This is a genomic window from Kitasatospora sp. NPDC088783, assembly GCF_044750705.1.
In the GTDB taxonomy this organism is placed as follows: Bacteria; Actinomycetota; Actinomycetes; order Streptomycetales; family Streptomycetaceae; genus Kitasatospora; species Kitasatospora fiedleri.
In genome coordinates this window covers 396,504-509,033 of sequence record NZ_JBIVKJ010000001.1, presented here as the reverse complement: position 1 = coordinate 509,033, position 112,530 = coordinate 396,504, and the positions used below count along the sequence as shown (strand labels likewise).

Genomic DNA, 112,530 nt, shown 5'->3' with positions numbered 1-112,530 from the left:
CCGAACGACCCCGCCACCGAGGCGGAGACCGTCCGGGAGGAGCTGCGGAAGATCAACGAGATCCGCATCGACCGCCTGCTTGACGCGCCCCGGTGAACCGACGGACAGTCACTCCCTGCCATCCAGTGAGGTCTTCCCCATCATGACCGGCATCTCCACGCACGTGCTCGACACCAGCCTCGGCCGCCCGGCCGCGGGCGTACCGGTCGAGCTGGCACTGCACACCGAGGGTGGCTGGCAGGTGCTCGGCACCTCCGCCACGGACTCCGACGGCCGGGTCAAGGACCTGCCGGCCGCGGAGGCGGGCTCGGTCGTCCGGCTGCTGTTCGACACCGCCGCGTACTACGCGGGGTCGGCCGGGCGGCCGTTCTTCCCCGAGGTCTCGATCGTCTTCACGGTCGCGCCCGCGCAGCACCACTACCACGTGCCGTTGCTGCTCAACCCGTTCGGCTACTCGGTCTACCGCGGAAGCTAGGTAGGCCGCCCGGAACCCTAGGAGCCACGTCATGGCCCACGTGCTCGGCCAGAACCAGTACGGCAAGGCGGAGAACCGCATCGTCCGGGTCTCCCGCGATTCCACCCGCCACGAGATCAAGGACCTGAACGTCTCGGTCTCGCTGCGCGGCGAGTTCGACGACGTGCACCTCACCGGCTCGAACGCCAACTGCCTGCCCACCGACACCACCAAGAACACCGTGTACGCCTACGCCAAGGAGCACGGCATCGAGTCCGCCGAGGGCTTCGCCGTCCTGCTGGCCCGGCACTTCGTGGACGACACCGAGCGCGGTGTGGTCCACAGCGCCCGGATCCGGGTCGAGGAGTACGCCTGGGAGCGGATCAGGACCCCCGACTCCTCCTCCCGGTTCATCGGCTCCGAGGAGGTCGGCCACTCCTTCGTCCGCAAGGGCCAGGAGGTGCGCACCACCGAGGTGGTGTACGACGGCGACCGGTTCCGGGTGGTCTCCGGACTCAAGGACCTGGTGGTGATGAACACCACCAACTCCGAGTTCTGGGGCTACATCAAGGACAGGTACACCACCCTCCAGGAGGCGTACGACCGCATCCTGGCCACCCAGGTGACGGCCCGTTGGGCGTTCGGCTTCCACGGCCGCGACGGCCAGCCGGAGCCGAACTGGAACCGCTCGTACCAGCAGGTGCGCCGCCACCTGCTGGAGGCGTTCGCCGAGACCTACTCCTACTCGCTGCAGCAGACCCTGCACGCGATGGGCACCCGGGTGCTGAACAACCGCGCCGAGGTGGACGAGGTCCGCCTGGAGCTGCCGAACAAGCACCACTTCCTGGTCGACCTGGAACCGTTCGGACTGAAGAACGAGAACGAGGTCTACTTCGCCGCCGACCGGATGTACGGCCTGATCGAGGGCACCGTGCACCGCGAGGGCGTCACCCCGGTGATCCCGGTCGCGTAACGCGCCCGACGCCCCGACCGCGGCACTCCGCACCGCCGTACGCCGCAGTACCGCGCTTCCGCTCCCTCCCCCACACCGTTCGGAGACCGTGCCCGCCCTCACGGCGGCAGTCCCGGGGGCCGGAGAGCGCCCCGGAGGGACCCTGCACCGTCGTCCCGTCCTCCGGCCGATCCACCCACCCTCTCCAGCGCCCGGGTTGCGCCGAGAGCCAGGGACAGCAAAGGGGCTCTTCCATGGCACTCCGCACCACCCCCACCACCGACGACGGTTCCACCCCCACCCACCCGGTCGACGAGGTGCTCTCCCCGGCGAAGCTGTTCGGCACCGGGCTCCAGCACGTCGCCGCGATGTACGCCGGCGTGGTCGCTCCACCCCTGATCGTGGGCGCGGGCGTCGGGCTGAGCCCCGGCGAACTCGCCCTGCTGATATCGGCCAGCCTGTTCACCGCCGGGCTGGCCACCCTGCTCCAGACCCTGGGCGTCTGGCGGATCGGGGCCCGGCTCCCGTTCGTCAACGGCGTCTCGTTCGCCGGCGTCGCCCCGATGCTGGCGATCGCCAAGGAGCACGGCCCGCAGGACGCCCTCCCGGTGGTCTTCGGGGCGGTGATCGTCGCGGGGGTCCTGTGCTTCCTCGCGGCGCCGTACTTCTGCCGGCTCGTCAGGTTCTTCCCGGCGGTCGTGCAGGGCACCGTGATCACCCTGATCGGGGTGTCGCTGCTGCCGGTGGCGGTCAACTGGGCGCGCGGCGGCTCGCCGGGCGCGCCCGGCTACGGCTCGGCGAAGGCGGTCGGCCTGGCCGCGTTCACGCTGGCCGCGGTGGTGCTGGGCAACCGGCTGCTGCGCGGCTTCTGGCAGCAGATGTCGCTGCTGATCGGCCTGGCGGTCGGCACCGCCGCGGCCTTCCCGCTCGGCCTGGCCGACTTCTCGGCCGTCGGCGACGCCCGGGTGTTCGCGCTGCCCTCGCCGTTCCACTTCGGCGGGCCGCGGTTCGACGCCGCGGCGATCGTGTCGATGTGCATCGTCATGGTGGTCGCGATGACCGAGTCCACCGCCGACATGCTGGCGCTGGGCCGGATCGTCGACCGCGAGGCCGACGAGCCGACCCTGGCGGCCGGGCTGCGCGCCGACGGCCTGGCCACCGCGGTCAGCCCGGTGTTCAACGGCTTCGCGTGCAGCGCGTTCGCCCAGAACATCGGACTGGTGGCGCTCACCAAGGTGCGCAGCCGGTACGTGGTCGCGGCCGGCGGCGGCATCCTGGTGCTGCTCGGACTGTTCCCGGTGCTCGGCTCGCTGGTGTCGCTGGTGCCGCAGCCGGTGCTCGGCGGCGCGGGGATCGTGCTGTTCGGCACGGTCGCGGCGTCCGGCATCCGCACCCTCGCGGAGGCCGGGATGGAGTCGACCTCGCACACCATCCTGGTGTCGGTCTCGCTCGGGGTGGGGATCGTCCCGATCGCCGTGCCGACCTTCTACGACGGGTTCCCGGAGGCCGTCCGCACCCTGATGCACTCGGGCATCTCGGCCGGCTGCCTGGCCGCGGTGCTGCTCAACCTGCTGTTCCACCACGTCGGCTCCGCCGGCCGTTCCCTCCAAGGAGTCCCCCCATGGCAGTCCAGCCCCCCGCCGCCGACCGGCGGATCGTGATCGAGAACGTCGCGATCGCCACCGTCGACGCGCACGACACCGAGTACGCCCGCGGCCACGTGGTCCTGCTCGGCAACACCATCGAGTCGGTCGGGGACGGGCCCGCGCCCGCCTGGCTGGACAACGTGGCGCGGCGGATCGACGGCGAGGGGCACCTGCTCACCCCCGGGCTGGTCAACACGCACCACCACTTCTACCAGTGGATCACCCGCGGGCTGGCGCAGGACAGCATCCTGTTCGACTGGCTGGTGGCGCTGTACCCGACCTGGGCCCGGATCGACGAGGACCTGGTGCACGCCGCCACCCAGGGCTCGGCCGCCGCGCTGCTCAAGTCGGGCTGCACCACCGCCTCCGACCACCACTACGTCTTCCCGCGCGGCGGCGGCGACGTGCTGGGCGCCTCGGTGGCGGGCGTGCAGGAGCTGGGCCTGCGGTTCACCGCGCTGCGCGGCTCGATGGACCGCGGCCAGAAGGACGGCGGGCTGCCGCCGGACCACGCGGTGGAGGACACCGACGAGATCCTCGCCGCCTCCGAGTCCGCCGTCGACAAGTGGCACGACGCCTCGTTCGGCTCGATGCTGCGGGTCGCCATCGCGCCCTGCTCGCCGTTCTCGGTCTCCACCGAACTGATGCGGCAGTCGGCCGAGTTGGCCCGCCGCAAGGGGGTGCGGCTGCACACCCACGGCTCGGAGACCGCCGAGGAGGAGGAGTTCTGCCGGCAGCTGTTCGGGATGGGCCCGACGGACTACTTCGAGTCGACGGGCTGGCTGGGCGAGGACGTGTGGATGGCGCACTGCGTCCACATGAACGACTCCGACATCGCCAAGTTCGCCGAGACCGGCACCGGCGTCGCGCACTGCCCGTCCTCCAACGCCCGGCTGGCCGCCGGGATCGCCCGCGTCCCCGACATGCTGAGGGCGGGCGTGCCGGTCGGCCTGGGCGTGGACGGCACCGCCTCCAACGAGTCCGGCGAGCTGGGCACCGAACTGCGCAACGCGCTGCTGATCAACCGGTTGCACGGCCGCCCCGACGCGCTGACGGTGCGCCAGGCGCTGCGCCTGGGCACCATGGGCGGCGCCCGGGTGCTGGGGCGGCAGGCCGAGATCGGCTCGATCGAGGCCGGCAAGCTCGCCGACCTCGCGCTCTGGAAGGTCGACGGGGTGTTGCACTCCTCGATCGCCGACCCGGTCGCCGCGCTCGTCCTCGGGGCGCTCCCGCCGCTGACCGCGCTGTTCGTGAACGGCAACCCGGTGGTCGAGAACGGCCGCCTGACCACCGCCGACGAGGACCGGATCGCCCTCACCGCCGCCCGCGCCGCCCGCGACCTGGCCGCCCGCGGCTGACGCCCCACCGAGCTCCGGGGGCCGGCCGCCAGGGACGACGGCCGGCTCCCGGACCCGCGGCCCCGGACCCACGGCGAAGGGTCCGGGGCCGCTCCACGCCGCCGTCCGTACCGCTGGCCGTCCGGGCCGCTCGCCGTCAACGCCGCCGTCCGGGCCGCTGCCCGGTAGCCTCCGGGCGGGGCGGCCCGCAGGGACGCGAGCGGCCGGGAGCACCCGGCCACCGGCTGACGGCCCGTCACCTCCCAGCCCTGCCGCCCCTACCGGTCCTACCGGTCCTGCCGCTCCTGCCGCTCCCACGGCCAGGCGGCGTGCTGCCCGGCCTCCAGCAGGGGGATCAGGCGGAACGCGGCGTCGGTCAGGCCGCCGAAGGTGTGGCGGCCGCCGGTGCCGGAGGGGGCGTGGCCGGTGCGGTAGCCGGCCAGGTTCCAGGTGTAACAGGGGACGTGCGCCGGGACGGACTCCAGCGGGTCGCGGACCCGGCCGCCGTACGCCTGCTCGTCGGTGACGATCACCACCCGGTCGTGGCCCCGGTAGTGGGCCCGGACGGCGGCGGCGGTGTCGGTGCCGCCGCGGTTGCCGAAGCGGTCGACCGCCTTGAGCAGCGAGTCGCCCGGCCGGAGGTCGATCTCCCGGCTGGTGGTGCCGAATTCGACCAGGTTCGCCTCGGCGGCCCGCAGGGCGAGCGCGGTGCCGAAGACGGCCGCGGTGTCGGCCCGGTTGAGCTCGGTCTGCGCGCCGGGCCGGTCGAACATCGAGCCGGAGCGGTCGACCAGGACGAGGGTCCGCCCGGGCAGTTCCGGCACGTTCTCCAGCGAGTGCCGCAGCGCCCGCTCCAGGGCGTGGCCCCAGCGCAGCGAGGGCGCGTGCCGGTGCGCGGCGAGGTAGCGGAACGGGAACTGGCGCGAGCGGCGCACTTCGCCCCGGTCGGCGATCCGGCGGGCGACCGCCTCGGCCGCCTCGTCCGAGACGCCGGCCCGGTCGAAGTTGCGCAGGTTGCGCACCAGCGCCATCGCGCCCATGGACGGGATGACGGCCTCCCAGGCGGCGGCGTCCAGCGGGCCCTGGAGCCAGCCGGCCAGCGCCTCCCAGGTCATCCCGGCGGCGGCCAGCCGCTCGGCCCCGCCGGGGCTCTCGACCACCGCGCGGCGCTCGGCCACGGGCAGCGCCATCAGCTCCCGGTGGGCGGTCAGCACGGCGCTCCCGGCGGGCGGGAGGGCCTCGTCGGGGCGGTGGCGCCGGTCCAGCGCGTAGCGGAACAGCTCGCCCTGCCACGGCTTGTCGCGGTGGGGGCCGGGGTGGGTCAGCTCCAGGACGTCGCCGAAGCGGTAGCCCTTGCTCGCGGTGTCGTACTTGAGCAGGGCGCGCGCGTCGTACAGCCGGGCGGCGGCGTCGGCGACGCCGCGCTTGAGCGGCTTGGGCAGGGCGCGGCCGTACCGGGAGGTCCAGTAGGCGAGCAGTTCGCCGGGCTCGTCGGGGCGGCGCAGCACCGCGTCGACCACCTGCCGGGAGTACCCGGGGAGCTTCGCGTCGAGCCGGGCGCGGGTGAACTCGGCGGCGCCGACCAGCGGGGCGGTGCGCATCGCGGCGCCGTAGCGCAGCCAGCGCAGCAGGCCGAGCGTCCACTCGGGGTCGCGGACGGCGAGTTCGCGCACCAGGGCGGTGTAGCGGTCGTCGCGGTCGCCGCCGCGTTCGTAGAAGGTGTCCTGGCCGACCAGGTTGGCGACGGCGAGCAGGAAGAGCTCGGACTTCTCGTCCCGCAGGTGGCCCGTCCCGCCGTTGTGGTTGGGGGCGGTCCGCCCGGTGGTGGCGACGGGCGAGGTCGGGCCGCTCGCGGTGGTGGCGCGGCGGGTGTTGAAGCGGGCCATGGGAACTCCTCCTGCGTCCTGCGGGGAGGCGTGCCGGGCCGGGGCGTCCGAGATCGTGCGGGCCGGGTCGGCCCGCCGCGGTGGAGGTGACAGTTCAGTGCTCTGCCCTTGAGCTACCGCCCGTGCGGGGCACGGGCGACCGGGACTCGAACCCGGAACCGCCGAAGCCGGAAGTAACCCCCGCCTGCGCACCGGACGCCCCGGCGCGGCTGCCTCCCGAGATCGAAAGCGGCGCCGGTGGGTTCTTTACAGGAAGTAACCGGCGCCTGCGCACCGGGAGGTGGCAGTCTGCGTACAGCTGGGTGTCCGGAGGTCGAGGCGGCGGGGGTGACGTGGAACGGTTCCTTCACCTGGGCCGCACCGGCCGGAGCCGACGGACCCATCCAGAGAAGTAACCCCTGCCTGCGCACCCGGACGTGGATCACCCTAGCCAGCGCACTCCCCCGGCCGCACCCGCTTTTCCCCCGGTGCCGGGGCGGCCCGGGCGCCCCGTTCAGGCTTCGCGGCCGAGGGTGGCCAGGTAGGCGCGCCAGCCGCCGTGCGCGGTGATCTCGCGGTGCACGCCGCGTTCCAGCTGGCCGCGGGCCAGCACCATCGACAGCGCGGGGGTGCCGTCGGCCAACTCGATGACGCCGAGCTCCAGTTCGCGCGGTTCGCCGGGCAGGACGGCGTCCCGCAGGCGCTCCAGCGGCAGCTCGTACAGCTCGCCCTCGACGGCGGTGTCGGCGTCCGGGTCGGCGAGCAGGGCGGGGCACTCGTCGCGGACGGAGAAGAAGCGGTAGCCGGGGGCGGTGCGGGCCGGGCCGATCAGGTGGCCGTGGACCTTGGCGTGGAACGGGCCGCCGGTCATCGCCTGGCCGTTGAAGAAGACGCGTGCCATGGTGCTCCTCTCGTGGGACCGCCCCGTACCGCGGCCGACGTGGGGGTGCGGCGGTACGGGGCGGAGTGGGCGGGGCGGGACGCTCAGTCGGTGGGACGCTCAGTCGGTGGGACGCTCAGTCGATGAGGGCGAGCGCGGGGAGGGTGAGGAAGTCCGGGAAGTCCTCGGCGAGGGCGACCTGCTCGAACAGGGCGGCGGCCTCCGTCCAGCGCCCGGCGGCGTAGGCGTCCTCGCCCAACTCGGCGCTCAGCGCGGCGAGTTCGTCGGCGACCAGGCGGCGGACCAGGTCGGCGGTGGTCTTCTCGCCGGTGTCGGCGAGCACCACGCCGTTGTGGATCCACTGCCAGACCTGCGAGCGGGAGATCTCGGCGGTGGCGGCGTCCTCCATCATGTGGAAGATGGCGACGGCGCCGAGCCCGCGCAGCCAGGCCTCGATGTAGCGGATGCCGACCTGGACGGCGTTGTGCAGCCCGGTGCGGGTGCAGCTGCCGCCGGCCGCGGCGACGTCGAGCAGCTGGGCGGGGGTGACCGGCTCGGCCGGGCCCGGGTTCTCCTTCTGGTGCGGACGCTCGCCGAGCACCGCGTCGAAGCACTCCCGGGCGACGGGCACCAGGTCCGGGTGGGCGACCCAGGAGCCGTCGAAGCCGCCGGCGGCCTCCCGCTCCTTGTCGGCCCGGACCTTGACCAGCGCGGCGGCGTTGACCTCCGGGTCCTTGCGGGAGGGGATGAACGCGGCCATCCCGCCGATGGCGTGCGCGCCGCGCCGGTGGCAGGTCCGCACCAGCAGGCGGGTGTAGGCCGCCATGAACGGGGAGGCCATGGTGACGGTGTTGCGGTCGGGCAGGACGAAGCGCTCGCCGGCGTCCCGGAAGTTCTTCACGATCGAGAACAGGTAGTCCCACCGGCCGGCGTTCAATCCGGCGGCGTGGTCGCGCAGTTCGTAGAGGATCTCGTCCATCTCGAAGGCGGCGGTGATGGTCTCGATCAGCACGGTGGCGCGGATCGTGCCGTGCGGGATGCCGAGGGCGGCCTGGGCGTGGGTGAAGACCTCGTTCCAGAGCCGGGCCTCCAGGTGGCTCTCGGTCTTCGGGAGGTAGAAGTACGGGCCGGAGTTCGGGTCCTGCTCGCCCCTGGCGAGCAGCCGGGCGGCGTTGTGGAAGAAGTACAGGCCGAAGTCGACGAAGGCGCCGGCCACCGGGGCGCCGTCGACGGTGAGGTGCCGCTCGTCCAGGTGCCAGCCGCGCGGGCGGACCACGACGGTGGCGAGTTCGGCGGCGGGCCTGAGGACGTACGCCTTGCCCCGCTCGCCGGTGAAGTCGATCCGGCCCTCGAAGGCGTCGATCAGGTTGACCTGGCCGGAGACGACGTTCTCCCAGGTCGGGGCGGTGGCGTCCTCGAAGTCGGCGAGCCAGACCCGGGCGCCGGAGTTGAGCGCGTTGACGACCATCTTGCGGTCGGTGGGGCCGGTGATCTCCACCCGGCGGTCGGTCAGCGCGCGCGGGGCGGGGGCGACCCGCCAGTCGCCGGAGCGGACGTCGGCGGTCTGCGGCAGGAAGTCCAGCGTTCCGGTGCGGGCGATCTCGGCGCGGCGCTCGCGGCGGGCGGCCAGCAGTTCCCGGCGGCGGCCCTCGAAGGCCCGGTGCAGGCCGGCGACGAACTCCAGCGCTTCCGCGGTCAGCACCTCCCCGGCGCGCGGCACCGGCGGACCGGAGACCGTGACACCGGGGACGGAGGGGGACGAACCCTGATCTGCGGCGGCCATGGGCAGGACTCTCCTTGGACTGTTCCGTTCTGTACAGTGGAGACTAGTTTCCGCGATACAGAATTTCAACGGTTTGTTGATGAATCGCGTGGACTCTACTCCTCCCCGGACATCGAAGGGAACGCTCGTGGCCAGCACCTCCACCGAACGCACCACCGGCTCGGTGCAGTCCGTCGAGCGCGCCTTCCAACTCCTGGAGGCGCTCGCCGACTCCGGCGGCGTCGCCACCCTCAGCGAACTGTCCGCCACCTCCGGCCTGCCGATGCCGACCATCCACCGCCTGGTCCGCACCCTGGTCGCCCAGGGCTACGTCCGGCAGGACACCGCCCGCCGCTACACCCTCGGCCCGCGCCTGATCCGCCTCGGCGAGACCGCCGGCCGCCTGCTCGGCTCCTGGGCCCGCCCCTACCTCGCCGAACTCATGGAGGCCACCGGCGAGACCGCGAACCTCGCCGTCCTGGAGGGCGGCGAGGTGGTCTACGTCGGACAGGTCCAGTCCCGGCGCTCCATGCGCATGTTCACCGAGGTCGGCCGCCGCGTCCAGCCCCACTGCACCGGCGTCGGCAAGGCCCTGCTCGCCCAGCTCCCCGAGGACGAGGCCCGCGCCCTGCTCGGCCCCGGCCCGCTCCAGGCCCACACCCCGCACACCGTCACCGCCCCCGCCGCGCTGCTCGCCCAGCTCGCCACCGCCCGCGACCTCGGCTACGTCGTCGACGACCAGGAGCAGGAGATCGGCGTCCGCTGCATCGCCGTCGCCGTCCCCGGCGCCCCCACCCCCACCGCCCTCTCCGTCTCCGGCCCCGAGGCCCGCATCCAGTCCCTCGAAGCCCAGTCCGGCGCCGCCGGCCTCGTCCCCCTCATGCAGTCCATCGCCGCCCGCCTCGGCGAAGTCCTCTGACCCGCCGTCAGCGGTGGTGCGGGTCTGGGCCCGGATCCGCCCGCCGCCGGGCCGCCCGGATCAACACCGACACCAGCAGCGCGAGATCGGCCGCGCCCGCCGGGTCGTCGGGATAGCGGGCGACGGCCAGCGGCCCGACCAGGTCGAGCCGGACACCCGCCAGCTCCAGCACGTAGCAGAGCACCAGCATCGCGCAGCGTCCGTTGCCGTCCGCGAACAGGTGGAAGAACGCGACGTCCAGGTACGCCCGGGCCGCCCGCGCGGGCAGCGGCAGCCCCGGATCGGCGCTCTCCCGCAGGCACGCGGCGAGGTCGTCCCGCAGCGACGGCGCGTACCCGTACCGCTCGCGGCCGCCCTTGGCGAACGCGTCGGTGCGTCGGAAGCCCAGTTCCCCGTCGCCGAGGACGAGCCGCTGCCAGCCGAGCAGCAGCTCGGGCGTGAGCGGCAGCCCCCGGGCGGCGTCCGCCCGCGCCGACTCTGCTGCCGCCAGCAGCCGTTCGGCCCGTGGTGCGCCGCGGGTCACCCGCTGGGCGGCGATCCAGGCGGCCAGCCCGTCGGTCGCGGGGCGCAGCGGACCGTACTCGCCCGCCGGGACGGCCCCGGCCCAGTCGACCTGCCGCCGCACGACGCGCCAGCCGGCGAGCGCGTCGGCGTCAGTGGTCAGCACGGCAGGCGCGGGCGAGGTCCGCGCCGACGGTGTCGACCAGGGCGGCCTCCGGTGTCACCCAGCTCGCGAAGCGCCCGCCGATCGCCTCGTCCACCAGCGCGGCCGCCGCCTCCCCCGCGATCCCGGCCGCGTCCAGGTACCAGGTGAGCGTCCGCTCGCACAGGGCGTACCAGGCGTCCTCGGCCTGCGTCGCGTCCACCACCACGGTCACCAGCCGGACGGCCGCCCGCTGCACGGCCCGGCTCCGCTCCGGCGCCGTCGCGCCCGGCGGCGGCACGAGCTCGGCGAACCGTTCGGCCAGCCGCTCCAGCCACTCCCGCCACTCCAGCAGCGACGCCACCACCGTCCGGGCCGCTGCCCCGGACCCGGCCCGCAGCGAATGGGCGGGGCAGCACCAACTCTGCACGGGCCCGCCGCCACCCCCCTCCCCCACAGCCCAGTCCCATCCGCACGCCCACGCCCCGTACCGCCCGACCAGCAGCTCCGTCACCCGAGGCCCGAACTCGTACCGGTCGGGCGGGCCGGCCGCGGGCGGCTGCAACGCGAGGACGGCGGCGGCGAGTTCGTCCCGCCCGTCCTCGTCGAGCGCGAACGGGTGCCGCGCCGGATCCACCTCGCCCCAGGACAACTGCCACGGGTACACCCGAGCGGACATGACGGCCTCCCTCATCGACCCGGTACGTGCACCGGCCGCCCGATCGTCCCAGCTCCCCGCCGCCCCGTCACCCGCTTTCCGCCCCCGGCCCGTCCGCCTTGGCCAGCGCCGCGACCGCCTTCTCCTCCGCCCCGGCCAGCCGGTACGCGGCGGCCGACTCCTCCCGCAACGCCCGCACCTCGGCCGCGGGGTGGCCCGCCGCGAGCAGCGTGTCGGCCAACTCGTCGGACGCCCAGCCGAGCCGATACTGGTCGCCCAGCTCCCGGAAGATCGTGACGGCCCGCCGACCGGCATCCACGGCCTGCCTCATGTCGCCCGCGCTGCGCAGCGCGGTGCCCAGGTTGTGCCAGACACCGGCTTCGTTCCGGTAGTCACCGAGGGCCTGGTTGTGCGCCAGCGCCGTGCGGTGGGCCTGCTCCGCTTCTTCGAAACGGCCCAACTCCTCTAGCACGAGGCCAAGGTTGTGCGCGGTCCCGCCGTTGTGCCGTCCCAGGGACAGGTTCAGCGACATGGCTGCACGGAAAGCCCGCTCGGCTTCCTCGAAACGCCCCATTTCGCGCAACACGATTCCCAGGCCGCCCCAACCGACGACTTCGTTCCGCCTGTCGCCGACGTCCTGCCATAGTGCCAGCGCGTTGCGATGGGCCTGCTCCGCTTCTTCGAAACGGCCCACCCCCCTGAGCACGACGCCCAGGTTGTCCCAGGCCGACGCCTCGTCCAACCGATCGGAGGAGTCCTGGGCGGAGGCGAGAGCCACCTGGGCCACGGCCAGGCTGTCCTTGAGGTGACGGCGTACGTCGCAGTACGTCTCGAAGGACATCGCCAGCAACACCACGAGGTGGTGGTGCCCGGCCTCGCGCCCCGCGTGGGCGGCGGCCGTGATGTTGGCACGTTCGGCGTCCATGATCGCCAACGCGTTCGTCCAGTCCGCGTACTGCCGCGCGTGGTCCTTCCGGATGCGGGTGGGCTGCAGATCGGCGTCCGCGGCTTCGGCCAGGCGGCAGTAGTACGACAGGAGCCGGTGGAACGCCACCGCGGTGTGGCCGGGATGCTCGCGGGCCAGCTCCCCGGCGTAGGCGCGCACCAGGTCGTGCATCCGCCAGCGGCCGGTCCCGGGGTCCTGGCGGATCAGGCTGGCACGGGAGAGCGCGACGAGTCGACGGCGGACGTCGCTGGTCTTGCTGATGCCGGTGGCCGCCGCGGCGGCGTCCAGGGACAGGTCCGGGCCGGGGTTGACGGCCAGCAGCCGGAACACCTCGGCGTGGGTGGGCGCGAGGCGACGGTAGGAGCGTTCCAGCACGCTGCGGACCGCGCGCGAACCGTCGTCGAGCAGGTCAAGCCGCTCGGTCAGGTCGTCCAGTTCGTCGGCGAGCCGGGCCGGTCGCAGGCTGCGGTCTGCTGCGAGCTGCGCGGCGGCGATCCGCAGCGCCAGCGGCAGGCGGCCGCACAGGTCGGCGAGCCGGGCCGCGCCGTCCGGGTCGGCCGTGATCCGCGCGTCCTGCGGGAGGGTCAGGCGCAGGGCGGTGTCCAGGAGTTCGGCGGCGCGTTCCGGCGTGAGGACGTCGAGGTCGATCAAGTGGGCGTCGAGGACGGCGGCGAAGTCGTCGCGAGAAGTCACCAGCAGGCGATGCGCGCCGGGCGGCGGTACCAGGTGGTGGACCTGGTCGGCGCCGGAGGCGTTGTCGGCGAGGACCAGGACGCGTTCACCGGCCCGGGCGCGGGCGTCGAGCTGGGTGCGGTAGAGGGCGGCCCGCTGGTCGGGGTCGGGCGGGATCTGTTCGGGCGCGGTGCCCAGGGCCCGCAGGGCGGTGTCCAGCACCTGGCCGGGGTCGAGGGCGTTGTCGTCGTAGCCGTGCAGGTCGAGCAGGAGCACGCCGGTGAACAGGCCGCGCCGGACGGCGGCGTGCCCGGCGGCGAGGCCGAGCGTGGTCTTGCCCATGCCGCCCATGCCGTGGACGGACGCCACCAGCACGGCCTGTTCGTCGCCCGCGGCGGGGGTGAGGACGGCCAGCAGCTCTTCCAGGTCGGCGCCGCGCCCGGTGAACCCGGGCGGTACGGCGGGCAGCGGGGCGAACGGGGGCAGCACCGGTCCGTCCCGGTCGAGGCGGTCGAGCGTCTTGACCAGCTCGCCGTGCCGCTTGCGCCAGTGGGCGACATCCCCCAGCGGCTCCGCCAGCGCGATGCCCTTGCTCGCGGCGTGCGCCCGGCATCCGCCGACGAACGCCCGGACGGTCTCCCACTGCGGGATCCCGAACTCGCCGCGTTTGCCTCTCAGCAGCTCGCTGATCCCGCTGGTGCTCAGCCCGGCCCCGGCCGCCCTGCACAGTTGCGGGCCGCTGGGATCCCCGGCGTCGGCCTTCAACTCCGCCAGCTCCCGGGCGAACTCCCCGATCTCCGCCTGCGCCCGGGCGCCCTGCCCGCGTCCCCGCCCCACCCGACCTCCTCCGCCCGTCCGCCGCCGTCCGCCGCCGTCCGCCGCCGTCCGCCGAGCGGCCTCTCACCCTAGCGCCCACCTGCGGCGACGCGGGCCGCTTCCGGGCCGGTCCGGGTCCGTCCGCCGATCCGCCAACTACCGCTCCGCCCAAGGATCGTGGTGTTCACACCGGTCGGCCGACCCGGATCCACCACGACCCGTCAGGGGAGGAAACGATGTCCCGCAAGCAGCGCGTCCGCACCATGAAGAGGCCCGCCCGGACCACCGACCGCACGCTCACCGCCCAGGTGGTGCGCGGCCTCGCCTCGGGGGTGGCCCGCGCGGTCACGGCCTGGGTGATCGATCTGCTCGGCTGATCAGGGTCGGCCCGGACGGCGTCGGCCAGGGCGGTCGTGTGCCGCACCGCAGCGGCGTGGCCGGACCCGGCCGGGCCGGACCCTTCACTACGCTGGGCGTCCAGGTACTCACGCTCCGCAGGAGGACAGCCGTGCCCCGTCTCCTCGCCCTGCTCGCCGCGCCCGTGCTCGCCCTGGGAGCGCTGGGGGCGGCCGCCGCGCCGGCGTCCGACTCGGATCTGCGGGTGGTGCGGCTGGATCCGGAGCCGGTGGCGCCGGGCGGGGTGACGACGGTGCACGGGTTCGTCGGCAACGGCGGTCCGGAGGCGACGGGTTCGCCGTTCACGGTGGTGGTCGACCTGCCGCCGGGGTTCGCCCCGGAGGGGCCGTACTTCCCGTCCTCGTGCACGGCCGCCGGGCGGACCGTCAGCTGCGTCTTCCCGGCGGGGCTGCCGCCGCTGCGGTCGGCGACGGCGCTGGTGCCGGTGCGGGCGGACGCGCGCCTGCCCCACGGCGGGAGGGCCGTGGGGCAGGTGCGGGTGGTGAGCGCGGACGACCACGACCCGGCGAACGACCGGACGCCGTTCACGCTCACCGTCTCGTGAGCGGGCGCCGGCAGGAGCCGGCGACCGTCAGCGGTAGACCCGCAGGTAGTCGGCGCTGAACGAGACCGGCGCGCTGCCACTCGCCGCCGGGTGGTACTGCCCGGCGCTGAGCGACAGGTTGAGGATGGGGTAGGCCGACCAGTTCGCGCCGACGCCGGTGCCGTCGGAGAACACCTTCGTCCCGTTGACGTACCAGTCGACCGAGTCGGCGCCGTAGTAGGTGCCGATGGTGACCCAGCGGTCGGGGGCGACGGCGTTCGCGTCGGTGTGGTAGTTCAGGCCGGAGCGGATCCGGTTGGAGAGCTCCAGCAGGTTCGGGTTGTCGGGGTGGTACTCGAAGCTGTCGATCTCGTTGTTGCCGTCCTTCCAGGTCCACAGCGCGGGCCAGGCGCCGCCGCCGGCGGGCAGCTTCACCCGGGCCTCGATGTAGTCGCCGGTGCGGACCTGGAAGCCGTCCTTGCTGTACTCGGTGGTGAGCAGGCCGGTGTCCCACGCCTGCTTGCCGTTCTCCAGGGTGTGCGCGGAGGGGGTGGCGGTGAAGGTGGCGACGCCGCCGGAGACGGTGACGGCGGACGGGGCGAGCCAGTCCAGCTTGTTGTCGTCGGGGTTGTGGCTGCCGTAGCGGTAGGCGCTGCTGCGGTCGCCGGTCCACTTGCTGCCCCAGGCGATCGGTCCGGAGAACTCCTCCGACCAGGTCAGCGCCTTGCCGGGGACGGGCACCGCGCTGGGCGCGGGCGTCGGGGTCGGCGTGGGGGTCGGCGTCGGCGTGCCGGGGTTCGGCGTCGGGGTCGGCGTCGGGGTGGGCTTGGGCGTCGGGGTGGGCTTGGGCGTCGGCGTGGCCGTGGCGCCCGCCACGGTCAGCGTCCGCGCGGGCAGGTTGTGCCAGCCGCCCGCCGTGTCCTGCCAGAACCCGAACTGGGTGTAGCTGCCGGCCGGGAGCGTGCGGGCGGCGGTGGTGACGGTGGTGCCGCCGGGGCAGACCCGGACGTTGCTCGCGCTGCCCGGGAAGTCCAGGTTCGCGCCGACCGCGTCGCGGATGCCGACGCCGACGGTCTTCGCGGTGAAGCAGCGGTTCGCGTGCAGGGTGAGCGAGGCGGTGCTCGCGGTGCCGGCGGTCATCCCGGTCGGGGCGAGCCGGTCCTGGACGACGGTGGTGGCGGTGGCGGCACCGGCCGGTCCGGCGGCGGCCAGCGGTACGCCGACCAGCGCGGCGGCACCGGCCAGCACGCCGAGGCGGGCGGGGGTGGCAAGGGTGGTGGGTCGCATGGGGTGGGGTCCTCCGCGACGCCTGCGAGGTGAGCTGTCGGGTTCGGGCGCTGAGGCCGCCCGGCCGCGCGCGGGTGCGCGGCTTCACCCCGAGCCGCGCCCGTCCCGCCGCCGAACAGGGCGGGGGCAGGGCAGGGCGTACTGCCGTGGGTCCCCCGCTCCCGCCCGTGTGTGCTGTGGGAAGACGCCGTCGGTCGGGCGGGACTCGGCGTCCCGACGGCGGGTGCGCCCGGTCGGGGGCGCCCCCGCAGGCTAGGCAGATTGTCGCTTTGTCTCCAAGGGCCTCCGCCCGGCTGAGAGCACTCTCACACCACGCTCCGTCACCCCGGCCGGGCGGCGGCCCGGCCGGGGCCCGGATGTCAGGACCGCACGGCGGGGACGCCACTGGCGGCGGTACGGCACAAGTCGGCCGGGTTCCAGGCCAGTTACCCGAAAGTGAAGTGTTCGCGCCAAGGGTTCCGCCGGGGTCCGGCCGGCGTCACACTGCTGGCATGCGAATGACTCTACGCGCGTTGAAGATCCGTGCCGTCTCGGTCGCCGCCCTCGGCCTGCTGACCCTCGCCCCCGCCGCCGTGGCCACCGGCCAGGCCCACGCCGCCGTCAGCGGGAACATCTGCTACTCGGCGCTGCCCAGCCAGGGCCGCGACACCATCCGCCTGATCGACGCGGGCGGGCCGTTCCCGTACTCGCAGGACGGCGTGGTGTTCCAGAACCGCGAGGGCGTGCTGCCCGCGCAGTCCTCCGGCTACTACCACGAGTACACCGTGATCACCCCGGGCAGCTCGACCCGCGGCACCCGGCGGATCATCACCGGCAAGGTCCACCACGAGGACTACTACACGGCCGACCACTACGTGACGTTCCGCCGCGTCGACTTCGGCTGCTGACCCGACCCCCGGTCCGATAGGTTGGGCGGGTGCGGCCGATCCGGCCGCACCCGCCCGCCGCTCCGACCGCCCGAAGGACCTCCATGAACGCCCCCCTGCCGGGCTTCGCCGGCCGCACCTACCTCTTCGAGGTCGACAACGGCGCCTCCTTCCGCAACTCGTACTCCGCGGACGGCACCCGGCTGCGCTGGGAGGGCCTCGGCGAGTCGGCCGGCCAGTACGAGGACGTCCCGCTGCACGTCGCGGCCGTCGCCCCCGGCGTCTGGTTCGTCTCCTGGACGGAGCGCAGCGGCATCACCGTCAGCCACGTCATGGACCTCACCGCCCTGACCGTCAAGGTCTTCTGGACCTGGGAGGGCGAGACCGGCCGGGTCGGCGAGCTGCACACCGGCACCCTCACCCCGGCCTGACCCCCACCGGCCCCGGACCGGCCCTGGCCCCCTCCCGGCCCCGGCTTCAGGCTCTCAGGCTTTCAGGCGCTGCGACAGGAACCGGAAGCCGGCCGGCAGCAGCTTGATCCACGTCGTGTAGTTGTGCCCGCCCTCGGGGACGGAGGCCACCGCGGTGGTCAGCGGCGGCCCGGCGGCGGCGGTGAACGCGTCGGCCTCGGCGCGGAAGTCCCCGTCGCCCTTCTCCGCGCCGCTGAGCATGACTCCGGTGGCGGGCATCGGCAGGTTCCGCAGCCGCCAGAGCAGGTCGGCCTCGTCGCGGCGCCGCCCGCTGCCCTGGAACAGGTCGCCGGTGGTGACGTCCTCGGCGGCCTTCAGGTAGCCGGAGATGGAGACGCCGCCCGCGAACACCTCGGGGTGGCGCATGGCGAGCTTGGCGGCGCAGTAGCCGCCGGTGGAGTTGCCCATCACGCCCCAGCCGCCGGGGCCGTCGGCGGTGCGGTAGGTCGCGCCGATCGCGCGCGGGACGTCCTTGGCGAAGTACGTCTCGGCCTGCGTCCCGCCGGGGACGTTCTCGCACTCGGGGTCGGCGGGCATCGCGGGCGAGGGGCGCATCAGCACCAGGACGGTGGGCTGCATCCGTCCGGCCCGGATCTCGTCGAGCGCGACGCCCGGGTAGTTGAAGCGGGTGATCAGCGCCTTGGCGTCGCCGGGGAAGCCGGTCATCGCGATGACCGCCGGGAACTTCCGCTGCTCGTTGCCGGGCTGGAAGTACTGCGGCGGCAGGTAGACGTACCCGTCGGTGCTCAGGCCGGTGCGGGCGCCGGGAATCCGCACCGCGCGGATCTCGCCGACCCGCCCGGGGTCGAGCGGGCCGCCGGTGTTGACCGGCTCGCGGCCGGTCTCCTGGGCGGGCAGGACGGGGAGGTTCGGCGGGTCCGGCTCGGTCGACGGGGCGGCGGACGGGGCCGGGGCGGCGGGCGCGGCGGCGGCCTGCACGGAGACCGGGGCGTCCTGGCCGGTGCCCAGCAGGTCGTTCCAACTGCTGTAGAACGAGAAGTAGTTGTTCGCCAGCAGGCCGATCACGGCGAGCAGCGCGAGCTGGCTGCCCAGCAGCATCCCGACCCGCCCGAGCACCGCCCGCCAGTGCCGCCGGGCGAGGGCGGGCCACCACCAGACGGTCGCCCCCAGCGCCGCCACCGCGACCTCGATCGTGAACAGCAGCAGCGTCGTGCTGGTCAGCCCCATGCCCCGTGGTCCCCGTGTCTTCCGCTCGCGGTGCCCGCCGCCCGGCGCGGGCGTGGCGGTGCGTGCACGCGCGGATACCCGCGCACGGCGAGCAGTATGCCCGCCGCCGGGGTGACGCCCGGACCCGGTCCCGCGGTTCCGCGCCCCGGGACGGGGGAACGGCCTCGGGGGTGGGGCCGCCGAAGCGCACGGCACGACCGGCTGGCACGTTGCGCCAACTCCGCACCCCGTGCCACCCCCCGGCTAGGCTGGTGACCCGCCCGCGCGACCGCCCGCACCACCGTCCGCCCCGCCGCCCGCGCAGCCGTCCGACCGCACGACCACGCACCGGGGGAGACAGATGTCCGAGTCCCACCATCCCGCCCGACCGACCCGCCCGACCCGTCCGGCCCGTCCGGCCCGCCCGACCCGTCCGGTCCCCGCCCCGCCGCCGCTCTCCCTCACCGAGCGCCGCAAGGCCGCCACCCAGCAGGAGATCGCCCTCACCGCCGCCCGCCTGTTCGCCGAGCACGGCGCCGAGGGCACCACCGCCGAGGACATCGCCCGCGGCTGCGGCGTCTCGCTGCGCACCTTCTACCGCTACTTCCGCGCCCAGGAGGACGCGGTCGCCCCGCTGCTCGCCGAGGCACCCCGCCGGTGGGTCGCCCTGCTCGCCGCCACCGCCCCCGGCACCCCGCCGCTCACCGCCCTGCTGGACTCCGCCCGCGCCGCCCTGGCCCCCGCGCCCGGCCCGGCCGCCGAGTCCCTGGAGCGGACCCGCGGCCTGCTGCGCGCCATGCCCCGGGACCCGGCGCTGCGCGACGTCTGGCACCGGGTCCACCACGACGCCGAGACCGCGCTGCGCCCCGCGCTGGCCCGGCTCACCGGGCTGGACCCGGAGGGCCTGGACGTCCGGCTGCCGGCCGCCGCCGCGAGCACCGCGATGCGCCTGGCCGTCGAGACCTGGGCCGTCGGCGACCCGCCCCCCGCCACGGCCGCCGCGCTCGCCGGCACCGTCGTCCGCCGCCTCGTCGGACCGCTCCTCCCGCCCGCCTGACGCGCCGTCACCCCGCCCGCCCCCTCCCCCTCCCCCGTCCCCGCCTCCCGCCTCCCGCCCGCCGTCACACCGGGACGACCGCCACCGGGCAGTGCGCGTAGTGCAGGACGGCGTGCACGGGGGTCGCCAGCCGCAGGCCGAAGCGCGGCGCGGGCTCGTGCCGGGAGAGCACCACCAGGGCGGCGGTCCGGGACTCCTCGACCACGGTCGCGGCGGCGGAACCCGTCACCTGGTGGCTCTCCACCTCGACGCCCGGGTACTCCTCGCGGACCGGGTCGCAGGTGCGGCGCAGCAGCTGCTCGTGCAGCCGGGCCTCCTCCCCCAACTCGTCGACCATGGGCGCCATCCGCCCGACGTCGGCGACCACCGGCGACCAGGTGTGCACGGCCCGCACCGGCAGGCCCCGGCGGGCGGCGGTCTCGCAGCCGAAGCGCAGCGCGGCGGTGTCGCGCTCGTCGTGGAGGGCGACCAGCACCGGCCCGTCGGGGTGGCCGGCGGCGCGCACCACGGTGACCGGGCAGGCGGCGTGGGCGGCGACCCGCAGGCTGACCGAGCCCAGCAGCAGCGAGGCGAACCCGCCGTGGCCCCTGGTCCCGAGCACCGCGAGCGAGGCGTGCTCGGCGGCGGTCAGCACCGCGTCCCCGGCCTCGCGCGGCACCACGTCTCCGGTGATCCGCAGCCCGGGGTGGGCGGCCGCCAGGGTGGCCCGCACCGCCTCCAGCAGTTCGGCGGCCTCGCGCAGGATCAGGTCGGTGACGGTGGTCCCGGTGCGCGGCGAGAGCGTCACCGTCCCGGTGTTGACGGCGTGCACCAGGTGCAGCCCCACCCCCCGCCGCTCGGCCTCCCGGGCGGCCCACTCCGCCGCTTCGGCGGCGGGCACCGACCCGTCGACCCCCGCCACCACCCCGTTCGCTGCCCTGGTCTCCGTGGTCTCCATGGCGCATCTCCGTGGCGCACTCCTCGGGGCCGGCTCGCCCCGGTCGCCCTTCCAGCATGCGCCGCCCGCCCCGCCCGGGACAAACCCGGGCGGACCCCCGACGGACCCCGGGCGGGGCGGGGACGTCAACGGCCTTCGGCGGCCTGCCACTCCGCGCGGTAGTCGTCGAAGATGGTCTTCAGGTGGTGGCCGATCTTGAGGTAGTCGAGGTCGTCGAGGTTGGCCAGGGAGACCCGGACGGACCACTCGGGGCCGTCGAAGCCGCCGCCGTTGAGCAGGACGACGCCGGTCTGTTCGGCGAGGCGGAAGAGGGGTTCGGTGGGTTCGTAGTTCTGCCGCAGGTAGGTGGCGAACTCGGTCCCGGAGGTGCGTTCGGCCTCGGCGAGCAGGTCGAGTTCGACGTAGTAGCCGGCCCGCTTCGGGTCCTCGGAGATCTTCATCCCGGACCCTTCGAGCAGCAGGTCGAGGCGCTGCTTGACGATGGACTGCACCTTGGCCTTGTACGCCTTGCCCTCGGGGAGCATCGCGAAGAGCGAGAACAGGGTGAGCTGGGCCTGCTGCGGGAGGGAGAGCCCGGCGGTGTGGTTGAGGGCGACCTGCCGGGAGTCGGCGACCAGCCGGTCGATGAAGCGGATGCCCGCCGGGTCGAGGCTGAGGCTGCCGTAGCGCTTGGCGAGCCGGTCCTTCTCGGTCTGCGGGAGGGCGGCGAGCGCGTCGTCGATGACGTTGTCGCGCTGGAGGCCGATGACGCCGAGGCGGTGGCCGGTGCAGCCGTAGTGCTTGGAGTAGGAGTAGACGAGCAGGGTGTTGCGGGGCAGGTCGGCGGCGATGCTGCGGAAGTGGTCGACGAAGGTGCCGTAGACGTCGTCGGTGACGATGATCAGGCCCGGGTTGTCGGTGGCGACGATGGACTTGATCTGGTCGGTGACCCGCTGGGAGAGCGCCAGGGAGGGCGGGTTGCTGGGGTTGACCAGGCAGACCAGTTTGACGGCGGGGTCGGCGAGCTTGGCGACCTCCTCGGTGGGGTAGCGCCATTCGCGCACCCCGGCCTCGGCGAAGGAGGACGCCTGGACCTGGACCACCTCGAACTCGTAGGTGTCGAGTTCGGGGATCTCGATGTAGGGGGTGAAGACCGGCACCATCAGGGCGATCTTGTCGCCCTTGTGCAGGATGCCGTTCTTCGTCAGGGAGTCGAAGATGTAGCACATGGCGGCGGTGCCGCCCTCGGTGGCGAACAGGTCGAGGGCGCCCTCGGGGGGCCGGCGGTCCATCAGCTCGTCCTGCAGGTAGCCGGTGACGATCTGTTCGGCGCAGGTCAGCATCCGGTCGGGGACGGGGTAGTTGTCGCCGATGGCGGCGTCCGCGAGTTCGTGCAGGAGGGCGTCGCGGTCGAGGTCGAAGCGGTCGACGGCGAGGCCGACGGAGGCGGTGAGCAGGTCGATGCCGGGCAGTTCGGGGTGCGAGCGGGCGAAGTGGTCGTAGCGTCCGGCGATGCCGGTCTGCTCGGGCATGCCGCCGAGGTTGTCGGCGGTCCAGACCCGGCGGGACTCGCTGAGCGCGAAGTGGCCGAGGGCGAGCATGGCCTCGCGGGGGCCGGTGCAGACCCAGTTGGGGTTGCCGCGTCCGGCGTTGAGCATGTTGGCGGTGGACTTCTCCTTCTGCCCGGGCTGGTCGGCCTGGTAGTGCTCGGCGAGTTCGATGAACTTGCCCTTGAGTTCGAACGGGCTGAGCTGGGAGAGCCGGTGGATCTCCTCACGGCTGATCGAAGGCTTGCTCATGGGTGCGGGTCCTTCCGGGGAGGCGGCTAGCCGAGCAGGGCGACGATGACGGCGCCCCAGATGGTCAGCAGGACGTTGCCTGCGGCGTACGGGATGGTGTAGCCGAGCGTGGGGATCTGGCTGCGGGAGGCTTCGTTGATGGCGCCGATCGCGGCGGTGGTGGTCTGCGCGCCGGCCACCACGCCCATCAGGATCGGCGGGCGCATCCGGAACACGAAGTGACCGATCAGCAGGCCGACCACCAGCGGGACGACGGTGGCGACGGCGCCCCACACCAGCAGGCCCCAACCGGCCTGCGAGAGGCCGCTGGTGAAGCTCGGTCCGGCGTTGATGCCGACGATGGCGACGAACGCGCACAGGCCGAGGGTGTCCATGAACCACTGGGCGCCGGGCGGGACGTTGCCGAAGGTCGGGTACTTGCCGCGGATCCAGCCGAACACCAGGCCCATGATCAGCGCGCCGCCGGAGGTGGAGAGGCTGATCGGCACCCCGCCGAGGGTGAGCGCGGGGATGCCGATGCAGCCGCCGAGGAAGATGCCCAGGCCGACCCAGGTCATGTCGGTGGCGAAGCTGGTCGGCACGGGCTTGCCGATCGCCTTCCCGGCCGGCCCGACCAGCCGCTGCGGGCCGGACAGCACCAGGGTGTCGCCGCGTTCGAGCTGGGTGGTGAGCCGGTACGGGAACTCGGCGCCGGAGCGGTAGACCTTGTCGACGAAGACGCCGACCATGAAGGGTTCGCGGCGCAGGTCCGCGATGGTCCGGCCGAGTTGGGCCTTCTCGGAGACGACGACGTGCAGCTGCTCGGTCTGGTAGCCGAGCAGTTCGACGTCGTCGGTCTCCGGGCCGATGCCGGAGACCGGGTCGAACTCGACCAGGTCGTGGCGGATCGCGCTGACGGCGAGCACGTCGCCGCGTTCGATGACGGTCTGCTGGTCGTGGTCGAGGATCTTGCCGTCCCGGCGGACCCGGGTGAGGTAGATCCGGCGCCCGGCGGCCTGCTCGCGCTGCTCGAACTGCTCGATGGTGGAGCCGGCCGGGCCGTTGACGACGGTGTAGGCGCGCAGCACGACCTCGTAGTAGCCCTGGGCGAGGTCGGGGTCGTCGGCGGGGGCGTCGAGTTCGGCAGCCAGTTCGCGGGAGTCGGCGGCGAGGTCGCTGTGCAGGAAGCGCGGGGCGATGTTGGCCAGCAGGATCGCGCACAGGATGGTGCCGAGCGGGTAGGTGACGGCGTACCCGATCGGGACGAGGTTCTGCTGGGCGGTGATCTGGTCCTGGCTGAGGCCGGGCAGTCCGCCGATGGCGTCCTGGGCGACGCCGATCACGGCGGACTGGGTGAGCGCGCCGCCGAGCAGTCCGGCGCCCAGGCCGGGCCCGTAGCCGAGCATCTCGGCGAAGCCCCAGCAGATCGCCAGGCCGCTGAGGCAGACCGCCAGGGTCACCGCGACCTGCGGCAGACCGTCCTTCTTCAGGCCGCGGAAGAACTGCGGGCCGACCTTGTAGCCGAGGGCGAACAGGAACATGATGAAGAACACCGACTTGACGGTGCCGTTGACCTGCACGTCGGTCAGCCAGCCGGTGAACAGACCGGCGACCAGGCAGCCGGTGACCGCGCCCAGGCCGATGGCCTTCCAGTGCAGCCGGCCGACGAGGAAGCCGATCGCGATGGTCAGGAAGATCAGCAGTTCCGGGTACGGCTTGAAGACGTGGTCGGTGATCCAGTCCACCGTTACCCTCCGTTCAGGCCGACCAGGCCGACCAACAGCGGGCCGGTCAGCGGAAGTAGGAAGTTGGAGATGGTGTACGTGATGGTGTAGCCGAGCATCGGGACGCTGCTCTGCGCGGCGTTGCCGACGGCGGTGATCGCGGGGGTGGAGCACTGCTGTCCGGCGATCGCGCCGACCAGGATCGGCGGTTCGATCTTGAGGAGGCGGCGGCCGATGAACAGGCCGAGGAAGGCCGGGACGACCACCATCAGGATGCCGGAGACCGGCAGCAGCACCGGGTACTGCTTGAGCAGCGGTCCGGCGTCGGGGCCGGCGGCCATGCCGGTGACGGCGATGAACACGGCCAGGCCGAGGTCCTTGATGGTCTGCGCGGCGGCCGGCGGGTAGGCGCCGAAGGTGGGGCGCAGCGAGCGCAGCCAGCCGAAGACCAGGCCGGAGATCAGGCAGCCGCCGCCGGTGCCGAGGGTCAGGCTGATGTCCCCGAAGCGGACGACGATCTTGCCGAGCAGGACGCCCAGGCAGATGCCGAGCGAGATGTAGATGTAGTCGGCGGTGTCGGAGCGGACGGTGGCGCCGACCTTCTCGGCGAACTTCTCGACCCGGGAGCGGGCGCCGATCACGGTGAGGGTGTCGCCGCGGTGCACCTCGGTGTCGCCGACGGCGGGCAGGTGGTGGTCGACGCGCTGGATGTCGGTGAGGAACACGCCGCCGGTGGCGTCGTGGTCCCGGTCGCGGACGGCGTTGAGGGTGCGCCCGGCGACCTCCTTGTTGGTGACCACGACCTGGCGGACCGCCATCGGGCTGTCCAGGCCGGGGACGCCGCTGGTCTCGGGGCCGAGCTCGTGCCCGGCGTCCAGCACGGCGGCCCGGCGGCCGACCACCAGCACCTGGTCGCCGCGGCGCAGCACCGGGTCGTCGTCGACGCCGAGCTTCTTGCCGCCCCGGTTGACCGCCTCGACGGTGACCAGCTGGCCGGAGCGCTCCTGGATCTGGCTGACCCGGGTGCCCTCGCCCTGCGAGACCAGGTAGGTGCGGCCGACCAGGGCGGGCAGCGCGGGGGCTTCGCCGGGTTCGAGTTCGTTGCCGCCGCCGCGCATCTTCTCCCAGACCTGGCGGGAGGCTTCGGGCAGCTTGATCCGCATCAGCATCGGGAACAGCTGGCTGGTCAGCAGGACGATGCTGATCAGGCCGAACAGGTAGCAGACCGAGTAGGCGGTGGCGACGTGCGCCTGGAGCTGGGTGGTCTGGTCCGCGGTGATGCCGGGGAGCTTGGCGATCGCGTCCTGCCCGGTGCCGACGGCGGCGGACTCGGTGGCGGCGCCGGCCAGGATGCCGGCGGCGGTGCCGACGTCCAGGTCGAACGTCTCGGCGATGCCCAGGGCCATCAGGACGACGACGACCGCCTCCATCACGGACAGCACGCCGAAGCGCAGGCCCTTGGCGTTCAGGTTGGCGAAGAACTGCGGGCCGGCGATGTAGCCGAGCGAGAAGATGAACAGCGCGAACGCCACGTTCTTGACGTCCGCGTTCACCGAGACGTGCTGGGCGCCGACCAGCATCGAGACGATCAGGACTCCGCAGATGCCGCCGAGCTGGATCGGTCCGACGCGCAGTTTTCCGACCAGGTAGCCGAGGCCCAGGCAGAAGAAGAGGGCGAGAACGGCGTTCTCACGCAGGAGACTCATGAGCGTATTAGATGGGATTTGTACCCTGATGTCCGTTTCAACACGCCGTCATGATCACTTGGCTTCGACCGGCCGCCCGCCCGCGCGGCCGTACGGGGGCGCGGGCGGGCGGGGGCGCGGGCGGGCGGGACGGGCTCCCGGGGGTCAGGCGGTGACCGGCTGCCGGGCGGGGGCCGGGGCCTCGCCGGGCTCGATCCGCAGCTCGGGGAGCAGGCGGTCCAGCCAGCGGGGCAGCCACCAGTTGTGGCGGCCGAGCAGGGTCATGGTGGCGGGCACCAGGACCATCCGGACCACGGTGGCGTCCACCAGGACGGCGACGGCCATGCCCACGCCGATCATCTTGACGGTGATGTCGGGGTCGATCGCGAAGCCGGTGAAGACCGCCACCATGATCGCGGCGGCGCTGCTGATCACCCGCCCGGTGGCGGACAGCCCGCGCACCACGCTGCCGCGGGCGTCGCCGGTGGCCAGCCAGTCCTCGCGGACCCGGGAGAGCAGGAACACCTCGTAGTCCATCGACAGGCCGAACAGCACGGTGAACATCAGGATCGGCACCCAGCTGGAGACCGACACCGCGTGCGGCAGCCCGAGCAGCTTCGCGCCCGCGTCGTGCTGGAAGACCGCCGTCATCACCCCGTACGCGGCGGCCACCGACAGCAGGTTCATCGCGGCGGCCTTGAGCGCGATCACCGGCGCCCGGAACAGCACGGTCAGCAGGACCAGCGAGAGCGCGACCACGAACGGGATCACCACCCACAGCCGCTGCGCGAGCCGGTCGGAGATGTCGGAGAACGCGGCGACCTGGCCGGTGACCTCGACCCCGGCCGGCAGTTCCCCGCCGCGCAGCCGCTTCAGCAGCTTCTCGGTGGCCCGGTCCTGCGGGCCGGTCGTCGGCTGGACGCTGACCACGGCCGCGTCCCGGGCCGCGCTGAGCCGGGCCGGCTGGACCGCGGCGACCGCCGGGTCGGACGCCAGCTTCCGTTCCAGGGCGGGCAGTTCGGACTCCGGCAGCTGCTCCAGGTCGACCGCGAGCAGCAGCGGCCCGTTCGCCCCGGGGCCGTACGCCCCGGCGATCAGGTCGTACGCCTTGCGGGTGGTGTTGCCGGCCGCCTGGCTGCCCGCGTCCTGCGGCCAGGTGCGCATGCCGAGCACCGGCGCGGCCAGGCCGAGCAGCACCACCAGCGAGAGGACGACGGCGGTGACCGGGCGGCGGCCGATCAGCCGGGCCCAGCGCTCGGTGCGGGTCGGGCCGGCGCTCTCGGCCTCCGTGCTTCCGGCTTCGGCGGGCGCGGCGGCGGCGCGGCGTTCGGTCCGGCGTTCGGCGCGGCGCAGCATCCGGGGTCCGGCGAGGGCGGCCAGGGCGGGGACCAGGGTGAGCGCGGCGGCCATCACGGCGCCGACGGTGGCGAAGGTCGCGTAGCCGAACGAGGCGTAGGTGGCCAGCCCGGCCAGCTTGAGGCCGAACAGCGAGACCAGCACGGTCGCCCCGGCGACCACCACGGAGGAGCCGGCGGTGGCGTTCGCCTCGGCGGCGGCGGCCCGGGCGTCCAGGCCCCGGCGCAGCCCCTCGACGTGCCGGGAGACCAGCAGCAGCGCGTAGTCGATGCCGACGCCGAGGCCGACCATGGACGCCACGGTGGGCGCGATGTCGCTGATGTCGGTGACGGCCGCCATCAGGGTGATCAGCCCGGTGCCCGCGCCGAGCCCGGCCAGCGCGACCAGCAGCGGCAGGCCCGCCGCGGTCACCGTCCCGAGCGCGACCACCAGGATCACCAGCGCCGCGGCCATGCCGATCGCCTCGGCCGCGCCGTCGGGGGCGGTGAAGTTCTCCGGCAGCTCCCCGCCGAACTCCACCTGGTACCCGGCGTCGGTGGTCGGCCGGGCGGCGGCGCGCAGCGCGTCCAGGCCCTCCGCGCCCTTGAACGCGGTCGTCTTGACGTCGTAACCGACCGTCAGCAGCGCGGTGTCACCGGCCGCCGACGGTATCGGCTCGCTGACCGACAGCGCGTGCGGCAGCCCGGCGAGCCGCTCCCGCAGGCCCACCAGCGCCGCCGCGGGCAGCGCCTTCCCGCCCCGGTCGTGCACCACCACCCGGGCGCTGGTCCCCGAGCTCTCCGGGAAGCGCGCGTTCAGCAGGTCCATGCCCGCCGTGGAACGCGTCCCCGGGACCCGGTAGTCGTCCCGCGGCTCGCCGCCGAACGCCTGCGCCAGGCCGAAGATCGCACCGATCAGCAGCACCCAGGCCGCGACGGTGCGCCAGGGTCGGGCCGCCGCGGCCCCGCCGAGGCGGCCGAGGAGTGTGGACATGGCAGAAGCCTTCCGTTCAGGGGTCGACGCGGTGTCGGACCCCAGTGTGGAAGGCGGCGCTTGGAGCCCGCTTGGCACCGCCGCTCCAAGTCCCGCCCCGGGCGCGGGCGGCTCGGGGCGGCCCCGCGGGTCACTCCCCCGGCTCCCCCGGTGCCGGCAGTTGCTCCAGTGCCGCCCGCGCCTCGGCCTCCCAGCCCGGCGCCTCCCAGCGGCGGGCGACCTCGGCGGCCCGGCGGAAGTGCTCGGCGGCCTCGGCGGTGCGGCCCAGGTGGCGGGCGAGTTCCCCGAGTGTGAGGGCGACCGGGCGGACCGCGATCGAGGTGGACGCCGCACCGGCCACCAGGTGGCCCAACGGGCGCATCTCGTCCAGGAGTTCGGCGGCCTCGGCGCGTTCGTCCAGGGCGATGACCAGGTCGGCGCGCAGTTGCAGGAACAGCGAGCGGAAGTAGTCGGCCTGGACTCCCCGGCGCTCGCCCCGGGCCCGCCGGGCCGCCTCCGGGCCGTGCCCGGCCGCGAGCAGGGCGAGTGCGGTGACGTCGGCGACCAGCGGGCCGTACTGCGCGCGGTGCTCCTCGATCAGCGGGAGCATCTCGGCCAGCCGGCCCTGCCGGTGGGCGATCACCACCCGGATCAGCGCGGCCAGGCCGCCGGCGTGCAGCGAGTCGCGGGCGCGCAGACCGGCCAGGGCCTGCTCGTAGCGGGCGACCGCCTCGTCGACGCGGCCGGCGGCGAGTTCCAGCATGCCGCGCTGGAACAGCACCACGTCGGCGAGTTCGGGCAGCCCGTAGCGGTGCGCGATCTCCTCGCCGGCCGCCAGGTGGCGGCGCAGCGCGGGGAGGTCGCCGTGCACGGCGGCGGCGGTGGCGGCCAGGTGCTCGGCGTGCCAGCGGTAGGCGGGCAGGTCGTGCTCGGTGGCCAGCTCGGCGAGTTCGGCGGCCAGCCTGGCCCGGTCGATGGGCGCCAACTCGTGGTCGCAGGAGCGGGCCTGGGCGGCGATCGCCAGGCAGAGCAGCAGCGGGTCTCCCTCGGCGCGGGCGATCGCGACGGCCTCGCTCCCGGCGGTGAACGCCTCCGGCGAGCCGGTGCAGTCGAGTTCCTGGGTGAGCGCGTCGAGCAGGCGGCAGCGGGTGGCGGGCGGCAGGTCGGTGCGGCGCAGCAGCCGGGTCAGCTGGTCGACGGCCTCCTGGTCGAAGGTGCCGTACGGGTGGGTGACCCACGGGGTGGGCTCGGTCCAGGCGGTCCAGGCGGCGATCAGCAGTTCCTCCCGGCCGCTCTCCCGGGCGAGCCGGAGCGCGCGCGCCTTGGTCCCGGTGGCGGCGGTGACCTGCCCGGCCCGGACCTGGGCGCGCAGCAGCGCGCCGAGCAGGTCGATCCGGCGGGCGGCGCGGTCCTCGCCGGGCTGTTCGGCGGCGCGGTCCAGGTTGTCGACGGCCTGCCGGAGCAGGCTGACGGCGCTGGGGTGGGCGTAGCGCCGCTCGGCGGCCTCGGCGGCCCGGACGCAGTGGTCGACCGCGAGGGCGGCCGTGGCGGTGGTCGCGGCCTGGGTGAAGTGGTGGGCCAGTGCGGTGAGTTCGCCGGGCCGCAGGTCGTGCAGGGCGTGTCCGATCCGGCCGTGCAGGCGGGCCCGGCGCAGGCCGCCGAGATCGGCGTACAGGGTGTCGCGCACCAGCACGTGGGCGAACCGGACGGTGCCGGGCCGGGGTTCGAGCAGCAGGCCGCCCGCGACGGCCGCCTCGACGGCCTCGGTCGCGGTGTCCTCGTCCTGCTCACCGGCCCGCAGCAGCAGGTCGACGTCGCTCTCCCGACCGGCCACGGCGGCCAGCCGCAGCAGGTCGACGGCGGGGGCGGGCAGCCGCTCGAACCGGCGGCGCAGCACGTCCCGGACACCCTGCGGGACCTGCCGCAGCGCGGTCGACTCCCCCTCCAGGGCGAGGAGTTGGGCGCTCTCGGCGAGGTAGAACGGGTTGCCGCCGGTGCGCTCGGCCAGCGCCCGGACGGTCTCGGGGCGGACCGGAGCGGCACACACCGCCTCGATCAGCCGCCCGGCGTCGGACTCGGCGAGCCCGCCGAGCGGCACCCGGACCGGAGAACGACGGGCCAACCGGGCCAGCACCTCGGCGAGTTCACCCTCGCCCGGACGCAGGGCGGCCACCAGCAGCAGACCGCCCCCGGCCCCGAAGGACGCCTGGTCGGCGGCCAACTCGCCCAGCAGCTCCCGGGTCTCCGGGTCGGCCGCGTGCAGGTCGTCGAGCAGCACGGCGAGCGGCGCCGTCCGGGCGGCGGCGTGCAGCCGGGCGACGACCGCGCGGTGCAGTCGGAAACGCCCCGACAGCGGGTCCTGACGGTCCGTCGACTCCGGCCCGGCCAGCAGCGGGGCGAGCAGCGGATCGGCGGCGGTGTCCGGTTCGTGCCAGGCGAGTTCACGCAACACCTCGGTCCACGCCCAGGCCGCCGGGGCCCCCGCGCTCTCCGGGCAGCGCCCGGTCAGCACCCGCCAGCCGTCCGCCGCCAGCCGCTCCCGCAACCGCCCCAGCACCGTGGACTTCCCGACCCCGGCCTCCCCGCTCACCAACGCGAACCCCACCCCGCCCCGCGCCCGCCCGGCCGCCTCCAGCAACGCCGCCAACTCGCCCCGCCGCCCGACGAACACCTGCGGCCGACCGCTGGCGGGCCGATCGGGCCCGGCGCCCGGGAACGCGGGGAGGGAGACGGACGCGGGACCGGACGCGGGCACGGGGAGGGAGGTGAAGGTGGAGAGGGACGCGGAGGCGGAGGAGGAGGCGGGCACGGGGAGGGGACCGGGACCGGAGGCGGACGCGGGACCGGAGGCAGAGGCGGAAGCCCGCGTCGGCCCGAGGACGGAACCGGCCACCGCACCCGCGCCACCTCCGCCGGGCAGGCCAGCTCCGCCGGGCAGGCCGACCTCGCCATCGCCGCCGACCCCAACGACCCCGCCGGACAGACCGACCCCGCCGACCCCTCCGGGCAAGCCGGACAGGCCGGGGAGGCCGGGGAGGCCGGGGAGGCCGGGCAAGCCGGGGAGGCCGGGCAAGCCGGGGAGGCCGGGCAAGCCGGGGAGGCCAACTCCGTCGGCCCCACCGGCTCTGGCAGGCAAGCCAACCTCGCTTACCCCACCGACCCCAACGCCCGCGCCAGGCAGGCCATCGCTGCCGACCCCAACGACCCCGCCGGACAGACCGACCTCACCGACCCCGCCGGGCAAGCCGGACAGGCCGGACAGGCCAACTCCGTCGGCCCCACCGGCTCTGGCAGGCAAGCCAACCTCGCTTACCCCACCGACCCCAACGCCCGCGCCAGGCAGGCCGACTCCGCCGATCAAGCCACTCCCACCGGCTCCGCCCGGCAGGCCGCCCCCGCTCGGCAGGCCGGTGGTCTGCGTCGTCGTCTCGGCCGCGAAAGGGCCCTGGCCGGGGGCGAGTTGGTCGGTGCGCTGGTGCAGGATCGCGGATTCGAGGGTGGTGAGCAGTGGTCCCGGGTCGAGGCCGAGCTCGGTGGCGAAGTAGGTGCGGGCGCGGCGGATCGCGGCGAGGGCGTCGGCCTGGCGGCCGCTGTGCCAGAGGGCGAGGGCGAGCAGGCGCCAGGTCTGTTCGCGCAGTGGGTGGTCCTCGACGAGGGCGGCGGCCTCCTGCGCGGCGGGGCGGGCCCGGCCGGCGGCGAGGTCGGCCTCGATCGCGGATTCGCGGGCGGTGGTGCGCAGTTCCTCGAGTCGGGCGATCTCGGGGGCGGCCCAGGCCCGGTCGGCGAACTCGTGGTAGGCCGGTCCCTGCCACAGCCCGAGCGCCGCCCGGAACCGCTCGGCCCCGGCGGCCCCGTCCACCGTCCCCGCCCCCGCTCCTGCCGCTGCCCCCGTCGCCGCGTCGAGCAGATCCTCGAAGTCCTGGGCGTCGGTGCGGACGCCGCGCAGCGCGTAGCCGCCGGCCTCGCTGACCAGCAGGCGGGCCGCCTGCCGGGGGCCGCGTTCGGGTTCCAGCAGGCGGCGCAGGTTGGAGACGTACGCCTGGAGGGAGGTCGCGGCCTTGGCGGGCGGGCGGCCGTCCCAGAGGCCGTCGATCAGCCGGTCGGCGGGGACGGCCGTCCCGCGGGCGACCAGGAGTCGGGCGAGCACGCCGCGCTGGCGCGGGCCCCCCAACCGGGTGGCGGCCCCCGCCACTTGCGCCGTCAGCGTCCCGAGCACAGTGATCCGCACCATCGTGGGGTCGAGCCTATGCGATGCCGTCGCGCCACCCCCGCCCACCTGCGCTCCAAGCCGGTTCCAAGCGGGTTCCCGCCGGTCGGCGGGGCGGCCCCGTCCGGGTACCGGTGGGGCGCGGGAGGGCCGCCGCGCACCAGTGGGACAGGAGTGACGGGTGGGACGAGTGGACGACTTGTGCCAGGGCAACATCCGTCCATCCCACCGGCCTTCCGCGCTCCCGCCGGGCACGCCAAAGTAGAGGTGTCGGCAGGGGAGAAAGAGCGAAGAAAGCGAATGCCGACAGCACCGGACCGCACTCCGCAAAAGCCGGAGAATGCCGGAGAATGCCGCAGCAGAATCGATTTCCCGAGGGAGAGAAAATTCCGTGAACGCCACCCGTACGGCCCGAACCGCGCTCGCCGGACTGCTCGTCGCCGGGCTCTCGACACTGGTCGGTCTGGCCGGCCCGGCGCTCTCCTCCCCGCACGGCACCGCCACCCGGGCCGACGGCCCGGGGGTGTCCGCCACCTCCGTCCCGTCGCCCACCGCCACGCCGTCCGCACACCCCGACGACGTGACCTGGGGTCAGTGACCCACCGATCTCGCCAAGGAGTCCGCCATGCACGCCACCTCGAACTTCCTCGCCGACTCGCCGGAGTCCGCGGAGCGCACCGACCGCGTCCTCGGTGACACCCGCCGCAACCTGAACCAGGGCTGGATCGTCGCCTGAACCGGCGCCCGAACCGCCGGGAAAACTCCGGAGCGGAAATTCCGGAACGGAAATCCGCACCACCAAGGGAAACCGAGATCCACGACCACGGAAAGGGGTGGACGACGTGAAACGCAATCACCACATGTTCGCCGGGGATGATCCGCACTTCTACGACCACCCCGTGGACCGCGCCGAGAGGCGCCGGTTCGCCGCCGCCGACCGTCCCGCCCCGGCGGGCTGGCGGAGCCACGAGGACGGGTCCTGGTTCTTCCTCACCCCCGAGCAGGCCGAACTGCCGGACCAGGGCTGGAAGATCCACGTCTCCGCGGTGCCGGCCGAGGCCGCCGAGGTGATCGACCTGGTCTCGGCGTACTGTCTGGAGACCGGGCTGCCGCACAAGTTCCTGGTCAACCCCCGAATACACCACCTGAACAACAGCAAGTACGCCCGCCGGGGCAGCAGCGGCAAGCTGATGACGCTGTACCCGGCCGACGACACCCGGCTGCGCACCGTGCTGGACGCGCTCGGCCCGCTGCTGGCCGGCCGCCGCGCCCCGTACGTGCTCGGTGACCTGCGCTGGCAGGACGGGCCGCTCTACCTGCGGTACGGCGGCTTCCTGGAGCGCTGGTGCACGCTGGACGGCGGCGAGCGGGTGCTGGCCATCTCGGCGCCGGACGGCACCCTCGTCCCGGACCGCCGCGACCCGTACTTCGCGCTGCCGCCGTGGCTGGAGCCGCCGGAGTGCGTCGCCGAGCAGCTGCGGGCCGACGAGGCCGCCGCGGCCGGACAGCCGGGGCTGCCGTACGAGATCGAGCGGGCGCTGCACTTCTCCAACGGCGGCGGCGTCTACCTGGCCCGGGAACGGGACGGCGACGGCGCGCCGGTGGTGCTGCGCGAGGCCCGGCCGCTGGCGGGGCTGGACGGCTCCGGGGCCGACGCCGTGGCCCGGCTGCGCACCGAGGCGCGGGCCCTGCGGGCCCTGGCGGGGCTGGAGTTCGTGCCCCGGCTGATCGACGAGTTCACCGTCTGGGAGCACCACTACCTGGCGGAGGAGTACGTCGAGGGCGAGACGCTGCGCCAGTTCCTGGCGCGCTCCAACCCGCTGACCCGGCCCGAGCCCTCCCCCGGCGACCTCGCCCGCTACACCGCGCAGGCCCTCGACGTCCTCGACCAGTTGCAGCGGGCGGTCGACGCGATGCACGCCCGCGGGTACGCCTTCGGCGACCTGCACCCGGCGAACGTGCTGCTGCGCCCGGACGGCCGGATCTGTCTGGTCGACTTCGAGGTCGCGCACCGCCCCGGCCTGGACCCCGAACCGTCCGTGGCCTGTCCGGGCTTCGTCGCCCCGCACGCCATGGCCGGCTTCGAACGGGACAGGTACGCGCTGGACTGCATCCGGCTCGCCCTGTTCCTGCCGTACACCATGCTGCTCGACCTGCGCCCCGCGAAGGTCGACCAACTCGCGGACGCCATGGCCGAGTTCTTCCCCGTGCCGACCGCCCACACCGCACGCGTCCGGCGCGGCCTGCGCCGCCCGGGCATCCCCGACCGCCCCGCGGACCGCTCCGGCGACGAGCTCTTCGACCGTCCGGACGCCACGGGACTGCCCGAGGCGCTCGCCCGGGCGATCCTCGCCTCCGCCACCCCGCAGCGCGCCGACCGCCTCTTCCCGGGCGACCCGGCCGGTCTCAACGACGGCGGCTACACCCTGGCCCACGGCGCGGCCGGCGTCCTGCACGCCCTGCACGCCACCGGGCAGCCGGTCGACGAGGAGCACACCGACTGGCTGTGGCGGGCCGCCCGCCGCTCCCGCGACCTGCGCCCCGGCCTGTACGACGGCCTGCACGGCGCGGCCCTGGTCCTGCACGAACTCGGCCGCGAACAGGAGGCGTTGGACGTCCTCCAGCGCGCCGGGCGCAGCCCCGACCCGTCCCCGCCCGGCGACCTGTCGCTGCGCAGCGGCCTGGCCGGCATCGGACTGGCCCTGCACCGGCTGCACCGCGCCACCGGCGACGGCGGCCTGCGCGACGCCCTGGACCGCACCGCCGAACGGCTGGCCGCCGCCCTCGACCCGGCGGCCCCGACCCCGGCCGGAGCGGGCCTGCTGACCGGACCGAGCGGGATCGCCGCGTTCTTCCTGCACCTGCACCAGGACAGCGGCGACCCGGCCCACCTCGACCTGGCCGCCCGGGCGCTGCGCGCCGACCTGGCGCAGTGCCGCACCAGCGAGGAGGGCGCGGTCAACCTGCTGGACGGCACCCGGCTGCTGCCCTACCTGGGCAACGGCAGCGCGGGAGTCGGCCTGGCCCTGGGCCACTACCTGCGGCACCGGCCCGACGAGGAGGAGTTCGCCCTCGCCCTGGACGGCGTCCTGCTGGCCGCCCGCGCCCGGCTGGTGATCTTCGGCGGCCTGTTCCACGGCCGGGCCGGACTGCTGGCCCTGCTCGCCGCCCACCCCGACCGGCCCGGCGCCGCCGAGCGGATCGCCCGCCAGCGCCGCCTGCTGGCCTGGCACGCCGTCCCGTACCGGGGCGGTACCGCGATCGCCGGCGACCAGCTGCACCGCCTGTCGATGGACCTGGCCACCGGCACCGCCGGCGTCCTGCTGGCCGTCCACGCCGCCGCCGGCGCACCGCTGGACCTGCCCGGCGCCACCCTGCCGGCCCTCGCGGTCGGCCGCCCCTGAGCCCGTGCCGACACCGGGCCCCACCTGCCCTCCCGGGCGACCGTCCGGGAGTCGACGCACCACCGAGAACAGAGGAGTTCACCATGTCCGAGGTCCTGAAGCTGCAGAACCTGTCCGTCGCCGACACCGACGAGGGCGAGCTCAACGAGTGGAGCACCGTCTCCAACTACTGCGGCAGCAAGATCGAAGAGGACGCGCTCTAAGCCTTCCCGTTCGATCCGGCTCCACCCCACTGCGCCACAACCACCGACAACCACCCACAACCACAGAGGAGTTCACCATGTCCGAGATCCTGAAGCTGCAGAACCTGTCCGTCGCCGACACCGACGAGGGCGAGCTCAACGACTGGAGCACCGTCAGCAACCACTGCGGCAGCAAGATCGAAGAGGACGCGCTCTAAGCCCCTCCGCTCGATCCGCCCGGTACCGCTCCACCCCACTGCGCCACAACCACCCACAACCAAAGAGGAGTTCACCATGTCCGAGATCCTGAAGCTGCAGAACCTGTCCGTCGCCGACACCGACGAGGGCGAGCTCAACGACTGGAGCACCGTCAGCAACCACTGCGGCAGCAAGATCGAAGAGGACGCGCTCTAAGCCCCTCCGCTCGATCCGCCCGGCACCGCTCCACCCCGATCCATCCCGATCCACCCCACCGCACCACAAAAACCCACGATCACAGAGGAGTTCACCATGTCCGAGATCCTGAAGCTGCAGAACCTGTCCGTCGCCGACACCGACGAGGGCGAGCTCAACGAGTGGAGCACCGTCAGCAACTACTGCCACAGCAAGATCGAAGAGGACGCCGTCTGATCCTCGCCGGACACCGCCCCCCGGCCCGCCCTTCACCCCCGTAGGGCGCGGCCGGGTCCGGCCGGGGCGGCCGGCACCTTCCGGGTGCCGGCCGCCCCGGCCGTTCCGTTCCCCGCTCGATTTCCAGCCCGATTTCCAGCCCGATTCCCAGTCCCGATTCCCAGTCCCGATTCCCCGCCCGCTCCGGATCCGGGAGGACCGCCGTGGCAGACGCCCCGCCCACCCCGCTGTACCGCAACCCCGACTACCAGCGCCTGTGGCTGGCCCACGCCCTGTCCGCGTTCGGCTCGCAGGCGACGTACATCGCGCTTCCCCTGGTCCTGCTGGCGGCCACCCACTCGATCACCGACTTCGGCCTGGTCACCTTCGCCGAGATCGTCTCCTCGCTGTTCGCCAGCTTCCCGGCCGGCGTGCTGGTCGACCGGCTGAGCCGCCGCACCGTGATGCTCTTCTGCGACCTGGCCCGGGCCGCGGCCTTCGCGCTGTTCGCGCTGGCGGTGCTCGCCGACCGGGTGAACCTGCCGCTCGCGGTGGGCCTGGCCGTGCTGAACAGCCTGCTCAGCGCCCCGTTCGGGCCGGCCGCCTCGGCCGCGCTGCGGCACGTGGTGCCGCGCAGCCAGCTGACCACCGCCGTGTCGATGGCGCAGGCCCGCTCGGCGGTCGCCACCCTGGGCGGGCCGATGCTCGGTGCCGCGCTGTACGCCGTCACGCCGGTGCTGCCGTTCGTGGTCGACGCCGCCTCGTTCGCCGCGTCCGCGCTGTGCGTGCTGTTCGTGCGGCTGCCGAAGGAGACGCCGGGCGCGGGGCGTCCGAAGGCCGAACGCCCGCCGTTCCTGCGCGACTTGACCACGGGGCTGGTGGAGGTGCGGCGCAGCGCGTTCCTGCGGTACACGCTGGTGAACGCGGCGCTGGTGAACTTCGTGTTCAGCGGCATCGTGGTGGTGCTGGTCGCGCAGGGCGCGCAGGCCGGGCCCGGCGGCAGCTACCACAACGGGCTGATCATCGCGATGTCCGGCGCGGGCAACCTGGTCGGCGCGGTGTTCTCCGCCAAGGCCGGACGGACCCTCGCCCCGCGCACCCTGGTGCTGGCGGTCTGCTGGAGCACCGCGCTGCTGACCCCGCTGCTCGCGCTCGGCTACGGGGTGGCGTTCACGGCGCTGGTGATCGGCCTGTGCGGCCTGACCTCGCCCGCCGCGAACGCGGTGATCTCCGCGGCCCGGCTGCACTCCGTCCCGGACCACCTGCTGGGCCGGGTGCAGACCGCCTGCGGCATCGCGCCCGCGCTGTTCGTCCCGTTCGGCCCGCTGGTCAGCGGCGCCCTGCTGGACCACTTCTCGGCGTCCACCGTGCTGCTGCTGAACGCGGGCGTGCTGCTGGCGCTGGCCCTCTACAGCACCGTCAGCGGCGGCCTGCGCCGCATCCCCGACCTGCGCGAGCCCCGGGCGGCGGAGCCCGCCGCGCCGAAGGCCCGGACGGTGGAGCCGCGCCCGGTCGAGCCGCGCCCGGTGGCGAACACCTGACCGGGCCGTCGGAACCCGGCGCCCGGCCGTCGGAACCGGGCACCCGGCCGTCGGAACGCGTCGCCCGGCCGTCAGGGCGCGGCGCCGCCGGAGGCCAGGCGGACGGCCGCGAGCGGGACGAAGCCGCCGCTGCCGCCGTCGGTGCCGCCCCCGTCCAGGCGGCGCAGCATGGCGACGGCGATCCGCTGGGCCTGGGCCTTGGCGCGTTCGGTGACGGGGCCGGTGTGGCGGCCGTCGAGGGTGGCGCGCCAGAGCTGGACCCAGCGGCCGAAGTGCGCGGCGGTGAGCGGGGCGACGGCGTGCAGGGCGGCGTGCGGGGCGAGCGCGTTGCCGCGGTAGGCGGCGGTGCGCAGCAGGGCGCTCTCCCAGAAGTCGGTGATCCCGGGGAGGTGGGCCTCCAGGTCGAGGCGGGCGACCTCGGTGAAGTGCGGGCCGATCAGCGGGTCGGCGAAGGCGGCGCGGTAGAAGAGCCGGAGGGCCCGTTCCAGGTCGGCCCGGCTGGTGATGTCCGGCAGTGCCACGGCGGTGTCCTCCTGGTGCTGTCACGCGGGCCGTCACGCGCGCCGCCACCCGCCCTCACGCGCTGTCACGGGCGGTGGCGCGCCGCGGTGCCCGCCCGGCCAGGCTACGCCGGGGCGGTGTCCGGGGGCAGGGCCGTTGGTCCCGTCGGGGGTCGCCACCTGGCAGGATGCTGGTCATGAGCTTCCTCCCTGCGGACGACCGCTATGCCTCGATGACCTACCGCCGCGCCGGGCGCAGCGGCGTGCAGCTGCCCGCCGTGTCGCTCGGCCTGTGGCACAACTTCGGTGACACCCAGCCGCTGGACGTGCAGCGCGCGGTGCTGCGCCGGGCCTTCGACCGGGGGGTGACCCACTTCGACCTGGCGAACAACTACGGCCCGCCGTACGGCAGCGCGGAGCGCAACTTCGGCTACCTGTTCGCGCAGGACTTCCGCCCGTTCCGGGACGAGCTGTTCATCGCCTCGAAGGCGGGCTGGGACATGTGGCCGGGCCCGTACGGGGACGGCGGCAGCCGCAAGTACCTGCTGGCCAGCCTGGACCAGTCGCTGGGCCGGATGGGCCTGGACTACGTCGACGTCTTCTACTCGCACCGGTGGGACCCGACCGTCCCGCTGGAGGAGACCATGGGGGCGCTGGACACGGCGGTGCGCTCGGGCCGGGCGCTGTACGCGGCGATCTCCAACTACCCGGCGGAGCAGCACCGGGAGGCGGTGGCGATCCTGCGCGAGCTGGGCACGCCGTGCCTGCTGAACCAGGCCAGCTACTCGATCCTGAACCGGGAGCCGGAGCAGGGCCTGCTGGACGCGGTGGGCGAGACGCAGACCGCGCTGATCGCCTACTCGCCGCTGGCGCAGGGCCTGTTGACGGACCGCTACCTGTCGGGTGACGTGCCGGCCGGGTCGCGGATGTCGGTGGGCCACTTCCTGAAGGAGGAGGCGCTGACGGACGCCAAGCTGGAGCAGCTGCGGGCGCTGGCGAAGGTCGCGGAGGGCCGCGGACAGAGCCTGGCGCAGCTGGCGCTGTCCTGGGTGCTGCGGGACGAGCGGGTGGTGTCGGTGATCATCGGCGCCTCCAGCGTGAAGCAGCTGGACCAGAACCTGGACGCGCTGGCGGCCGGTCCGCTGACCGCCGAGGAGCTGGCCGAGATCGACCGGCTGAGCAGGTAGCCGACCGGGTAGGCGGCCGGCCGGGCGAGGAGCCGGGTGGACGGGCGGGCGGCCGGGGGAAGTTCGGCCGCCCGCCGGTCCGGGCTCGGGCGGTCCGGGCTCAGGGGCGCACTCAGGGGTGCAGCTTCGGCAGGACGGTCTCGGCGACCCGGTACGCCTCCTCCAGCAGCGGGTTGCCGGACAGGATGAAGGTGTCCACGCCCAACTCCTGGAACTCCCGCAGCCGTTCGACGACCTGCTCGGTGGAGCCGACCACGGCGGTGCCGGGGCCGGGGCGGAACAGGCTCATGCCGGGCCACAGGTTGGGGTGGGTCTCCAGCTCGCGGGCGCGGGCCGGGACCCGGCCGCCGTGCTGGCGGAACTGGCGCTGCCAGCCGACGCCGTCCTCGCCCGCCCGGCCGCCGAGCTGGCGGGCGTAGGTGGCCTCGCTGGTGACGTCGAGCAGCCGGTCGGCGGCGGCCCACGCCTGTTCCTCGGTGTCGCGGACGATCAGGTGCAGGCGCAGGCCGAGCCGCAGGGTGCGGCCGTGGGCGGCGGCGCGTTCGCGGACGCGTTCCAGCTTCTCCTTGAGCAGGTGCGGGGGTTCGCCCCAGGTGAGGTAGACGTCGACGTGCTCGGCGGCGACCTCGATGCCGGCCGGGGACGAGCCGCCGAACCAGAGCGGGATGTGGCCCTCGCGCAGCGGCGGCAGGTCGCGCAGCGAGGCCCCGGCGTTCTTGAGCTGGTAGAACTCGCCTTCGTGGTCGAAGACTTCGCCGCTGGTGAGGCGCTTGACCAGGCTCCAGTACTCGGCGGACAGCCGGTAGCGGTCGTCGTGCTCGACGTGCAGGCCGTACTCGCGCAGCTGGCCGGTGGAGCCGTTGACCACGTTGAAGCGCAGCCGGCCGGGGCCGTGCAGGTGCTCGAAGGAGAGCGCCATCTTGGCCAGCAGGGTGGGCGAGATCAGGCCGGGGTGGACGGCCAGCAGCGGCTGGAAGCCGGGGCCGGTGGCGGCGGCCAGCGCGGAGCCGAGCGCCCACACGTCGTACTGGTCGGTGGCCAGCAGCGCGCCGGTGTAGCCGAGCCGCTCGACGGTGGCGGCCAGGTGCTGGAGGTAGCCGAGGTCGACCGGACGGCGGCCTTCGGGCTCCCACGGGTAGTGGCCCTCGCGCGGGATCAGGTACCAGAGGACTTCGGTGGCCACGGCGCTCAGCCTTCCTGCGCGGCGCGGGCGATGGCGGCGGCGACGGGCTGCTCCAGCTCGGGCAGGTGGATGTCGGCGACGGTGACGGGGCGGTCGATGAAGCCGACGCCGTGGAAGATGTCGGCGGCCTCCTGCTGCTCGGCGACGAACGCGGCGGTGGCGGGCTCCAACCGCCAGGGCAGCGCGGCGAGCGCGGTGTGCCAGTCGGCGGCCTCGCCGCCCTGGTCCTCGGCGGCGAGCGCGGCGGCCTCGGCGGGGTGGGCGGCGGCCCAGTGGTCGGCGCGCTGGAGGGCGGTGACGATGGCGGCGACCACCTCGGGCCGCTGGACGGCGAGTTCGCGGCGGGCGAAGAACACCGAGCGGTCGGTGATGACGTCCCCGGTCCGGATCAGTTCGCGGAACTCGCCGGTGCGGCGGGCGGCGGCGAGTTCCGCGCCCTGGGCGATCCAGCCGGCGATCCGGCCGTCGCGCAGCCGCTCGGCCTCGTCCCCGGCCGGGCGCTCGGCGCTGATGTCGTCGCGGTACGAAAGTCCGTGCTGGTGCAGGGCCTTGGCGAGCAGGTGGGTCTGCCAGGAGCCGATCCCGAGCACCACGGTGGCGCCCTTCAGGTCGGCGACGGAGTGCACCGGGCCGTCGGCGGCGACCAGCAGCGCGCCGTGGTCGGGGCGGGGCGCGGAGACGGCGGTGTAGACGATGTCGTGGCCGGCGGCCTGGGCGGTGATCGGCGGGGTGGAGCCGGTGCCGCCGAAGTCGATGGTGCCGTCGGCCAGGTAGGGGCCGGTCCTGGTGCCGTCCGTGTAGTGGTGGAACTCGGCGCTCTCGCCGAGCGGGGCCAACTCCTGCTGGAGGTAGTCGAGTCGGGCCAGGTGGTAGAGCGACGGGTTGGAGCGGTGCACACCGACGGTGACGGTCATGGCGGTCTCTTCTCTCGGGCGGTGGGTCAGTTGGCGTGCTGCGGTGCGGTGTCCCGGTGCACGCCGAGGTCGGCGAGCAGGCGGCGGCGCAGCGCCGCGAAGTCGGGGTCGGCCGGGTCCCGGGGGTGGTCGACGGCGACGGTCTCGTCGCGGACGAGCGCGCCGTCGCGCAGGACGGCCACCCGGTCGGCGAGCCGGATCGCCTCGTCCACGTCGTGGGTGACCAGCAGGACGGCGGGCCGGTGCTTGCGGCACAGTTCGCCGACCAGGTCCTGCATGCGCAGCCGGGTGAGCGCGTCCAGGGCGGCGAACGGCTCGTCCAGCAGCAGCAGTTCGGGCTCCCGGACCAGGGCCCGGGCGAGCGCGGCGCGCTGCGCCTCGCCGCCGGAGAGGGTGCCGGGCCAGGCGTCGGCGTGGTCGGCGAGGCCGACCTCGGCCAGGGCCCGGCGGCCGGTCTCCCGGGTGGCGGCGCCGCGCGGCAGGCCGACGGTGACGTTGCCCAGGACGCGCTTGGACGGGATCAGCCGGGGTTCCTGGAAGACCACGGTCCGCGAGGGCGGCACGAGCACGGTGCCCCCGTCGGCCCGGTCGAGCGCGCCGAGGATGCGCAGCAGGGTGGTCTTGCCGGTGCCGGACGCGCCGAGCAGGGCCAGGAACTCGCCGCGGGCGATGTCCAGGTCGATGCCGTCCAGGACGGCGCGGGTGCCGAACACCCGGCGCAGGCCCCGGAGGTGGACGGCGGGGGTGCGGGTGTCGCTCATCGTCCGGTCCCCCGCCGTCCGGTGCCGGGGCGCCAGGGCATCAGCACGCGTTCCAGGACGCGCACCGCGCCGTCGGCGGCCAGGCCGAGCAGGCCGTAGATCAGGATGCAGACGGCGAGCACGTCGGTGCGCGAGAAGTTCTGCGCCTGGGCCATCAGGTAGCCGATCCCCTCGGTGGAGTTGATCTCCTCGGCGGCGATCAGCGCGATCACGCTGAGCGTCATCGACAGCCGCAGCCCGGACAGCAGCGCGGGCAGCGCGCCGGGCAGCACCACCTCGCGGACGATCGCCCAGCGGGAGAGCCCGAAGCTGCGCATCGCCTCGACGAGCTTGCGGTCGGTGTTGCGGACGCCGCCGGAGGTGGAGACGTACATCGGGAAGGAGGTGGCGACGCCGATCAGCGCGATCTTCGCGGTCTCGGTGATGCCGAACCAGACCATGAACAGCGGCACCAGCGCCAGGAACGGGACGGTGCGCAGCACCTGGACGGCGGAGTCGAGCAGTTCCTCGCCGAGCCGGAAGAAGCCGGTGACCACGCCGAGCACCAGGCCGGCGCCGGCGCCGAACAGCAGGCCGAGGGCGGCCCGGGTCAGCGAGGTGGACAGCGCGTCGGTGAGCTGCCCGTTGCCCCACAACTCCCGTACGGCCTGGACGACCTGGCCGGGCGAGGCGAGCACGTCGGGGGTGAGCGCGCCGGTCGCGGAGGAGATCTGCCAGGCGGCGAGCAGGGCCAGCGGGCCCAGGGTGCGCAGGGCGAGCGAGACGCCGCGCGGCCGGGTCGTGGCGGCCCGGGCCCGGGGGGCGACCAGCCCGGCGGCCCGGGCCGCCTCGGTGCCGGTCGCCTCCTCGGTGCCGGTCGCCGCCTCGGTGCCGGTCGCCGCCTCGGTGCCGGTCGCCGCCTCGGTGCCGCCGGTGGTGGCCCCGCCGGTGGTGGTGGCGGTGGTCACTTCCCGCTCCCGGCGAGGGAGTTGATGTCGATCAGGTAGGGCTTGACGTCCACCTGGGTCTTGGTGACGCCCTGGTCGGCGTAGAACTTGGCGACCACGTCGAAGCGGGCGGTGTCGGCGGCGGTGATCGGGGCGTCCACGGCGCGCTGCCTGCCGAAGTCGACCGCGATCGTCCGCTCGGCGGGGGTGACGGCGGTCGGCCCGGCGTCGGTGAAGACGTTGAGGTAGGCGGCCGGGTCGGCCTTCTCCTTGGCGCCGTTCTCGTGCAGGTAGTCGTAGAACGCCCGCACCACCTCGGGGTGCTTGTCGGCGAAGGCCGAACGCACCGCCCACACCGCGTAGTTGTCGCTGCCGACGGCCTTGCCGTCGACCAGGAAGTGCGCGTCGGCGTTGGCGATGGCGGGGATCGAGAAGGTGTTCCAGGTCGCCCAGGCGTCGACCTGCCCGGAGTTGAAGACGCCGGAGGTCTGGTCGGCCCGCAGGTAGACCCGCTCGACCTTGTCGGCCGGGATGCCGTTCTTCTCCAGTGCCTTGAGCAGCAGGTACTCGGAGGTGCCGCCCTGCGAGACGGCGACCTTCCGGCCGACCAGGTCCTTGACCTCCTTGATCGGCGAGCCGTTCTTCACCAGGATGCCCTCGCCGGCCTGGTCGGGCTCGGTCTGCGAGAACAGCTTGAAGCCGGGCTTCTGGGCGAGCGCGGCGACCGCCGAGGTGATCGAGCCCTGGGCGACGTCCAGTTGGTCGGCGTTCAGGGCCTGCGCGGCGGGGGCGAACGGGCCGGCGCTGCCGGTCCAGGTCACCTTGGCGTGCACGGCGGCCAGCGCCTTGTCCAGCGAGCCGTCCTGCTTCCCCTTGGCGAGGAAGCCGGAGTTGCCGGGGTCCGGCACTCTCAGCACCACCTCCGCACCGCCCTTCCCGTCGGCCGAGGCCGCGGCGTTCTCGGCGGACGAGCCGCAGGCGGTCAGGGCGAGTGCGGCGACGGCGGTCAGGGCGGTGGCGGCGAGCAGGGAGCGGCGGCGGACGGGGGTGTGCATGGGTCTCTCCAACAGGGGGTGCCGAGCGGGGGTCAGCGGGGGATCAGGAGGGCGGGAGGGGGCGGGCGGTCACGGCCGCCGCGCGAGCAGGTCGCGGGCGGCGGCCAGCGGAGCGGGGTCGGCCCAGGCGTGGACGTCGACCCGGTCGGCGAGGAAGCCGTGGGCGTGCAGGAACTCCTCCTGCCGGGCGAGCAGGTCGAGGCGGTCGGCGGACAGGTCGGGGTGCAGGGTGCGGTGGCCGCCCTCGGCGTACGCGCCGGCGACGCCCTCGGGACCGGCGCCGGTCTCGGCGCCGAGGATGCGGGCCACCTCGCCCGGCTGCCCGGCCGCCCAGTCGGCGGCCCGCAGCAGGACGGCCAAGAAGCGGGCCACCAGCTCGGGGTGCTCGTCCAGCAGTTGCTGGTGGACGGTGATCGGGCGCGGGGTGCCGTTGTTGACCCGGTGCCGGCGGTCCGGCAGCGCGTCCAACTCCACGGCGGGGACGGCCCCGTGGCGGCGGGCGGCCTCGACGGCGAGCGCACCCTTCACGTACACGGCGTCCACCCGGCCGTCCGCCAGCGCGGCGAGTTCGGCCTCCCACTGGCCGCCGCCGGGGGCCGCCTCGACGTCGACCGGTTCGGCGTCGTCGAGGGTGAGCCCGGCCGAGGCGAGCGCCCCGTGGTGGCCGGCCAGCGCCATCGCCCGCCAGAAGTCGATGGCGATCGGGTGCCGGGGCAGGGCGAGCCGCCGTCCGCGCAGCTGCTCGGCGGAGGTGATGCCGCTGCCCTCCCGGACCAGGACGCTCTGCCGCTCCTCGATCCAGGTCAGGCCGATCAGCCTGGTCCGCTCGCCGCGCGAACGCGCCCACAGCGCCGGGACGTTGCCGCCCTCGCGGAAGAGCCCGGCCAGCGCGTGGGTGTAGTGGTGGTCGGCGGCGACCTCCGGCGGGACGTCCTGGAGGGAGCGCACCGCGATGCCCTCGGCCGCGAACTCCTCGGCCAGCCAGCCCCGGTCGGCGGCGATGCCGGTGGCGGTCGGCACGGGGCAGCGGGTGAACCACAGGGTGTCGGGGTACGGCGGCGCGGCGGGGGACGTGCTCATGGCGGGGCTCCGGGGATCAGCGGGCGGCGCGCGCCGGGCCTTCCGCATGGTGGGAAGGCGGGCGCGGCGGGAGAAGGGCTTCGGGCGCGGTCAGCGACAACAGGAGGAGTGGCCCCGGTACGTCTTCACGGTGGACTCCTTCCTGTTCGGACCGGCTGGTGAGCTGAGCGTTCCACCCGGCCGGGGGTGGAATCAAGCCTTGCCAGATGATGGGATCACCTGTTCACGGAAGGCCGGACAGCCGCAATACTGCCGACACACTGCCGCAGTGATCACTCCCATATCCTGGTAAAAGCACGGAAGTTGACCCGACGAGCCGACCCACGAAGAGGTGCGATGCCCGGCCCCGGAACCCTCCCCGCCCCGCCGACCGGCCCGCCGCCCGGCGCCCAGGCGGTCCACCGGGCGCTGGGCCTGCTGCACTGCTTCCACGACAACGGGCCCGACCTGAGCGCCTCCGAACTCGCCCGCCGGATGGGCCTGTCCGTCTCCACCGCGCACCGCCTGGCCCGTACCCTGGTCGCCACCGGCTTCCTCGACCAGGACGAGCGCACCGCCCGCTACCGGCTCGGCCCGGCCGTCGCCGAACTCGGCCAACTCAGCTTCCACCAACGCGGACTGCACCTGGCCGGCCCCGAACTCGCCGAGCTGGCCCGGCGCACCGGCGCCACCGCCGACCTCGCCATCCGCTCCGGCCCGCACGCCGTGATCCTGGTCGGCGGCTCCGTCCTGCCCTCCACCGGCCTCGGCCTGCGCCGCCCGCTGCACTCCACCGCGCTCGGCAAGGTGCTGCTCGCCTGGCCCTCCCCCGCCGAGACGCCGCTGCGCGGACCGCTGCCCGCCTACACGCCGCGCACCCTCACCGACCCGGCCGCCCTCGACGCCGAACTCGCCCGCACCCGCGAGCGCGGCTACGCCCTCAACGACGGCGAGTCCGCCACCGGCGTCCGCACCCTGGCCGTCCCCGTGCTCGACCGCGCCGGCACCGCCCGCTTCGCCCTCGCCGTCCGCTCCACCCCCGCCCACCTGCCCGACGAGGCGCTCCCCCGCACCCTCGCCCACGCCCACACCTGCGCCCGGGCCCTGGCGGTCCTCCTGCTCCCCCCGGACCAGCGCTGAACACGCGGCGAGGCCGTGGCCGGGACGACCTGTCGTCGCCCCGGCCACGGCCTCGCCGGTGGGGTACCGCTCGCGCGCGTTCCCCCGTCGCGTGTCGCGCCCGCTACGCGGCCGGCGCGTACTTGTAGCCGACCCGGCGGACGGTGACGATCGTGTCGCGGTAGGCCGCGCCGAGCTTGCGGCGCAGGCGGGCGACGTGCACGTCGACGGTGCGGCCGTCACCGACGTGGCCGTAGCCCCAGACGGTGTGGACCAGCTGGTCGCGGGTGTGCACCCGGTGCGGGTGCTCGGTGAGGTGGGCGAGGAGCTCGAACTCGAGGTAGGTGAGGTCGAGCAGGGAGCCGTCGACGTACGCGTTGCGGCGGTCCAGGTCGACGGAGATGCCGCTGTCGGCGGGGCGGGTGAACGGGCGGGCCGCGGGGGCCTCGGCGACCGCGGCGGTGGTGGCGGCGGCGCTCTGGCTCTCCGCGGGCACCAGCACCAGGTAGCCCACCAGCGGGGAGTTGGCCGCGCCGAGCTGCGCCAGCAGCGCCTGCGGCAGGACGGACTGCGGGAGGGCGGCGACCACGGCCGCGCCGTCCTGGAGCCCGGCCAGCAGGCTCTCCGGCGCGGGGGCCGGGGCGACGGACACCGGGGCGGGGGCGACGGCCGCGCCCACCGACCGCGGCGGGATCGGCCGCCGGTGCTCGGTCACGGTGGTGGCGGGGGCGAGGTTGGGGAGGGCGCGGACCGCGCGCAGGTGCGGAGTCGAGGTGGTGGCGGCGGTGGCGGTGGCGGTGGCGTACGACATGTGAGGGCTCTTTCGCGCGTGACGGTCGGGGGGTGGTCGTCGTCTGCGCTTCCGGCGCACGGGGGTTGACGGTGGGTCAGGTCCGAGGCCGGGAGGCGCGGGGTGCGCGCCGACAGGTCTGGTCGAAGTGGTGGTTCCGGCGCGAGGGCCAGAACGGTTCGAGGAGGGTGCGAAGGTGCACGGCTGCTCTCCGGAGCGCGGCAGGGGGTCGTCGGGACGCACGGAACCGCCACTCCCCGGCGTCGAGCGGGGAGGAGTGGCGGTGCGTCAGCGACAGCAGGTGCTGTAGATCCGGCCGTGGTCGATGTACCGGCGGACGGTGAGCACGGGGAGTGCGGCGAGGCGGACCGAGACGGTCATGGCGCTGCTCCTCCCCCGAAATGGTGTCGGGCCCGCGGCGGAACGGCAGCGGGCACGGGTACGAGACTTCCACGCCCGGTGCCCGGAAGGCAACCCACTGCACCACCCCATCCGCAGACCGAGACGGAAACCGTCCACCATCCGGACGCCACCGCGCTGACCTGCACGGACGTCAGAAGTCGGCAGCGGCAGTGCAACGGGCGCACAACAACCCCACGACAGCCCCACGACGGCCGCGTCACGGGCGCGCCACGACGGTGCTGCGGGCGCGCCCCGGCGGTGCTACAGCCGCACCCCCGCGCGGGCCGCCGCGTGCTCGACCAGCCGGATCAGCAGCTCCTTGCCGTCCTCGCGCCGCCGTGCGTCGCACAGCAGCACCGGCACCCCGGCCGGCAGGTCGAGCGCGGCACGGACGTCCTCGGGGGCGTAGACCTCGGTGCCCTCGAAGCAGTTGACGGCGACCACGAACGGGATGCCGCGCTGCTCGAAGTAGTCGACCGAGGGGAAGGAGTCGGCCAGCCGCCGGGTGTCGGCGAGGACGACCGCGCCGAGGGCGCCGCGGGCCAGCTCGTCCCAGACGAACCAGAACCTGTCCTGGCCGGGGGTGCCGAACAGGTAGAGGGCCAGGCCGGGCCGGAGGTCGATCCGGCCGAAGTCCATGGCGACGGTGGTGGTGCGCTTGGCCTCCACCCCGGCGGTGTCGTCGACCGGCCGGCCGACCTCGCTGAGCAGCTCCTCGGTGCGCAGCGGGCGGATCTCGCTGACCGCGCCCACCAGGGTGGTCTTGCCCGCGCCGAAGCCGCCGGCGATCAGGATCTTGACCGCGTCGGCGCCCCAGGGGGCTTTGCGGGCGGCGGGGGACGACGGGGCGTCAGAGTGCACGGAGGCCATTGATCACGTCTCGCAGCAGGCGCTCGTCCGGTTGTTGGGCGAGCTGGACGGGTCGGGTGACGCTGATCAGGTCGGCGTCGTGGAGGTCCCCGAGCAGGACCCGGACCACGCTCACCGGCAGGTCGGTGTAGGACCCCAGCTCGGCGACGCTCAGCGGCTCGTCGCGGCAGAGTCCGAGGATCGCGTGGTGTTCCGGGTCGAGCGTGAGGTCGGGCGTGAGCTCGGGCCGGGCGCCGCCGGGGCCGGGGTCCGGCCCGGCGGCGGTGACCAGCGAGATCAGGTCGAACAGGCCGTCGTCGACCGGGCGGGCGCGCCCCCTGGTCATGGAGAAGAGCCGGACCACCGGTCCGGCCTCGTCGTCGAACCAGCGGTCGTCCACCGGGGTGCGGGGGGCGAACAGGTCGACCGGTCCTTCGCCGGCCGCCTGCCCGTCCGCGGTCGCACCGCTGAGGTCGGCCGGGGCGGGGGCCCCGGTCGGCTCGGTCGGCTCGGGCTCGCTCATCGAATCGGTCATCTCCCGGGCGGCGTGGTGTCGGTCCTCGGCTCGGCGGCCAGGTGCTCGCCGACGCGCTTGACCAACAGTGCCATCTCGTAGGCGATCTGGCCCACATCGGACTCGGCGTCGCTGAGCACGGCCAGGCAGCTGCCGTCGCCGGCGGCGGTGATGAACAGGAAGGCGTCGTCCAGCTCGACCATGGTCTGCCGGACGCCGCCGACCCGGAAGTGCCGTCCGGCGCCCTTGGCGAGGCTGTGGAAGCCCGCGGCGACCGCCGCGAGGTGCTCGGCGTCCTCCCGGTCCAGGCCGCTGGAGACGCCGGTGGCCAGGCCGTCACTGGACAGGATCACCGCATGCCGAAGGGTCGCCACCCGGCCGACCAGGTCGTTGAGGAGCCAGTCGAGGTCCCCGGACGGCGGTGTTGTTGCGGTCATGATTCGGTTCCTTCTGCTGGTGCGGGCGGTGCGGTCGGCGTCGGGTGCGCCGGCGGGACGGAGCGGGCGGGGGCGGCGGGCAGCGCGTGCGGCACCGGTGCGGACGGCAGCGCGATCCGGAGCCGGGGCGGCTGTCCGGGCCCCGGGGGGCGGAGCGGCGCGGGCCGTTCGGGGGTGCGGGCGCCGTCGGGGGACTCCGGCTCGGAGCGCACCACGGTGAGCGAGGCGGGCTGGAGCCGGTCGCCGCGGCCGCGGGCGAAGCCGCGCTGGAAGGAGGCGAACGCGGAGCGGGCCTCCTCGGGGTCGCGCTCGCGGGCCGGTTCGGCGGCCTCCGGTTCGGCGCCGGGCCGCAGTTGCGGGGCCAGGCTGGCCTGCCGGACCCGCTTGGGCAGCAGCCCGCCGGCCACCGGGGTGAGCGCCGGTCCGGCGGCCGGTCCGGCGGCCGGTCCGGCGGCGGTGGCGGTGGAGGCGGCGGCGGGCAGCGCGGGCCGCTCGCCGTCCTCCTCGGGGCGGCGGTGGCGCCCGGTGCCCCCGGCGGCGGCCTGCGGGGCCGCGGCGGCGGCCCGGCGGCGGGGCAGCCCGCCGGGGGTGCGGGACGGCTCGGCCTCGGACGGGCGGGGCCCGCCGAGCGCGGCGGCGGGCGCGGCGTGCGCGCCCTGGCCGCGGGCCGGGACGGCGACCGCGGTGGAGGCGGCGGCCGGGGCGGGCGGGCGGCGGTGGGTGCCGGTGTCCTCGGCGCCCTGCCGGGGTGCGTCGGGGGCGGTCTCGACGGTCTCGGCGAGCAGTTCGCGCGGGATCAGCACGACCGCGGAGGTGCCGCCGTAGGGGCTGGGCCGCAGGTGCACCCGGATGCCGTGCCGGCGGGCCAGCCGGGAGACCACGAACAGGCCGAGCCGGTCGGTGTCGGCGAGGTCGAACTCCTGCTCCACGGACAGGCGTTGGTTGATCTCCTCGAGGTGCTGCTCGCCCAGGCCGAGGCCGCGGTCGTCGATCTCCAGGCAGAAGCCGTGCGCGACCACCTCGCCCTGGACGGTGACCTGGGTCTGCGGCGGCGAGAACACGGTGGCGTTCTCGACGAGTTCGGCGACCAGGTGGGTGACGTCGGCGACCGCGGAGCCGAGCAGGCCGGTGCCGGGGAACGGGCGCACCTGCACCCGGGCGTAGTCCTCGACCTCGCCGACGGCGGCGCGCACCACGTCGACCATCCGGACCGGCTTGCGCCAGGCGCGGCCGGGCGAGCCGCCGGAGAGGATGATCAGGCCCTCGGCGTGGCGGCGCATGCGGGTGGTGAGGTGGTCGAGCCGGAACAGGTCCTCCAGTTCGCGCGGGTCCTCGGTGCGGCGCTCCATGGTGTCGAGCAGGGTGAGCTGGCGGTGCAGCAGCACCTGGGAGCGGCGGGCCAGGTTGACGAAGACGGCGGAGACGCCGCGGCGCAGTTCGGCCTGTTCGACGGCGGCCTCGACGGCGACCCGCTGGACTTCGTTGAAGGCCCGGCCGACCTGGCCGATCTCCCCCGCGCCGAACTCCAGTTGGGGCACCTCGGTGACCACGTCGACGGCCTCGCCGCGGCGCAGCCGGAGCATCACGGAGGGCAGCCGGGTGGCGGACAGGTCGGCGGCGGCGTTGCGCAGGCCGACGAGTTCGCGCACCAGGCGGCGGCCGGTGCGGTAGGAGATGACGATCGACAGGACGACCGCGGTGAGGCCGATCAGGCCGGCCGTGCCGCCGCGCACCAGGGCGTCGATCGCGCTGTCGCGGGCCCGGTCGCCGAGCTCCTTGGCCAGCCGGGAGTTGATCGCGTCGATGTCGGTGAGGACCTTGTCGGCGGGGTCGCCCCAGGAGTCGGTGGGGCCGCCGCGCACCTCCAGGGCCCGGTCGGCGGCCTTGTCGAAGCCGGTCTCGGCGGCGGTGAGCCAGCTCCAGTTCCAGCCCAGGCGCAGCGCGTTGTACGCCTGCCGGTCCTGGTCGTCGAGTTCGGCGATGTAGATCCGGAACAGCGCCTGCTGGGCGTTCATGGCGTCCAGGGCGACCTGCTGCTTGCGCGGGTCCTGGGCGTCGGCCAGGGTGGCGGCCCGCAGGGCGCGCATCGCGGCGGTCTCCTGGGAGAGGTACTCGCCGGCCCGGGAGAGCTCGACCAGGATGGTGCCCTGGCGGGGCAGCGAGCCGGTCTGCTTGGCGATGAAGGAGGAGCGGAACGCGAAGACCGGGTTGATCAGGTCGCTGTAGTCCTTGAGCGCGCCGTCCCAGCTCTGCCGGGACTGGGCGATCTGGTTGCGGATCGCGCCGAGCTGGTCGGCGACCGCGAGCACGTCCTGGTAGCGGGCGCGCTGGTCGGCGTCGAGCTTGCCGGCGTCGTGGCTAGTGCCCTGGTAGCGCAGCAGTTGGAGGTCGCGGTCGGTGGTGGTGCGGGCCTTGTCGTAGGCGGCGGCGTAGCCGGCGTTCGCGGGGGCGGCCAGCCGCAGCACGGCGGCGGCGCGTTCCTGCTGGAGGTCGTAGGCGTACCGGTCGGCGGGGTCGCCGAAGGCGGTGTAGGTGGAGCCGAGGTCGATCTGGCTCCACACGTCGCCGGTGGTGACGAGCGTGGCGTACACCCACAGGCCGCTGAGCGCCGCGATGGGCACCAGGAGCAGCGCGACGATCCTCGCGCGGATCGAGCTGCGGCGCAGGCGCATACGGGTCCTTAGTGGTCCTCGGGCGGGAAGGTTGTCGGACGCGGGCGGGCGGGGGCGGGTGCGCGCGGGCAGGGGTGGGTGCGGGCGGGTTCGAGAGCCGCGAGCCTACTACTTCCTGACCGCCCGTTCGTAGGGTGGAAGTGCATCGTGATCGGCTGTTGTCCGGATCGTCCTTTAATTTCCCCGCCGGGGTCTGGCATGGCCCCGACCTGCGGGGCTTACTCCGGTGCGGGGCGTCGCCGGACGGTGACTCTGGGCAGCGCCGCGCCGATCGGGTAGCTTCGCCGGTACCGCGGTCCGGCCCTCGGCCGGCCGTGCGGACCGGGCCGTGCGGGCCGGGTCCGGGTGGGTGGTTCGGGGCGGGATCGGGGCGGGATCGGGGGGTACCGTGCGAGAGTTCAGCAGCCCCGCGCTGGGCGGCGGGCCGGCCGGCGGGCTGGCCGACTCGGTGTTCGACCGGGCCGAGCGGGAGCCGCGGCTGTCGCTGATGTCGCGGCTGGTGGACGGCGTCTGGACGCCGGTGACGGCGGCCGGGTTCCGCGACGAGGTGCTGGCGCTGGCCAAGGGCCTGCTGACCCGGGGGGTGCGCTACGGCGACCGGGTCGCGGTGATGTCGGCGACCCGCTGGGAGTGGACGCTGTTCGACTACGCGCTCTGGTCGGTGGGGGCGATCCCGGTCCCGGTGTACCCGACGGCCTCGGCCGACCAGGTCCGCTGGATCCTGGCGGAGACCTCGGCGGTGGCCTGCGTGGTGGAGGACGAGGACCAGGCGATGACGGTCGGCGCGGTGTGCGACGCGCTGCCGGAGCTGACCGGCATCTGGCAGCTGGACCGCGGCTGCGTGGCCCAGTTGGCGGCGGACGGCGCGGGCGTGCCGGACGCGCTGGTGCACCGTCAGCGGCTGGGGGTGACGGCGGACTCGCTGGCCAGCGTCATCTACACCTCGGGCACCACCGGCCGCCCCAAGGGCTGCCTGCTGACCCACGGCAACTTCGCGGCGGTGGCGGACGCCCTGCTGGCGGGCTGGGACGAGGTGTTCCGCGACACCGACGGCGGGCAGCCGGCCACCCTGCTGTTCCTGCCGCTGGCGCACGTGTTCGGGCGGCTGACCCAGGTGGCGGCGGTGCGCGGCGGGATCCGGATCGGCCACCACGCGAAGCTGGCCTCGGACAGCCTGCTGCCGGCCCTGGCCGCGTTCCGGCCGACCTTCCTGCACGCGGTGCCGTACGTCTTCGAGAAGATCCACCGGCGGGCCCGGGAGGCCGCCGAGGCGGCGGGCCGGCTGGAGCTGTTCGAGCAGGCCGAGCGGGTGGCCGTCGAGTGGGCGGCGGCCTGGGAGCGCCGGGCGCACCGCACCGGCCCGGGCCCCTCGCCGGCGCTGCGGGTGCGGCACGCCGCGTACGAGCGGCTGGTGTACCAGCGGGTGCGGGAGGTGCTGGGCGGCCGGGTGCGGGCGGTGATGACCGGCGGGTCGATGCTGGGCCGGGAGCTGGGGCTGTTCTTCGCGGGCGCGGGCATGACGGTGTACGAGGGCTACGGGCTGACCGAGTCGTCCGCGCCGGTGACCGCGAACCCGCCGCGGCGGCCGAAGTTCGGCACGGTGGGGCGTCCGCTGCCGGGTTCGACGGTGGCGATCGCCGAGGACGGCGAGGTGTGGGTGAAGGGCCCGGGCGTGTTCTCCGGGTACCTCAACCACCCGCGCTGCTCGGACGAGGCGCTGTGCCGGGGCTGGCTGGCCACCGGGGACCTGGGGGTGCTGGACGAGGACGGCTACCTGACGCTGACCGGCCGCAAGAAGGAGGTGATCGTCACCTCCAGCGGCAAGAACCTGGCCCCGGCGGTGCTGGAGGAGCGGGTGCGGGCGCACCCGCTGATCGCGCAGTGCCTGATCGTGGGCGACGACCGGCCGTACCTGGCGGCGCTGATCACGTTGGACGCGGTGGCGCTGGCGCACTGGCTGCGGGCACGCGGGCGGCCGCCGCTGGAGACGTGGCAGGCGCTCACCGACCCGGAGCTGCACCAGGAGGTGCAGCGGGCGGTGGGGGCGGCGAACACCACGGTGTCGCGGGCCGAGTCGATCCGGGCGTTCCGGCTGCTGCCGCGCGAGTTCTCCCTGGAGGAGGGGCTGTTGACGCCCTCGTTGAAGATCCGCCGGGCGGCGGTGGCGGAGCGGTACGCGGCGGACATCGAGGAGCTCTACGCCGGTTGACCGATCTCGGCGGCCGGTCGGCGGGTTCCGCTTGACCGCCGGGATTGGTCCAGTCCATTGTGTGCACCGGCCTGGTGCGGCAGGACCCCCACCCGATCCCCGCCCCTCCGGGGTTCACCCCTCCGCCCTTCCCCCACAATGGAGTTGACCCGTGCTCAGTTCCGCCCGTCGCCGTCTCGCGGCGCTCGCCGCCACCGCCGCGCTGGCCTCCGCCGCCACCGTCCCGGCCGCGCACGCGGACGCCCCGGCCCCCGCGCCGAACCTGGCCACCAACCCCGGCTTCGAGATCCCCACCCTGCCGCTGGCCGACTGGGGCTCGGTCCCCGGCTGGCACTGCGCGCCCGGCGAGGGCGCGCTCACCACCGCCGCCCGCACCGGCACCGCCGCCCTGGTGATCACCCCCGCCGCCGGCGACTCCACCGGCCAGTGCACCCAGACCCTGGCGGTGCGCCCGAACACCTCCTACACGTACCGCGCCTGGGTGCACGGCTCGTACGCCTTCCTCGGCGCCACCGGCACCGGCCACGACGTCGCCCCGGCCTGGACGGCGTCCACCGGGGACGGCTGGCAGCGGCTGTCGACCGGCTTCACCACCGGCCCGGCCACTACCTCGGTGCAGCTGTACGTGCACGGCTGGTACGGCCAGGGCCCGGTCGCGGTGGACGACGTGGCGGTCACCGGCGACCGCCCGGCGCCCGCGCCCGCCACCTGGAACGTGCCGACCGACGACGAGGTCGTCTTCCTGACCGTCGACGACGGCTGGACCCGCACCCCGGAGGCGGCCCGGCTGATCGCCGACCGCGCGCTGCCGGTGACCGCCTTCCCGCTGCCGATGCCGGAGGGCTTCGAGCCGGACTACTTCCGCCGGGTCACCGCCGCGCCCGGCTCCTCGATCCAGGACCACGGCGTCTCGCACCGCGACCTGACCACGCTCTCCCCGGCCGAGCAGCAGGCCGAGATCTGCGACGCCCGGGACGCGGTCACCGCGCGCTACGGCACCGTCCCGACGGTCTTCCGGCCGCCCTACTTCGCCTTCGACGACGACACCCTCCAGGCCGCCGCCAACTGCGGCATGGCGCACGTGCTGACCGCGACCGCCGACTTCACCTCGGGCGCCGCGAACGTCTACCACGGCGGCCCGCTCCAGCCCGGCGACGTGATCATCATGCACTTCACCGACACCCTGGCCGACGACCTCCGGCGCGCGCTGGACGCGGCCGGGCAGGCCGGTCTGCGGCCCGCCGCGCTCGGCGACCACCTGCGCTGAGCGCCGCCCCGGGAACGCCGGTGGCCGGGCTCCTTCCACGAGCCCGGCCACCGGTCGTCCGTCCCCCCGGACGGGCTGCCGCCTACCGCCGGTGCGTCAGGCCGCGGCGCTGAACGACGGCAGGTAGCCGCCGGCCTGGCCGCTCGCGTTCGGGTGGTAGCTGTCGCTGATCGGCAGCGCGGTGCTGTTCAGCCACTGGGTCGAGGAGCCGCAGATCTCGTGCTCGGCGAAGACCGTCCGGACGTCCTTGAAGGTGAACCCGGCGTTCGCCGCCTGCTTGGCGATGACCGTGTCCAGGGTGTCCGCCGCGCCGTTGATCGCGGTCCGCTTGGTGTCCGAGATCCCGAGGATGCAGCTGCCGGGCACCTTGTACAGGTGCGGGTAGCCCAGCACCACGACCTTCGCGTTGGGCGCCTTCGACTTGATCTGCCCGTACAGGTTGGTGAGCTTGCCCGGCAGGGTGTTGGTGGCGTAGCTCTTGGCCGTGTTGACGGCGCTCAGGCAGGAGCTCTCGCTGTTCAGCACGCAGGTCTGCATGGTGGAGGCGAAGCCCGCGTCGTTGCCGCCGATGGTGATCGAGACCAGGGTGGTCGAGGTGTTCAGGACGCCCAGTTGGTTGGCGATCACGTCGTCGGTCCTGGCCCCCGAACAGGCCACGAACGAGAACGAGGTGGGCGCGTGCGCGGCGTTCCACAGGTACGGGTACGCCTTGGTGCTACGGCTGCAACTGCCGCTCTCGCTGGTGTAGCTGCCGGAGCCGACGCCGGCCGAGTAGGAGTCGCCGAGCGCGGCGTAGCGCACGCCGGCGGCGTTCGCCTCGGTGGCGGCGGCGAGGGTGGTGAGGGACAGGGCCGCCGCGGTGAGGGCGACGGAAACGGCACGGACGCGAGACATCTGATCCTCCATGAGTGACGCAGGCCACACATTGGATACCAGTCGGTAGGTCCGGGGGGAAGCGCTCATGCCAAAGAAGTTGACGAACGTTCACGGAATGCCGCCCCAACGGGGAGCTACGCGCGCAGACCCGCCCCTGACCTGGGCTGCGGAAATACCATCAGCGGGTGATCGCACCATCGGAAAGGGTGCTTGACGTCCGGTCGGACCGCCGGACCGGCCCGGCGGGGGACGACCGGGGAACGGCCGGGGAACGGCGGGGGCGCGGCGGGGCTCAGCGCAGTCGGCAGCCCGCGGCCGGCAACTCCTCGATCGTCTCGTCCGCCCGCACCGGCACCCCCCACCGGGCGGCGGCCGCCGCCACCGCCGCCCGCGCCTGCCGCAGCCCCGGCAGCCCCCAGCCGAGCAGCTCCACCGCGAGGCCCGGCGCCACCAGCAGCCGCCGGTAGTGCCGCCCCGACGCCGGGTCGGGCGCCGAGGGCCCCGCCCCCAGCAGCGCCGCCGCCATCCGCACCCGCGCGCACTCGTGCCCGCCGTTGGCCGACCCCACCCGGTCGTACAGGTAGCCGAGGTAGACCGGCCCGCCGATCAGCGCCTGCGCCTCCTCCGCCGCCTCCCGGGCCAGCGCCCGCCCCGGGTCCCCCGCGTCCTCCGGCTCCAGCGAGCCGCCCGGCAGGCTGACCACCCCGTCGCGCGGGTTCACCAGCGTCAGCACCCGCCCGTCCGGCGCGAACAGCCACCCCCAGGACTGCTTCACCGGCAGCCCGGCCGGCACCGCCTCCGCCGGCCGCCACGGCCACCCCGCGTTCGGCCGGCGCCGCACCCGCCCGAGCAGTTCGGAGATCTCCGGGCTGTACTCGATGCCCATCCCACTCCCTCCGCTCTCCCGGTAGGCCCGCGGCACCACCTGATGATCTTCCCCGAACACCCGACCGATGAACAGTCCCGGCCGCCACCCGGGTCACCGCCCGCGCCGCCGCGCGCCCGGAGCGCTGTCCGCCACCTGTGATACTCGTACTCGGCCGGACCGGACCACCGAATCGACGAGGAGTGACGGGACATGCTGCGGGGAGCGTCGGCGTGAGACTGCTGCACACCTCGGACTGGCACCTGGGGCGGTCCTTCCACCGGGAGAGCCTGCACGAGGCCCAGCGGGTGTTCCTGGAGCACCTGGTGGCGACCGCGGCGGCCGAGCGGGTGGACGCGGTGCTGGTCGCGGGGGACGTCTACGACCGGGCGCTGCCCGGGCTGGAGGCGGTGGCGCTCTTCGACGAGGTGCTGTGGCGACTGGCCGAGCTGGGCGTGCCGACGGTGTTCATCTCCGGCAACCACGACTCGGCCCGGCGGCTGGGCGTCGCGTCCCGGCTGATCGACCGGGCCGGCATCCACCTGCGCACCGACCCCGGCGCGCTGGCCGAGCCGGTGCTGCTCGCCGACGCGCACGGGCCGGTGGCGGTCTACGGGCTGCCCTACCTGGAGCCCGCCCTGGTGCGCGAGCGGCTGGGGCTGGCCCGGGGCGGCCACGAGCAGGTGCTGGCCGCGGCGATGGACCGGGTCCGCGCCGACCTGGCCGCCCGCCCCGCGGGCACCCGCGCGGTGGTCCTGGCGCACGCCTTCGTCACCGGCGGCGCGGCCAGCGACAGCGAGCGCGACATCGCGGTCGGCGGGGTGGAGTCCGTCCCCGCCGCGGTGTTCGACGGCGTGCACTACGCGGCGCTCGGCCACCTGCACGGCTGCCAGACCCTCGCCCCGCACCTGCGCTACTCCGGCTCCCCGCTGGCGTACTCCTTCTCCGAGACGGCGCACGAGAAGTCGATGTGGCTGGTCGAGCTGGACGCGGCGGGCGCCGTCGAGGCCCGCCGGGTGCCCTGCCCGGTGCCGCGCCGCCTCGCCCGGCTGCGGGGCCGGCTGGACGAGCTGCTGGCCGCCGAGACGTACGCGTACGCCGTCGACCGCTGGGTGCAGGCCACCCTGACCGACCCGGTCCGCCCGGCCGACGCGATGGAGCGGCTGCGGGCCCGCTTCCCGCACACCCTGCAACTGCTCTTCGAACCGGAGGGCGGCGAGCGGGCCGCCCGGACCTCCTACGCGCAGCGGGTGCGCGGGCGCACCGACCAGGAGGTGGTGGAGGGCTTCGTCGCCCACGTCCGCCCCGGCCGGGAGCTGGACGGCGACGAGCAGTCCTGGCTGCTGGAGGGCCTGGAGTCGGTGCGCCGCGCGGCGGCCGGCCGGGCCGAGGAGAGCGCCCGATGACGCCCTGCCCCCTCCGCTTGGAGCACACCCGATGAGGCTGCACCGGCTCACCGTCACCGCCTTCGGCCCGTTCGCGGGCACCGAGCGGATCGACTTCGACCTGCTCTCCGCCGCCGGCCTGTTCCTGCTGCGCGGCGCCACCGGCGCGGGCAAGAGCAGCGTGCTGGACGCGGTCTGCTACGCGCTGTACGGCGAACTGCCCGGCACCCGCCGGAGCAACGGGGTGCGCAGCGACCACGCCGCACCGGGCGTGCGCACCGAGGTGGTGCTGGAGGCGACGCTCGGCGGGCGGCGGCTGGAGATCACCCGCAGCCCCGAGCAGTGGCGGCCCAAGAAGCGCGGCACCGGCCTGACCCCGGAGAAGGCGCAGACCCTGCTGCGCGAGTGGGCCGCCGACGCCGGGGCGGGCGAGCCGGGCTGGGTCGCGGTCAGCCGCTCGCACCAGGAGGCCGGCGAGGAGCTGACCCGGCTGCTGGGCATGAGCCGGGAGCAGTTCTGCCAGGTCGTGCTGCTCCCGCAGGGCGACTTCGCGCGCTTCCTGCGGGCCGACTCCAAGCAGCGCGCCGACCTGCTGGGCCGGCTCTTCGACACCGGCCGGTTCGAGCAACTGGAGCGCTGGACGGCCGAGTTGCGGCTGCGCCACGAACGCGAGGTGCAGGGCGGGCGGCAGCGGCTGCACGCCCTGGCCGCCCGCGCCGAGGAGGCCGCCGGGCCGCTGGCCGGGCCCGGCTGGGACACCGCCGCGCACCGCCCCGGCGAGGACGCCCCGGTCGGCGAGGTGCTGGCCTGGGCGGCGATGCTCCGCGTCACCGCCGCCGAGCGGGCCGAGTCCGCCGCGCTGCGGCTGGCCGCCGCCGAGGCCGGACGGGCCGCGGCCCGCACCCGGCTGGAGCGGCAGAACGCCCTGGCCGAACGGCAGTCGCGGCACCGGCTGGCCCAGCGGGAACGCCTGCGGCTCACCGACCTGGCCGCCCGCTCGGCCCCCGAACGGGCCCGGCTGGAGGCCGCGCTGGCCGCCGAGGCCCCGGCCCCGCTGCGCGCCCCGCACCGCGCCGCGCTGGCCGCACTGGAGCGCGCCGAGGCCGAGGAGGCCGCCCGCCGCGCCGAGCTGGCCGCCCGCGCCTCCGCCGCCGGCTGGTCCGGCCCGCTCGGCACCGTCGACGAACTGCGCGCCGCCGAAGGGGTGCTGCGCGCCGAGGTGGGCCGGCTGGAGGCCGCCGGGGCCGACGAGACCCGCTACCGCGCGCTGCTCGCCGAGCGCGCCGAACTGACCCGCCGACGGGACGGCGCGGACGACCTCGCGGCCGACTCCCGCCGCTGGCTGGACGACTTCGAGAACCGGCACGAACGCCTCCAGCAGGACCGCGAGGCGGCCCGCGAGGCCCGCGCCGGGCTCGACCAGCTCGACGCCCGGCACCAGGAGCTGACCGAGCAGCGGAAGTCCGCCGACCGGCACCTGCGGCTGCTGGCGGACCGCACCGGGGCCGAGGACCGGGTCCGCGCCCTGACCGACGCCGCCCAGGCCGCCCGGCAGCGCACCCTCGACCTCCAGGAACGCCGACTCACCGGCATGGCCGCCGAGTTGGCCGCCGCCCTGGCCCCCGGCGCCCCCTGCCGGGTCTGCGGCTCGCCCGCGCACCCGGCCCCCGCCGAGCCCTCCGCCGACCAGGTCACCGCCGGGGACGAGCGCCGCGCCCGCGCCGCCCAGCACGCCGCCGAGGACGAACTCGCCGCCGCCGCCCGGCACCTGAGCGCCCTGACCGCGGCGGCCGCCGCCGCCGAGGCCGCCGCCGGCGGCCACACCGTGGACGAACTCACCTCCGGCATCCACGCGTTGACCAGCCGCCGGAACGCGCTCCTGCACGCGGCGGAACGCTGGCTGCCGCTCGGCCAGCAGCTCGAACGACTCGAGCGGGACGGCGCGGCCCACCGCGAACAGCTCCGCCAGGCCGGCGAGCAGAGCGCCCGCCTGACCGGCCAACTCGGCGCGCTGGCCGCCGAACTCGCCACCCTGGAGGAACGGCTCGCCACCGTCCGCGGGGACGCCCCGTCGGTGGCCGCCCGCACCGCCGCCGTCACCGCGCTGTCCACCGCCACCACCGCCCTGCTGGACGCCACCCGGGCCACCGCCGCCGCCCGCGCCCACCGCGACGAGAGCACCGAGGCGCTGCGCCGCGCCGCCCGCGCCGCGGGCTTCGCCGACCTGGCCGCGCTGGACGCCGCCGTCCTGCCCCCGTACGAACTCGACGTGCTGCGCCGGAAGTTCAAGCAGCTCGATGCCGACCTCGAACTCGCCGCGGCCCAGCTCGCCGACCCCGCCCTGCGCGCCGCCGCCGAACTCCCGCCCGCCGACGCCGAACCCGCCCGGGCCGCCGCCGCCCGCGCCGACGAACTCCTCGCCCGCGCGCACTCCGCCCACGACCAGGCCCGCCGCCGGGTCGCCGACCTGGCCCGGATCGGCCGCGAACTGGCCGCGCTGGCCACCGAACTCGCCCCCGTCCTGGACGCCCACGCCCGGATCAGCCGGCTCTCCGCCCTGCTGGCCGGCGCCCCCGCCGAGAACGCCCTGCGGATGCGCCTGGAGTCCTACGTGCTGGCCGCCCGGCTGGAGCAGGTCGCCGCCGCCGCCAGCCGGCGCCTGCTCCGGATGTCCGGCGGCCGCTACACCCTGGTCCACAGTGACGGCCTGGTCTCCGGCAACCGCCGCTCCGGCCTCTCCCTGCACGTGGTCGACGCCTGGACCGGCCGCGAGCGCGACACCGCCACCCTCTCCGGCGGCGAGTCCTTCTTCGCCTCCCTGGCCCTCGCCCTGGGCCTCGCCGACGTCGTCACCGACGAGGCCGGGGGCATGCCCCTGGACACCCTCTTCATCGACGAGGGCTTCGGCACCCTCGACGAGAACGCCCTCGAAGAGGTCATGGACGTCCTCGACTCCCTCCGCGAACGCGACCGCGCCGTCGGCATCGTCAGCCACGTCGCCGACCTCCGCACCCGCATCCCCGCCCAACTCCTGGTCCGCAAGCACCGCACCGGCTCCACCGTCCACCACACCACCCGCGAGAACGCCTGACCCCCGCCCGGACGCCGCGCCCGGAGCAGCCCGCTCAGCCGGTCCAGCCGGTCCAGCCGTTGGCATGCTCGAAGCCGCCCTCGACGACGGCGCGGTCGGCGGGGACGAAGGCGCAGGTGCCGCCGTCGCTCCGGCTCGGGCCGGAGCGGGTGCGCTCGATCACGAACACGGCGGCTCTGGCGCGCCCGAGGCCGTCCCAGCCCTCCTCCACGGTCAGCCGCAGGCGGGTGGCGAGGGGTTCGGGGGCACCCGCAGGCCGGCGATCACCCGGCAGGTACCGAGCGCGTGCTCCAGCAGGCTCTGCCGGAAGGCCGGATCGCGCTTGCCGCCCCGGTGGGCGGGCGCCTCCTCCCAGTCCGGTTCAGGCCCCGGCACCTGGATCGTTCCCGTGCCGCCGCCCTCCTTCCGCCAGGAAGCCGGCCGCCAGCCGGTCCCAACTCCGTACGTCGGCGAGGGTGTCCGCGACGTGCAGGCGGGCGTTCGGGAGGTGGGCGGCGAGGGTGCGGGCGGTGGTGAGGGGGTGGAGCGGGTCGGTGTCCCAGGCGAGCAGGAGGGTGGGGTGGGGGAGGGCGCGCAGGGTCTCGGGGGTGGGGAGGTCGGAGGCGGCGGCGGCGCGCAGGGCGGCCGGGAGGAGGGGTTCGGCGAGGTCGAACTCGGTGGTGTACTGCGGGGCTTGGGCGAGGACGGCGGGCGGGCCGGAGAGTTTCGCGGCGGCGTCCAGCGCGCCCCGGCCGCGCCGTTCGACCAGGGTGGCGGCGGCCCGCAGCCCGCTGCGCCGGGGCTCCCGGGCCGCCCAGGCGACGGCGGGGACGGCCAGCACCAGGCGGTCGAAGCGCTCGGGGCGGGCGAGCGCGGCCCACAGCACGGTGGCCGTGCCCATCGAGGCGCCGAAGCCGGTGACGGGCGCGTCGGGCGAGAGGTGGTCGCAGAGCGCCAGCAGGTCGTCCGCGAGCACGGGGTAGTGGTAGTCGGCGGGGACGGCCCGGCCGGTGGATTCGCCGTGGCCGCGCGCGTCGTACCGGGCCAGCCGGTGCGTCGCGGTGACGGCCGTCCAGTCGAACAGCCCGGCGCGCCGTTCGTGCGCCCGGCTGGAGAGCGCCCCGTGCGCGTGCACGGCGAGCGGGCCGTGGCGGGGGCCGGTGGTGGAGTAGGCGAGGGTGGCGTGCGGCCGCGCCAGCCGCCCCGCGCCGGGGGCCGGCGTCACGTCAGCCGGAGCAGGCGGCGCGCTGGGCCTGCTGCCAGGTGCAGACGGGGCACAGCGGGCTGCCGGACGCGTCGGCCGGGTACTCGGTCGGCTCGCCGCACAGCACGCACGCGGCCCGCTCCCCCGCACCGCCCGGGCGCAGTCCGCGCAGCGCCTGCCCGGGGTCGGCGGACACCTCGCAGACGCGGTCCTCCGGCTGCTGCGACGGCTCCCGGGACTGCTGCCGTGAGGACTGCTGCCGTGAGGACTGCTGCTGTGAGGACTGCGGCGACGGCTGCGGCGAGGACGACGGCTGCCGCCGGTCCGCTGCGGGTTCTCCCATGCGTCCAAGGGTACGGCCCCGCCCGGCCGGGCCCCCGCCCCACCCGGCGGGCCCGGCTGTCGGGAGCGGGCGGGGGTCAGCCGAGGAAGGAGAGCCGGAGCTTGCGCTGCGGGTTGTCGCGGTTGGTGTCGATCAGGACGACGGACTGCCAGGTGCCCAGCGCCATCCGGCCGCCGATCACGGGCAGCGTGGCGTGCGGGGCGACCAGGCCGGGCAGGACGTGGTCGCGGCCGTGGCCCGGGCTGCCGTGCCGGTGCTCCCAGCGGTCGTCCGGGGGGAGCAGTTCGCGCAGCACGGCGAGCAGGTCGTCGTCGCTGCCGGAACCGGTCTCGATCACGGCGATGCCCGCGGTGGCGTGCGGGACGAAGACGTTGAGCAGTCCGTCGCGGCCGTCCGCGACTTCTCTGAGGAAGGCGTGGCAGCGGTCGGTGACGTCGAGGGCGACCTCGTCCCGGCCGGTGGCGACGTCGAGGGTCTGGGTGTGGAAGGTGTCGGACATGGGGCCATCCTGGCCGATCTTGGTGCGGACCCCGTAGGGGCGCCGGCCGAACGCCACCCGACCGCCAGGGGCCCGCCAGGGCGCGCCAGTGCACCGCCACCGCGCGCCGGGCCGGACCGGCCACCGGGCCGGACCGCGCCCGGGGACGCCGAAGGCCCGACGGACTCCCCGTCCGTCGGGTCGTGGCAGCGGGCGCCCCGTCGACCGGTCCGGGCGCTCGCGCGTCCGGACCGCCGGGTCAGCCCCGGCTGCCGAAGAGGCTCCGCTTGAGGCGGCGCAGCGGGGCCATCAGGGAGACCCGGGCGCTGCGGCGCGGCGAGGCGGCGGCCGCGGGGGCGCTGGGCCCGCGCGGCGTCAGTTCCCTTATCAGGCCGAGCGCTTCCGCCGTGTCCACCACCGGGAGCGCGGGCGCGCCGAGGACGGACAGGTGTCGGTCGATCCGGCGGCCGGTCGTGCCGACACCGCACTGGATCGCGGGCACCCGGGGCCGCGGCCGCACTTGCATCTGTTCCATCTGTTTCCCACCCCTACGAGGCGCCAGGGCCGTGAGGCGAAGACTATCCGGCTACGACGGCCTTCACACAACCGTCCTGGTGTTCCGCCACCGTACCGTGCGAACGGAACTGACGCTTCACCAGGGGCCGGTGGTCTCGGTCACGACTGCGCATCGGTTGATGGTGCACCATCCAAGCCCTGAGCGGGCGTCAGGCCCTGCGGCGGCCCGGGGCGTTGCCGGGGCGCGCCGGGGCGTGGCGGGTGCGCCGGGCGCGCGGACGGCCGCTCCGGCCCCGGGTCAGCGCAGTTCGGCCTCCTCGACCTCCCCGAACTCCTCCCGCTCGCGCCGCGGTCCGGCGCCGGGCGGCGGGTCGATCAGGGCGGAGACGCCGTAGCCGCACAGGCCGAGGCCGAGCAGCGCGGTGAGGACCAGCACGGCGATCCAGCCGCCGGGCTGGTGCCAGGAGACCCGGGCGCCGTAGCGGACCAGGCCGGTCAGCCCGAGCAGTCCGGTGAGCACCATGGCGGCCATCCCGCCGCGGACCCGGCGCAGGTCGCACTCGCGGGAGGCCGCCGCCAGACCGGCGCCGAAGGCGAGGGTCCAGGCGCCGAGGGCGCGCACGTCGATCGGGCGGGCGGTCCAGGGCCAGTGCGCGGCGAGCCGGTCGGGGCGCAGCACGAGGACGAGGCCGAGCAGGGCGAGCAGGGCGCCCGCGCCGACCATCGGGGCGGCCACCCACCAGGGCAGCCGGGGGGTGCGGGCGGGGGCCGGGCCGGGGGTGCGCAGCTGGGCGACGAGGGCGGCCAGGCCGGCCGGCGGGGCGGCGAGGTGGACGGCGAGCCAGCCCCAGGCGGCCAGGAAGCCGAGCAGCGGGCCGCCGTCCAGGTGGAGGTCGCGGCGGCCGGCCAGGGTGGTGGCGAGCATCAGCAGCATCAGCAGGCAGCCGGCGGCGGTGGCCACCCGGACCTCGGCCCAGCAGCGGGCCCGGGTGGCAAGGGCCAGCATGGCGGCGGCGCCGCCGTGGGCGGAGCCGAGCAGGACGGCGGTGACGGGCGACATCGTCCAGGCGAACAGGTCGCCGGTGGCGCCGGCGGCGGGCCACAGGACCAGGAAGGCCCAGCCGGCGGCGAGGGCGAGCGGACCGAGCAGGAGGGCCTTGAGGAGCGGGCTGGCCGGTCGTACGGGCGGTGTGGCGGCCATCCTCGGTGCACCCCCCACTTGTGAGACGTGGCGTCAATATAGGAGCGGCCCGCGGGCCGGGCAATGCTCCGCACACGGCGTCCCCGCGCGCAGGACATCCTGTGTTCAGAAATTGAACACATACGAGGGATTGACGTGGCCGAAACCTCCAAGCAATATCTGTATCGACACGGGATAGCGGGGAACACCCACCCATCCCCGGTCGGGTGATTTCGAGTATGAACGAATCACCCGACCATCCCGTTATGCTTCCGACACCACGGTGAGTCACTGTCAGGCCGTCTCGACGCTGCGGCGGCCCGGCTCCCCTGTGGTGGACGGACCGGCGGTCGACCGTTGAGGGTCGGTCGGATCGCCAACCGGGCTGCCGGTGCCGCCGCTGGTACGGCGCGGCACCGGCGGTCGCGTTTCCCCGGCGTCCGCGACACCCCGGTCACCCCGACCACCTGCGCCCGGGGTGCCGCGGCCCGGCGCGGAGCGCCACCGGCCCGGGCCCGCCGCCGCCCCGCTCCCAGGGAGCGCCCAGTCCCGCTCGGTAGAGTGTCCGTACCGGGCGACCCGCCGGCAGCCACCCTCCTTCCCTTCGCGGAGTGAACGCACGTGCCACCTCTGCTCAGCATCGTCCTGCCCGTTCACGGCGTGGAACGCTTCCTGCCGCAGTGCCTGGACTCGCTCCGGGCCGACGGCGCCGCCCCCGGCGAGGTCGAGCTGATCGCGGTGGACGACCGCTCCCCCGACGGCTGCGGCGCGCTGCTCGACGCGCACGCCGCCGGCGACCCGCGGATGCGGGTGCTGCACCTGGCCGAGAACCGGGGCCTGGGCGGCGCCCGCACCGCCGGCCTGGCCGAGGCCACCGGCACCTACGTCTGGTTCGTCGACAGCGACGACTGGCTGCCCGAGGGCAGCATCGACGCCGTCCTCGGCGAACTGCGCGCCGAGACGGCCCGCGAGCTGCCCGCCGACGTGCTGCTCACCGACTTCACCCACGTCTACCCCGACGGCGGCCGGGAGCCGAACCCCTGGCGCAAGGTGCTGGCCGGCTCCCCGCTGGTCTCCGGCTGCACCGCCGCCGAGCACCCGGCGCTGTTCAACGCGGTGCTCGCGGTGTGGAACAAGGTGATGCGCCGGGAGTACCTGCTCGGCCTGGACGTGCGCTTCGGCCGCGGCCACTACGAGGACATCTCGGTCACCTACCCGCTGCTGCTCGCCGCCGACCGGCTGCTGTACCTCGACCGCCCCTGCTACAACTACCGGCGCGGGCGCCCCGGCGCGATCACCGCCACCGCCTCCCCCAAGCACGCCGACGCCTTCGCCCAGTACGACGCGATCTTCGCCTTCCTGGACCGGAACGAGCGCGCGGACGCCCTGCGCACCCTGGTCTTCGACCGCACCGTCAAGCAGGCGCTCACCGTCTACGACACCCCCGGCCTGGTGCCCGCCGAGCTGCGCGCCGAGTTCTTCGCCCGGATCACCGACCACTTCGCCAGGCACCGCCCGGCCGGCTACCGCTACCCGTCCGGCGTGCGCGGCGTCCAGTACCGGCTGGCCGCCCGCGGCTCCCGGCGCGCCTACGCCGAGCTGCGCCGCGGCGGCCGGCTGCCCGGCGCGGTCAAGCGCGGCACCCGGTCGGTGGCGCCCGGGGTGAAGAAGGTGGTCCGCAGCGGGGCCCGGTTCACCGCGTACAACGCGTTCAAGCGGCTGCCGATCGACGAGAACCTGGCGGTGTACGCGGCGTACTGGCACCGCGGGTACGCCTGCAACCCGGCGGCGATCTACGCCAAGGCCAGGGAGCTGGCCCCGCAGGTGCACGGGGTGTGGGTGGTGGAGAACGCCGAGCGGGCCGCCACGCTGCCCGCCGGGGTGCCGTACGTGATCGTCAACACCCCCGCGTACCTGAAGGCGATGGCCACCGCCAAGTACTTCGTCAACAACGTGAACTTCCCGCACACCATGACCAAGCGGACCGGCACCGTGCACGTGCAGACCCAGCACGGCACGCCGCTGAAGGCGATGGGCATGGACCTGGTGGACCGGCCGCTGGCGGCCGACGGGATGGACTTCGACCGGCTGCGCGAGGTGGTCGGGCGCTGGGACTACCTGGTCTCGCCCAACCCGCACACCAGCAGGCACTTCGCCCGCGCCTTCCCCGGCACCTACCAGATCCTGGACACCGGCTACCCGCGCAACGACCGGCTCGCCCTGGCCACCCCCGAGCAGTGCGTCGACGCCCGCCGCGCGCTGGGCATCGCCGACGGGCAGCGCACCGTGCTGTACGCGCCGACCCACCGCGAGTCCCGCGGCGGCTACCTGCCGCTGCTCGACCTGCCCGCGCTGGCCGAACGGCTCGGCCCCGGCTGGACGGTGCTGGTGCGCACCCACTACTTCCACGACGGCGGCGCGGGCGACCTGACCACCGGCCCCGGCGCGGCGACCCTGCTGGACGCCTCCGACCACCCGTCGGTGGAGGACCTCTACCTGGCCGCGGACGTCCTGGTCACCGACTACTCCTCGATGATGTTCGACTACGCGGTGCTGGACCGGCCGATCGCCGTGTACGCCCCCGACTGGGAGGAGTACCAGGAGGTCCGCGGCGTCTACTTCGACCTGATGAAGGAGCCGCCCGGCGCGGTCACCACCGACCAGGAGACGCTCACCGGGGCGCTGCTGGCCGGCGACCCGGAGCCGGAGGCCCGGCGGCGCTTCCGCGAGCGGTTCTGCCCGTGGGACGACGGCCGGGCCGCCGAGCGGGTGGTCAGCCGGATCTTCCCGCTCCGGTCCTGACCGCCCGCCCCGCGCGCGCCGCGCACCCCGCCGTCTCGCCGTCTCGCCGTCCCGCCGTCTCACCATGCGGGACGGCGGGTGACCGACAGGCGGTCGTGACGAGGATCGCAGCGCCACCGCCGCACGGAATGTGGACGGACCTCGGGGTGCATGTCGTAGTCTGCGGTCCGTTACCCAGTGGTTCGGTACCCGCGCGGTTCGGCCCTGCTCCGAGCCGCGCGCCTCGCCCCGCGGCGAGACCCCGGCCGGGGACGTCCCCCGGCCGTACCGTTTGTCCGGCCAGGGAGGGCCACACCGTGATCGACCTCGTCACCAAGCTCGTGCTCAAGCCGCTCGCCAAGGCCCTCTACCGGCCGACGATCGAGGGCCTGGAGAACGTGCCGCGCAAGGGCGGGGTGATCCTGGCGAGCAACCACCTGTCGTTCGTGGACAGCGTGGTGATCCCGCTGGCCGCGCCGCGCCAGGTGTTCTTCCTGGCCAAGGCCGAGTACTTCACCGGCAAGGGCGTCAAGGGCGCGGTCTCCCGGTTCTTCTTCACCCACGTGATCAACGCCGTCCCGGTGGAGCGCGGCAGCGTCCGGGCCGCCACCGCCTCGCTGGACGAGGGCCTGGAGATCCTGAACTCCGGCCGGGCCTTCGGCATCTACCCGGAGGGCACCCGCTCGCTGGACGGCCGCCTGTACCGCGGCAAGACCGGCGTGGCCTGGCTGGCGCTGACCGCCGGCGTCCCGGTGGTGCCGGTGGCCCTGGAGGGCCCGCAGCACATCCTGCCGGTCGGCAAGCGGATCCCCCGGCTGCGGAAGATCAGCGTCACGTTCGGCGAGCCGCTGCACTTCGACGAGCTGCACGGCCAGGCCCGCTCGGCCAAGGCCCGCCGCCAGGTCACCGACGAGGTGATGGCCGCCATCCAGGCGCTCTCCGGGCAAGAGCCCGCCGCGCAGTACAACGAGTCGCCGAAGGCCGCCTGACCCTCCGTCAGTACGACTTCTCCGGGCCGGGAACATCCGGCCGGGTCCGCCGGTTCGGCATCCACGTGGGCGCGCCCAGCCGTCCACGAACCGAACCGCGGCACTGGCCCGAGAAGCACGGAGCACACCCCATGAAGATCGGCATCATCGGAGCGGGCAACATCGGCGGCAACCTGACCCGCCGCCTCACCGCCCTCGGCCACCAGGTGGCGGTGGCCAACTCGCGCGGCCCCGAGACCCTGGCGGACCTGGCGGCCGAGACCGGCGCGACGCCCGTCCCGGTCGGCGAGGCGGCGGCCGGGGCGGAGCTGGTCGTGGTCACCATCCCGCTGAAGAACGTCCCCGCCCTGCCGGACGACCTGCTGGCCGGCGCGGCCGACGGCTTCGTCCTGCTCGACACCAACAACTACTACCCGCGCGAGCGGGACGGCCGGATCGCCGCCATCGAGGACGAGGGGCTGACCGAGAGCCGCTGGGTGGAGCGGCAGCTCGGCCACCCCGTGGTCAAGGCGTTCAACGGCACCTACGCCCAGGACATCCTGGACGCCCCCCGCCCGGCCGGCGACCCCGAGCGGATCGCCCTCCCGGTGGCCGGCGACGACCCGGCCGCCAAGCAGGTGGTGCGCGAGCTGATCGACGCCCTCGGCTTCGACACGGTCGACGCCGGCGGCATCGACGACTCCTGGCGCCAGCAGCCCGAGACGCCGGTCTACGGCCTGCGCGCGGGCGTCGAGGGCGTCACCGAGGCCCTGGCCGCCGCCTCCCCGGAGCGCCCGGCCAACTTCCGCGGCTGACCGACCGGCCACGACCGGCCACCGACCGGCCCGGGGTGCGTGCGCGCCCCGGGCCGGTGCGCGTCGGGCGGCCGGCGGTCCTGGCCGCGGGCGGCGGCCCGGCGGCGTCAGGCGGCCGGTACCGGCAGCGCCTCCCGGTTGAGCAGGGCGGCGTAGCGGCCGTCGCGGGCCAGCAGTTCGTCGTGGGTGCCGAGTTCGGCGATCTCGCCGTGGTCGAGGACGGCGATCTGCCCGGCGTCGCGGACGGTGGAGAGCCGGTGCGCGATGGTGATGGTGGTGCGGCCGGCGGCGAGCGCGTCCAGGGCCTGCTGGACGGCGTGCTCGGTCTGGTTGTCGAGGGCGCTGGTGGCCTCGTCCAGGATCAGGATCGGCGGGTTGCGCAGCACGGTGCGGGCGATCGCCAGACGCTGCTTCTCACCGCCGGAGAAGCGGTAGCCGCGTTCGCCGACCATGGTGTCGTAGCCGTCGGGGAGGGCGGCGATCATGTCGTGGATCTGGGCGGCCCGGGCGGCCCGGACCAGTTCGGCGTCGGTGGCGTCCGGTTTGGCGAAGCGCAGGTTGTCGGCGACCGAGGCGTGGAACAGGTAGGTCTCCTGGGAGACCACGCCGACCGCCCGGGCGAGCGTCTCGAAGGACAGCTCGCGCACGTCCACCCCGTCGATCAGGACCCGGCCGCCGGTGGCGTCGTACAGCCGCGGCACCAGGTAGGAGAGGGTGGACTTGCCGGAGCCGGTCTCGCCGACCACGGCGAGCGAGCCGCCGGCCGGGACGGTCAGGTCGATGCCGGTCAGGGTGGGGCGGTCCTGGTCGGGGCGGTAGTGGAACTCGACGTCCTCGAAGCGGACGTCGCCGCGGACGCGCTCCAGGCGGACGGGGTGCTCCGGTTCCTCGATGTCCACCGGCAGGTCGAGGTACTCGAAGATCCGCTGGAACAGGGCGAGCGAGGTCTGCACGTCCACGCCGGTGGAGAGCAGGCCGATGGTCGGCCGGAACAGGCCCTGCTGGAGCGAGACGAAGGCGACCAGGGTACCCAGCGAGACGATCGGCGCCCCGGCGGCGGAGGCCAGGCCGGCCGCCCAGTAGATCAGCGCGGGCATCGCGGCCATCACGATCCCGATGGTGGACATCCGCCACCGCCCCGCCATGCTGGAGCGCACCTCCAGCTCGGCGAGCTCGTCCGAGCGCTCGGCGAACTCGCGGGTCAGCGAGCCGGAGCGGCCCATCGTGCGGCCGAGCAGGATGCCGCTGACCGACAGCGACTCCTGCACGGCGGAGGACAGTTCGGCGAGCTGGCGCTGCCGCTCGCCGGTGATCTTCTTGCGCTCCCGGCCGACCCGGCGGCTGATCCAGACGAACACCGGGAGCAGCAGCAGCGAGACGATCGTCAGCCGCCAGTCGAGCGCGACCATCGCGACCACGCTGGCGACCACCGCGGTCAGGTTCGACACCAGGGAGGTGGCGGTGCCGGTGACGGTGGCCTGCATGCCGCCGATGTCGTTGGCGATCCGGGACTGCACCTCGCCGGTGCGGGTGCGGGTGAAGAACGCCAGCGACATCCGCTGGAGGTGCCGGTAGACGGAGGTGCGCAGGTCGTGCATGACGCGCTGGCCGACGGTGGTGGAGATCAGCGTCTGGAGCACGTTCAGCACGCTGGTGACCACCGAGGCGGCGATCATCCCGAGCGCGAGCAGACTGAGCAGACCGGTCCGCCCCTGCGGTATCGCGGTGTCCAGCACCGCCCGCAACAGGAACGGCGTCACCACCGACACCACGGCGGAGGCCGCCACCAGCAGCCCCACCACCCCCAGCCGCCCGGCGTAGGGCCGGAACAGCCGCAGGATGCGCCGCACCTCGGCGGGCTGCTTCGACTGCCCTTCGGGCGGTGTCCAGTCGATCCGGTTCGGTCGCACGGGGCCTCCTGGGGGTCGGCGGGCGGGACGGGACGAGTTTAACGAGCCTTGCTCATCATTAGCAAACCTAAACTTCTCGGCATTCCCGGCGACGGAGCCGGAGGCGGCCGGCGGGGGCGGCGGAGCGGGGCGACGAGCCAGGGGGCAGCCGGTACGGGGACGGCAGAGCCAGGGACCGTCGGCGCGGGGACGGCAGACGCGGGGGACGGTGAGAGGGCGGCGGAGCCAGGGGACGACGGGCCCTGGAACGGTGGAGCCGGGGCGACGAGCCCGAGGGAGGCAGTACGGGGACGGCGAAGCCGGGGAGGCGGGCTCAGGGACGGCCAACACAGAGACGACCCGTGCGGGGTGGTGGACGCGGCGGACGCAAGGGTGGCGGACGCGGGGACGGCGGAGCCGGGGGCAGCCGGTACGAGGAGAGCCGACGCGAGGACAGCAGATTCGGGAGGCGGCGGACCCGAGGGCAGCCGACCCGAGGATTGCGGACGCGGAGGGCGACGCCCTCTGGCGTCCGGCCGGTCGGTGTGGACAATCCTCTCCGAGAGGCGTCCGTGCCCGCCGCGCGGGCGGTCCGGCCGCCACCGGCACGTACCGAGGGGGCGACGCGCATGACGCAGCAGGGGTTTCCGGAGGTCCCGGAGGACCGGCACCCGCGACGTCGGGCGGGCTGCCTGGGCCTGGTCCGGGACGGGCACGGGCGGGTGCTGTTCGTCCGGACCGGGTACGGCAGGGGCCTGATCCTGCCGGGCGGGGCGGCTCACCCGGGCGAGTGGTTCGACGCGGCGGCCCGCCGGGAGTGGTGGGAGGAGACCGGCCTGCACCTGGAGCCGGGGGCCCTGCTGGCCGTCGACCAGGTGCCCGCGGACCCCGCCTCCGGCGCCGCGGAGGGCGTCAACTTCGTCTTCGACGCGGGCGTCCTCACCCCCGAGCGGGCGGCGGCGCTCCGGGTACCCACGGCCGCGGCGGACGAGGTCGCCGGGTACGAGTGGGTCCACCCCGACGACTTCGACACCCACCCCGGCCTCGCCCCGTACACCGCCCGCCGGGTCCGCCAGGCACTCGCCGCCCGGCACGCGGGACGGGGACTGCCGCTCCTGCACCACGGCGAACCCGTCACGGACGGCGGAGCCGGAACCGGGCCCGCAGGGGACGACGGCAACGACTACGGCTCGCCGTAGTCACACCTCACGGCACCGGAGAACGCACCGCAGCCGCCTGTCCCTGTCCCCCGCCGCCCGGCCAGGGCCTCCCCCGCCGTCGGAGAACGCACCCCAGCCGCCCGACGGCAGCCCCCCGCCAGGGCGTGCCCCGTCCCCCGGCACCCTGCCAGGGCCTTCTTGCCGCAGCCACGGCAACGACCCTCCCCCGCCCTCGTCAGGGCTTCTTGCCGTAGTCAGGCCCCGCAGTATGGAAAATCTCGCCGAGGCCGCCGGACGGCAGCCCCTCCCCCGTCCCCCGCCGCCCGGCCAGGGTTTCCTGCCGCAGCCACGCCCCGCCGTGCCGTGCCGGAGAACGCACCCCAGCCGCCCGATGGCAGCCTCCCCGTCAGGGCTTCTTGCCGTAGTCGCGTCCCGCCGTGTTGGAGATCTTGCCGAGGCCGCCGGGCGGCAGGAGCCGGGCGGCGGTGACGGCGGCCTTGTAGCGCTTGCTGGGGACGCAGAGCGGGCGGTTGCGGGCGAGGTCGCGCAGGGAGGCGTCGACGACGCGGTCGGCGGTGAGCCAGCTCCAGGCGGGGATGGAGGAGGTGCCCATGCCGGCGCGTTGGTGGAATTCGGTGCGGGTGAAGCCGGGGCAGAGGGCCTGCAGGCGGACGCCGCTGCCGGCCAGGTCGCGGGCGATGCCGAGGGTGAAGTTGACGACCCAGGCCTTGGTCGCGCCGTAGGTGCCGCGGGGCAGGAACGCGGCCACCGAGGCGACGTTGACGACCGCGCCGAAGCCGCGCTCGCGCATGCCGGGGACGGCGGCCGTGGTGAGCCGCAGCACCGCCTCGATGTGGACCTTCAGCATGTCGAGTTCGTCCTGCACGGGGACGTCCAGGTAGGTGCCGCGGTGGCCGAAGCCCGCGTTGTTGACCAGCAGGTCGACGGGGCGGGAGGCGTCGCGCAGCCGGTCCTCGACGGCTTCGATGCCGGCCTCGGTGGCGAGGTCGGCGGAGAGCGTCTCGACCTGGACGCCGTGGCGGGCGGTGAGTTCGGCGGCGGTGGCGGCGAGGCGGTCGCCGTCGCGGGCGACCAGCACCAGGTCGCGGCCGTCGCGGGCCAGGCGGTTGGCGTAGGCGGCGCCGATGCCGGCGGTGGCGCCGGTGATGAGAGCGGTGGTCATGACCCGACCGTACCGGGCGGTAGCCGGTGGCCGCATCGACCGACCGGGCCACCGGTCTCTCGGCCCTTCGGGCGACCCGCGGGACGTCGGCGGCGCGCCCCGCACCGGCGTTCGTCCGATCACCCTACGGTTTCGGGCAGCGCCGCAGTCCCACGCGGCGCCCTTCCCTCCCAGGAGAACTGATGTCCGTTCGGCTCCTTGCCCGCTCCATAGAAGTCGTACCGCCGGCCCGCCCCCGCCGCCCCGCGCGGCACTGACGGACCGGCACCGCCTTCGCACCTCCGGGCCCGCCCCTCCCCACGGGGCCGGGCCCGACGCGCGTCCGGCGCCGGTCGGTGGGCGCCGCTGCCGCACGGCGGTGGCAGCGGCTCGCCTCGCGGCGCGGGCGGGCTCCGGCTCAGTTCCGCTTGCGGCCGGCGATCTCGTCGGAGAGCCGCTGCACGTGGGCGGGGTCCGCGTCCCGGGCGAGGGCGACGTAGTGGTCCATGACGGCCGGCCGGTAGCGCACGGGCAGCGTCTGTCCCGGGGCGAGTCGGGTGAGCTCGGTGATCGTGAGGTCCTCGTCGGCGATACCGCGGAACGAGGCGCCCTCGGCGGTGTCCACGTCGAGCATCAGGACCACGCGCGGGCTGCCGTCGCTGCTGACCTCCCGCCAGTCGACGAGAACGCCGAGCGCGAGCACCCCCGTCCGCAGTTCCGCCGTGCGCTTCCGTGCGTCCCGGCTCAGCAGCGGGTTCGGGGCGATGCCCGGGAAGTCGGGCCCGACGCCGAGCGACTCCCGGCTCAGGTCGGGTCTGAGCTGCGCCACCAGATCGTTGAGCTTCTTACTCGAACCGAACATCCCGACCCCTCCCTCGCGCCGGTGCCGGAACCCCGGCCCGGCGCTTCGCCTTCCGCACGATTGTAGGGCGCGGCCGTTCCCGGCCTCCGTCCATCGGCGGCATCAGGTGCCTGCGCAAGCTCCGCACCCCGTCCCGAGGCGATCGGTGAATCCGGTCGGACGGCTTGACGGCCCGTCAGGCGCTCGGGATTCTCGGGAGACCGCACCCGGGCGGGGGCTGCGCTCTCTCGCCGCCGCCTCCCCCGAGCCGAGAGGTGTCCATGACCGGGAACCGGAACCACCGCGCCAGGAACGTCCTCGCCCGACTGCTGCCGCCGCTGCTGCTCGCCGCCGCCCTCGTCACCGGCGCCGCGCCCGGCCCCGCCGCCGGAGCCGCCGGCGGGTGGTGGGACCCCACCGCCAGACCCGTCCCGGACTCGCAGATCGACGTAACCGGCGAACCGTTCCGCGGCACCGGCCCCGACGGCGCCGTCCGCGGGTTCGTCGACGCGCACAACCACCTGATGTCCGCCGAGGGCTTCGGCGGCCGGGTGATCTGCGGCTCCGCGTTCTCCGAGCAGGGCGCCGCGGACGCGTTGAAGGACTGCCCCGAGCACTACCCGGACGGTTCGCTCGCCCTGTTCGAGAACGTCACCGGCGGCGCGGACGGCCACCACGACCCGGTGGGCTGGCCGACCTTCGCCGACTGGCCCGCCCACGACTCGCTCAGCCACCAGCAGGACTACTACGCCTGGGTGGAGCGGGCCTGGCGCGGCGGCGAGCGCGTGCTGGTCGACGACCTGGTGACCAACGGGCTGCTCTGCTCGATCTACCCGTACAAGGACCGCCCCTGCGACGAGATGGCGGCCATCCGCACCGAGGCGCAGAAGTCGTACCGGCTCCAGGACTACGTCGACCGGATGTACGGCGGCCCCGGCAAGGGCTGGTTCCGCATCGTCACCGACTCCGAGCAGGCCCGCCAGGTCGTCGCGCAGGGCAAGCTGGCCGTGGTGCTCGGGGTGGAGACCTCGGAGCCGTTCGGCTGCAAGCAGGTCCTGGACGTGCCGCAGTGCGACCGGGCGGCGATCGACCGCGGCCTGGACGAGTTGTACGCGCTGGGCGTGCGCAGCATGTTCCTGTGCCACAAGTTCGACAACGCGCTGTGCGGGGTGCGCTTCGACGAGGGCACCACCGGGGTGGCCGTCAACGCCGGGCAGTTCCTGTCCACCGGCACCTTCTGGGCCACCGAGCAGTGCACCGGCCCGCAGCGCGACAACCCGATCGGCCTGCCCACCGCGCAGGCGGACGCGCTGCTGCCGGCCGGGGTGAGCGTGCCCGCCTACGCGGCCGCCGCGCAGTGCAACACCCGCGGCCTGACCGAGCTGGGCGCGTACGCGATCGACGGCATGGTGAAGCGCCACATGATGCTGGAGGTCGACCACATGAGCGTCAAGGCGGCCCGCAGCGCCTTCGAGCTCCTGGAGTCCAGGGGCTACCCGGGGGTGCTCTCCAGCCACAGCTGGATGGACCTCGACTGGACCGAACGCCTGTACCGGCTGGGCGGGTTCGCCGCCCAGTACCCGCACGACGCGACCGCCTTCGTCGCCGAGGCGAACCGGACGAAGGCGCTGCGCGAGCGGTACGGGGTCGGCTACGGCTACGGCAGCGACCTGAACGGCGTCGGCGGCTGGCCCGGCCCGGTCGGCCCGGACGCGCCCGATGCCGTGGTGTACCCGTTCCGTTCGGCCGACGGCGGCTCGCTGCTGGACCGCCAGGTGACCGGCGAGCGGACCTGGGACGTCAACACGGACGGCCTGGCGCACGCCGGGCTGCTGCCGGACTGGATCGAGCAGATCCGGCTCTCCGGTGGGCAGGGCGTGGTGGACGACCTGATGAAGGGCGCCGAGTCCTACCTGGACACCTGGCGGGCCACCGAACGGCACACCGCCGGACGGGAGTTGGCCACCGGCGCGGCGGCCTCGGCCAGCTCCGCGGAGTGGAGCCCGTTCACCTCGTACCAGCCCGGCCGCGCCGTGGACGGCGACCGCGCCACCCGCTGGGCCAGTGACTGGAGCGACGACCAGTGGCTGCGCCTCGACCTGGGCGCCGTCCGCACCGTCGACCGGGTCACCCTGGACTGGGAGCGGGCGTACGCGCGGTCCTACCGGATCGAGCTCTCCACCGACGGCACCACCTGGCACACCGCCTGGTCGACCGCGGCGGGCGACGGCGGTCTGGACACCGCGGCCTTCGCCCCGACGTCCGCCCGCTACGTCCGCTTCCACGGGACGGCCCGGGCGACCCAGTGGGGCTACTCGGTCAACGAGGTCTCGGTGCACGGCACCTGACGGATCGTCAGCACGCGGAAACGGGCGGACGGTCGGCTCCCCTCCGGGCCGACCGTCCGCCCGTCCTCGTCCCCGGTTCTCATCCCCCGGTTCTCACCAGCCGGTCACTCCGCCCCGGCCGCCCGGCTCGCCCGGGCCTCCTGGTCGGCCTGTCCGCCCGCGCCGACGGGGGCCAGCCGGGTGGCGGCGGTGGCCTTCAGCTCGGGGGCGAGGCGGGCGACGTCGCGGGAGCCGACGGCGGCGATCAGGCCGGGCAGGAAGCCGCGGATCGGCTGCATGCCGCGCAGCCACGCCTGGGCGTAGACGTGGGCGGAGCGGCGGGCCAGGCCGGCCACCAGGCGGTCGACGGCGGGGCCGATCGGGTAGGTCTTGTTGGCGGGCCAGGGCAGCTTGGCCCGCATCTGGCGCAGCACGGCGTCCTGGTCGGCGCCGCGCACCATGTCGGTGTCGGTCCAGCTCAGGTAGCCGACGCCGACCTTGACGCCCTGGTGGGCGACCTCGGCGCGCAGCGCGTGGGCGAAGGACTCGACGCCCGACTTGGAGGCGCAGTACGCGGACATCAGCGGGGCGGGGGTGAGCGCGGCGAGCGAGGCGATCTGCAGCAGGTAGCCGCGGCTCTCGGCGAGCGCGGGCAGGAAGGCCCGGGCGGTGGCGACGGAGCCGAACAGGTTGACCTCGACCACCCGGGTCCAGGCCCGGTGGTCGCTGTCCTGCATCGGCCCGCCGAGCGCGATGCCGGCGTTGGCGACCACGGCGTCGATCCGCCCGTAGCGGTCCTTGATCCGGTTCGCGGTCTCGGTGAGGGCGTCCAGGTCGGTGACGTCGGCCTCCCAGGCGGAGGCGTGCGGGCCGCACTGGGCGGCGACCGCCTTGAGTTCGGCGGGCTCCAGGCCGACCAGCGCGACCTTGGCGCCGCGTTCGGACAGCTTGCGGGCCATCAGCGCGCCGAGGCCGCGGGCGGCTCCGGTGATGACGACGACCTGCGAGGACAGCGGCGGGGTCATGCGGTCTCCTCCAGCGGTTCTGCGGTCAGCGGTGCTGCGGTCGGTGCTTCCGCGGTCGGCGGTTCCGCGGTGGCCAGGGCGGCGACGCGGCGGATCTCGGCGGCGACCTCGGCGGGCCGCTCCAGCGGGCTCATGTGCCCGGTGCCGGGCAGTTCGAGCAGGCCGCGCGGGTCGGCGAGGGCGGCGGCGATCCGGCGGGCGTGGACCGGCGGGGTGAGCCGGTCGTGGCTGCCTGCGATGACGGCGGTGGGGGCGGTGAGCTTCGCCAGCCCGTCCTGCACGTCGAGGGTGTCGAGCACGGTCGCCCAGTGGAAGCGGACCCTGGCCGGGCAGGCGTGCACCACCTGCGCGCAGGCCTCGACCCGGTCGGCGGGGGTGGCGGGGCCCATGGTGGCGTACTTGAGCGCGGCCCGGGTCAGGCCGGTGACGGGGCCGAGCGGGAGCCGGGAGCGCAGGATCTGCCGGTGCAGGAAGCGGCGCAGCGCCTTGGCCCGGACGGCGGGCGGCAGCACGGTCAGTTCGGCGATCAGCGCGCCCGGGCCGGTGTTGACCAGCACGTTGGCGGCGGTGCGGGCGGCGACGGCGGGGCGGTCGCCGGCGGCCATGATGGTCATGCCGCCCATGCTGTGCCCGACGACCACGGCGCGCCGCCCGTCGGGGACGGTGGCGGTGAGCACCGCTTCGAGGTCCTCGGCGAGCTTGGCGGTGGCGTACCCGGCGGGGCCGGCCGGGGCGGGGCTGCGGCCGTGTCCGCGCTGGTCGTAGGCGACCACCCGGAAGTCGGCGGCGAGCCGGTTGACGACCGGCGCCCAGAACGCGGTGGAGCAGGTCCAGCCGTGGGCGAGCACGACCAGCGGCGCGCCGGCGGGCCCGTACTCCTCGACGTTGAGCTCGGCGCCGTCGGCGGAGCGGACGGTGCGCACGGCCGCCGGGTCGGGCAGCACGCAGTCGGCGGGGATGCGGCGGCTCACGCGGACACCGCCTCGGCCTCGGGCGCGGCCTGCGGGGCGGTGCGCTTGACGAGTTCGTACTCGGCGAGGTCGACGTGCCGGGTGGCGCGGCGGAAGGCGCTGGTGGAGGCGGGCCAGAGCACGGTGTTCTTGCCGCCCTCGTCGAGGTACCAGCTGCGGCAGCCGCCGGTGGTCCACACGGTGCGGCCCATCTTGTGCTGGAGTTCCAGGTTCCACCGGCGCTGGGCGCGCTCGGTGGGCTGCATGGCGGTGGCGCCGACCGAGTCGAGGGTGGTGAGGGCGTCGATCAGGTAGTTCAGCTGGGACTCGATCATCAGGATCATCGAGTTGTTGCCGAGTCCGGTGTTCGGGCCGATCAGGAAGAACAGGTTGGGGAAGCCGCGCACGGTGGAGCCGCGCAGCGCCTCCATGCCGTCCTTCCAGGCTTCGGCGAGGGCGGTGCCGCCGGTGCCGAAGACCCGTTCGGCGATCGGCAGGTCGGTGACGTGGAAGCCGGTGCCGAACACGATCGCGTCGACCTCGTGCTCGCTGCCGTCCGCGCCGACCAGGGTGGAGCCGCGCAGTTCGCGCAGGCCGCCGCGGACCACCTCGGTGTTGGGGGCGGCGAGCGCCGGGTAGTAGGTGTTGCTGAGCAGGATGCGCTTGCAGCCGATCCGGTAGTCGGGGGTGAGGGTGGCGCGCAGGGCCGGGTCGGCGACGGCCTTGCGCAGGTGCCGCAGGGCGACCTGCTGGACGAGCTTGAGCAGCTGCGGGCGGCGGACGAACGCGTCGACCTGGAGCTCGCGCATCGCGAACAGCCCGGCGCGGCGCAGCAGTCCGGTCGGCGGGAGCTTGGCGTGCAGCCACTTCTCCAGGCCGCTGACCTCGCGGTCGGCGCGCGGCAGGACCCAGGCGGGGGTGCGCTGGAAGACCGTCAGGCGGCCGACGGCGGGCTGGATGGCGGGGATGATCTGGGCGGCGGAGGCGCCGGTGCCGACCACGGCGACCCGCTTGCCGGCGAGGTCGTAGTCGTGGTCCCAGCGGGAGGAGTGGAAGACCTTGCCGGGGAAGGCGTCCAGGCCGGGCAGGTCGGGGATCTGCGGGTCGGCGAGCGGTCCGGCGGCGGAGACCACGGCGTCGGCGGTCCAGTTGCCGACCGCGGTGGTGACCTGCCAGCGGGTGTGCTCCTCGTCCCAGCGCAGTTCGGTGACCTCGGCGCCGAAGCGCAGGTGCGGGCGGAGTCCGAAGGTGTCGGCGACCCGCTCCAGGTAGGCGCGGATGTCGGGCTGGCCGGAGAAGACCCGGGGCCACTCGGGGTTGGGCGCGAACGAGAACGAGTACAGGTGCGAGGGGACGTCGCAGGCGCAGCCCGGGTAGGAGTTGTCGCGCCAGGTGCCGCCGACGGAGTCCGCGCGCTCCAGGATGACGAAGTCGGTGATGCCGGCCCGGCGCAGCCGGACGCCGGCGCCGAGGCCGCCGAAGCCGGAGCCGATGACGGCGACCCGGACGTGCGGCGCGGGCCCGGTGCCGTCCGGGCGGTCGGGCGCGGGTGCGGTGGGCTTCTTGCTGCGGGGTGCCATGGGCGGGCCTCCTGGCGAGGGTGGGGGGTGCGGGTGGCCGGCGGTGCTGCGGGCGGTCCCGGGGGTGGTGCGCGTGCTTCGGGTGGGCCCGCCGACGCTGCCAGTAATCACTGGCGCGTTTGGCAGAGTAGCCCTTGTTGACACCGAGTGGAATAGCGCGGGACGCGACTGTTTCCGCGCCGCCCGACGGCCCTATGCTGACCGGCGTGGCGGAGACCGAACAGGACCACGAGCGCCCCCGCGCCTACCGCGTCGCCGAACTGGCCGAGGCGGCCGGCGTCAGCGTGCGCACCGTCCGCTTCTACCGCGAGCGCCGCCTGCTCCAGCCGCCCCGCAAGGAGGGCCGGATCGCCTGGTACGGCGAGGAGCACCTGGCCCGGCTGCGCCTGATCGCCGAACTCCTCGACCGCGGACACGCCCTGGGCGGCATCGCCGAACTGATCGGCGCCGGCGAGGACGGCCGGGACGTCGCCGAACTGATCGGGCTCCAGGCCGCGCTGGTCGCCCCCTGGTCCGACGAGACGCCGGTCCACCTCGACTGGGACGAACTGCGCGCCGCGTTCGGCGACCAGCTCACCGAGGCCAACACCGCCGAGTCCATCGCCCAGGGCTACATCACCGTCCACCCCGACGGCATCACCCACGTCAGCCGCCGCCTGATGGACGCCACCGTCGCCCTGGTCGACGAGGGCGTGCCGCTGGCCGCCGTCCTGGACGTCAGCCGCCGGGCCAGCGAGTACGCGGACGCGATGGCCGACATCTTCGTCGCCCTGATCCGCGACCGGCTGCTCGGCGCGCTCACCCGGGTCCAGGACCTCACGCCCGCCGAGGCGGCCCGGCTCACCGAGCAGATCCAGCGCGTCCGCCCGCTCGCCCGGGCCGTCAACGACGCCCAGTTCGCGCTCGCCATGGACCGCCGGGTGCGCGCCGAGTACGACTGCCTCACCGAGGACTGAACCGCGCCCGGCCGCCGACGCCCGCCCCACCCGCCACCTGCGCACCGTCCGTACCGTCCCGGCGTGGGAGAGTGGGGTCGGTGAAGGGAGCACGGGCGTGTTGATGGAGAAGGTCACCGAGATCCTCGTCGAGGCATCGGCGGAGGCGGTCGAACCGAGGTTCCGGGCGCTGACCGACGGCGAGGTGATGGAGAAGGCCCCCGGCGAGATCGTCACCGTCGCCGACCGGGAGGCCGAACGGATCATCGCCCGCCGCCTGCGCGAACTGCTCCCCGTCCCGGTCGTCGGCGAGGAGGCCGTCGCCGCCGACCCCGACCTCGCCCGCGCCCTGTCCACCGAACCCGCCGCCTGGCTGGTCGACCCGGTCGACGGCACTCGCAACTTCGTCGCCGGACGGCCCACGTACGCGGTGATGGCCTCCCTGGTCCGCCAGGGCGAGACCGTCGCCTCCTGGATCTGGCAGCCCTGCACCCGCACCGCGTACACCGCCGAACTCGGCTCCGGCGCCTGGCGCGACGACCGGCGGCTCACCCTCCCCAAGGCCACCACCGCCCCCGAGAAGTGGACCGGCATCCTCAAGACCCGCTACTTCGCCCCGCCCACCGGCCACCGCCTGCTCGCCAACACACTCGCCCTCGGCCCCCTCGACCCCGGCCGCGGCGCCGCCGGCATCGAGTACCCCCTGATCGCCACCGGCGCCCACGACTTCGTCCTCTACTGGCGCACCCTCCCCTGGGACCACGCCCCCGGCTCCCTCCTCGTCACCGAAGCGGGCGGCCGCAGCGCCCGCTTCGACGGCACCCCCTACCGCCCCGAACCCCCCGGCGGCACCAACGGCCTCCTCGTCGCCACCGACCCGGACCAGTGGGAGACCCTCCGCGAGATCCTCCTGAAAGGGCTCTGACCGAACCCACCGCCGCGCGGGCGGGACGGCCCCCGCGCCTTGAGGTGCGTACGGAGACAGCCGGGGCCTGTCGCGGGAACCGGCCGAGACCACGGGACGACCGCCTCCCGCGGCTCGGGGATGCCGGACAGGCGCGCGCTGAGGTCTGCTCAGGGACGTGAGCCGGCGGAGCAGTCCGTCGCGGTGGACGGCATCACGTGCTCGGGGGGATGGCGAACGGGTCGTACTCCTCGGGCATGAAGCAGCCGTAGTCCTGCAGTGGTCGCGGATCGTTCAGCACGATCTGCTGGTGCTCGCCCGCGGGTGAGAGACCGTCCGGGCGGTCCGGAATCCGTTGGCCGGGGAGCACGGCGGACGTTGGCGCGTCGGCTGCGAGGCGGCCGAAGCGGTCCAGCAGGGCCCACACGGCGTCGTGGACGTCGCGGATGTCCTCGGCTGCCCGCTCCTCGGTGATCTCGGGAGAGGTTTCGCGGTACGCCGCGCGGGCCGCAGCGAGGAAGCGCTCCGGATCGACGACCACCACGTCCTGGCGCGTCCGAACGCTGATCGTCATCCCCGGCGTCGGGGCCTGCCTCTCGTCCACCGGCCCACGGTACTGCGAACGTGAGTCCGGGACAGGCCCGGGGCCCGTCCGGGCGATCGAGCGTCCCGGCCGCCGTGCGGCGACGCGGTCCGCCCGCCCGGTGCTGCCAGCCGGAGGGCTCGTCCGGGTCTCGGGGCGAGCCGTCCCGGCCGGAGGGCTAGTCGTGGATCTTGGTGGCGGCGTCGACCACCGCGTGCAGGAGGGCGGTCAGGTGGGCTTCGGTGGTGTGGGGGTTGAGCAGGGTCAGTTTGAGGCGGATTCGGCCCGGGCCGTGGCCGGGGGTTTCGGTGCGGCCGATCACGGCTCGGCCGGTGCGGAGGAGGTCGCGGCGGAGTTGGGCGTTGATCCGGTCGCTGTCCGCCGGGTCGGGGGGGAGGTAGCGGAAGACCACGGTGGTCAGGACCGGGTCGCAGTGGAGTTCCAACTCGGGTGTGGCACGGATGAGTTCGGCTGCCCGTAGGGCGCTCCGGTGGCAGCGGTCGACCAGGGCGCCGAGTCCTTCCCGGCCGAGGACGCGGAGGGTGACGGCGAGTTTGAAGGCGTCGGGGCGGCGGGTGGTGCGCAGGGACTGGCCGAGCAGGCTGGGGTAGCCGGCTTCCTCGTCGTCGGCGGGGTTGAGGTAGACCGCGCGGCGGGCGAGCGAGGCGTAGGTGCGGGCCTCGCGGGCCAGGAAGACGCCGGCGGCGGCGGGTTGCCAGCCGAGTTTGTGCCAGTCGAGGGAGACCGAGTCGGCCCGGTCGATGCCGTCGAGGAGGGGCGCGAGGCGTTCGGAGAAGAGGGCGCCGCCGCCGTAGGCCGCGTCGACGTGCAGCCAGGTGCCGTGGCGGGCGGCGAGGTCGGCGATGGCGGGGAGCGGGTCGATCGCGCCGGTGTCGGTGGTGCCGGCGGTGGCGACCACCGCGAGGGGGGTGGCGCCCTCCCGGCCCGCTTCGGCGAAGGCGTCGGCCAACGCGCCCGGGTCCATCCGCAGTTGGCGGTCGACCCGGACGGTGCGGACGGCGCGTTCGCCGAGGCCGAGCAGGGCGGCGGCGCGCTGGACGGAGAAGTGCGCGGCTTCGGAGGCCAGGATGCGGGGGCGGACCCCGGCCGGCAGACCGTTCAACTCGACGTCGGGTCCGAGGCGTTGGTCGCGGGCCAGCATCAGGCCCATCAGGTTGGACTCGGTGCCGCCGGTGGTCAGCACCCCGGCCGCCCGGTCGGGGTGGAAGCCGACCGACGCGGCGAGTTCGGCGAGCAGTTCGCTCTCCAGCGCGGTCGCGGCGGGGGCCTGGTCCCAGGAGTCCTGGGACGGGTTGAGCGCGCTGACGGCGAGGTCCGCGGCGACCGCGACGGCCAGCGGCGGGCAGTGCAGGTGCGCGGCGCACCCGGGGTCGGCCGGGTCGGCGGCGCCGTAGGCCAGCAGGTGCGCCAACTCGCCCAGCGCGGACGGCCCCCGGGCCCCGGCCAGCGCCTCCCGGACGGCCGCCGCGATCTCCTCCGGCGCCCCGGGGGCGATCGGCCCGCCGCGCCGCGCCGCGCCGGCCGCGAGCCCGGCCAGCACCTCGTCGATCAGCGGCCGCAGGGCCGCCGGCCCGGCGGTTCCGCCGGAGAGTTCGGCGCGCCCGTCGGAGAGTTCGGTCGTCCTGCCGGAGAATTCGGCGTGCTCGCCGGAGAGTTCGGTCGTCCCGCTCATGCCCCGCCCGCCAACCTTCCCATCCGATGCTGCACATGACGTTCCGTCACGTCCGGTGTCCTGGATATCACTTGTCGCCCGGCTGCCGCATCGCGGACTCGATCGCCTCGCAGAGCCGTTCGAGGACGGCCTCGGCCTGCTCGTCGGTGATGGTGAGCGGGGGCAGCAGCCGCAGGACGGCGTCGTGGCGGCCGCCGAGTTCGACGATCAGGCCGCGGGCGAGGCAGGCTTCGCGGACCCGGACGGCGAGGCGCGGGTCGGCGGGGTGGGCGCCGCAGCTGTCGGGGGTGCCCGCGGGGTCGACGAGTTCGACGCCGAGCATCAGGCCGCGGCCGCGGACGTCGCCGATCACCGGGAGGCGGTCGCGGGCGCCGTCGAGGCGGGCGGCGATCCGGGCGCCGACGGTCTCGGCCCGGGCGACCAGGCCGTTGGCGGCCACGTACCGGAGGGTGGCGGCGCCGGCCGCCATCGCCAGGGTGTTGCCGCGGAAGGTGCCGGTGTGGGCGCCGGGCTGCCAGCCGTCGTACTCGTCGCGGTAGACCACGACGGCGAGCGGGAGGCTGCCGCCGATGGCCTTGGAGAGCACCATCGCGTCGGGTTCGATGCCGCTGTGCTCGACGGCCCACATCCGTCCGGTGCGGCCGACGCCGGTCTGCACCTCGTCCAGGATCAGCGGGATGCCGCGTTCGGCGGTGATCCGGCGCATCTCGCGCAGCCAGGCATCGGGGGCGGGGACGACGCCGCCCTCGCCCTGGACGGCTTCCAGGATCATCGCGGCGGGCGGCAGCACGCCCCCGGCCGGGTCGTCCAGCAGGCGCTCGGTGTAGGCGGCGGCGAGTTCGGCGCCGCGTTCGCCGCCGACGCCGAACGGGCAGCGGTAGGCGTAGGGGTAGGGCAGCCGGGTGACCTCGCCGCCGCTGGGCAGCGGGGCCTTGACGGCGGTGTTGCCGGTGACGGCGAGGGCGCCGGCGGTCATGCCGTGGTAGGCGCCGGTGAAGGCGAGGGCGCCGCGCCGGCCGGTGGCGGTCTGCATCAGCTTGAGGGCGGCCTCGACGGCGTCGGTGCCGGCCGGGCCGCAGAAGTGCACCCGGGACCGGGCGGCGAACTTCTCCGGGAGGCTCTCCAGCAGGGCGGTGGTGAAGTCGTCCTTCTCGGCGGTGGCGAGGTCGAGCAGGTGCAGGGGGGCGCCGCTGTCCAGAGTGCGGCGGATCGCGTCGAGCACCACCGGGTGGTTGTGGCCGAGCGCGAGGGTGCCGGCGCCGGAGAGGCAGTCGAGGTAGCGGCGTCCGTCGGCGCCCTCCACCGTCATGCCGTTCGCGCGCACCGGGACGATCGGGAAGGACCTGGCGTAGGTGCGGGCGGCCGATTCGCGGATGCGCTGGCGGCGCAGGATCGCGTCGCCGGCCGGTGCGGCGGGGGTGCCGACGGTGAGGGTCACAGCAGGAGCTCCCTTGGGAAGTTAGGTAAGCCTAACTTTATCTCCGAGGGGTCGGCGCTCGCCGCCGCCGGGCCCTTTGATCACCCGTCCGGGTGAGCGCGACAGCCCGGCTCCCCCGATCGGGCACCGCTGGACACCCCGACGGACCCCCCGCCCCTCCAACGAGCCGGAGCGCCCCGGGTCACGGCCGCCGCCCGGCCGCTCCCCCGCCCAAGTACCCTCCCGTCCATGGACACTTCGCCGCCCCCGCCGTCCGCCGCCCACACCCGCGAACTGGCCGGGACCCGCGCCTTCTTCGCCGAACGCGCCGCCCGCTGGGACAGCACGTACCCCGACGACAGCCCGCGCTACGCCGCCGCGATCGCCGACACCGGCCTGGCCCCGGGGCAGTTCGCGGTGGACGCGGGCTGCGGCACCGGACGCGCCCTCCCGCTGCTGCGGGCCGCCGTCGGCCCGGACGGCACCGTCCTGGGCGTCGACCTGACGCCCGAGATGCTCGACCGGGCCCGCGCCCACCGCGCGGACGCCGCCCTGCTGCTGGCCGACTGCACCCGGCTGCCGCTGCCCGACGCGGTCGCCGACCTGGTGTTCGGCGCGGGGCTGATCTCCCACCTGCCCGGCCCCGCCGCCGGCCTGCGCGAACTCGCCCGGGTCACCCGCCCCGGCGGCCGGCTCGCGCTCTTCCACCCGCTCGGCCGGGCCGCGCTGGCCGCCCGCAAGGGCCGCCCGCTCACCCCCGACGACCTGCGCGCCCGCGAGCACCTCTTCCCGCTGCTCGCCGCCAACGGCTGGGCCCCGCTCTCCTACGTCGACGAGCCGACCCGCTACCTGGTCCTCGCCGAGCGCGCCTGAACCACCCGGCGGCCCGGCCACCCGGCGGCCAGCGCGGCCCGGTCCGGGACGCCTCAGCCGCCGCTCCAGCGGTAGCCCAGCTCGGGGCGGCCGACCTGGCCGTAGCGGGGCTCGCGGGTGGCGCGGCCGGTGGCGACCAGGTGTTCGAGGTAGCGGCGGGCGGTGATCCGGGAGACGCCGGTGGCCTCGCCCGCGGCCCCGGCCGAGAGGCCGTCGGGGGCGGCGCGCAGCGCGGCGGCGACGGTGTCGAGGGTGTCGGCGGACAGGCCCTTGGGGAGGCTGCTGCGGTCGCTGCCGCGCAGCAGGGCCAGCGCCCGGTCCACCTCGTCCTGGCCGAGCGCCCGGCCGGGCCGGTCGAGGTTGGCCCGGTAGCGGGCGTACTGGCGCAGGCGGTCGCCCAGGGCGGCGGCGCCGAAGGGCTTCAGCAGGTACTGGACGACGCCCGCGCTGACGGCCTGCCGGACCATGGCGAGGTCGCGGGCGGAGGTGACGGCGATGACGTCCGCGCCGTGGCCCGCGGCGCGCAGCGCGGCGCACAGTTGCAGGCCGTGGCCGTCGGGCAGGTAGAGGTCGAGCAGGACCAGGTCGACGGGGGCGCCGGCGGTGCGGGCCCGCTCCAGGGCGCGGACCGCCTCGGCCCGGGAGTGGGCGACGGCGGCGACCGCGAAGCCGGGGGTCCGGGCGGTGTAGCGGGCGTGGGCGTCGGCGGCGACCGGGTCGTCCTCGACCACCAGGACGCGGATCGGCTGTCCGGTCACCGGGCCTCCACCGCCTCGCGCCGGGCCGGGAGGTGCAGCGGGAGCCGGACGGTGAGCACGGCGCCGCGCTCCCCGTGCCCGCCGGGACCACCACCGGGTACGCCGCCGGATTCGCCCTCGGGTCGGCCGCCGAGCCGGACGTCGCCGCCGTTGCGGCGGGCGGTCTGGGCGACCAGCGCGAGGCCCAGGCCGCGGCCGTGCTGCTTGGTGGTCCAGCCGCGCCGGAAGACGTCCTCGGCGGCGGCGGGGTCGACGCCGGGGCCGCTGTCGGCGACCCGCAGCAGCAGGTGGCCGTGGTCGGTGCGGGCGGTGACGCGGACTTCGGGGGCGGCGTGGGCGGCGTTCTCGACGGCGGCGTCCATGGCGTTGTCGATCAGGTTGCCGAGCAGGGTGACCAGGTCGCGCGGGGTGAGCCGGTCGGGCAGCACGCCGTCGTCGATCCGGCTGTCCTCGGTGAGGCGCAGGTCGACGCCGCGTTCGGCGGCCTGGGCGGCCTTGCCCAGCAGCAGGGCGGCGAGCACGGGTTCGCCGACGGCGCCGACGACCTGGTCGGTGAGCCGCTGGGCGAGGGCGAGTTCGGCGGTGGCGAACTCCACCGCCTCGCGGTGGCGGCCGAGTTCGATCAGCGAGACCACGGCGTGCAGCCGGTTGGCGGCCTCGTGGGCCTGCGCGTCGAGGGCCGCGGCGATGCCCCGGACGTTGTCCAACTCGCCGGTGAGCCCCTGGAGTTCGGTGTGGTCGCGGAGGGTGACCACGGTGCCGAGGCCGGGCCCGACCGGGGAGGTGTTGAGCAGCACGACGTGCTCGGCGGTCAGGTGCACCTCGTCCCGGACCGGTTCGGCGCTCTCCAGCGCACGGGTGAGCGACTCCGGCAGGTCGAGCTGACGCACCGTCAAACCGTCTACTGAACCGGCAGGTTGGAGGAGTTCGCGGGCGGCGTCGTTGCACAGCAGGACGCGGTGGTCGCGGTCGAGCAGCAGCAGTCCCTCGCGGACGGAGTGCAGCGTCGCCTGGTGGTAGTCGTACAGGTGCGCGAGCTGTTCGGCGTCCATGCCGTGGGTGTGCCGGCGCAGCCGGGCGGCGAGCAGGTAGCTGGCGGCGGCGCCGAGGGCGAGCGCGGCGGCGGCGACGCCGGTCAGGGCGAGCAGCGGGGTGCGCAGCCGGGCGGTGATGTTGTCGACGGTGATGCCCGCGCTGACCAGGGCGACCACCCGGTGCCGCTGGTCGAGGACGGGGGTGACGACCCGGACGGACGGGCCGAGGGTGCCGGTGTACGTCTCGTGCTGGGTGCGGCCGGCCCGGGCCCGGTCGGTGTGGCCGAGGAAGGGCAGGCCGATCCGGCCGGGGTCGGGGTGGGTCCAGCGGATGCCGTCCGGGTCCATGACGGTGATGAAGTCGACGCCGGTGTCGGCCCGGACCTGCTCGGCGTAGGGCTGTAGGACGGTGCTGTGGTCGGGCCGGACGGCGGCCTCCCGGACGGTGGGGGTGTCGGCGACCGCGAGGGCGACGGCGGTGGCCTGCCGGAGGGCGGCGTCCTCGGCGCGCTGGGCGGTGAACAGGTAGGCCAGGACGGCGCCGCCCGCGACCACGGCCGCGACGATCACGACCTGGACGGCGAGCAGCCGGGCGGCCAGGCTGCGCCGGCGGCGGGACGGCGGCGGGCTGCTGGTCGGGTGCATGCCGACCAGTGTGCACGCCGGGGCCGGTGCGCCGAAGGCCGTTCGCGGACGGCGGGGCGGCAGTGGCGGCGACGGTGGCGGTGGCGGTGGCGGTGGCGGCCGCAAGGGCGTGAACAGTATGAACGCAAGCGTGCTCCGGTCGCGGCCCGGCCGGATAGTCGTGCGCGGCCCGCCACCCACGGGCCGGGCGCCCTCCCCCGGGGCGTGAACCGAGCCTACGGCGAGGGAGCCGCGAGCATGGAGCCGACCCAGCACGGAGCACCGTCCGGCGCGAGAAGGACCGACCGCACCCCCTACCTGTACCTGGCGGTGATCGCCGCGGTGGTCGCGGGCGTGGTGGTCGGGTTGGCGGCGCCGGGGTTCGCGGTGGAGTTGAAGCCGGTCGGCACCGGCTTCGTCAACCTGATCAAGATGATGATCTCCCCGGTGATCTTCTGCACGATCGTGCTGGGCGTGGGCTCGGTGACCAGGGCGGCGAAGGTCGGCCGGGTCGGCGGTCTGGCGCTCGGGTACTTCCTGCTGACCTCGACGGTCGCGCTGGGCATCGGCCTGCTGGTGGGCAACCTGCTGGAGCCGGGCAGCGGCCTGCACCTGACGGCGGCGCTGGCCGATTCGGGCCACGCGCAGGCCGCGGCGGGCGCGGAGTCCACCACCGACTTCCTGCTCGGGATCATCCCGACCACCCTGGTCTCGGCGCTGACCGCGGGCCAGGTGCTGCAGACCCTGCTGGTGGCGCTGCTGGTCGGGTTCGCGCTGCAGGCGCTGGGCGCGGCCGGGGCGCCGGTGCTGCGCGGGGTGGAGCACCTGCAGAAGCTGGTGTTCAAGGTGATGTCGATGATCATGTGGGTGGCGCCGGTCGGCGCGTTCGGCGCGATGGCGGCGGTGGTCGGGGCGACCGGCACCGCCGCGCTGAAGAGCCTCGCGGTGATCATGATGGGCTTCTACGCCACCTGCGTGCTGTTCGTGGTCGTGGTGCTGGGCCTGCTGCTGCGGCTGGCCGCCGGGGTGAACGTGTTCGCCCTGCTGCGCTACCTCGGCCGGGAGTTCCTGCTGATCCTGTCGACGTCCTCCTCGGAGAGCGCGCTGCCGCGGCTGATCGCCAAGATGGAGCACCTCGGGGTGAGCCGCCCGGTGGTCGGCATCACGGTGCCCACCGGCTACAGCTTCAACCTGGACGGCACCGCGATCTACCTCACCATGGCGTCGATCTTCGTCTCGGAGGCGATGGACAGGCCGATGTCGCTGGGCGAGCAGCTCTCCCTGCTGCTGTTCATGGTGCTCGCCTCCAAGGGCGCGGCGGGCGTGACCGGTGCGGGCCTGGCCACGCTGGCCGGCGGCCTGCAGTCGCACAAGCCGGAACTCGTCGACGGCGTCGGCCTGATCGTCGGCATCGACCGCTTCATGTCCGAGGCCCGGGCGCTCACCAACTTCGCGGGCAACGCGGTCGCCACCGTCCTGATCGGCCACTGGACGGGCGAGCTCGACCGCACCCGGCTGACCGCCGTCCTCTCCGGCGCGCTCCCCTACGACGAGACCGCCACCGCCGTCCCCGCGTCCGCCGACCTGCCCGCGCAGTCGCCGGGCCCCTCCGCGCAGCAGCCCGTCACCGGCTCCTGAGCCGGAGCACGGAAGGGCCCTGAGACCCGGTCAGGCCCGGTCAGGCACGGACAGGCGCGGTCAGACCGGGTCGGGGGTGGTGCCGGAGAGGGCCCAGGCGAGGCCGGTGGCGGGGTCCTCCAGGGCGAGGTGGAGGTGGCGGAGGTCGTCGGCGGGCTCGGTCCAGGCGAGGCAGTGCAGGCGGGCGACCAGGGCTTCGGCGCGGGGGCGGGAGGGGGCGGTGGCGCCGTCCATCGCGGTGAGGAGCCGCCAGACGGCGAGGCGGCCCTGGGCGGTGCCGCGGTCGGGGCGGGCGGAGGCGAGGTGGACCAGGGCGGGGTAGAGGGCGGCGAACGGGAGCCGACCGCCGGTGACCTCGGGGCCGCCGGCGAGTTGGGCGGCGGCGTCGGCGGCGCGGCCCCGGACGCAGACGGCGGTGGTCCAGCCGGCCAGGGCGGCGAGCGCCTCGGTGGCCGCGAGGCCGGTCAACCGGGCGCCGGGGTTGGGGAGTTCGAGAACGGCGAGCCCTTCCCGGGTGGGCGGGGCCAGGTGCAGGGCGCGCCGGGCCCCGCCGCCGGGCAGGTACTCGCGGACCCGGGTGTCGCGCTCCCAGCCGCCCTCCTCCCAGGGCTGGAGCCGGTACGGGACCCCGGTCTCGTCCGGGGTGTCGTCGCCGGGGTCCTCGCCGAGCAGGGCGCGGGTGTGCGCGGCCAGGCGGCGGATCGCGGGCGGCAGCGGGAGGGCGTCCAGGACGGGCCGGGGGTGGCGGGTGGCCAGCACCTCCCAGAGCGGTCCGGCGTCGTGGTCGGCGGCGGTCGCGGGGGCGCCGGGCCCGCCGTCGGGGTCGAACAGCCGGGCGGCGAGGGCGGCGGGCGCGCCGTACGCGACCAGGTGGCCGAGCGGCCCGGAGAGCGGGTCGCCGAGCGCCCGGGCCAGCCGGAAGCGCTCCAGCAGCTCGTCCCAGCGGCCCTGGTCGGCGAGCCGCCGCCCGGACGGGCCCCACCCGTAGCGCTCCGGCCGCGCGGGCCCCGGCCCGTTCTCCACGATCATCCGCTCAATGTACGACCGTACCGGCGCGATCGACCGGCACCCCGCCGGTGACGGAGTGTCACGGAACGCCGGGCCCGCCCGGCCGGTACGGCTGCGCGCCCATCAGGCCGTGCCGGTACGCGACGGCCACCGCCTGCGAGCGGTCGCGCGCGCGCCGAGCTTGCCCAGGACCCGCTTGACGTGCGTGTTCACGGTGGACTCGGCGAGGTGCAGCAGCGCGGCGATCTCCCCGTCGGGGTGCCCCTCGGCGGCCGGCCGCAGCACCTCGCGCTCGCGGACGGTGAGCGCCGCCGGCGGGCCCGGGTCGACCGGCGGCCTGCTCCCCGCCCCGCACGGCCTCCACCCGCCCGTCGCGCCGCTCGGCTTCACCGTCCTCGCCCTGCCCACCCTGGCCACCACGGCCCTCGGTCTGCACCACGCCCGCCACCGCCGCCTCGCCGCCTCGCCGCCCACCGGGCCCGGATGCTCCGCTCCTGCGCCCTGGTGTTCACCGCCGTCACCTTCCGCCGCTGGCTCCTCCGGCTCACCCCGGCCCCCTCCCGGCCGCCGCCGTCCACGCCTCCGGTGCCCGGGTCTCCTGGCTGCTCAACCCGGCCGTCGCCGAGAAGCCGGTGCGCGGCCCGCGCCCGGCGGCACTGAGCACGGCGGTTCGGGGGCAGTAGGTTCGGTGAGGAGCCCGCCGGCCCCGGCCGGTCCGGCCGGGCGGTCGAGCGGGCCGGACGGGTCGAGCGGGCCGGAGCCGAGGAGCGATGACAGTGGTGGCCATCCGGGAGTATCCGCTGGTGGACGGGCCGGTGGAGGTGCGCGGCGCGCTGGACCTGGAGCGGACGCCGGCGGGGGTGATGCCGCGCCGGCTGCCCGCCTGGACCAAGGAGCAGTACCAGGACCGGTCGGTCTACGGCGGCACCCTGCTGCCCTCGGGGGTGCGGCTGGTGTTCCGCACCGACGCGCGGGTGCTGGAGTTCGAGGTGCTCACCTCCACGGGGCAGCTCGACGGCGCCCCCGAGCCGCAGCCGCCCGGGATGCTGGAACTGACGGTGGACGGCGCCCTGGTCGACCGCCGCCGGGCGCCGCTGGGCCACGTGCTGCGGATGGCGGGCCCCGGGGCCGAGCAGCGGCTGGTGCCGGGGAAGCCGGGGACGGTGCGCTTCGCCGGGCTGCCGGCCGGGATGAAGCGGATCGAACTCTGGCTGCCGCAGCAGACCCCCACCGAGCTGGTGGCGCTCCGCGCCGACGGCGAGGTCCTGGCCCCGCTGCCCGACGGCCGGCCCCGCTGGGTGCACCACGGCAGCTCGATCAGCCACTGCCCCGGCGCCGACGGGCCCACCGGCACCTGGCCGGTGGTGGCGGCCAGGCTCGGGGGCGTGGAGGTGACCAACCTCAGCCAGCCGGGCAACGACCTGCTGGACCCCTACGTCGCCCGGACGATCCGCGACCTGCCCGCCGACCTGATCAGCCTCAAGACGGGCATCAACATCGTGGGCCTGGCCGCCTTCCGGCTGCGGACCTTCGGCCCGGCGGTGCACGGCTTCCTGGACACGATCCGGGACGGGCACCCGGACACCCCGCTGCTGGTGGTCTCCCCGGTGAGCTGCCCCGCCCTCGACACCCGCCCCGGCCCGACCTCGGTGGGCCCGGACGGGAGGATCACCGCCCTGGGAGACCCGGCCGAGCTGGAGCGCGGGGCGCTCTCGCTCCAGGTGGTCCGCGACGAGCTGGCCAGGATCGTGGCCCTCCGGCAGGGGCACGACCCCCACCTGCACCACCTCGACGGACGGGAGCTGCTCGGCCCGGCCGACACCGACGACCTCCCCGACGGACTGCACCCCTCCCCCGCCGCCTACCGCCGCATGGGCGAGCGCTTCGCCGCCCACGCCTTCGCCCCCGGCGGCCCGTTCCACTCCCCCGCACGCACCGGGCCGACCGGCTGAACCGACCGGCTGAACCGGCCGACCGAACCGGCCGTCGGGCTCAGTCGGTCGGGGCCCGGCGGTCGAGGGCGAGCATGGCCGCGGCGACCTCGGCGGCGGCCGTGGCGGGGAGCGCGGTGGCGGCCCCGTCGAGGACGAGGAGGCGGGCGCCGGGGATCTCTCGGGCGAGCGCTTCGCCGTTGCCGAGCGGGAAGAAGCGGTCGCGGCGGCCGTGGACGACCAGCGCGGGCAGGGACAGGGCGGGAAGGCGTTCGCGCCAGCGGGGGGTGCAGTCGAGGCGGGCGAAGACCGTGCCCAGGTGGTTGGCCAGTTGGACGGGGGCCGTGGTGGCGGGGGCGCGGTCCCAGATCCGGGCGGCGGTGGTCCGTGCGGCGGCGGGGTCGTCGCCCAGGATCTCCGCACCGACCGCGGCGAACCGGGCGACGGCCGCGCGGTCGGTCCAGTCGGGCATCGAACCGGCGAACAGCCGCGCCATGGTGGGCCCGTCGTGGTCGGGCAGGTCCGGGTCGGGCGGGCCGGGGGCGACCGGGCGGGTGCCGACCAGGGTGAGGGCCGCGAACGCGTCCGGGTGGTCCAGGGCGGCGACCTGCGCGACCATCCCGCCGACCCCGATGCCCGCGAGGTGGGCGCGGCCCCCGCCGAGCGCGCCCGCCAGGGCCGCCGCGTCGGCGGCCAGGGTGCGCAGGGTGTAGGCGGGCGCCTCCGGGTCCGCCGTCGCCGACTCCCCGCTGTCGCGCAAGTCGTAGCGCACCACCCGGCGCCCGCCGGCCGCGAGGCGCTCGCACAGCGCGTCGGGCCAGGAGAGCATCGTCGGCCCGCCCGCGAGCAGCAGGAGCGGCGCGTCGCGGGCGCCGAAGGACTCGATCCCCAGGACGGTTCCGTTGACCTCGACGGTGCTCATCGGGCCACCCGGCGGACGTGGCGGGTCGGGCCCGGTGTCCCGGCGCTCCGGAGCGGTCCGGGGCCGAGGTGGGGACCGGTGGTGGTGGCGGTGGTCATGGTGCGAGTCATACCAGGTGGGACGGGGCCCGCCGCCGGAACTCATCGCCGCGGCGGGAGGGAGTTCCGGCGGGGGCCCGTGGCGTCCGGCGGCTACGCCCTCCGGCGCAGCGCGAGGGCGGCCAGCGGCGGGGTGGCGGCGAGCAGCAGGCAGCTGGACAGCGGGAGGTGGGCGAGCAGCGCGCCGGTGAGCGCGGTGGCGGTGGAACTCCCGGCGTTGAAGGAGGAGTTGACCCAGGCCCCGGCCCGGGTGCGTTCGGCGGGGGCGGCGAGTTCGTCGGTGAGGAGGTAGGCGGTGGTGAGGGTCGGGGCGACGGCGAGGCCGGCCAGCGCGGCGACGGCGGCCAGGGCCGGGAGGGTGGGCGCGAGGACGGCGAGGGCGAGGGCGGCGGCGAGGGCCGCGGTCAGCACGGTGAGCCGGGTGGCGGCCGGGGCGCGCCAGTCGACCGCGCCGAGCACCAGCCCGCCGGTCGCGCTGCCGGCGGCCAGCGCCGCCTCCACCCAGGCGACGTCCGCGGCGCTGCCGTGGCGCCCGGCGAAGACCACCGCCAGCAGCGAGAACGCCGCCAGGCCCGCACCGGCGCCCGCCGCGGCGGACAGCGGCTGCCGGGCCCGGGCCGGCAGGTGCCGGGTGCCGGAGCGCACGGTGGCCGCCGCGCCCCGAACCGGCACCGGGACGGGCACCTGGACGGCCACCGCCGCCAGGGTCAGCGTGCCGCCCAGGACGAGGGCGGCGCTGAGCAGCACCCCGACGGCCGGGCGGGCCGCGGCGGCGAGCAGCCCGGCCAGCAACGGGCCGGTGACGTACAGGAGTTCCTCGGCGACGGTGTCCAGGCTGTAGGCCCGGCGCCGCAGTTCGGGATCGGCGGCCAGCACGCTCCACTGGGCCCGGGTGACCGGCCCGAGCGGCGGGGCGAGGACGCCCGCGGCGGCGGCGAGGCCCAGCAGCGCCGGGTAGGGGACGCCGGGGCGCCAGGTCGCGGCGGCCAGCGCGAGCAGGGCGGCGGCGTACCCGGCGGCCATCGGCGGCAGGGCCCGGCGCGGCCCGTACCGGTCGACCAGTCCGGCGCGGGTCGGGAAGAGCAGGACGCTGACCGCCGAGAACAGGGCCGTCAGCCAGCCGGCCCGGGCGTACGAGCCGGTGGTGGCGGCGGTGGCGAGCAGCAGGGAGAGCGGCAGGGTGCCGTAGGAGAGGCGGCCGAGCAGGGCGGCCGGGAGGAGCCGGGCGGCGCCGGGGGCGCGCAGCACGGCCAGGTAGGACGCGGACATGGCGGAGTGGTTCCTCAGCGGGGACGGCGCACGCGGTGCGCCGGTGGACGGGGACGCCGGAGCGACCGCGACGCCGGGTGCGGCGTGCGGTCGCGGTGCGGTCCCTAGTCACGGGTGGGGAACATGCCGGTCATGCTAGCGGCGCGGGCCCGCCCCGGCCTTCCCCTTTCCGGTCCGTCCCCGCCGGTCCGTCCCCGCCGGTCCGTCCCCGGTCGGCCGCGGGTCCGGTCAGCCGCGGGTCCGGTCAGCCGCGGGTCCGGTCAGCCGCGGGTCCGGGCCAGCACCCGGGCCGCGTGCGCCTTCCCGGCGTGTTCGACCAGGCTGATCAGGACGTCCTTGCCGGAGGCCCGTTCGCGGGCGTCGCAGAGCACCACGGGGGTCGCCGGGTCGAGGTCCAGGGCCCGGGAGACGTCCTCGGGGCGGAAGGCGCGGCTGCCCTCGAAGCGGTTGACGGCGACCACGAAGGGGATGCCGCGGTGCTCGAAGAAGTCGACGGCGGGGAAGCAGTCGGTGAGGCGGCGGGTGTCGGCGAGGACGACGGCCCCGAGGGCGCCCCGGGCGAGTTCGTCCCAGAGGAACCAGAAGCGGTCCTGGCCGGGGGTGCCGAACAGGTAGACGGACAGGCCCGCGCGGATGGTGATCCGGCCGAAGTCCATGGCGACCGTGGTGGTGGTCTTGCGCTCGACCCCGCCGAGGTCGTCGACGTGGGTGCCGGCGGCGGTCAACTGCTCCTCGGTGCGCAGGGGTTTGATCTCGCTGACGGCCCCGACCAGGGTGGTCTTGCCGACGCCGAAGCCGCCCGCGACCAGGATCTTCAGGGCCAGGTCGGTGCCGTCAGAGGGCGCGGAGCCCATGGATGACCTCCTGGAGGACGTGTTCGTGCGGGAGCAGCTCCGGCGGGACGGGGCGGCTGACCCGGATGTGTTCGGCGTCGAGCAGGTCGCCGAGCAGCACCCGGACCACGCCGAGCGGCAGGTCGAGGTCGGCGGCGATCTCGGCGACGGAGAGGGCGTTGCCCCGGCAGACCGCCAGGATGGCGGCCTGCTCGGGGCCGACCGGCAGCACGGTCGGGTCGGGGACGTCGGTGACGACCAGCGCGATCAGGTCGAAGGACCGGCCGGGGCGGGTACGGCCCTTGGTGAGCGCGTAGGGGCGGACCATCGGACCGGCGTCCTCGTCGTACCACTGGACGGGGCGGGCGGGCGGCGGCGGGTAGCCGAACGGGGAGCCGGGCAGGTAGCGCCGGGGCGGGTAGGCCATCGGAGGTCACCCCTTCTGACGGACGGTCGACGTACTACTGGCTACTGGCTACTGGGCGGTGCAGTGCCGCTCCGGGCCCCGTCGCGGAGTGGTGCCCGGTGCGCGCGTTCCCGCCGCACGCACCGGACACCGCTCCGCGACGGGGCGGAGGTCGCCCGATGCGGCACTAGAAGCCGCGCGGGGCGGCGTGCAGGTGTTCGCCGACCCGGCGGACCAGGCGGGCCATCTCGTAGGCGACCAGGCCGAGGTCGGCGTCGGGTTCGGCGAAGACGGCCAGGCAGGAGCCCTGTCCGGCGGCGGCGACGAACAGGTAGCCGCGCTCCAACTCGACCATGGTCTGGCGGACTTCACCCGCGTCGAAGTGCCGTCCGGCGCCCTTGGCCAGGCTGTGGAAGCCGGAGGCGACGGCGGCCAGGTGCTCGGCGTCCTCGCGGCCGAGGCCGGTGGAGTTGCCCATCGGCAGTCCGTCGGCGGAGAGCATGACGGTGAACCTGACCCGGGCGGCCCGGGTGGCCAACTCGTCCAGCAGCCAGTTGAGTTCGCCGCTCTGGTGGGGGGTGCCGATCATCGGGCCCGGTCTCCTCTGTCGAAGTCGTTGCGGTCGGCGGGCCGGCCAGCGGGCCGGTCCGCGGGCGGCTGGGCGTGGCCGCGCTGCCAGCCGCGCTGGAACGCGGCCATCGCGGTGCGGGCCTGCTCGGGGTCGCGGTCGGCGGCCCGGTCGGCGGGGCGCAGCCCGGGGCGGGCCGGGGCGGGGGCGTCGCGCAGCTGCGGGGCGAGGCTGGCCTGCCGCACCCGGCGCGGGAGTTCGCCCTCCGGCCCGACGGCGGCGGCCGGAACCACCGGAGCGGGCGGCGCGGACGGCGCGGACGGCGCGGACCGCGGGCGCGACCCGGCGGGGTTCGGCGCCGGGGCCGGAGCCGGGACCGGGGCGAGCGCCTGGGACAACGTCCGTACCGTCGGCGTGAGTTCGGGAACGGCGGTCAACTCCCGCACGTCCGAGAGTTTGTCACCCTCACGCAGGTCGAGCAGGTCGAGCGGCAGCAGCACGATCGCGGTGGTGCCGCCGTACGCGGAGGGGCGCAGCGAGACCCGGACGCCGTGCCGCTTGGCGAGCCGGCTGACCACGAACAGGCCGAGGCGGTCGCTGTCGAAGAGGTCGACCTGTTCGCTGGCGTCGATCCGCCGGTTGGCGTCGGCGAGTGCTTCGGGGCCCATGCCGAGGCCGCGGTCCTCGATCTCCAGGGCGTAGCCGTTGCCGACCTGTTCGCCGCGGATCTGGACCTTGGTGTGCGGGGGCGAGAACCCGGTGGCGTTCTCGACGAGTTCGGCGACCAGGTGGGTGAGGTCAGCGACGGCGGGGCCGGTGACGGCGGCGGGCGGGAGGCGGTGGACGTCGACCCGGGCGTACTCCTCGACCTCGGCGACGGCGGCCCGGACCACGTCGGTGAGCGGGACGGGCTTGCGCCAGGCCCGGCCGGGGGCAGCGCCGGAGAGGATGATCAGGCCCTCGGCGTGGCGGCGCATCCGGGTGGTGAGGTGGTCGAGCTTGAACAGGTCGTCCAGTTCGGCCGGGTCCTCGGTGCGGCGCTCCATCGCGTCCAGCAGGGTGAGTTGGCGGTGCACCAGGACCTGGCTGCGGCGGGCCAGGTTGACGAACACGCCGGAGACGCCGGAGAGCACCTCGGCGCGTTCGACGGCGGCGGTGACGGCGGCCCGCTGGACGCTGTCGAGGGCCTGGTGGACCTGGCCGATCTCGTCGCCGCCGTGCTCGCGCGGCGGCACCTCGGCGTCCACGTCGACCTCCTCGCCGGAGCGCAGCCTGCGCATGGTGGCGGGCAGGGTGCGCCCGGCGAGTTCGAGCGCCGAGTTGCGCAGGGCGTGCAGCTCGGCGACCAGGCCGCGGCCGACCCGGACCGAGACCAGCAGCGAGGCGAGGACCGCGAGCAGGCCGAGCAGCACGGTGGCGCCGGAGGGGGTGAACAGGCCCAGCGCGTACGGGTCCGCGCGGGCGGCGGCGGTCGCGCCGGCCTGCCGTTCGAGGGCGGCCAGGGCCTGCCCGGTGGTGTCGGTGACGGCGGCCCAGCGGGTGGCGGGGACGGCGGCGAGGGCGGCGTCCGGGTCGGCGGCGGCCAGCAGCGCCTCCTCGTAGCGGCGCAGTTCCTGGTACTCGGGGCCGTCGGTGAGGACGGCGAGCGCGGCCCGGTCGGCGGGGCGCAGGTCGGGGACGGCGGTCCGCTCGAACTGGGCGCGGGCGTACGCGGCCTGGACGATCTGCCGGTACCCGGCCTCGGTGAGCCGGCCGGCGCGCTGGGCGGCGCGCAGCAGGGCGTCCTCGCGGGCGAGCTGCTCGCGGGAGCGGGCGAGTTCGAGCAGGACGCGGGCGTCGGCGGCGACCCGGTGGTCCTGGAGCGCGGTGAGCGAGCCGGTGACGGCGAGGGCGTCGTCGACGGCGGCGGTGTAGACGGTGAAGGCGTCGCTCCAGGGGACGTCGCGGTCGAGCAGGCGGGCGCGCAGCGCGGGGAGGGCGGCGACGGCGCGTCCGAGGGTGTCGAGTCGGCCGGCGGCCTCGGGGCCGAGCCCTTCGGCGTCGGCGCGGTTGTAGTCGGGGGCCAGGGTGAGCGGGGCGGCGGCCAGGTCGGTCTGCCGGGCGGTGCCGCGCAGCGCGGCCTCCTGGTCGGGGCCGGGGGCGGCGAGGAACTGTCCGGCGGCGGCGCGTTCGGCCTGGAGGGCGACGGCGGTGCGGTCGAGGGGGGTGCGCAGGGCGGCGTCGACGCTCTTGATCCGCCGCAGGTCCCGGACGTCGCCGGCGGTGGTGACGGTGGCGAACGCCCACAGCGCCATCACGGACACCACCGGGACCATCAGCACGGCGACGATCCGGGCCCGGACGGTGCGCGGCCGCAGCCCGGGCCGGGCGGGCGCCGGGGCGGTGAGCGGCGTCTCGTCGGCGGGCGGCCCGGCGTGGGCCCCGCGCCGGGGTGCGCCGGGCCGGGCGCGGGCGGGGCCGCGCGGGTGGCTGGGGGCGGGCGGTCCGCTGCGGGAGGTGCCTCGGCTTGCGCGCATGGGTGTGGGACGGCCTTTCGGGCTTCGGGGGGTCGTCGGGGCGGCGGTCGTACGGGCGCGGTCGGGCGCGCGGCTGCGGACGCGCCGCGGGCGTACGGGCGCGGTCGGGTGCGGCGGAAAGGCGGGCGCGGGGGTCAGGCGGCGCGGCCGAGTTCCTCGACGGCGAGTTCGCCGGCCTCGCGGTAGGCGGCGTGCTCCTGCGCGGTCGGGGAGAGCGCGACGAAGGCGGAGGTGAGGAAGAGGAAGGAGCCGAGTCCGACCGCGAGCGGGAAGACGAACTCCAGCGGGGTGGCGCCGCCGAGCCCGGTCCGGGCGGGTTCCAGGTGGACGTGGACGGCGGCCATCCCGGTGTAGTGCATGCAGCTGACGGCGACGCCCATCACCAGCGCGGCGGCCGCCGCCGCGTACGCGTTGCGGATGGTGACGGCGGCCCAGAGCGCGGCGGTGGCGGCGCCGACCGCGATCAGCACGGACAGCGCCACCGTGCCCGCCTGGTAGCGCAGTTCGCCGTGGATCCGGACGGCGGCCATCCCGAGGTAGTGCATCCCGGCGACGCCGACGCCGGTGATGAGGCCGCCGAGCAGCAGGCTGCGGCCCCGGTGGCGGCCGTAGCCGACCACGAACACCCCGAGGCCGACCACGGCGACCGCGACCAGCAGGCTGAGGACGGTCAGCGGGACGTCGTAGCGCAGCGCGGTGCCGTCCACGGTGAAGCCGAACATCGCGACGAAGTGCATCGTCCAGATCCCGGAGCCGATCGCGGCGGCGGCGGTGAGCAGCCAGTTCCGCCGGGAGGCGCCGGTGGCGGACAGCGCCCGCAGGGTGCAGCGCAGGCCGAGGGCGGCACCGGCGCAGGCCATCGCGTAGGAGAGCAGCGGCGTGAGCCAGCCGAAACTGAAGTGGTCCATCGATCCCATCGGGTGCCTCCTGCGAGGGACGGACGCCGCTCGCCCGAGCTCGTGCGGTCCAGGAATCGTGGACGCTACCCAGAGTTGACGAATGGTCACCAGAAGATGTGAAAAGCACTACGGACGATGGGCGTTGTGTGCTCGAATGGCGCGACGACGTGTGCCTCCGCGCACGCCCCCGCACGCGCCCCGCGCACGTTCCGACCCCCGCCGCGCCCCGGCCTCCTGCCCCGCCGGGCGACGGACGAGCGACGGACGGACCGGCAGCCGAACGGGCAACGGGACGGGCAACGGGACGGGCCGGGACCGGACCGCGTACGGGGCGCGCGCCGGCCGGGCACGAACGGCCCGGCGAAACCGGAGTGCGCACTGTCCTCCGGACCCGCTACTCTCCGGCCGAACCGTCGCGCGGCGCAGCGGAGTCCCGCTGCCGCCGGAGGCCGACGGCCGTCGTCCGCCTTCCCCCGCGTGCTCCCGCACGCCCCCGCCAGAGGAACTCCGTGTCCGTACCCGTCACGCCCCCGCCCGCCGACCCCGCCGCGCCGGCGGCCTTCCCCGCCGCGCCGCCCGCGGGCGCCGAACCGGCCGGGTGGGCGGCGCCCGCCGCGTCCGGCCCCCAGCCGGGCCCGTTCTGCCGCTTCTGCGGTTCCGTGCCCGCCGCGAACGTCACGGTCCGCGGCCACCAGGGCTTCCTGGTGATGATGCGGTTCCTGCGGGTGCCCGGCCCGTTCTGCCGGGACTGCGGGACGGCGACCCTGCGGCGGATGACCGCGGACAGCCTGTGGCAGGGCTGGTGGGGCGTGGCCTCCGCGGTGATCAACCCGGTCACCATGCTGATGAACCTGGTCGTCTGGCTCAAGCTCCGGAAGCTGCCGGCCCCCGTCCCGGGCGCCCCGGGCACGCCGCTGCCCACCGGCCGCCCGCTGTACCTGCGGCCGCAGGTCCTCGGCCTGCTGATACCCGTGGTCGCCGTCGGCGCGCTGCTCTACAGCATCCAGCAGGACCCGGACTACGCCGACGTGGGCGACTGCGTCCACAACAGCGGGTCCACCCTGTCCCCGGACGTCTCGGTCGTCGACTGCGGCGGCTCGGACGCCGACTTCCGGGTCGTGGGCCGGCTCTCCTCCTCCGACGCCGACGCCTGCACGGCGTTCCCCGAGGCCGAGGCCGGCTACTGGGTGGACAAGGGCAGCAGCTCGTACACCCTGTGCCTGGCCAGCGTCACGCCCTGAGCCGCCCCCGCACCGCCGGTGCTCCGTGACACCGGCACCCTGTGACACCGGCCCCCCGTGACACCCGCACCGCCCGTCCCCGCGCCCGCCGCGTCGGGGGCGGGCGGTGCGGCGTCCGCCGTCCGCCGTCCGCCGTCAGCCGCGCGGGGTGAGCCTGACCCGGACGGGGCCGTGCAGCTCCAGGGTGATGCCCTGGGCGAGCGGGACGTCCCGGTCGATCGCGGTGACCTCGAACTCGCGCAGCAGGGCGGCCAGCGCGAGCACCGACTCCAGCATCGAGAAGTGCTGGCCGATGCAGGCGCGCGGGCCGCCGCCGAACGGGAACCAGGCGTAGCGGTGCCGGGCGGCCTCCCGTTCGGGGGTGAAGCGCTCGGGGTCGAAGCGCTCCGGGTCCTCCCAGTGCCCGGGGTGCCGGTGGGTGACGTACGGGACGACCAGGACGTCGGCGCCGGCCGGGATGGTGACACCGCCCACCGTGGTGGCCTCGACGGCCCGGCGGCCGACCGAGGGCGCGGCCGGGAAGAGCCGCATGGTCTCCTTCAGCACCCTTGTCAGGTAAGGGAGTTCGGCGTAGTCGGCGGCGGTGGGACGGCGGCCGTCGGCGAGCAGTTCGGCGGCCTCCCGGTGGGCGCGGGCCTGCTGCTCGGGGTGCTTGCCGAGCAGGTGGAGGGCGAAGGTGAGCGAGGTGGCGGTGGTCTCGTGGCCGGCCAGCAGGAAGATCAGCACCTGTTCGCGCAGTTCGGTGGGGTCCAGCCGGTTGCCGTCCTCGTCGCGGGCGGCGGCCAGCAGCGCGAGCAGGTCCCGGCCCTCGCCCTTCCCATCCGTCCTGTCCGTCCCGTCCGCCCCTTCGGCCCCTTCGGCGGCGCGGCGCGCGATGATGCCGTCGCAGACCTCGTACAGCGCGCGTTCGGCGGCGAGCGCCTTGCGGTGCCCGGGCAGCGGCCACTGCCGGGGCAGCCGCAGCGGGGAGAAGCCGCGGTCGCGGACGAAGCCGTTCAGGACCGGGAAGGCGTGGTGGACCGTCTCGACGGCCTCCTCGACGTCCTGGCCGAACAGGATCCGGGCGACGGTGCGCAGGGCGAAGCGGTTCATCTCCTCGCCGAGGTCGACGACGCCGTCGGGGGCGGCGGCCCAGCGGGCGGCCAGGGCGGCGGTCTCGGTGCCGATCGCGTCGGCGTAGCCGTCGACCCGGCGGCGGGTGAACAGCGGTTGGACCAGGCGGCGCTGGCGCAGGTAGTCGGCGTCCTGGGCGGTGAGCAGGCCGTTGCCGAAGCTCTCCCGGATCTCGCCGTAGAAGACGTTGTCCTTGCGGAAGTTGGCGGCCTCGGTGGCCAGCACCTGCTGGGCGCCCTCGGGCGAGAAGACCATCCAGAGCTCGGCGCGCAGCCCGGGCGGGCCGGCCTGCACCCGGATCACGTCGCCGTGGTCGCGGCGGGCGGCGAGGTAGGTGCCGAGCGCGTCGCGCTTGAGGTCGAGCAGGGAGCCGATCAGCGGCAGCCCGGCCGGGCCGGGCACGCGGGTGGCGGTCATGGGGTCCCCTCCGTCGGACGAACCCCCGTGCGGTGGAGGTTCGCTGAAACCGCGTCAGTATCTCCCGGGCGGCCGTCGGGGGGCGAGGGGGCAGCGCGGTGGGGACGGCGGGGTCTTGAGGTATTGCACATGCAACCCTTAAGTTCGGCTTAAGGTCGCTTGTGCGATGAGACAGCAGTCCTGGACCCCGCAGCTGCGGCACTATGATCGCCTGATCGCACCCCACCCTCGCACTCCGCTCCGGCCCGCCACCGTCCACCACGACCAGGGGAAACCATCCATGCGCAGCGTCAGACGACTCCTCGCCGCCTCCGCCGTCCTCGCCCTCGCGGCCGGCCTGACGGCGTGCAGCAGCTCCGGCAGCGGCTCCGCCTCGAACAGCTCCGCCCCCGCCCGCCCCGAGGTCAAGGGCACCGTGACGGTGTTCGCGGCGGCCTCGCTGAAGGAGTCCTTCACCGAGCTGGGCAAGCGCTTCGAGGCGGCCTACCCGGGCACCACCGTGACCTTCAACTTCGGCGGCTCCTCCGCGCTGGCCCAGAGCATCGTCTCCGGCGCGCCGGTGGACGTGTTCGCCGCGGCCAGCCCGGCCACCATGAAGACCGTCACCGACGCCAAGCTGACCGGCGGCGACCCGACCGTGTTCGTCCGCAACACGCTGGAGATCGCCGTCGCCAAGGGCAACCCCCGGCACATCGCCGGCCTGAAGGACCTCACCGGCGTCAAGACCGCGCTGTGCGCCAAGGAGGTGCCGTGCGGCGCCGCCGCCGTCACCGCGCTGAACGCGGCCGGCGTGCAGCTCACCCCCGTCACCTACGAGCAGGACGTCAAGGGCGCCCTGACCAAGGTCGAGCTGGGCGAGGTCGACGCGTCGCTGGTGTACCAGACCGACGTCAAGGCCGACGCCGACAAGATCGAGGGCGTGAACTTCCCGGAGGCCGCGCAGGCCGTCAACGACTACCCGATCGCCGCCCTCGCCAAGGCGCCCAACAGCAACGGTGCCGCCGCGTTCCTCGGCTACGTCGGCTCCGCGGACGCCCGCCGGGTGCTCACCGAGGCCGGCTTCCAGACGCCGTGACCCGGCCCGGCACCCCCCGCACCACACCCGCACCACACCCCCGGGGCCGGCGGCGGCCCCGGGGGGCCGGGCGGGTCCCCGCCGCGCTGCTGCTGCCCGCGCTGCTCGGCCTGGCCTTCCTGGTCCTGCCGCTGCTCGGGCTGCTGGTGCGCGCGCCGTGGAGCGCGCTGCCCTCGCTGCTGACCGGCACCGAGGTGTGGCAGGCGCTCAAGCTCTCGCTGCTCTCGGCGACCCTGGCCACCGGCGTCGCGCTGGTGCTGGGCGTGCCGCTGGCCTGGCTGCTGGCCCGCACCGAGTTCCCCGGGCGGCGGCTGGTGCGCGCCCTGGTCACCCTGCCGCTGGTGCTGCCCCCGGTGGTCGGCGGCGTGGCGCTGCTGCTGGTGCTCGGCCGCAACGGCATCCTGGGCCGCTGGCTGGACGCCTGGACCGGCGTCACCCTCCCGTTCACCACCACCGGCGTGGTGGTGGCCGAGGCGTTCGTCGCGATGCCGTTCCTGGTGATCAGCGTGGAGGGCGCGCTGCGCGCCGCCGACCCGCGCTACGAGGAGGCCGCGGCCACCCTCGGCGCCTCCCGGCTGACCGCGTTCCGCCGGGTCACCCTGCCGCTGGTCGCCCCGGGCATCGGGGCGGGTGCGGTGCTGGCCTGGGCCCGGGCGCTGGGCGAGTTCGGCGCGACCATCACCTTCGCCGGGAACTTCCCCGGCCGGACCCAGACCATGCCGCTGGCGGTCTACCTGGCCATGGAGTCCGACCCGGAGGCGGCCATCGCGCTCAGCCTGATCCTGCTCACCGTCTCCGTCGCCGTCCTCGCCGGGCTGCGCGACCGTTGGATGTCCACCCCGTGAACCCCGTGACCCCCGCGAGCCCCGTGAACCCCGTGAACCCCGCGAAGAAGCCTCCCGCTCCCGCCCTGGACGCCGAACTGCGCGTCACCCGGGGCACGTTCACCCTCGACGTGCCGCTGGCCGCCGAGCCCGGCGAGGTGCTCGCCCTGCTCGGCCCGAACGGCGCGGGCAAGTCCACCGCGCTGCGCGCCCTGGCCGGGCTGCTGCCGCTCACCGACGGGCACCTGCACCTGGACGGCACGGCGCTGGACTCCCCCGCGGACGGCGTGTTCCGGCCCGCCGAGCAGCGGCCGATCGGCGTGGTCTTCCAGGACTACCTGCTCTTCCCACACCTGTCCGCGCTCGACAACGTCGCCTTCGGCCCGCGCAGCCGGGGCCTGCGCCGGGCCACCGCGCGCGCCGAGGCGCTGCCCTGGCTGGAGCGGATGGGCCTGGCCGAGCACGCCGGGCACCGCCCCGCGAAGCTCTCCGGCGGCCAGGCCCAGCGGGTCGCGCTGGCCCGGGCGCTGGCCGTCCGCCCGCGGCTGCTGCTGCTGGACGAGCCGCTGGCCGCGCTGGACGCCCGCACCCGGCTCGACGTCCGGGCCGAACTCCGCCGCCACCTGGCCGAGTTCGAAGCCGTCGCGGTGCTGGTCACGCACGACCCGCTGGACGCCATGGTGCTCGCCGACCGCCTCGTGGTGATCGAGTCCGGCCGGGTCGTGCAGACCGGCCGCCCCGCCGAGGTGGCCCGCCACCCGCGCACCGACTACATCGCCCGGCTGGTCGGCCTCAACCTCTACCAGGGCACCGCCGCCGGCCGGCAGGTCACCCTCCCCGAGGGCCAGGTCCTCAGCACCGACGAGGAGTTGACCGGCCCGGCGTTCGTCGCCTTCCCGCCCGACGCGGTCACCCTGCACCGGCACCGCCCCGAGACCAGCGCCCGCAACCTCTTCCCCTGCACCGTCGCCGGCCTCGACCTGCACGGCGACCGCTTCCGGGTCGACCTCACCGGCCCCCTCCCGCTGGCCGCCGACCTCACCCCCACCGCCGCCGCCGAGCTCGACCTCACCCCCGGCACCCGGGTCTGGGCCGCCGTCAAGGCCACCCAGACCCACGCCTACCCGGCCTGAACCAGGCGCTCCCCCGGGCCGTGGACCGCGCCGTTCGCGTGCCGTGAAGCACGCGGCCCGCGTGCCGTCCGCGTGCGGTCCGCGTGCCGCCCGCCCTCGCGTACAGTGGCGGCCATGCATCGCGGCGTCCTGCCCCCTCCCGCTCGCTGAGCGGGCGGCCGGCCACTTCCTGAGCCCGCCCGGGCCCGTCGTCCCCTCCGGACGGCCGCCCCGGGCCGGTCGGTGCCGCCCGCTTCCGTGGCCCACCGACCATGACGGCTTTCCGGGAGTCCACCCGTGTCCTCGTTTCCTTCCTCGCACCCCTCCGCCCTGCCCGCGCGGCGGGGCCTGCTGTACGTCGCCCTCGCCGCCACCGCCTGGGGCACCGCCGGGGCGGCGGCCGCGCTGCTGTTCCCGCGCAGCGGTCTGGGGCCGCTCGCGCTCACGTTCTGGCGCTCGGTCGGCGGCGTGGCGGTGCTGCTGGCGCTGCGCCCGTTCACCGGGCGGGCGGCCCGGCCCGCACCGCGCCCCGCCGCGGGCCGCGTCCTGCTCAACGGGCTGGGGCTGACGCTGTTCCAGAGCGCGTACTTCCTGGCCGTCCGGCACACCGGGCTGGCCGTCGCCACCGTGGTGACGCTGGGGGCGGCGCCGGTGCTGGTGGCGCTCGGCGGGCGGCTGCTGATGGGCGAGCGGCTGGGCCGGGCCGGGCTGGCCGCGGTGGCCGGGGCGCTGCTGGGCCTGGGCGTGCTGGTGCTGGGCGGCGGCTCCGGCCGCGGCGGGGTCGAACCGGTCGGCCTGGCCTGGGCGCTGGCCTCGGCGGCGGGCTACGCGGCGATCACGGTGGCCACCCGCCACCGGGCCTCGCGCACCGCCGTCCCGGACGACCCGGCGACCACCACCCTGTGGTCGTTCGCGGTCTGCGCGGTGTGCCTGTTCCCGTTCGCGCTGGCCGAGGGCCCGCTGCCGTCCACCGGCGCGCTGCCCTCGACGCTGCTGCTGCTCGGCTACCTGGCCACCGTGCCGACCGCGCTCGCGTACGCGCTGTACTTCGCGGGCGCGGCGGTGATCCGGGCCGCGACGGCCTCGGTGGTGGCGCTGATCGAGCCGCTCAGCGCCACCGTGTTCGCCGCGGCCGTGCTGGACGAGCCGCTCACCCCGGCGGCGCTGCTGGGCACGGCGGTGCTGCTGCTGTCGGTGACGGCGCTGGCCCGGGCCGAGCTGCGCGCGGGCTGAACGGGACGGGCGGACGGGCGGCTCTCCGCCGCCCGTCCGCCCGTCCGCCCGTCCGTCCCTCCGTCCGGTCAGCCGCAGTGCGAGGCCAGGACGGTGGTGTCGGCGACCTTGCTGTTGCTCGGGTCGTCGACGCGGCCGTAGACCATGACGCAGCGGTTCGCGGTGCCGGTGACCTTCGCGGGACCGGCGTACCAGGCGAAGTTGCCGTCGTCGCTGTCGGACTGGTCGTAGCTGCAGAAGTCACCGGCGTGGGTGCCGGCCACGCAGCGCCAGAGGTAGACGGCCTGGTACTTGGTGACGCCCGAGGCGAAGTGGGTGTCGACGGCGGCCGCGCAGTTGGTGCCGCCGTTGGCGCTGGAGTAGTAGAGGTACAGCTCGCCGTACTTGGTGCCGGTGCCGTTGTCGGTCTTGAGGTCGTAGGTGCCGACCAGGCTGCCGCTGCAGCCGTACGTGTCGGCGGCGCTCGCCTGCGGCGCGAGGGAGATGCCGCCGAGGAGCACGAGGCCGGCGGCGGCCAGGGCGGAGAACGTCCTGCGCATGGGGGTACTCCTGGGGGTCGGGGCGCGGTCCGGTGCGGTGGGGGCGCTGCGGTGGGGGCGCTGCGGTGGAGAGGGGCTGCGGTGGAGAGGGGCTGCCGGTACGGGAGTTCAGCCGCAGTGGACGTCCAGGCGGTACTCGTAGGCGGTCTCGATCTCGCCGCCCCAGTCGATGCACCGGCCGGCCGCGGAGACGTACACCGGGCCCGCGTAGGTGGTGTAGTCGCCGTAGTCGCCGATCCAGTTGGCCGAACCGGCCAGCCTGACCAGGGCGTTCATGTAGAGGGCGGCGCCCGGCTGGTTCCGGACGGTCACGACGCAGTTCTTCCCGGTCGCGCTGCTGTAGGTCAGGAAGACCGTGCCGTAGCCGTTCAGCGTGAGGTGGTCGATCTCCCGGTACCCGCTGCCGCAGGCGCTGTTGTAGGAGGCCGCCTCCGCGGTGCCGGGGGCCAGGACCACACCGGCCACCGAGGCCGCCGACAGGAGGGCGGCCGCGGTGGCGCGGCCCGTGAACGTGCGCAACGGGTGTTCTCCTTCGAACGTGCTTCTTCTGACGGGGAGTCGGTGGGGCCTCCGCCGAGGTCCGCACCCGTCCGGGACGTTAGGAGGCCGGGATAGCGCGGCCGTATCGCGGCTTCCCGGGCCCGGTCGCGACCGCCGTCCGGCCCCCGGGAGGCCGCGCGATCGGAGCGATCCGGCCGCGCCGCCTCCCCTCGTCAGCACGGGTCCGCCACCGGCCCCGTGATCATCGGCGGGGCCTCGCCACCCGGCGGCCCGGGGGTCGCCGCGCAAGCGGTGCCCCGACCACCCGGGTGGACGCCCGGTACGGCCACCCGAGCGCGGCCCTGCCGGCCACCTGGGATTACCACCCCGAGGGCGAGCGGCCGGCCGGGGCGGGCGCGCAGCCGGCCGGTCCCTCGGTGACGGCGCAGCTGGAACTCGTCCTCCGGGGCACCGATGACCGGGCGGCGCGGGCCGGTTCGGGCGGACGGACGGACGGACCGTCAACGGGCGGGCGGGCGAGCGGTGCCGGAGCGCGGCTGCGTCGGCGCGGCGGTCCGGGAGCCGACCGGCGCCGCGGACGGTGAGATCGGCGGCCCGGTGTTCGCGGAGGACGCCGAGTTCACGACGCTGGAGCAGGCCCAGAACGACGAGCGGACCCGGGCGGTGATCCGCCAGTGGTCGCCGTGCACGACGGAGGCCGGTTTCGACTGCCCGGACCCGCTCGCGGCCCTGAGCGACCCGCGGTGGCGCAGGACGCCGCGGCCGACCCCGCAGGAGCTGAGGATCGCCACCGCGGACGCCGGCTACCGGCGGCAGGTGATCGAGGCCGACCCGGAGGCGACGGCGAAGGCGAAAGCCGCGGTGGAGTTCCAGGTGGCGGCGGCGGCCCGGGTGACGGCCGGCCGAGCGACCGGCCGCCCGGGGGCGGCTGCTGACGGGACATCACAGCCGTTCGCATCACGGGCAAATCACCCGGACTCCCGCTGACGCCACGTCGGCGGGAGTTATGATGATCACACGTGCACCGCCCCCGGGGCGGCTGTCCGGCCTGCCCGGATCTCCGCTGTCCGTGCACATGGTGAAGGAACTCCCCGCCTCATCGGAAGTTCCCCGGAACGAACTGTCGATCCGCCAGGTGAGGAGAGCCCGTGGCCCGCAGACCGCGTCCAGTCGATCCCGCCGACGGGCCCGTCCCCGCCTTCGCCCACGACCTCCGACTGGTCCGGGAACGGGCCGGCAACCCCACCTACCGCGTGCTCGCCGAACGGGCCGGATTCGGCGCCACCACCCTCAGCGACGCGGCCGGCGGCGTCCGGCTGCCCAGCCTGGAGGTGACCCAGGCCTACGTCGGGGCCTGCGGCGGCGACGTCGAGGAGTGGACGCGGCGCTGGAACGAACTCGACCGTGAACTCGGCCGCGGGGCCGGGGCCTCGTCTCCGGCCCCGGCCCCGGCTGCGGAGAAGGCGGCGGACACCGCACCGGCGGCTGCGGAGAAGCCGGCCGTCGAGGGGACCACGACGGACGACGCCCCGGGCTCGGATTCGGGCTCGGGTTCGGGCTCGGCTTCGGGCGACGTCGTCACCGGGGCGGTCCCGCTGTCCGGACACCCGTCGGCCGAGACGGTGCACGACGGTCGACGGCCGCGCTGGACGACCGCCGGGACGGCCGCCCTGCTCGTCCTCACCGTCGTCCTGGCCCTGGTCGCGGCACGGACGTCCGGTTTCGGCCACAGCCGGAGCGCGACCGAGAACGCCCTGACCTCGACCGTGTCCGCCGCGAACGCGACGCCGAACCCCAACGCGGCCGACTGCCCGGTCGCCACCCTCACACCGTCCACGGCCGTGTTCTCCGGCACGACCTACATCGAGAGCACCCGGCTGCGCGCCGGAGCCAGCCTCAGCGCCGACGTCGTCCTCCAACTGCCCGCGGGCTGCCGCCTCCAGCTCACCGGCTTCTGCCTGGGCGACATGGTGATCGACGCCACCTCCGGCTCGCCCGACGTCCGCTGGTTCAGGACCGCGACCGGCGGCTACGTCTCCTCCGCCGTGATCCACGGCAACCCGCCCGGCGACCTCCAACCCACCGACTGTCCCGATGCGGTGGCCCCGCCCGCCTCGATCACACTCACCGTCACACCGGGCTCCGGCTCCGGCCAAACGCCCGGCCGCTACGAACTCCACGCCACCGGAGACCGCCTGGGCATCGTCGGCTACGCCGCGTACCTGCCCAGGACGGGCAGCACGTCCCAGTGGCAGCAGATCGGCATGTCCGCGGACGCCTCCGCCGGGTTCCCCGTGCCCTGGCAGCCCGGCCCGGCCCCGGACGGCACCGACCCGCAGACCGCGGTGGGGGTGGTGGCCGTCGCCTGCTTCGGCGGCGAGGGCCCCAGCAGCATCGCCGACCAACGCCTCGTCCCCCGCACGGTCACCGGCCCCCTCCAGGTCGCCGAACTCGGCGAGACCGAACTCGCCCGCGCCCGCAAAGCAGCCTGCCGCTACCCGGACACCGCCCGCGGCTGACCCCCCACCGGCCCGGCCCCCTCCACCCCGCAGCCGCGCGACGCAGCAGCCGGGCCGCGACATTCCGGCCCCCGACCCGCCGCGCGGTTGCCCCGACC

Annotated in this window: 99 protein-coding genes (1 of these 99 cut by a window edge); 41 read left to right on the top strand and 58 right to left on the bottom strand. The window is 75.2% G+C overall.

Annotation, left to right across the window (positions count from 1 at the left end):
• The 5 genes from uraD to ACIP60_RS02140 all read left to right on the top strand — a co-directional run.
• On the top strand, positions 1-96 hold the 3' end of the coding sequence (gene uraD / locus ACIP60_RS02160; protein ID WP_100839525.1) for a 2-oxo-4-hydroxy-4-carboxy-5-ureidoimidazoline decarboxylase. Its footprint begins 411 nt before the window's first position; the window shows 96 of its 507 coding nt (coding positions 412-507); its start codon lies beyond the left edge, outside the window; the stop codon is at positions 94-96.
• 46 nt (positions 97-142) lie between these two features.
• Positions 143-475 (top strand): hydroxyisourate hydrolase, encoded by a 333-nt coding sequence (gene uraH, locus ACIP60_RS02155; protein WP_400679044.1) that lies wholly within the window; start codon positions 143-145, stop codon positions 473-475.
• A 31-nt stretch (positions 476-506) separates the two neighbouring features.
• Positions 507-1,427 carry a factor-independent urate hydroxylase gene (pucL, locus tag ACIP60_RS02150; protein ID WP_400679043.1) on the top strand — a complete coding sequence of 307 codons (921 nt, stop codon included), beginning with the start codon at positions 507-509 and terminating at the stop codon, positions 1,425-1,427.
• 233 nt (positions 1,428-1,660) lie between these two features.
• On the top strand, positions 1,661-3,067 hold the full coding sequence (locus tag ACIP60_RS02145; protein ID WP_400679042.1) for a nucleobase:cation symporter-2 family protein: 1,407 nt from the start codon (positions 1,661-1,663) through the stop codon (positions 3,065-3,067).
• The gene (locus tag ACIP60_RS02140) at positions 3,028-4,410 is read left to right on the top strand and encodes an 8-oxoguanine deaminase (protein ID WP_400679041.1); all 1,383 of its coding nucleotides are present in this window, start codon (positions 3,028-3,030) and stop codon (positions 4,408-4,410) included. Before ACIP60_RS02145 ends, ACIP60_RS02140 begins: the two co-directional genes overlap by 40 nt.
• A 266-nt stretch (positions 4,411-4,676) precedes the next feature.
• Here ACIP60_RS02140 and ACIP60_RS02135 read toward each other — a convergent pair whose 3' ends face one another.
• The 3 genes from ACIP60_RS02135 to aceB form a co-directional block, all read right to left on the bottom strand.
• Entirely contained in the window at positions 4,677-6,275 is a 1,599-nt protein-coding gene (locus ACIP60_RS02135; RefSeq protein ID WP_400679039.1) for a TROVE domain-containing protein, read from the bottom strand.
• Positions 6,276-6,768: 493 nt separating this feature from the next.
• On the bottom strand, positions 6,769-7,155 hold the full coding sequence (locus tag ACIP60_RS02130) for a gamma-glutamylcyclotransferase (protein ID WP_400679038.1): 387 nt from the start codon (positions 7,153-7,155) through the stop codon (positions 6,769-6,771).
• A gap of 115 nt (positions 7,156-7,270) precedes the next feature.
• Positions 7,271-8,917 (bottom strand): malate synthase A, encoded by a 1,647-nt coding sequence (aceB, locus tag ACIP60_RS02125; RefSeq protein ID WP_400679037.1) that lies wholly within the window; start codon positions 8,915-8,917, stop codon positions 7,271-7,273.
• A 79-nt stretch (positions 8,918-8,996) separates the two neighbouring features.
• On the opposite strand from aceB, the gene ACIP60_RS02120 reads away from it, so the two are divergent.
• Positions 8,997-9,815 carry an IclR family transcriptional regulator gene (locus tag ACIP60_RS02120; RefSeq protein ID WP_400679035.1) on the top strand — a complete coding sequence of 273 codons (819 nt, stop codon included), beginning with the start codon at positions 8,997-8,999 and terminating at the stop codon, positions 9,813-9,815.
• 7 nt (positions 9,816-9,822) lie between these two features.
• On the opposite strand, the gene ACIP60_RS02115 is transcribed toward ACIP60_RS02120, so the two are convergent.
• From ACIP60_RS02115 to ACIP60_RS02105, 3 genes are all read right to left on the bottom strand, one after another.
• Positions 9,823-10,482 (bottom strand): Fic family protein, encoded by a 660-nt coding sequence (locus ACIP60_RS02115; RefSeq protein WP_400679033.1) that lies wholly within the window; start codon positions 10,480-10,482, stop codon positions 9,823-9,825.
• A complete protein-coding gene (locus ACIP60_RS02110) occupies positions 10,469-11,137 on the bottom strand; it encodes a hypothetical protein (RefSeq protein ID WP_400679032.1) in 669 nt (222 codons plus the stop codon). The genes ACIP60_RS02115 and ACIP60_RS02110 overlap by 14 nt, the downstream gene beginning before the upstream one ends.
• Before the next feature lie 67 nt (positions 11,138-11,204).
• On the bottom strand, positions 11,205-13,571 hold the full coding sequence (locus tag ACIP60_RS02105) for an ATP-binding protein (RefSeq protein WP_400679030.1): 2,367 nt from the start codon (positions 13,569-13,571) through the stop codon (positions 11,205-11,207).
• A gap of 215 nt (positions 13,572-13,786) precedes the next feature.
• Here ACIP60_RS02105 and ACIP60_RS02100 point away from each other — a divergent pair, with 215 nt between their 5' ends.
• Together ACIP60_RS02100 and ACIP60_RS02095 are read left to right on the top strand one after the other, a co-directional pair.
• Complete coding sequence (locus tag ACIP60_RS02100) at positions 13,787-13,927, top strand: hypothetical protein (RefSeq protein ID WP_400679029.1); 141 nt, start codon at positions 13,787-13,789, stop codon at positions 13,925-13,927.
• A 131-nt stretch (positions 13,928-14,058) separates the two neighbouring features.
• Positions 14,059-14,511 (top strand): hypothetical protein, encoded by a 453-nt coding sequence (locus ACIP60_RS02095; protein WP_400679027.1) that lies wholly within the window; start codon positions 14,059-14,061, stop codon positions 14,509-14,511.
• Positions 14,512-14,538: 27 nt separating this feature from the next.
• On the opposite strand, the gene ACIP60_RS02090 is transcribed toward ACIP60_RS02095, so the two are convergent.
• Complete coding sequence (locus tag ACIP60_RS02090; RefSeq protein ID WP_400679026.1) at positions 14,539-15,777, bottom strand: hypothetical protein; 1,239 nt, start codon at positions 15,775-15,777, stop codon at positions 14,539-14,541.
• A 491-nt stretch (positions 15,778-16,268) separates the two neighbouring features.
• On the opposite strand from ACIP60_RS02090, the gene ACIP60_RS02085 reads away from it, so the two are divergent.
• Positions 16,269-16,664, top strand: a complete 396-nt coding sequence (locus ACIP60_RS02085) for a ribonuclease domain-containing protein (RefSeq protein WP_400679025.1) — start codon at positions 16,269-16,271, stop codon at positions 16,662-16,664.
• An 83-nt stretch (positions 16,665-16,747) separates the two neighbouring features.
• Positions 16,748-17,074: a MoaF-related domain-containing protein gene (locus tag ACIP60_RS02080; protein WP_030460502.1), complete on the top strand. Its 327-nt coding sequence runs from the start codon at positions 16,748-16,750 to the stop codon at positions 17,072-17,074.
• Between the two features lie 54 nt (positions 17,075-17,128).
• Here ACIP60_RS02080 and ACIP60_RS02075 read toward each other — a convergent pair whose 3' ends face one another.
• A complete protein-coding gene (locus ACIP60_RS02075; protein ID WP_400679024.1) occupies positions 17,129-18,301 on the bottom strand; it encodes an alpha/beta hydrolase in 1,173 nt (390 codons plus the stop codon).
• A gap of 340 nt (positions 18,302-18,641) precedes the next feature.
• On the opposite strand from ACIP60_RS02075, the gene ACIP60_RS02070 reads away from it, so the two are divergent.
• Positions 18,642-19,337: a TetR/AcrR family transcriptional regulator gene (locus tag ACIP60_RS02070; RefSeq protein WP_400679023.1), complete on the top strand. Its 696-nt coding sequence runs from the start codon at positions 18,642-18,644 to the stop codon at positions 19,335-19,337.
• Positions 19,338-19,401: 64 nt separating this feature from the next.
• Here ACIP60_RS02070 and ACIP60_RS02065 read toward each other — a convergent pair whose 3' ends face one another.
• The 6 genes from ACIP60_RS02065 to ACIP60_RS02040 all read right to left on the bottom strand — a co-directional run bounded on the left by ACIP60_RS02065 (position 19,402) and on the right by ACIP60_RS02040 (position 31,978).
• A complete protein-coding gene (locus ACIP60_RS02065; RefSeq protein WP_400679021.1) occupies positions 19,402-20,274 on the bottom strand; it encodes a universal stress protein in 873 nt (290 codons plus the stop codon).
• A 125-nt stretch (positions 20,275-20,399) separates the two neighbouring features.
• Positions 20,400-22,052, bottom strand: a complete 1,653-nt coding sequence (locus ACIP60_RS02060; RefSeq protein WP_400679019.1) for a bifunctional aspartate transaminase/aspartate 4-decarboxylase — start codon at positions 22,050-22,052, stop codon at positions 20,400-20,402.
• Positions 22,053-22,078: 26 nt separating this feature from the next.
• A complete protein-coding gene (aspT, locus tag ACIP60_RS02055) occupies positions 22,079-23,776 on the bottom strand; it encodes an aspartate-alanine antiporter (protein WP_400679017.1) in 1,698 nt (565 codons plus the stop codon).
• A 2-nt stretch (positions 23,777-23,778) separates the two neighbouring features.
• On the bottom strand, positions 23,779-25,461 hold the full coding sequence (gene aspT, locus ACIP60_RS02050; RefSeq protein ID WP_400679016.1) for an aspartate-alanine antiporter: 1,683 nt from the start codon (positions 25,459-25,461) through the stop codon (positions 23,779-23,781).
• A gap of 144 nt (positions 25,462-25,605) precedes the next feature.
• Positions 25,606-27,768 (bottom strand): MMPL family transporter, encoded by a 2,163-nt coding sequence (locus ACIP60_RS02045; protein ID WP_400679015.1) that lies wholly within the window; start codon positions 27,766-27,768, stop codon positions 25,606-25,608.
• 130 nt (positions 27,769-27,898) lie between these two features.
• The gene (locus ACIP60_RS02040; protein ID WP_400679013.1) at positions 27,899-31,978 is read right to left on the bottom strand and encodes a BTAD domain-containing putative transcriptional regulator; all 4,080 of its coding nucleotides are present in this window, start codon (positions 31,976-31,978) and stop codon (positions 27,899-27,901) included.
• A 367-nt stretch (positions 31,979-32,345) separates the two neighbouring features.
• Between ACIP60_RS02040 and ACIP60_RS02035 the strand changes: the two genes are divergently transcribed.
• The 7 genes from ACIP60_RS02035 (at position 32,346) to ACIP60_RS02005 (ending at position 37,690) form a co-directional block, all read left to right on the top strand.
• Positions 32,346-32,552 carry a hypothetical protein gene (locus tag ACIP60_RS02035; RefSeq protein WP_100839544.1) on the top strand — a complete coding sequence of 69 codons (207 nt, stop codon included), beginning with the start codon at positions 32,346-32,348 and terminating at the stop codon, positions 32,550-32,552.
• A gap of 244 nt (positions 32,553-32,796) precedes the next feature.
• Complete coding sequence (lanKC, locus tag ACIP60_RS02030; protein ID WP_400679011.1) at positions 32,797-35,358, top strand: class III lanthionine synthetase LanKC; 2,562 nt, start codon at positions 32,797-32,799, stop codon at positions 35,356-35,358.
• A gap of 83 nt (positions 35,359-35,441) precedes the next feature.
• Entirely contained in the window at positions 35,442-35,561 is a 120-nt protein-coding gene (locus ACIP60_RS02025; protein WP_199847198.1) for a class III lanthipeptide, read from the top strand.
• A 77-nt stretch (positions 35,562-35,638) separates the two neighbouring features.
• A complete protein-coding gene (locus ACIP60_RS02020; RefSeq protein WP_193588066.1) occupies positions 35,639-35,758 on the top strand; it encodes a class III lanthipeptide in 120 nt (39 codons plus the stop codon).
• Positions 35,759-35,834: 76 nt separating this feature from the next.
• Entirely contained in the window at positions 35,835-35,954 is a 120-nt protein-coding gene (locus ACIP60_RS02015) for a class III lanthipeptide (protein ID WP_193588066.1), read from the top strand.
• 96 nt (positions 35,955-36,050) lie between these two features.
• Positions 36,051-36,170, top strand: a complete 120-nt coding sequence (locus tag ACIP60_RS02010) for a class III lanthipeptide (RefSeq protein WP_198545003.1) — start codon at positions 36,051-36,053, stop codon at positions 36,168-36,170.
• A gap of 203 nt (positions 36,171-36,373) precedes the next feature.
• Positions 36,374-37,690 carry an MFS transporter gene (locus ACIP60_RS02005; RefSeq protein ID WP_400679009.1) on the top strand — a complete coding sequence of 439 codons (1,317 nt, stop codon included), beginning with the start codon at positions 36,374-36,376 and terminating at the stop codon, positions 37,688-37,690.
• 71 nt (positions 37,691-37,761) lie between these two features.
• Here the strand turns inward: ACIP60_RS02005 and ACIP60_RS02000 are convergent, their stop codons facing one another.
• A complete protein-coding gene (locus tag ACIP60_RS02000; protein ID WP_400679007.1) occupies positions 37,762-38,211 on the bottom strand; it encodes a group III truncated hemoglobin in 450 nt (149 codons plus the stop codon).
• 176 nt (positions 38,212-38,387) lie between these two features.
• On the opposite strand from ACIP60_RS02000, the gene ACIP60_RS01995 reads away from it, so the two are divergent.
• Positions 38,388-39,377 carry an aldo/keto reductase gene (locus ACIP60_RS01995; RefSeq protein ID WP_400679006.1) on the top strand — a complete coding sequence of 330 codons (990 nt, stop codon included), beginning with the start codon at positions 38,388-38,390 and terminating at the stop codon, positions 39,375-39,377.
• Between the two features lie 112 nt (positions 39,378-39,489).
• On the opposite strand, the gene ACIP60_RS01990 is transcribed toward ACIP60_RS01995, so the two are convergent.
• From ACIP60_RS01990 to ACIP60_RS01965, 6 genes are all read right to left on the bottom strand, one after another.
• Positions 39,490-40,560 carry an LLM class flavin-dependent oxidoreductase gene (locus ACIP60_RS01990; protein ID WP_400679005.1) on the bottom strand — a complete coding sequence of 357 codons (1,071 nt, stop codon included), beginning with the start codon at positions 40,558-40,560 and terminating at the stop codon, positions 39,490-39,492.
• Between the two features lie 5 nt (positions 40,561-40,565).
• On the bottom strand, positions 40,566-41,474 hold the full coding sequence (locus ACIP60_RS01985) for an ABC transporter substrate-binding protein (RefSeq protein WP_400679003.1): 909 nt from the start codon (positions 41,472-41,474) through the stop codon (positions 40,566-40,568).
• Positions 41,475-41,500: 26 nt separating this feature from the next.
• Positions 41,501-42,235: an ABC transporter ATP-binding protein gene (locus tag ACIP60_RS01980; protein ID WP_100839551.1), complete on the bottom strand. Its 735-nt coding sequence runs from the start codon at positions 42,233-42,235 to the stop codon at positions 41,501-41,503.
• The gene (locus tag ACIP60_RS01975) at positions 42,232-43,044 is read right to left on the bottom strand and encodes an ABC transporter permease (protein WP_400679909.1); all 813 of its coding nucleotides are present in this window, start codon (positions 43,042-43,044) and stop codon (positions 42,232-42,234) included. Before ACIP60_RS01975 ends, ACIP60_RS01980 begins: the two co-directional genes overlap by 4 nt.
• A 134-nt stretch (positions 43,045-43,178) precedes the next feature.
• A complete protein-coding gene (locus ACIP60_RS01970; protein WP_400679001.1) occupies positions 43,179-44,216 on the bottom strand; it encodes an NrtA/SsuA/CpmA family ABC transporter substrate-binding protein in 1,038 nt (345 codons plus the stop codon).
• 69 nt (positions 44,217-44,285) lie between these two features.
• Entirely contained in the window at positions 44,286-45,296 is a 1,011-nt protein-coding gene (locus ACIP60_RS01965) for an ABC transporter substrate-binding protein (RefSeq protein WP_400679000.1), read from the bottom strand.
• Positions 45,297-45,632: 336 nt separating this feature from the next.
• Between ACIP60_RS01965 and ACIP60_RS01960 the strand changes: the two genes are divergently transcribed.
• A complete protein-coding gene (locus ACIP60_RS01960) occupies positions 45,633-46,415 on the top strand; it encodes an IclR family transcriptional regulator (protein WP_100839554.1) in 783 nt (260 codons plus the stop codon).
• A gap of 103 nt (positions 46,416-46,518) precedes the next feature.
• Here the strand turns inward: ACIP60_RS01960 and ACIP60_RS01955 are convergent, their stop codons facing one another.
• The 5 genes from ACIP60_RS01955 to ACIP60_RS01935 all read right to left on the bottom strand — a co-directional run bounded on the left by ACIP60_RS01955 (position 46,519) and on the right by ACIP60_RS01935 (position 52,058).
• The gene (locus ACIP60_RS01955; RefSeq protein WP_400678998.1) at positions 46,519-47,205 is read right to left on the bottom strand and encodes a winged helix-turn-helix domain-containing protein; all 687 of its coding nucleotides are present in this window, start codon (positions 47,203-47,205) and stop codon (positions 46,519-46,521) included.
• Positions 47,206-47,847: 642 nt separating this feature from the next.
• The gene (locus ACIP60_RS01950) at positions 47,848-48,456 is read right to left on the bottom strand and encodes a GTP-binding protein (RefSeq protein WP_400678997.1); all 609 of its coding nucleotides are present in this window, start codon (positions 48,454-48,456) and stop codon (positions 47,848-47,850) included.
• Positions 48,437-48,958: a DUF742 domain-containing protein gene (locus tag ACIP60_RS01945; protein ID WP_400678996.1), complete on the bottom strand. Its 522-nt coding sequence runs from the start codon at positions 48,956-48,958 to the stop codon at positions 48,437-48,439. Before ACIP60_RS01945 ends, ACIP60_RS01950 begins: the two co-directional genes overlap by 20 nt.
• A gap of 8 nt (positions 48,959-48,966) precedes the next feature.
• On the bottom strand, positions 48,967-49,386 hold the full coding sequence (locus ACIP60_RS01940; protein ID WP_400678995.1) for a roadblock/LC7 domain-containing protein: 420 nt from the start codon (positions 49,384-49,386) through the stop codon (positions 48,967-48,969).
• Positions 49,383-52,058 (bottom strand): nitrate- and nitrite sensing domain-containing protein, encoded by a 2,676-nt coding sequence (locus tag ACIP60_RS01935; protein WP_400678994.1) that lies wholly within the window; start codon positions 52,056-52,058, stop codon positions 49,383-49,385. Before ACIP60_RS01935 ends, ACIP60_RS01940 begins: the two co-directional genes overlap by 4 nt.
• Positions 52,059-52,446: 388 nt before the next feature.
• Between ACIP60_RS01935 and ACIP60_RS01930 the strand changes: the two genes are divergently transcribed.
• Both ACIP60_RS01930 and ACIP60_RS01925 read left to right on the top strand, forming a co-directional pair.
• Positions 52,447-54,267 carry an AMP-dependent synthetase/ligase gene (locus ACIP60_RS01930; RefSeq protein WP_400678992.1) on the top strand — a complete coding sequence of 607 codons (1,821 nt, stop codon included), beginning with the start codon at positions 52,447-52,449 and terminating at the stop codon, positions 54,265-54,267.
• Positions 54,268-54,418: 151 nt separating this feature from the next.
• On the top strand, positions 54,419-55,534 hold the full coding sequence (locus ACIP60_RS01925) for a polysaccharide deacetylase family protein (protein WP_400678990.1): 1,116 nt from the start codon (positions 54,419-54,421) through the stop codon (positions 55,532-55,534).
• A 96-nt stretch (positions 55,535-55,630) separates the two neighbouring features.
• Here ACIP60_RS01925 and ACIP60_RS01920 read toward each other — a convergent pair whose 3' ends face one another.
• Together ACIP60_RS01920 and ACIP60_RS01915 are read right to left on the bottom strand one after the other, a co-directional pair.
• Positions 55,631-56,428, bottom strand: a complete 798-nt coding sequence (locus tag ACIP60_RS01920; protein WP_400678988.1) for an SGNH/GDSL hydrolase family protein — start codon at positions 56,426-56,428, stop codon at positions 55,631-55,633.
• 274 nt (positions 56,429-56,702) lie between these two features.
• On the bottom strand, positions 56,703-57,296 hold the full coding sequence (locus tag ACIP60_RS01915; protein ID WP_400678987.1) for a hypothetical protein: 594 nt from the start codon (positions 57,294-57,296) through the stop codon (positions 56,703-56,705).
• A gap of 212 nt (positions 57,297-57,508) precedes the next feature.
• Between ACIP60_RS01915 and ACIP60_RS01910 the strand changes: the two genes are divergently transcribed.
• Positions 57,509-58,681: an exonuclease SbcCD subunit D gene (locus ACIP60_RS01910; protein WP_400678985.1), complete on the top strand. Its 1,173-nt coding sequence runs from the start codon at positions 57,509-57,511 to the stop codon at positions 58,679-58,681.
• Between the two features lie 31 nt (positions 58,682-58,712).
• The gene (locus ACIP60_RS01905; protein WP_400678984.1) at positions 58,713-61,751 is read left to right on the top strand and encodes an AAA family ATPase; all 3,039 of its coding nucleotides are present in this window, start codon (positions 58,713-58,715) and stop codon (positions 61,749-61,751) included.
• Between the two features lie 34 nt (positions 61,752-61,785).
• Here the strand turns inward: ACIP60_RS01905 and ACIP60_RS01900 are convergent, their stop codons facing one another.
• The 7 genes from ACIP60_RS01900 to ACIP60_RS01870 all read right to left on the bottom strand — a co-directional run bounded on the left by ACIP60_RS01900 (position 61,786) and on the right by ACIP60_RS01870 (position 65,472).
• Positions 61,786-61,962 (bottom strand): hypothetical protein, encoded by a 177-nt coding sequence (locus ACIP60_RS01900; protein WP_400678982.1) that lies wholly within the window; start codon positions 61,960-61,962, stop codon positions 61,786-61,788.
• A gap of 2 nt (positions 61,963-61,964) precedes the next feature.
• A complete protein-coding gene (locus tag ACIP60_RS01895; protein WP_400678981.1) occupies positions 61,965-62,126 on the bottom strand; it encodes a hypothetical protein in 162 nt (53 codons plus the stop codon).
• Positions 62,113-62,955 (bottom strand): alpha/beta fold hydrolase, encoded by an 843-nt coding sequence (locus ACIP60_RS01890; RefSeq protein ID WP_400678980.1) that lies wholly within the window; start codon positions 62,953-62,955, stop codon positions 62,113-62,115. The genes ACIP60_RS01895 and ACIP60_RS01890 overlap by 14 nt, the downstream gene beginning before the upstream one ends.
• Position 62,956: 1 nt before the next feature.
• Positions 62,957-63,277 carry a hypothetical protein gene (locus ACIP60_RS01885; RefSeq protein WP_400679945.1) on the bottom strand — a complete coding sequence of 107 codons (321 nt, stop codon included), beginning with the start codon at positions 63,275-63,277 and terminating at the stop codon, positions 62,957-62,959.
• A gap of 76 nt (positions 63,278-63,353) precedes the next feature.
• Complete coding sequence (locus ACIP60_RS01880) at positions 63,354-63,776, bottom strand: secondary thiamine-phosphate synthase enzyme YjbQ (RefSeq protein WP_100839566.1); 423 nt, start codon at positions 63,774-63,776, stop codon at positions 63,354-63,356.
• Positions 63,777-64,014: 238 nt separating this feature from the next.
• On the bottom strand, positions 64,015-64,290 hold the full coding sequence (locus ACIP60_RS01875; RefSeq protein ID WP_100839567.1) for a hypothetical protein: 276 nt from the start codon (positions 64,288-64,290) through the stop codon (positions 64,015-64,017).
• 279 nt (positions 64,291-64,569) lie between these two features.
• Positions 64,570-65,472, bottom strand: coding sequence for a hypothetical protein (locus ACIP60_RS01870; protein WP_400678979.1), 903 nt, complete (start codon positions 65,470-65,472; stop codon positions 64,570-64,572).
• 600 nt (positions 65,473-66,072) lie between these two features.
• Between ACIP60_RS01870 and ACIP60_RS01865 the strand changes: the two genes are divergently transcribed.
• The 3 genes from ACIP60_RS01865 (at position 66,073) to ACIP60_RS01855 (ending at position 70,015) form a co-directional block, all read left to right on the top strand.
• The gene (locus ACIP60_RS01865) at positions 66,073-68,253 is read left to right on the top strand and encodes a CDP-glycerol glycerophosphotransferase family protein (protein WP_400678977.1); all 2,181 of its coding nucleotides are present in this window, start codon (positions 66,073-66,075) and stop codon (positions 68,251-68,253) included.
• 296 nt (positions 68,254-68,549) lie between these two features.
• Positions 68,550-69,221: a 1-acyl-sn-glycerol-3-phosphate acyltransferase gene (locus ACIP60_RS01860; protein ID WP_100839569.1), complete on the top strand. Its 672-nt coding sequence runs from the start codon at positions 68,550-68,552 to the stop codon at positions 69,219-69,221.
• Positions 69,222-69,286: 65 nt separating this feature from the next.
• Entirely contained in the window at positions 69,287-70,015 is a 729-nt protein-coding gene (locus ACIP60_RS01855; protein ID WP_400678976.1) for an NADPH-dependent F420 reductase, read from the top strand.
• Positions 70,016-70,122: 107 nt separating this feature from the next.
• Here the strand turns inward: ACIP60_RS01855 and ACIP60_RS01850 are convergent, their stop codons facing one another.
• Positions 70,123-71,925, bottom strand: coding sequence for an ABC transporter ATP-binding protein (locus ACIP60_RS01850; RefSeq protein ID WP_400678975.1), 1,803 nt, complete (start codon positions 71,923-71,925; stop codon positions 70,123-70,125).
• Between the two features lie 608 nt (positions 71,926-72,533).
• Between ACIP60_RS01850 and ACIP60_RS01845 the strand changes: the two genes are divergently transcribed.
• Positions 72,534-73,103, top strand: a complete 570-nt coding sequence (locus ACIP60_RS01845) for an NUDIX domain-containing protein (RefSeq protein WP_400678974.1) — start codon at positions 72,534-72,536, stop codon at positions 73,101-73,103.
• 367 nt (positions 73,104-73,470) lie between these two features.
• Here ACIP60_RS01845 and ACIP60_RS01840 read toward each other — a convergent pair whose 3' ends face one another.
• Together ACIP60_RS01840 and ACIP60_RS01835 are read right to left on the bottom strand one after the other, a co-directional pair.
• Positions 73,471-74,247 carry an SDR family NAD(P)-dependent oxidoreductase gene (locus ACIP60_RS01840; RefSeq protein WP_400678973.1) on the bottom strand — a complete coding sequence of 259 codons (777 nt, stop codon included), beginning with the start codon at positions 74,245-74,247 and terminating at the stop codon, positions 73,471-73,473.
• Between the two features lie 397 nt (positions 74,248-74,644).
• Positions 74,645-75,088 (bottom strand): hypothetical protein, encoded by a 444-nt coding sequence (locus ACIP60_RS01835; RefSeq protein WP_400678972.1) that lies wholly within the window; start codon positions 75,086-75,088, stop codon positions 74,645-74,647.
• A gap of 260 nt (positions 75,089-75,348) precedes the next feature.
• Between ACIP60_RS01835 and ACIP60_RS01830 the strand changes: the two genes are divergently transcribed.
• Entirely contained in the window at positions 75,349-77,415 is a 2,067-nt protein-coding gene (locus ACIP60_RS01830) for a discoidin domain-containing protein (RefSeq protein ID WP_400678971.1), read from the top strand.
• A gap of 104 nt (positions 77,416-77,519) precedes the next feature.
• On the opposite strand, the gene ACIP60_RS01825 is transcribed toward ACIP60_RS01830, so the two are convergent.
• Genes ACIP60_RS01825 through ACIP60_RS01815 form a run of 3 tightly spaced genes read right to left on the bottom strand, consistent with a single transcriptional unit; the run spans position 77,520 to position 80,949 of the window.
• Positions 77,520-78,419, bottom strand: a complete 900-nt coding sequence (locus ACIP60_RS01825; RefSeq protein WP_111556054.1) for an SDR family oxidoreductase — start codon at positions 78,417-78,419, stop codon at positions 77,520-77,522.
• Positions 78,416-79,390 (bottom strand): alpha/beta fold hydrolase, encoded by a 975-nt coding sequence (locus ACIP60_RS01820; RefSeq protein ID WP_400678970.1) that lies wholly within the window; start codon positions 79,388-79,390, stop codon positions 78,416-78,418. The genes ACIP60_RS01825 and ACIP60_RS01820 overlap by 4 nt, the downstream gene beginning before the upstream one ends.
• Positions 79,387-80,949, bottom strand: coding sequence for a flavin-containing monooxygenase (locus ACIP60_RS01815; protein WP_400678969.1), 1,563 nt, complete (start codon positions 80,947-80,949; stop codon positions 79,387-79,389). Before ACIP60_RS01815 ends, ACIP60_RS01820 begins: the two co-directional genes overlap by 4 nt.
• Before the next feature lie 206 nt (positions 80,950-81,155).
• Here ACIP60_RS01815 and ACIP60_RS01810 point away from each other — a divergent pair, with 206 nt between their 5' ends.
• Both ACIP60_RS01810 and ACIP60_RS01805 read left to right on the top strand, forming a co-directional pair.
• Entirely contained in the window at positions 81,156-81,905 is a 750-nt protein-coding gene (locus ACIP60_RS01810) for a MerR family transcriptional regulator (RefSeq protein ID WP_400678968.1), read from the top strand.
• 103 nt (positions 81,906-82,008) lie between these two features.
• The gene (locus ACIP60_RS01805; protein ID WP_400679907.1) at positions 82,009-82,809 is read left to right on the top strand and encodes an inositol monophosphatase family protein; all 801 of its coding nucleotides are present in this window, start codon (positions 82,009-82,011) and stop codon (positions 82,807-82,809) included.
• A 193-nt stretch (positions 82,810-83,002) separates the two neighbouring features.
• On the opposite strand, the gene ACIP60_RS01800 is transcribed toward ACIP60_RS01805, so the two are convergent.
• The 3 genes from ACIP60_RS01800 to ACIP60_RS01790 form a co-directional block, all read right to left on the bottom strand.
• Positions 83,003-83,392 carry a hypothetical protein gene (locus tag ACIP60_RS01800; RefSeq protein ID WP_400678967.1) on the bottom strand — a complete coding sequence of 130 codons (390 nt, stop codon included), beginning with the start codon at positions 83,390-83,392 and terminating at the stop codon, positions 83,003-83,005.
• A gap of 157 nt (positions 83,393-83,549) precedes the next feature.
• Complete coding sequence (locus ACIP60_RS01795; RefSeq protein ID WP_400678966.1) at positions 83,550-85,064, bottom strand: pyridoxal phosphate-dependent decarboxylase family protein; 1,515 nt, start codon at positions 85,062-85,064, stop codon at positions 83,550-83,552.
• 67 nt (positions 85,065-85,131) lie between these two features.
• Positions 85,132-86,502: a diaminobutyrate--2-oxoglutarate transaminase family protein gene (locus tag ACIP60_RS01790; protein ID WP_400678965.1), complete on the bottom strand. Its 1,371-nt coding sequence runs from the start codon at positions 86,500-86,502 to the stop codon at positions 85,132-85,134.
• A gap of 228 nt (positions 86,503-86,730) precedes the next feature.
• Here ACIP60_RS01790 and ACIP60_RS01785 point away from each other — a divergent pair, with 228 nt between their 5' ends.
• Positions 86,731-87,354 (top strand): class I SAM-dependent methyltransferase, encoded by a 624-nt coding sequence (locus ACIP60_RS01785; protein ID WP_400678964.1) that lies wholly within the window; start codon positions 86,731-86,733, stop codon positions 87,352-87,354.
• A gap of 53 nt (positions 87,355-87,407) precedes the next feature.
• Here ACIP60_RS01785 and ACIP60_RS01780 read toward each other — a convergent pair whose 3' ends face one another.
• Together ACIP60_RS01780 and ACIP60_RS01775 are read right to left on the bottom strand one after the other, a co-directional pair.
• Positions 87,408-88,112: a response regulator gene (locus tag ACIP60_RS01780; RefSeq protein ID WP_400678963.1), complete on the bottom strand. Its 705-nt coding sequence runs from the start codon at positions 88,110-88,112 to the stop codon at positions 87,408-87,410.
• Positions 88,109-89,791 (bottom strand): ATP-binding protein, encoded by a 1,683-nt coding sequence (locus ACIP60_RS01775; protein WP_400678962.1) that lies wholly within the window; start codon positions 89,789-89,791, stop codon positions 88,109-88,111. The genes ACIP60_RS01780 and ACIP60_RS01775 overlap by 4 nt, the downstream gene beginning before the upstream one ends.
• A gap of 237 nt (positions 89,792-90,028) precedes the next feature.
• Here ACIP60_RS01775 and ACIP60_RS01770 point away from each other — a divergent pair, with 237 nt between their 5' ends.
• On the top strand, positions 90,029-91,408 hold the full coding sequence (locus ACIP60_RS01770) for a cation:dicarboxylate symporter family transporter (protein ID WP_400678961.1): 1,380 nt from the start codon (positions 90,029-90,031) through the stop codon (positions 91,406-91,408).
• Positions 91,409-91,468: 60 nt separating this feature from the next.
• Here the strand turns inward: ACIP60_RS01770 and ACIP60_RS01765 are convergent, their stop codons facing one another.
• A complete protein-coding gene (locus ACIP60_RS01765) occupies positions 91,469-92,437 on the bottom strand; it encodes a hypothetical protein (protein WP_400678960.1) in 969 nt (322 codons plus the stop codon).
• A 102-nt stretch (positions 92,438-92,539) separates the two neighbouring features.
• Positions 92,540-92,824 carry a helix-turn-helix transcriptional regulator gene (locus ACIP60_RS01760; RefSeq protein WP_400678959.1) on the bottom strand — a complete coding sequence of 95 codons (285 nt, stop codon included), beginning with the start codon at positions 92,822-92,824 and terminating at the stop codon, positions 92,540-92,542.
• Positions 92,825-93,186: 362 nt separating this feature from the next.
• Here ACIP60_RS01760 and ACIP60_RS01755 point away from each other — a divergent pair, with 362 nt between their 5' ends.
• Entirely contained in the window at positions 93,187-94,368 is a 1,182-nt protein-coding gene (locus ACIP60_RS01755; RefSeq protein WP_400678958.1) for a GDSL-type esterase/lipase family protein, read from the top strand.
• A 40-nt stretch (positions 94,369-94,408) separates the two neighbouring features.
• Here ACIP60_RS01755 and ACIP60_RS01750 read toward each other — a convergent pair whose 3' ends face one another.
• The 7 genes from ACIP60_RS01750 to ACIP60_RS01720 form a co-directional block, all read right to left on the bottom strand.
• On the bottom strand, positions 94,409-95,269 hold the full coding sequence (locus ACIP60_RS01750) for an alpha/beta fold hydrolase (RefSeq protein ID WP_400678956.1): 861 nt from the start codon (positions 95,267-95,269) through the stop codon (positions 94,409-94,411).
• A gap of 191 nt (positions 95,270-95,460) precedes the next feature.
• The gene (locus ACIP60_RS01745) at positions 95,461-96,636 is read right to left on the bottom strand and encodes an MFS transporter (protein ID WP_400678955.1); all 1,176 of its coding nucleotides are present in this window, start codon (positions 96,634-96,636) and stop codon (positions 95,461-95,463) included.
• A 260-nt stretch (positions 96,637-96,896) separates the two neighbouring features.
• The gene (locus ACIP60_RS01740) at positions 96,897-97,490 is read right to left on the bottom strand and encodes a GTP-binding protein (RefSeq protein WP_400678954.1); all 594 of its coding nucleotides are present in this window, start codon (positions 97,488-97,490) and stop codon (positions 96,897-96,899) included.
• The gene (locus ACIP60_RS01735; protein ID WP_400678952.1) at positions 97,471-97,896 is read right to left on the bottom strand and encodes a DUF742 domain-containing protein; all 426 of its coding nucleotides are present in this window, start codon (positions 97,894-97,896) and stop codon (positions 97,471-97,473) included. Before ACIP60_RS01735 ends, ACIP60_RS01740 begins: the two co-directional genes overlap by 20 nt.
• Positions 97,897-98,062: 166 nt before the next feature.
• Positions 98,063-98,464, bottom strand: a complete 402-nt coding sequence (locus ACIP60_RS01730; protein WP_100839600.1) for a roadblock/LC7 domain-containing protein — start codon at positions 98,462-98,464, stop codon at positions 98,063-98,065.
• Positions 98,461-100,959 (bottom strand): nitrate- and nitrite sensing domain-containing protein, encoded by a 2,499-nt coding sequence (locus tag ACIP60_RS01725; RefSeq protein ID WP_400678950.1) that lies wholly within the window; start codon positions 100,957-100,959, stop codon positions 98,461-98,463. The genes ACIP60_RS01730 and ACIP60_RS01725 overlap by 4 nt, the downstream gene beginning before the upstream one ends.
• Before the next feature lie 134 nt (positions 100,960-101,093).
• Entirely contained in the window at positions 101,094-101,876 is a 783-nt protein-coding gene (locus tag ACIP60_RS01720; RefSeq protein ID WP_400678949.1) for an MHYT domain-containing protein, read from the bottom strand.
• 491 nt (positions 101,877-102,367) lie between these two features.
• Here ACIP60_RS01720 and ACIP60_RS01715 point away from each other — a divergent pair, with 491 nt between their 5' ends.
• Complete coding sequence (locus ACIP60_RS01715; protein ID WP_400678947.1) at positions 102,368-103,099, top strand: hypothetical protein; 732 nt, start codon at positions 102,368-102,370, stop codon at positions 103,097-103,099.
• Between the two features lie 135 nt (positions 103,100-103,234).
• Here ACIP60_RS01715 and ACIP60_RS01710 read toward each other — a convergent pair whose 3' ends face one another.
• Positions 103,235-104,629, bottom strand: a complete 1,395-nt coding sequence (locus ACIP60_RS01710; RefSeq protein ID WP_400678946.1) for a cytochrome P450 — start codon at positions 104,627-104,629, stop codon at positions 103,235-103,237.
• 280 nt (positions 104,630-104,909) lie between these two features.
• Here ACIP60_RS01710 and modA point away from each other — a divergent pair, with 280 nt between their 5' ends.
• From modA to ACIP60_RS01690, 4 genes are all read left to right on the top strand, one after another.
• Positions 104,910-105,704, top strand: a complete 795-nt coding sequence (modA, locus tag ACIP60_RS01705) for a molybdate ABC transporter substrate-binding protein (RefSeq protein ID WP_400678945.1) — start codon at positions 104,910-104,912, stop codon at positions 105,702-105,704.
• On the top strand, positions 105,701-106,549 hold the full coding sequence (locus ACIP60_RS01700) for an ABC transporter permease (RefSeq protein ID WP_100839606.1): 849 nt from the start codon (positions 105,701-105,703) through the stop codon (positions 106,547-106,549). Before modA ends, ACIP60_RS01700 begins: the two co-directional genes overlap by 4 nt.
• 32 nt (positions 106,550-106,581) lie before the next feature.
• Complete coding sequence (locus ACIP60_RS01695; protein WP_400678943.1) at positions 106,582-107,661, top strand: ABC transporter ATP-binding protein; 1,080 nt, start codon at positions 106,582-106,584, stop codon at positions 107,659-107,661.
• Positions 107,662-107,937: 276 nt separating this feature from the next.
• The gene (locus ACIP60_RS01690; RefSeq protein WP_400678942.1) at positions 107,938-108,873 is read left to right on the top strand and encodes a DMT family transporter; all 936 of its coding nucleotides are present in this window, start codon (positions 107,938-107,940) and stop codon (positions 108,871-108,873) included.
• Between the two features lie 68 nt (positions 108,874-108,941).
• Here the strand turns inward: ACIP60_RS01690 and ACIP60_RS01685 are convergent, their stop codons facing one another.
• Both ACIP60_RS01685 and ACIP60_RS01680 read right to left on the bottom strand, forming a co-directional pair.
• The gene (locus tag ACIP60_RS01685) at positions 108,942-109,412 is read right to left on the bottom strand and encodes a hypothetical protein (protein ID WP_400678940.1); all 471 of its coding nucleotides are present in this window, start codon (positions 109,410-109,412) and stop codon (positions 108,942-108,944) included.
• 108 nt (positions 109,413-109,520) lie between these two features.
• Positions 109,521-109,931 (bottom strand): spore-associated protein A, encoded by a 411-nt coding sequence (locus tag ACIP60_RS01680; RefSeq protein WP_400678939.1) that lies wholly within the window; start codon positions 109,929-109,931, stop codon positions 109,521-109,523.
• 504 nt (positions 109,932-110,435) lie between these two features.
• Here ACIP60_RS01680 and ACIP60_RS01675 point away from each other — a divergent pair.
• On the top strand, positions 110,436-110,900 hold the full coding sequence (locus ACIP60_RS01675; protein ID WP_400678938.1) for a hypothetical protein: 465 nt from the start codon (positions 110,436-110,438) through the stop codon (positions 110,898-110,900).
• A gap of 161 nt (positions 110,901-111,061) precedes the next feature.
• Complete coding sequence (locus tag ACIP60_RS01670; protein WP_400678936.1) at positions 111,062-112,432, top strand: helix-turn-helix domain-containing protein; 1,371 nt, start codon at positions 111,062-111,064, stop codon at positions 112,430-112,432.
• Positions 112,433-112,530 lie beyond the last annotated feature (98 nt).

Bases quoted from the DNA above. Each gene is read 5' to 3' on its own strand.
- ACIP60_RS01995 (WP_400679006.1), top strand. From the start codon at position 38,388: ATGAGCTTCCTCCCTGCGGACGACCGCTATGCCTCGATGACCTACCGC.
- ACIP60_RS02110 (WP_400679032.1), bottom strand. From the start codon at position 11,137: ATGTCCGCTCGGGTGTACCCGTGGCAGTTGTCCTGGGGCGAGGTGGAT.
- ACIP60_RS01815 (WP_400678969.1), bottom strand. From the start codon at position 80,949: ATGGCACCCCGCAGCAAGAAGCCCACCGCACCCGCGCCCGACCGCCCG.
- ACIP60_RS02060 (WP_400679019.1), bottom strand. From the start codon at position 22,052: ATGAGCAAGCCTTCGATCAGCCGTGAGGAGATCCACCGGCTCTCCCAG.
- ACIP60_RS02015 (WP_193588066.1), top strand. From the start codon at position 35,835: ATGTCCGAGATCCTGAAGCTGCAGAACCTGTCCGTCGCCGACACCGAC.
- ACIP60_RS02130 (WP_400679038.1), bottom strand. From the start codon at position 7,155: ATGGCACGCGTCTTCTTCAACGGCCAGGCGATGACCGGCGGCCCGTTC.
- ACIP60_RS01940 (WP_400678995.1), bottom strand. From the start codon at position 49,386: ATGACCGCAACAACACCGCCGTCCGGGGACCTCGACTGGCTCCTCAAC.
- ACIP60_RS01845 (WP_400678974.1), top strand. From the start codon at position 72,534: ATGACGCAGCAGGGGTTTCCGGAGGTCCCGGAGGACCGGCACCCGCGA.
- ACIP60_RS01830 (WP_400678971.1), top strand. From the start codon at position 75,349: ATGACCGGGAACCGGAACCACCGCGCCAGGAACGTCCTCGCCCGACTG.
- ACIP60_RS01970 (WP_400679001.1), bottom strand. From the start codon at position 44,216: ATGCACACCCCCGTCCGCCGCCGCTCCCTGCTCGCCGCCACCGCCCTG.
- aceB (WP_400679037.1), bottom strand. From the start codon at position 8,917: ATGGCCGCCGCAGATCAGGGTTCGTCCCCCTCCGTCCCCGGTGTCACG.
- ACIP60_RS01710 (WP_400678946.1), bottom strand. From the start codon at position 104,629: ATGACCGCCACCCGCGTGCCCGGCCCGGCCGGGCTGCCGCTGATCGGC.
- ACIP60_RS01745 (WP_400678955.1), bottom strand. From the start codon at position 96,636: ATGTCCGCGTCCTACCTGGCCGTGCTGCGCGCCCCCGGCGCCGCCCGG.
- ACIP60_RS01775 (WP_400678962.1), bottom strand. From the start codon at position 89,791: ATGCACCCGACCAGCAGCCCGCCGCCGTCCCGCCGCCGGCGCAGCCTG.
- ACIP60_RS01985 (WP_400679003.1), bottom strand. From the start codon at position 41,474: ATGACCGTCACCGTCGGTGTGCACCGCTCCAACCCGTCGCTCTACCAC.
- ACIP60_RS02140 (WP_400679041.1), top strand. From the start codon at position 3,028: ATGGCAGTCCAGCCCCCCGCCGCCGACCGGCGGATCGTGATCGAGAAC.
- aspT (WP_400679016.1), bottom strand. From the start codon at position 25,461: ATGAGTCTCCTGCGTGAGAACGCCGTTCTCGCCCTCTTCTTCTGCCTG.
- ACIP60_RS01685 (WP_400678940.1), bottom strand. From the start codon at position 109,412: ATGCGCAGGACGTTCTCCGCCCTGGCCGCCGCCGGCCTCGTGCTCCTC.
- ACIP60_RS01730 (WP_100839600.1), bottom strand. From the start codon at position 98,464: ATGATCGGCACCCCCCACCAGAGCGGCGAACTCAACTGGCTGCTGGAC.
- ACIP60_RS01840 (WP_400678973.1), bottom strand. From the start codon at position 74,247: ATGACCACCGCTCTCATCACCGGCGCCACCGCCGGCATCGGCGCCGCC.
- ACIP60_RS02100 (WP_400679029.1), top strand. From the start codon at position 13,787: ATGTCCCGCAAGCAGCGCGTCCGCACCATGAAGAGGCCCGCCCGGACC.
- pucL (WP_400679043.1), top strand. From the start codon at position 507: ATGGCCCACGTGCTCGGCCAGAACCAGTACGGCAAGGCGGAGAACCGC.
- ACIP60_RS01785 (WP_400678964.1), top strand. From the start codon at position 86,731: ATGGACACTTCGCCGCCCCCGCCGTCCGCCGCCCACACCCGCGAACTG.
- ACIP60_RS02090 (WP_400679026.1), bottom strand. From the start codon at position 15,777: ATGCGACCCACCACCCTTGCCACCCCCGCCCGCCTCGGCGTGCTGGCC.
- ACIP60_RS02145 (WP_400679042.1), top strand. From the start codon at position 1,661: ATGGCACTCCGCACCACCCCCACCACCGACGACGGTTCCACCCCCACC.
- ACIP60_RS02080 (WP_030460502.1), top strand. From the start codon at position 16,748: ATGAACGCCCCCCTGCCGGGCTTCGCCGGCCGCACCTACCTCTTCGAG.
- ACIP60_RS02075 (WP_400679024.1), bottom strand. From the start codon at position 18,301: ATGGGGCTGACCAGCACGACGCTGCTGCTGTTCACGATCGAGGTCGCG.
- ACIP60_RS01945 (WP_400678996.1), bottom strand. From the start codon at position 48,958: ATGAGCGAGCCCGAGCCGACCGAGCCGACCGGGGCCCCCGCCCCGGCC.
- ACIP60_RS01770 (WP_400678961.1), top strand. From the start codon at position 90,029: ATGGAGCCGACCCAGCACGGAGCACCGTCCGGCGCGAGAAGGACCGAC.
- ACIP60_RS01750 (WP_400678956.1), bottom strand. From the start codon at position 95,269: ATGAGCACCGTCGAGGTCAACGGAACCGTCCTGGGGATCGAGTCCTTC.
- ACIP60_RS02065 (WP_400679021.1), bottom strand. From the start codon at position 20,274: ATGGAGACCACGGAGACCAGGGCAGCGAACGGGGTGGTGGCGGGGGTC.
- ACIP60_RS01905 (WP_400678984.1), top strand. From the start codon at position 58,713: ATGAGGCTGCACCGGCTCACCGTCACCGCCTTCGGCCCGTTCGCGGGC.
- ACIP60_RS02070 (WP_400679023.1), top strand. From the start codon at position 18,642: ATGTCCGAGTCCCACCATCCCGCCCGACCGACCCGCCCGACCCGTCCG.
- ACIP60_RS01725 (WP_400678950.1), bottom strand. From the start codon at position 100,959: ATGCGCGCAAGCCGAGGCACCTCCCGCAGCGGACCGCCCGCCCCCAGC.
- ACIP60_RS01795 (WP_400678966.1), bottom strand. From the start codon at position 85,064: ATGAGCGGGACGACCGAACTCTCCGGCGAGCACGCCGAATTCTCCGGC.
- ACIP60_RS01955 (WP_400678998.1), bottom strand. From the start codon at position 47,205: ATGTCGTACGCCACCGCCACCGCCACCGCCGCCACCACCTCGACTCCG.
- ACIP60_RS02020 (WP_193588066.1), top strand. From the start codon at position 35,639: ATGTCCGAGATCCTGAAGCTGCAGAACCTGTCCGTCGCCGACACCGAC.
- ACIP60_RS01875 (WP_100839567.1), bottom strand. From the start codon at position 64,290: ATGGAACAGATGCAAGTGCGGCCGCGGCCCCGGGTGCCCGCGATCCAG.
- ACIP60_RS01965 (WP_400679000.1), bottom strand. From the start codon at position 45,296: ATGAGCACGTCCCCCGCCGCGCCGCCGTACCCCGACACCCTGTGGTTC.
- ACIP60_RS01765 (WP_400678960.1), bottom strand. From the start codon at position 92,437: ATGATCGTGGAGAACGGGCCGGGGCCCGCGCGGCCGGAGCGCTACGGG.
- ACIP60_RS01885 (WP_400679945.1), bottom strand. From the start codon at position 63,277: ATGGGAGAACCCGCAGCGGACCGGCGGCAGCCGTCGTCCTCGCCGCAG.
- ACIP60_RS01825 (WP_111556054.1), bottom strand. From the start codon at position 78,419: ATGACCCCGCCGCTGTCCTCGCAGGTCGTCGTCATCACCGGAGCCGCC.
- ACIP60_RS02040 (WP_400679013.1), bottom strand. From the start codon at position 31,978: ATGGTGCGGATCACTGTGCTCGGGACGCTGACGGCGCAAGTGGCGGGG.
- ACIP60_RS02120 (WP_400679035.1), top strand. From the start codon at position 8,997: ATGAATCGCGTGGACTCTACTCCTCCCCGGACATCGAAGGGAACGCTC.
- ACIP60_RS02025 (WP_199847198.1), top strand. From the start codon at position 35,442: ATGTCCGAGGTCCTGAAGCTGCAGAACCTGTCCGTCGCCGACACCGAC.
- ACIP60_RS01720 (WP_400678949.1), bottom strand. From the start codon at position 101,876: ATGGGATCGATGGACCACTTCAGTTTCGGCTGGCTCACGCCGCTGCTC.
- ACIP60_RS02045 (WP_400679015.1), bottom strand. From the start codon at position 27,768: ATGTCCACACTCCTCGGCCGCCTCGGCGGGGCCGCGGCGGCCCGACCC.
- ACIP60_RS01835 (WP_400678972.1), bottom strand. From the start codon at position 75,088: ATGTTCGGTTCGAGTAAGAAGCTCAACGATCTGGTGGCGCAGCTCAGA.
- uraH (WP_400679044.1), top strand. From the start codon at position 143: ATGACCGGCATCTCCACGCACGTGCTCGACACCAGCCTCGGCCGCCCG.
- ACIP60_RS01735 (WP_400678952.1), bottom strand. From the start codon at position 97,896: ATGGCCTACCCGCCCCGGCGCTACCTGCCCGGCTCCCCGTTCGGCTAC.
- ACIP60_RS01805 (WP_400679907.1), top strand. From the start codon at position 82,009: ATGGAGAAGGTCACCGAGATCCTCGTCGAGGCATCGGCGGAGGCGGTC.
- ACIP60_RS01960 (WP_100839554.1), top strand. From the start codon at position 45,633: ATGCCCGGCCCCGGAACCCTCCCCGCCCCGCCGACCGGCCCGCCGCCC.
- ACIP60_RS01880 (WP_100839566.1), bottom strand. From the start codon at position 63,776: ATGTCCGACACCTTCCACACCCAGACCCTCGACGTCGCCACCGGCCGG.
- ACIP60_RS02085 (WP_400679025.1), top strand. From the start codon at position 16,269: ATGCGAATGACTCTACGCGCGTTGAAGATCCGTGCCGTCTCGGTCGCC.
- ACIP60_RS01870 (WP_400678979.1), bottom strand. From the start codon at position 65,472: ATGGCCGCCACACCGCCCGTACGACCGGCCAGCCCGCTCCTCAAGGCC.
- modA (WP_400678945.1), top strand. From the start codon at position 104,910: ATGCGCAGCGTCAGACGACTCCTCGCCGCCTCCGCCGTCCTCGCCCTC.
- ACIP60_RS01740 (WP_400678954.1), bottom strand. From the start codon at position 97,490: ATGGGCTCCGCGCCCTCTGACGGCACCGACCTGGCCCTGAAGATCCTG.
- ACIP60_RS01950 (WP_400678997.1), bottom strand. From the start codon at position 48,456: ATGGCCTCCGTGCACTCTGACGCCCCGTCGTCCCCCGCCGCCCGCAAA.
- ACIP60_RS02010 (WP_198545003.1), top strand. From the start codon at position 36,051: ATGTCCGAGATCCTGAAGCTGCAGAACCTGTCCGTCGCCGACACCGAC.
- ACIP60_RS01915 (WP_400678987.1), bottom strand. From the start codon at position 57,296: ATGGGCATCGAGTACAGCCCGGAGATCTCCGAACTGCTCGGGCGGGTG.
- ACIP60_RS01935 (WP_400678994.1), bottom strand. From the start codon at position 52,058: ATGCGCCTGCGCCGCAGCTCGATCCGCGCGAGGATCGTCGCGCTGCTC.
- ACIP60_RS01980 (WP_100839551.1), bottom strand. From the start codon at position 42,235: ATGAGCGACACCCGCACCCCCGCCGTCCACCTCCGGGGCCTGCGCCGG.
- ACIP60_RS01755 (WP_400678958.1), top strand. From the start codon at position 93,187: ATGACAGTGGTGGCCATCCGGGAGTATCCGCTGGTGGACGGGCCGGTG.
- ACIP60_RS01920 (WP_400678988.1), bottom strand. From the start codon at position 56,428: ATGTCTCGCGTCCGTGCCGTTTCCGTCGCCCTCACCGCGGCGGCCCTG.
- ACIP60_RS02135 (WP_400679039.1), bottom strand. From the start codon at position 6,275: ATGGCCCGCTTCAACACCCGCCGCGCCACCACCGCGAGCGGCCCGACC.